This is a genomic window from Bacillus sp. 123MFChir2, assembly GCF_000383235.1.
Taxonomy (GTDB): Bacteria; Bacillota; Bacilli; order Bacillales; family Bacillaceae_G; genus Bacillus_A.
In genome coordinates this window covers 1-115343 of record NZ_KB910926.1, presented here as the reverse complement: position 1 = coordinate 115343, position 115343 = coordinate 1, and the positions used below count along the sequence as shown (strand labels likewise).

Below are 115343 nucleotides of genomic sequence, written 5' to 3'. Positions count from 1 at the left end.
TTCAAATATTCTCCACGTCGCAGTTCACGGTTTATCATTTTCTTCACAACTTGCTTATTTCCTTCTCCATCATAAGCAGTAAAGGCATACAAATACCAATCCCCTTTTTTCTCGCCTTGATTTGTCACAGCATAACATGCCTTTACTTCCTTACTTGAAAAAAAGTTATCTATAAAAGCTTGCACACCTTCTGTTTTTGTTTGTAAATAACAGGCTCCTGCCCCGCATAAAATAGCAAATACCGCTCCAACTTTTAATATCATACGCATAAAGCTTTTCACCTCTTACATAACGCTTCCTTATTATTATCCTCAGTATAAAATTTACAAAAGGTAATCTCTATCGATTTTCCTTACACTTTTCTTACATCATTGTAAGGAAAGTTAACTATATAAATCGAAATTTTAAAAACGACATCAAACCATTCTTTTTCATTGGGCAAGAGCATCTGGCCGTGCATAGAAGCGGTAAGGGCCCTTTTCTGCCACATGCGAAGTTTAAACAAATGGAGAAAGCAAGTGCAGAATCCTTTTTTCTATATAGCAGCAATCTATATGTCGAAAAATCAAAATGGATTCATATGAAAACAACACAAAAAAGGCTATTTCGAATTCATTCGAAATAGCCTTTTTAGAAAGCTTACTTTTCACCTAATTTTAGTAACTAGAATACTCGGTGGCTTCGCTTTTATTTTTATCTAGCTGCGCCTCCTAGGCCTTTGCGTCTAAGAACCTTCCCCGCCAAAAAGTAAAGAGCACTTTTTGCAGGAAAGAACCTTAGCCATCAGGCCTAAACAGTCGGCCTCGCTTTTATTTCTGCACCCATCCAAGTAACATTTCGCGCACAAATTTACTTGCTGCGATTGGTGTTTGATCACTGTGATCGTATACAGGAGCTACTTCAACTAAGTCTGCTCCAACTACGTTTATATTTGAATTTGCAATTGCAACAATGGAATCTAATAGTTCTTTTGATGTAATACCGCCAGCTTCTAACGTTCCTGTACCAGGAGCATGAGCTGGGTCTAATACGTCAATGTCAATTGTGACATAGACTGGGCGTCCTGCAAGTGTTGGTAATACTTTCTTTAATGGTTCTAATACATCAAATTTGTATAAGTTCATACCAACTTCTTTTGCCCACTCGAATTCTTCTTTCATACCAGAACGAATCCCGAAAGAATATACGTTTTCTGGGCCAATTAAATCACACACTTTACGAATTGGTGTAGAGTGAGATAACGGCTCACCTTCATAAGATTCACGTAAATCTGTATGAGCATCCATATGGATGATCGCTAAATCTGGATATTTTTTGGCCATCGCCTTAAAAATTGGCCAAGACACTAAGTGCTCACCACCAAGACCTAGCGGAAACTTACCAGCATCTAATAGTTTTGTTACATATTCTTCGATCATATCTAAGCTACGCTGTGCATTACCGAAAGGAAGCGGAATATCACCCGCATCAAAATATTTAACTTCCTCTAGTTCACGATCTAGATATGGACTATATTCTTCTAATCCAATTGATACTTCACGAATACGTGCTGGGCCAAAACGAGAACCAGGACGATAGCTTACTGTCCAATCCATTGGCATCCCGTAAATAACTACTTCAGCATCTTCAAAACTTGGATGACTATTAATAAACACTTTACCTGAATAAGCTTCATCAAAACGCATATTCTTTTCCTCCTATCTGGAACTTAAGGTATCCCAACCTTTCATTTTGTCTCAAATTTGGAGCTATTTGCTCCTCTTTATCGATTTACCATACTCTTTCCCGCGAGAAGGAAACATGCCTTTTTGTGGGAAAGAACCTTAGTCGGCATGCCTGAACAAGCCGCTTCCGCTTTTCTTGTCTAGCTTCAGCGGCTAGAATCTCCGGTCGTTTCGCCCCCTCGGACGAGGTAAAAAGCACCTCTCTGTCGGGGGCTCCAACGTCCTGCGATTCTGAGCAAGCCGCTTCCGCTTTTCTTACTTAATTAAATCCCCAACGAACTTCGGCAATGCGAACGCTGCTTTGTGAAGTTCTTTTGTGTAATATTTCGTTTCGATTTCGTGGAAACGCTCTTCACTTACTTCTAATGGATCATGTTTTTTAGATCCGATTGTGAATGTCCAAAGTCCACTTGGGTATGTTGGAATGTTCGCTGTGTATAAGCGCGTAATTGGGAAGATTTCTTTTACGTCTTTAAACACAGTTGAAATTAACTCTGGTGTGAACCAAGGGTTGTCCGTTTGTGCTACGAAAATACCGTCTTCTTTTAACGCTCTTGAAATTCCAGCATAGAATCCTTTTGTAAATAAGTTTACAGCTGGGCCTACTGGCTCTGTAGAATCAACCATAATTACATCATACTCGTTTTCACTTTCAGCAATGTGCATAAAGCCATCGCCTACTTTTACATCTACGCGTGGGTTTTCTAATTCACCAGCAATTTCTGGTAAGTACTTTTTAGAGTACTCGATTACTTTTCCATCAATTTCAACAAGTGTCGCTTTTTTCACGCTTGGGTGTTTTAATACTTCACGAATAACACCACCATCACCACCGCCAACAACTAAAACGTTTTCAGGGTTTGGATGTGTAAATAATGGTACGTGCGCTACCATTTCGTGATATACGAACTCATCCTTTTGTGTTGTCATAACCATGCCATCTAAAATAAGCATGTTACCGAATTCTTCTGTTTCAACCATATCAAGCTTTTGAAATTCTGTTTGCTCCGTATGTAAAGTGCGGTTAATACGCGCTGTAATTCCAAAATGCTTTGTTTGTTTTTCTGTGAACCATAGTTCCATTGTGCGATCACGCCTTTCATTGCAATTTATAATGTGGACACCATTAATGTCCCCTAACAAAAATAAAACAAAACATATAAAAAGTATAGTTAAAAATATAAAAATACCGTAAATATATTTGAAGCAAATTGTTTTCGTTCGTATATTTAGTCAATTATGTATAAAACGGTAAGAAAACCCTTTCCTAGGAAAGGGTTTTGCTCTCATTTTTTACTGGTATATAAATCATCACACATCCAACTAGCGCTACAATTCCTCCGACTAAAAACGGACTTTGCGGTGAAATCACGTGGCCGAGAATTCCAGATAGAATGGGTGCAATCGCTCCGCCTAACCAACGAACAAAGTTGTATACCCCTGATGTGATAGATCTTTCATAAGGTGAAATGTCCATTACGTAACTTGTAAATAGCGCATTATTAAGACCAGACGCTAATCCTGATAAAACAATAAGTACAATTTGTAACCACATTACATGTACGAAGAATAATAAAACTAAAAAGCAAGCAAACACAAGTAAACTATAACGCAGTAACATTTTTGGCTCATAGTTCTCTTCTAATCGATGAGCAAGTTTAGCAGAACCATACGCTAATGCAAGGCCCCATCCGCAAAAGACGAATCCAAGCTGAATAGCAGATAAATGTAAAATAAGCGGTGAATACGCTAAAACTACAAAGAAAGCATAGTAGTATAACATCCCGGAAATAGCACCTTGTATGAAAGGTTTATACTTCACCAAATTAAGTAATTCTTTCAATCCAGCTGATTGGCGTTTCACTTTGCGCTCTGGTTCTTTTACAAAAAAGAAAACAAGAATAAATGCTAAAGCAATTAAAACACTTGTCGCAAAAAACGGATAACGCCAAGAATACCCACCTAATAAACCACCTAACAACGGACCTCCTGCCATACCTAAACCAATCGCGGCCTCATACAATCCAACTGCTTCATGCACTTCTTTGCTCAGCGCAATTAATAATGTCATCGCCGTTGCAAAGAACATTGCATTTCCTAAACCCCAGCCAGCACGAAAAATAGATAACTGTGCAATTGTTTGTGATAACCCACAAATACATGCAAACACTGTTACAATCGCAAGACCGATTGTCATCATACGCTTATCACCAAACCGTGCCGCAAGAAGCCCAGCTGGCAGCATCATGATGGCCATCGTTAAAATATAAGCTGTAAATAACATTTCTACTTGCCAATGCGTTGCTCCAATTTTCTCTGCGATGATTGGCAAAATAGGATCGACTACTCCAATGCCCGAAAAAGCAAGAAACGTAGCGACTACCGTAATGAGTCTTCCCATCCGTTGTTTACTCTCCATATAAATCATTCTCCTCTTTCTAAAAACTTCGTTGCTCTTTCCAAGCTATCTTCTAATTCTTCTTTCACACGCTTCATTTGTAACATTTTCTTGTCTAGCGTCTCAATTTGATTGGTCAGCATATTGGCTATTTCTTGAATGACTTCTCGGTCTCGCGGGTTATCGCTATTTCTTCTTTGCTCCATACGTTCTTTAAGGGATAAGAAATACTGCATTTCTTGAAGCGTAATCCCTAATACTTCTTTCGCTTCTACAATTTTTTTAATTCTCTCCACATCTTCGTCTGTATATAGGCGAATATTTCCTTCGCTGCGTTCTGGTGGATGAATTAAACCAATTTCCTCATAATAACGAAGAGTCCGTTTTGTTAAACCAGTTTGTTTTGTAACTTCCTCAATTTTATACACGTCCATTCCCCCTTAACATCATTACATTTTACGTTAACGTTAACCCTTATGCAACTATTACACCTTTTTAAAATTTCCCCACAAAGGTTGCCTTTTAAATTGCACAGTTTGATAATTGAATTAAAACAAACGAGAAGGAGAGCCTATTACATATGAAACAACCACTTATTTTTGCGCATCGCGGTGTGAGAAGTACACACCCTGAGAATACAATGATTGCTTTTCAAGAAGCAGAGCGCGTTGGTGCGCACGGTATTGAGCTTGATATACACGTATCAAAAGATGGTGAACTTGTTGTGATTCACGATGAAACTGTGGACCGAACAACAAATGGAGCAGGACTTGTCTGTGAACAAACCACCGTGCAATTACAAGCACTCGATGCTGGTAGTTATAAGGATTCTTCTTTTCATGAAGCGAAAATTCCAACACTCCGTGAAGTGCTTATTTGGCTTTCTACAACAACGCTAGAATTAAATATTGAATTAAAAACAGACGTTATTCGTTATCCTGGTATAGAAGAAAAAGCTGTAGCTCTTGTTCGCGAATTTCATCTTTCTAATCGAATTGTATTTTCTTCGTTTAACCATGAATCAGTTGCGCTGCTCACAACTTTAGCACCAGAGATTCCCCGTGCCATTTTATACGATGAACCGCTCGCAGATCCGATTGCTGAAGCAAAGAAAAGACAGGCTACTGGCCTTCACCCAAACTTTGAATTACTCACAAAAGAGTTTGTACAAACAGCTCAGCAACAAGGATTCATATTCCGTCCATATACAATTAATGAATACGAAGACTTACGAAAGATGATAGATTACGGCGTTGATGTCATCATTACGGACTGGCCAACACGTGCCTTTGAGCTTCTTTCTTACTAAGAAGCTCTTTCTTTTTCTTATCTAAGAGTAACTGACGCATTTTGAACATCGTCGATGAACAGAGTAAAATACTAATGAGTTGCCTATATAAATGGCATTCTAAGCATTCTTTCTTAATTTCTTTGCACCTGTCAATTTTAAAAAAGATTCCCATGTTTTGAAAAAAGTTATACCGTTTATAAAAAAGTCGAACCTAAATGTTATTACTTCAGTTTTCCTTCTTCCACAAACGGTTAGTTCAATAGCTTTATTTGGGCATTGCGTTCAAATTAAGATAGTATTGATTTGAACGGCGTTGGAATTAGTAGTATAAAAAATAGGGGATGCAAAGCAGTGAATGAATTTTATAATGCGTTAACATATATAAATAAAATGTTTTATGAACCCAATCACTTAACCATAAAAGCTGTCCGAGAAGAAGCTCAAAATTCAGATTATGGAGCTGGTATATTTCAGCTAAATTCAAAAACGATTAGATTTAGAGTTGCAAAAATAACACCTACCAAGATAGGACAGTTTGTTGCCTTTTGGGAAAAAGATGGGGATAATAAAAACCAAGCCTTTTCATATGAAAAAGCTACTGATTTATTGGTTATCAATACTTTTACTAGAAATAATAATTTTGGACAATTCGTTTTTCCAAAAGAAGTACTTGTAAAACAAAATATCCTTAAAACAGCCACTACAAAAGGAAAAATGGCAATTAGAGTTTACCCTAGTTGGGAAAATCCCACTAGCAAACAAGCTATCGAAACACAGAAATGGCAATTAGAATATTTTGTTGGGATGAACAATACAAATAGTTTACCAATACAAGAACTATTAAAGCTATACTCTAACTAAAATTAGATAGCCCTAAATGTGGTTTTAAAATAGGGTTCGATAATTTAAAACAAAACATTCCATTTCCATAAACAGGTGCGTTAGTGGAATAAGGAGTATTAAAATAATCAAACTTTTTTATAAAAATTTCATACTTAGTTAAAAAGAGAAACTCCATTTTGGTCAATCTTTTTTCAAAATGAAGTTTTTATATTTGCTTTTAAATAAGGGTTAAAATACATTTTTTAATCAAACTTTATTGCAACGTTACGTTGCACAATGATACGGATATCATTAACAATTTGATACGATAAAGGATGGGAATAGATTGGATAATCATAGCCAAACACCAGCGTATATATATACGTATGCATTTCGCGAAGAGGAACGTTCTTTATGTTATATGGAGATGCGCTCACTCTTTGGAACGGAATCGCACTCTAATATATTAAAAAGCACAATCAAAATCGATCCGAGCCGAAGCCCGTTTATTAAAGAACGGATTGACGTAATGTATGAAGGAGATGAACTGCCAGATATTTTGAAGCAGGTCGAACAGATTGATTTGTCTGGATCCACGTTCAAAGTCATCTTCGTTAAAATTAATGATCTTGATAAATCGAAAAAAATAGAATACGGAGAACGCCGCCTCATTGAGCGAGATATCGGCATGCATATTGAAGGTGAAGCCGATGTGCATCATCCAGAGCGTGTATTTGGCATTGTAATCATTGGCGGACGTTGGTACTTCGGAACATATAAGGAAAGCGAGGCTGTTTGGTTCCATCACGTGAAAAAACCACGCAGCTATTCTACGTCACTAAGCACACGTGTAGCGAGAGCTGTTGCGAATATCGCTGTGCCAAATCCTGATGGAGTCAAGGCAATCGATCCATGCTGTGGTATTGGAACGGTAGTGGTAGAAGCACTCTCTATGGGCATTGACATCGTTGGCCGTGATATTAACCCGCTTGTCGTAATCGGATCAAGAGAAAACATCGCGCATTTTGGTTTTGAAGGAGACGTAACGGTAGGACCTATCAAAGACATTCAGACAAACTACGATGTAGCAATTATCGATATGCCGTACAATCTATTTACGTGCGCAACACCAGAAGATCAATTCTCGATTTTAAAACATGCGCGCCGTATTGCAAAAAAAGTAGTAGTTGTAACAAGTGAAACAATGGATCACATGATCGAAGAAATTGGATTTGAAATTACAGACCGCTGCGTAACAAGAAAAGGAACCTTTTCTCGGCAAATTCTTGTTTGTGAATAGAAAAGTAAGGGAAGACCAATGATTTTACAGTAACAAAAACGATCAGTTTAGATACAGTGGCAATTTGTACAGAATTATCGTTTGGGGGTATTCCTAAATTCTTAGCTTGGTGAGCATGTGGCGAAATCCCTATAAATAAAAATGAAAAAATCGACGCAAGAACATTTGACCAGACATAGGATCGATCATGCACTTGCAAGTTTAAAATAAAAAGAGAAAACAAGTAGCGGGCATGTTTTGTTCTGCATAGCAGCGACTTATATTTCAAAAAATCAAAATGGATTTATATAGTTTAAAAACAACCAAAAACCTCAATACTAGTAAAAGTATGCTATGAGGGGTGACAAAAGAAATGGAACTTACTGCAAATGAAAAACATGCGAAATATATGCGCTTTTTCCTTACTGCACTACTATCAGGTGTCCTTTTCTTTGTTTTCACTATTTTCATTTTGTTACTCGTTGCGAAAATTTTAGGACCACCACCTGTTGCAGTTCCACAAACAACTATCTTTTATGCAAATGACGACTCAGTTATGGGGCAAAGTCACGGGGCGCAGAAACGTTATAACGTATCACTCGATCATATTTCACCTTACGTAAGAGAGGCAACACTTTCTATTGAAGATCAGCGCTTTTATAAACATCATGGCTTTGATTTAAAGCGCATAGGCGGGGCAGTGATTGCCGACATTAAAGCGATGGAAAAAGTACAGGGCGCAAGTACAATTACGCAGCAATATGCGCGTAATTTATATTTGGATCACGATAAAACATGGAAGCGAAAGCTGCTAGAAGCAATGTACACCGTTCGCCTAGAAGTGAATTACAATAAAAACGATATTTTACAAGGGTATTTAAACACGATTTATTACGGGCACGGCGCCTATGGAATCGAGGCAGCGGCACGTCTTTACTTTAATAAAAACGCGAAAGATTTAAACTTAGCAGAAGCAAGTATGCTTGCAGGTATTCCAAAAGGACCAAGTTTGTATTCCCCCTATTTGCATAAAAGCAGGGCAAAAGAAAGACAAACTATCATTTTAAATGAAATGGTAGAGCAAGGATATATCACAAAGAAAGAGGCAGCAGTGGCAAAACAAGAACTACTCAGCTTCGCTCCGCTTGAAAAAGAAGAAGTTGCAGAAGTTGCACCTTATTTTCAAGATGCCGTGCAAACCTCTCTCATCAATGATGCTGGTCTCGATGAGCAAACGGTAGCACGCGGCGGCCTGCGCGTATACACAACGCTAGATCCAAAGTTACAACAAATTGCCGAACGTACAGTAAACGAAACCATTCCAAGTACAACAGAGATAGAAACGGCTATTGTATCGATGAATCCAAAAACGGGCGAAGTCATGTCCCTTGTCGGTGGACGTGATTATAAAAAAAGCCAATTCAACCGAGCGACACAAGCATATAGGCAACCAGGTTCGACATTTAAACCCTTTTTATATTACGCCGCTCTTGAGCAAGGCTTTACACCAGCAACCCGCTTAAAAAGTGAATATACCGTGTTCACTTTAGGTGACGGTGTTTCAAAATATAATCCGACTAATTATAAAAACTATTACGCCGATGACTTCATTACAATGATGCAAGCACTAGCCGTTTCCGACAATGTATATGCTGTAAAAACGCATCTTTTCTTAGGGGAAGAATCACTCGTAAAAACAGCGAAGCAATTTGGAATTACAAGTTCATTAAAAGATGTCCCATCGCTTGCTCTTGGAACATCCCCTGTAAAGCCTCTTGAAATGGTAAACGCTTATGGCATGCTTGCTAACGGCGGTAAACAAGTAAAGCCAACATTTATTCGGCGCGTGGTCGATCATGACGGCAACATTTTGTATGATGCTCATTTAGAAAATAAACAAATTCTTGATGAGAACAATGCCTTTGTAATGGAAGAAATGATGACGGGCATGTTTAATAAAAAGCTAAGTAGCTACACCTCCGTTACTGGGCAAAATCTGGTTCCAAAATTATCACGCACGTACGCTGGAAAATCCGGTTCGACCGAGACAGATAGCTGGATGATCGGCTTTACACCAGAGCTCGTAACAGGCGTTTGGGTCGGCTACGATAAACAAAAGACAATCTCTAATCCAGCTGAGCAAGTCTATGCAAAAAATATGTGGGCTACGATTATGGAGCAAGGATTAGAAAAAAAACCAAAACAAGACTTTAAAAAACCAGCCAATGTAGTCGCGTTAACCATTAACCCCCAAAACGGGAAAATCGCCACGAAAGGGTGCCCCGTTTCTGTCAAAATGTATTTTGTAAAAGGGACCGAACCAACTGAGTACTGCATGGATCATATTGATGAGAAAGATGAATTCGAGGCAGTGCTAAAAGAAAAGAACAAGAATAAACAAGGCTGGTGGAAGAAGTATTTTCCGTGGTAACGAAAATTGAATGAATAAGGGCGCGTATCCTACCACTCCCTTATTCATCCTCATCATTTACAATCGCTAATACTTGATGGTCTTCCCATTTTCCATTTATCTTTACATTTTTCCTTGCAATTCCCTCTTTATGAAACCCTGATTTCTCTAAAACTTTTATGGACCCAATATTATGCGGCATAACGCCCGCTTCAATCCGATGGAGTTTTAGTTCATCAAACGCGTAAGACACAACTAGCTTAACAGCTTCCGTCATATATCCTTTCCCATTATGGTGTTTGTCTAAGGTATATCCAATGAAACAGCCTTGCAAAGGACCTCTTAGTACTTCAGACAATGTAACAGACCCAATTAATTCTTCTGTTTCATTTAGATAAATGCCAAATGAATACTGCTCATCAAGCTCTTGCTTTTCATTCCCTTTTCTAATACGCTCCTTCTGACCCTCTAGCGTATAAAAATTATCTTCTCGTAATGCTGTATACAGTTGAAAAAAATCTCGATTTTTCGACTCCAAATGCATCATAGCTTCTGCATCACATTCTTCTAAACTTTTTATAAAAATAGACTCCCCGCGCATTCTCATATTTCCCCCTTCTAACCTCTTGATCTTCCATTTACATACATATTTCTGACAAATATCAGCATTTTCCTGCAACATTCAATGGAAAACATGTTTTCAAACAAACAAAACCCCTTTCAACAAGAAAGGGGTTCCTATCATTCTCCTAACAATTCACTACGTAATTTCTCACTAGAGGAATTCCATAGCTCCTCATTATGCTCTTTCAAGAATGTTCCGAGCACTTTTTTAGAAGGTTCATCCATATGATCAACCATAATGTGACGCTTTAATGATTTATCCATTTTATTTACATGTTCAGGAAGTGATTTATAGCCGCGGCGAATTTCACGGTCTACTGTCATTTCACATGCAGTTACACCTGCATAATATGCGCCTTTTGTTGTGCGCTCAATTGTTACCCAAACGAGCCAGTATGGTTTTGCATTTGGTACTTCTTCTTTATTGATTAAAAATTTAATTCCTTTTTCAACAGCACTGCGGGCATGCATAGCTCCAACGTCCACAACTGCCGTTCCTTCCGTTACATCAATAATAACAGGAGAAATATTTTCAAGACTTAATGCGCCGACCCCAAAGCCGCCGTGTCCATCTGTAGAGTCATTTTTAATAATATTAAAACCGATTTGTTTCTTTTTCTCTGTCATAAGAAAACCGCCCCTTCTAATACAATCCAAATAATGGTCCAATTATATTATGCAACATACTTAAAACATTCGGAATGACAACTTGAAATATTGGTTGAATCGTATAGCGATCTAACGGTGTAATAACAAGAATTAATAAAAGAATCGCACCGTATTTCTCATATTGCGTCATTTTTGCGCGTATATTGCTTGGCGCTAAATCTTCCAAAACGCGATAACCGTCTAGCGGCGGAATTGGTAGTAAATTAAAAACAAATAGAACAATATTAATCCCGATAAAAATTTGAAAGAATTGAAATAGTGTCTCCCCTACTGCTACTGGGACGGCCTCAATCACTCCAAATTTCAGCAAACCATACCAAGCGGCAAGTCCAAAAGCCCCTAATAATAAATTACTAATCGGTCCCGCAATCGAAACGCAAATCCCTGCAAGGCGTGGGCGCTTAAAGTTATATGGGTTTACTGGTACAGGGCGAGCCCATCCAAAACCAATAAACAAGAATGCGATCGCACCAATCGGATCGATATGAGAAAGGGGCGATATCGTTAAACGCCCTTGGTTTTTCGCCGTTAAATCTCCAAACTTATAAGCAACATATGCATGTGCAAACTCATGTACAGAGAGCGCCATTGCAACTGCAAGAGCTAACAACGGTAACTCATGCAATGGGTATCTAAAGAAATTATCCATACTTCATCTCCTTCTTAATTACGCAAACAAAAAATCTTTCATTTTCTGATTGCTCTTTTCAAGAATCCGTTATAATAGTACTGTAATCTACATAAAAGGAGCGATACATATGCCATACGTAACAGTGAAAATGTTAGAAGGCCGCACAGAAGAGCAAAAGAAAGCCCTTGCTGAAAAAGTAACAGCTGCAGTAAGTGAAACTACTGGTGCTCCAGAAGAAAAAATCGTTGTATTCATTGAAGAAATGTCTAAAAATCATTACGCACTTGGTGGTAAACGCTTAAGCGACCAAGAGTAATCATTGCTATAAGGGAAGCAGCACAGCTGCTTCTCTTACTCTTTTCCTTCTAATAAACGAATAATTTTTTCTTTTACTTTTCCTTTTCGTCCATCTTCATACAGTAAATCATGCGGATAGAATAGCTTCTGATCTGTTCTCTTTTTACCTGTAATTGCCTCTACAATGTCCGACTCACGAGACAATTCACGCAACTCTCCATTTGGCATAAGCAGTAAAATTGGCAAACGTTCTTCCTCTTCACCTGCACGGTAAAAGTCATACGGCAAATCCGACGTAGAATCTACTACTAAATAATATTCTGGATCAAGCCCAATCTTCTTAAATAAACTATTTAATTCTACCCAATTGTTTAATCCATGCTTTTCCGTAAAATCAACGCATTTGAACAAGTTACGGTTCATAAAACGGCGGCATAAATCGCTTAAAATAACATCCTCTTCTTCTTGCCATACTTGGAAGTAATAATACATGACATTCTCGTCTAACTTTAAATAATCCTCTATCGTTACTTCTCCTTCAAATAAAGAATAGAAATGAACGGGATGATATTTAAATGGATAGTACTGTTCATGCAACGCTTTTGCGCGGTGCAAAATTTTCGTTAAAATCACTTCAGCACTGCGCGTCACTGGATGAAAATACACTTGCCAATACATTTGATAACGGCTCATAATATAATGCTCAACAGCATGCATCCCGCTATATTTAATCACAACTTGATTATTAAATGGACGCATTACCCGTAATATTCGTTCCATATCAAAGTTTCCATATTTCACACCTGTGAAATACGCATCTCGTAATAAATAGTCCATACGATCTGCGTCAATTTGGCTAGAAATCATACTAATTGCTAATTTGTTAGTAGAAGTTTTCGCAATGACATCTGCTACTTTTTGCGGAAATTCACGATCAACGCGGCTTAACACCTCGTAAATTTCTGTGTCACCGACAATAATTGCTTGTGTAAATTTTTCATGGTTCAATTCAAAAACTTTTTCAAATGAATGAGAAAAAGGACCGTGCCCTACATCGTGAAGAAGTGCTGCGCATAAGCACAACAAACGATCTTCGGCATTCCAATCCGGTCTTCCATCAAACACATCATCAATCATGCGGCGAATAATTTCATAGACACCTAGTGAATGAGTAAAGCGACTATGCTCCGCACCGTGAAATGTAAAAAATGTCGTCCCTAGCTGCTTAATGCGACGCAGACGTTGAAACTCTTTCGTGCCGATTAAATCCCAAATTACGCGATCGCGCACATGCACATATTTATGCACTGGGTCTTTAAACACTTTCGTTTCATTTAATTTATCGCTTACATATGCCATTAAAATTCACCGCCCTCCATTATACGTACTTACTCCTATTATAAACGAAAGGCGAAACAGAAAGAAATGAAAGACTGTATATTACTGTATAAAAAGAAAACCACCATCAAAAAACGAAGGTGATTTTCTCTATTATTATTATTTCCCTAAAATAAACGTAGATAGTTCGTCTAATAACATCTCTTTACCAAGTGGGAAGTATCCTTTATTTAAATCTTCATTTTTAATCATATACACGCGGTTGTTTTTTACAGCGTTCATATTCTTCCAGATGGTTTCTTGTTGAAATTCTTTTAGACGCTGGTTACCGTCACCTGTCGTGAATACAAATAAGAAGTCTGGATTGTAATCAATTAATGCTTCTTTTTGTAATTGTACTAATGGCTTATCTGCTGGTGTACCATTAACTGCTGGTAATTTTAAATCTTTAAATAGAACACTACCGTATCCATAATCACCGTACACACGGAATGCATTCGGATATGCAGCCATTACCATGAATTTTGCATCGCCAGTTTTGGCAACGATTTGGTCATGTAACTTGTTTGCCTTTTCATCGTATTTCTTTAACCATGCAGCTGTTTCTTGTTCTTTATCAAAAATTTTACCTACTTCTTCAAACTTCGGACGCCATTGATCTAATGGAGTACTTAACATGACTGTCGGTGCAATTTTAGATAACTGATCATAAATTTTTTCTTGACGATTGTTTACTAAAATTAAATCCGGTTTTGCAGCAGCTACTGCCTCGATGTTAATTTTATCTCCCCAAGTGGAACCAACCGGTTGTATGCCTTTTAATTTATCTGCAATATGTGAATCAATTTTTTCTTGCGTTGTATTTGCCGTAATAACTGGCTTCATTCCTAAAATTAACAACTCTTCTGTTGATCCACTTAAGTCCGCAATTTTCTTTGGATTTGCAGGAATTTTAATTTCCCCTTTTGCATGTTTGACAACACGCTCTTCACTTTTTGCGTCTGCTTTCTTTTCTTCTTTCTTATCAGAAGAACACGCAGCAAACAATACAGAAGTAATCGCTAATACGAAAACTAGTAGAGTAACTTTGAATTTCTTCATATTTTCTTCTCCTTATCTTATTATAGTGAAAGTGCTACAAGAGCTCTTTAGACAAAACTATATATACAAGTAAAAAAATCAACATAAAACCCTCTTTCTTTTTAGGAGGACGAGAGCATCTGGCCGTGCATAGAAACGGTCAGGACCTTTTCCGCCCACATGCAATATTTAAAACAAAAAGAGACAGCTAGTGGCAGTCATGTTATATTCTGCATAGCATCGACCTATACGTTGAAAAATTCAGATGTATATATAACTATTTATACAAATTCAAGGAAGTCGCACCTTTACCCGTTCTAACGGATAGTAAACCTTAGGCTTTATCGTCAGTAATTTACTGCCCGTTAGAACGAACTTAAACCAGCTTATGCACTTGTCATTAAGTCATAAGTAAGACAAATTGGTTTGCCACCAACAGGACACGGAACCATTTGCGCTTCGATTTCAAACACTTCGCGAAGCGTTTCAGATGTCATGACTTCATCTGGCGTTCCTTGCTTCATTAAATTCCCATCTTTTAACGCAATCATATGATCAGAAAAACGAGAAGCGTGATTTAGATCATGAATAACCATCACAATTGTTCTTCCTTCTTCTTCATTTAACTTTTTTAATAAGTTCAGCACTTCAAGTTGATGTGCCATATCAAGGTATGTTGTTGGCTCATCTAGTACAAGCAAGTCCGTTCCTTGTGCTAGTGCCATCGCGATCCAAACACGTTGACGTTGCCCGCCTGACAGCGCCTCCGCTGGACGATTAGCAAATTCCTTCATACCAGTCACATCAAGCGCCCAGCGAATGTAGCGATAGTCTTCTTCTGATAACGTGCCGAACCCTTTTTGATGTGGGAAACGCCCATATGAAACAAGTTCAAATACAGTAAGACCTGTTGGCACTTCTGCTGTTTGCGGCAAAATTGCCATCTTTTTCGCAATTTCCTTCGTCGGCTGTTTCTCAATTGCTTTTCCGTCCAAATAAACAGTACCTCGTTTTGCTTTTAAAATACGCGATGCTGTTTTCAGAAGCGTAGATTTCCCGCATCCATTTGGGCCAATGATGGTCGTAATTTTCCCTTCCGGTATTTCAACAGATAACCCATCAATAATTAAATTTTCACTATATCCAACAGATATCGACTCAACTGATAAAGATGGCATACAGACCCGTCTCCCCTATCTTATTTTTATCCCGCATTAACGGGCAGTAATACTCCCACCTCAAAATTCAGCAAAAACATTGTCTAGCTCTAGCGGCTAGAATCTCCGGTCGTTTCACCCCCTCGGACGAGGCAAAAAGCGCCTCTTTGTCGGGTGCTCCAACGTCCTGCGATTCTGAGCGAGCCGCTTCCGCTTTTCTTAAGAAGTTAAGTGGGAGATAAACTGCCCGTAAAAGCCCGATTGGTTCAACTAATAATCAGTGGGGGATGGAGCCCCCCCGCTGATTAAAGTTTCACTTTATAAGTAAATAAATGAAATACGGCGCGCCAATTACTGAAATAACAAGACCGACCGGTATTTCCGATGTTGTAAGTAAGCTGCGCGAAAGAAGATCAGAAAACAATAGCAATAATGTTCCAATTAGCGCAGCGGTTGGCAACATTATTTGATATTTTCCGCCTACTAAACGGCGGGCAAGATGTGGTGCCATTAATCCAATAAAACTAATCCCTCCTGCCACTGCAACAGATGCACCTGCTAAACAAACAGCGATAAATAATAGCTTACGGCGTTCTTTCTCAACGTTCAGACCGAGACCCATTGCCGCCGCATCTCCTAAATTCATTACATTTAAAACGTGCGCTTTCATAAAGGCAATTGGTAAGAAAATAAGCATCCATGGCAGCACACTTAGCACGAACTTCCAATCTGTCCCCCATAAGCTTCCGGATAACCAAATCGTAGCAAAACGGAAATCATTCGCTGTCATTTTCATTGAGAGCACTAAGCTTACAGCACTGAACCCAGCTGCCACTGCAATCCCAACGAGAACTAACCGAACCGGCGAAACACCGTCTTTCCAAGCAAGTGCATAGATGATGATCGCTGCTACTATTGCACCAACTAAAGCAAAAAACGGTAGAATGAATACAGATAAAAACGAAGTCATTGTTACTTTTCCAAAAAAGAAATAAACAAAGATAACAACTGACAATCCCGCTCCGGCATTAATGCCAATAATTCCTGGGTCGGCAAGTGGATTTCGTGATAATCCTTGCATAATTGCACCGGATACCGCTAAAGCTGATCCGACTAAAAGAGCAACAATCATTCGCGGCATCCGAAAATCAAATAAAATCGTTGTTTGATCTTCTGCACCAAGCCCAACAAGCGTTTTCAACACCTCAACTGGTGAAACTTTAAACGTACCTGTACATAAGCTCACTAAAAATACGATGCAAATTAACAGAACAATACTAGATAAAACTGCGATGTTTTTTCTCGTTAACATTCCTTGTCTCACATTTTCCCTCTCCCTTCTTTACGTGCTAAGTAGAGGAAGAATGGTACACCAACCATTGCTGTTACAGCGCCAATTGGCGTTTCAAACGGCGGATTAATGATACGTGAGATTATATCAGCACACTCAATAAGTAATCCCCCTAAAACTGCAGAGCATGGGATTACCCAGCGATAATCTGACCCCACAAGAAAACGTGTTAAATGCGGAATAACAAGACCAACAAATCCAACAGACCCAGCTATGGAAACAGCACTACCTGTTAGCACAAGTACAAGAATTGTTCCAATAAATTTAATGAGCTTCGTATTTTGTCCAAGACCAATGGCAATTTCTTCACCAAAACTTAAAATCGTAATGTACCTCGCTAGTATAATCGCAATAATAAGACAAACAAGACCCACTGGCAGTAACATATCTAAACTCAGCCATTTCACACCAGCAACGCCGCCTGCATGCCACATACTAACTTCTTGCGCTAGATTAAAATATAAGGCAATCCCAGATGAAATTGCGCCTAGTAAGGCACTAATTGCTGCACCAGATAACGCTAACTTAATTGGTGTTAATCCGCCCGGAGACGCTGCTCCAATTCCGTATACAATACTTGCACCAAATGCTGCACCGATAAAAGAAGCAATTACAAACATTACATATGGTGAGTTTGGAAAGAATGCAAACATGATTGCGATGCCAAATACCGCTCCATCTGTAATCCCCATAAGTGATGGAGATGCAAGTGGGTTTCGCGTCATCCCTTGCATAATTGCACCAGATACTGCTAAAAACGCCCCTACAACTACTCCTCCAATTGCCCTTGGAAGACGCAATTCTTGAATCACACTATGATATGTAGTGGATGCATCAAACTGAAATACAGCTTGCCATACCGTTTTTAAACTAATATTAGCAGCACCAAATGAAATAGAAACCGCCATACTTAAAGCTAGTAAAGCGGTTCCAACGATTAAAATCATCACGGCGATAAGTGGACGGCTTTTTATCTCTTTTCTGTCTACTGATTCTTCTTCGTAAACCTTTCTCATACTCACTTCCATCTACAACATCCTAACTTTCAATATGTATAACAAGAAAATGAAATTCATTCTCATTAAGGGGCAAAAAAAGAAAATCAAGAATACAACTTGATTTTTGATAACGATTCTCAATATCGATCTCTTTTATTCTACAAACATAAACTGAAATTTGTCAACCACTAATTTTGCTATATAAAACTTTGTTGCATTTCACAAAACAAAAAAGATACAGCATCGTATCTTTTTACTTGTTTAACTTTGCTTCAATTTTTTGAATTAGTTCATCTTCATTTGGCGCTGCAACTGGACGATTATTTACAAATGCAAATGATTTTTTACGACCAGGACCGCAATATGATTGACAACCAATTTGAATATCTGCACATTCATCTATTTTCTTTAAACGCGGTACTAACGTCTTAATATTCGTTGCCTGACAATCATCACACACACGAAATTCGTTTCCCATTGTATATAACACTTCCTCTATTTGAAACTTTTCTCAAGTACATATAACAATAAACACTAAATGGTATTTTACCCTTCTTTTCGATGTGATGCAAGTTTTCTTCCTGTAAGAAACAAATGGCATATAAACATATTTTCACTCAAAATCTACCATAATTTTGGCAGCTTTGTATAAAAGCAATGCATTTTGTCCATTCTAAAAATAAGATATTGATAAAAAGAAAGGGAGATGAATCTATGAAAGTAAGACAAGATGCTTGGACTGAAGAAGATGACTTACTTCTTGCCGAAACCGTTTTACGTCACGTTCGCGAAGGAAGTACACAATTAAATGCCTTTGAAGAAGTTGGTGATAAATTAAATCGCACCTCAGCAGCTTGCGGTTTCCGCTGGAATGCTGTTGTACGCTATAGTTACGATCAAGCATTACAACTTGCGAAAAAACATCGCAAAGATAAAATGCGTGCAAATGGGGGCGAACAAACAAAAAAGCGCCTTTTATATACACCGCCAATTTCATCTAATGCATCAGTTGACGAAAATATTAGTATCGAGATTGAGCAGCCTGTTCAACCCATTCAGACCACGCAAGCAATACCAACAAATTCTTCCATTACGATGCATGACGTTATCCATTTTCTACAATCTCTCGGAGCTTCCAATGTAAAAGTATCCGCACTCGAAAGAGAGAATGAGAGATTGAAACAAGACATCGCTGAGTATATGCGAAGAAATGATGAACTAGAAAAGAAGGTAGGAAAATTAGAACAGCAATCAACAACCGTTCAAGAAGATTACGAGACGCTCATGAAAATTATGAACCGTGCACGTAAATTGGCACTAATGGACGACGAAGAGCGTACACAAACATCATTTCGTATGGATCGAAATGGAAATTTAGAAAAGATTGCAGAATAAAAAGGATGCTGTCGTAGCATCCTTTTTATTCTAATTTTTCAACCTATAAATCACCGCTAACCCAAACAAAAAGTGCCCCCACTCGTTTTCTCCCTTTGTTTTAATCCTAGCACGTGGCTGAAAATGGCTCTGACCGCTCCTATGCATAGCCAGTTCCTCTCGCCCTCCCAAAATAAAATGGCTGTTTGTCCGTTTTTATAAAATCACTCTTTTTTGCTATAATAAATATTGTCATTTTATAGATAAGGGGTTATTTACATGAGCGATTCTCGTTCGATTTTATCTCAGCCAGAGTGGCGCATTGTTGATCAATCAAGCTTAGGTCCACAATTTCATGCGCTGCAGTCTTTCGCAATGGATGATACGTTATGTACAACCGTTGGCAACGGTACATCTGCTGCAACAATGCGCTCTTGGGTTCATCACAATACAATTGTTCTTGGTATTCAAGATTCTCGTCTTCCTCATTTACAGGAAGGGATTTCTTTTTTAAAACAGAAGAATTTCAATGTTATTGTTCGTAATTCAGGTGGTCTTGCAGTCGTACTTGATGAAGGGGTTTTAAATGTATCACTTCTATTCCAGGAAACAGATAAAGGCATCGATATCGATCTTGGCTACGATACAATGTGGCATTTAATTAAAGAAATGTTGACAGATTACCCTGTTAATATTGAGGCAAAAGAAATCGTTGGTTCTTACTGTCCTGGCAGCTATGACTTAAGTATTAACGATAAAAAATTTGCTGGTATTTCACAGCGCCGTATTCGCGGTGGTGTTGCAGTACAAATTTACTTATGTGCTTCCGAAAGTGGCTCTGCACGTGCAGCACTTGTTCGTGATTTTTACAACTTAGCCATTCAAGGTGAGGAAACTAGATTTACGTATCCTGAAATTGTACCAAGTACAATGGCTTCACTATCTGAACTACTTGGTGAAGAAATTACTGTACAAGATTTAATGATGCGCCTTTTACAAACATTACAGCGTTTTACGCCGCAATTAACGCCGTCACAGCTAACAGTAGATGAAGTACCGCTATATGAGCATCACTTACAACGCATAATTGACCGCAATAATAAAGCACTTGTATTAGAAAAATAAAAAATCCCCGCAAATGATGCGGGGATTTTTTTCATAATTATAGCGCTTGTGCTGCTGTAATTAAAGCAAGCTTGTACACTTCTTCTTCGTTACAACCGCGAGATAAATCATTTACTGGCATGTTCAAGCCTTGTAAGATTGGTCCCACTGCTTCGAAGTTACCTAAGCGTTGTGCAATTTTGTAGCCGATATTACCAGCTTCTAAGCTTGGGAATACGAATACGTTAGCGTCACCTTTAATAACAGAACCTGGTGCTTTCTTTTCTGCTACAGATGGTACAAATGCAGCATCAAATTGGAACTCACCGTCTAATGTTAATTCAGGTGCCATTTCTTTCGCGATGCGAGTTGCTTCTACAACTTTCTCTGTTTCTGGAGATTTCGCAGAACCTTTTGTAGAGAAGCTTAACATTGCAACGCGTGGGTCAATACCGAATAATTCAGCAGTTTTTGCACTTTCAATACCAATTTCAGCTAAATCTTGGCTGTTTGGTGCAATGTTGATTGCGCAGTCAGCGAATACGTACTTCTCATCGCCGCGTACCATGATAAATACGCCAGAAGTTTTTGTAACGCCTGGTTTTGTTTTAATGATTTGAAGTGCTGGACGAACTGTATCAGCTGTAGAATGAGCTGCACCGCTTACTAAGCCTTGTGCTTTCCCCATGTATACAAGCATAGTACCGAAATAGTTTTCGTCTTTTAAGATTTCACGAGCCGATTCCTCTGTCGCTTTACCTTTACGGCGTTCAACGAAAGATGCTACCATTGCATCCATTTCTTCGTATGTAGCTGGGTCATAAATATCAACACCTGCTAATGTTAAATTCATGCTAGCAGCTTTCGCGCTAATTTCTTCCTTATTACCAACTAAGATTGGTTTTACTAATTCTTCTTTTGCTAAACGCTCTGCAGCGCCTAAAATTCTTTCATCAGTACCTTCAGGAAGTACGATAGAAATGCCTTTACCTTGAACTTTTTCTTTTACTGTTATAAATAAATCGCTCACTAATAACCCTCCTACGAATTGAAATCCATATTTAAGAATACCGCTTTTTACCTCTATTTTAAACGTATTGCTTCTAAAAAATTGATAAAATAAAAATGATTATATTTTCCCAAAATTCCGCCATAAAATGTGACAATTTTGTGCGCCTAAGACTAAGATACATGCTTTTTCATCTATATATGATATAGTTAACGTGTAAAACTTGACTATTCGAGGTGAATCTAATGAGTGAAGCAGCAAAAACGTTAGATGGTTGGTATTGTTTACACGATTTCCGTTCTATGGACTGGGCAGCATGGAAAACATTGTCCAGTGATGAACGTCAGCAAGCAATGTTTGAATTTTTAAACATCGTTAAAAAATGGAATAAAACAGAAACTGCAAAACAAGGTAGCCATGCCCTATATACAATTGTTGGACAAAAGGCTGATATTATGTTCATGATTTTACGTCCAACAATGGAAGAATTAAATGAAATTGAAGCCGAATTCAATAAAACAACATTAGCAGAGTATATGCTTCCTGCATACTCTTACGTATCTGTTGTGGAGCTAAGTAACTATCTTCCTGCTGAAGAAGATCCATATCAAAATCCACAAATTCTTGCGCGTCTATACCCAACATTGCCAAAAGCAAACCACGTTTGTTTCTATCCAATGGACAAACGTCGTCAAGGCGAAGACAACTGGTACATGTTACCGATGGACGAGCGCAAAAAATTAATGTATAGCCACGGAAAAATTGGTCGCCAATATGCAGGAAAAGTACGTCAAATTATTACTGGTTCTGTAGGCTTTGACGATTATGAATGGGGCGTAACATTATTTGCCGATGATATTCTTCAATTTAAGAAGCTTGTATATGAAATGCGCTTTGATGAAGTAAGTGCACGCTATGGTGAGTTTGGAACATTCTTTGTTGGAAACATTTTACCAAGCGAAAAAGTCGTAAAATTTTTACACGTATAGCAACAAAAAAGGGCGAAAATCGCCCTTTTTTTGCTGTTTTATCTAATAGGAAACTCTAATAAAATAGAAAAAATATCCAAGTTGCTTACAAAATTGTAATCTTTCCATATTCAAACTCATGTTAGAATAGTACAAGCTACATGCTAATAACGATGCGAAGGTGATAATTTATTATGAGGAAAATGTTATCTATTTTATTAGGGCTTACACTCATGTTTTCTTTCATAGGAGCAACTCCCTCTTATGCCAAAGAAGACATACATATTGAAGCCGCTGCTGCTATTCTGTTTGATGCAGATACAGGAAAAATACTACACGAGCAAAACCCCGATGAATTACTTGCAATTGCTAGTATGTCAAAACTCATAGTTATATATTCCGTTTTAGAAGCCATTAAAGAAGGGAAAATTACCTGGGATACAAAAGTGAATATCTCTGATTATGCTTACGAGATTTCCCGTAACAACGAATTTTCCAATGTTCCATTTGAAAAGGGACGACAATATACAGTTAAAGAATTATATCATTCTATTATTGTCTTCTCAGCAAACGGATCAAGTGTTGCACTTGCCGAACTTCTTGCAGGAAGTGAAAAGAATTTCTTAAATCTCGCAAATGAACATGCAAAAAAATTAGGGTTAAAAAAATATAAATTTGTAAATGCTACAGGATTAAATAATGCTGATTTAAAAGGAAAGCATCCGGAAGGAACAGATCCGAACGGTGAAAACTCTTTATCAGCTAGAGACATGGCAATCTTATCTAGAACAATTATGACAAAATATCCAGAAATATTGGAAGATACAAAACAAAGGTTCAGAAACTTCCCAGATAATCATCCGCGCCCCATTCGTATGGAAAACTGGAATTGGATGTTACCTGGCGCTGCATTTGCATATGAAGGAACAGACGGCTTAAAAACAGGAAGTTCTGATTCAGCTGGGTATTGCTTTACCATTACAGCCAAACGCGGTGATTTACGCCTAATCTCCGTTATTATTAAAACAAAATCAATGGATGAGCGTTTTATAGAATCTCGCGCATTAATGGAGTATGGTTTTAAGAACTTTGAAAAACAGAAGTTGAAAATAGATAAAAATAATACGATTCCTGTCGTAAAAGGAAAAGAAGATACGGTAGCTGTGACACCTGAAAAAGAGATAACGGTAGTCACAAAAAAGGGAAGTAAATCTCCTTACAAAATTTCCTATGAAGCAAACAAATCAATGTCCGAAGATGGAAGCTTAGTTGCACCTGTGAACAAAGATGCCAAAGTAGGCTCACTTGTTTTAGAATCTACTGATCAATATGGTTTCCTTAATGGCAGTAAACAAATGAAATTCGATGTAAAAACAACAGAGGAAGTGGAAAAAGCAAATTGGTTCGTATTAACGATGCGATCCATTGGAGACTTCTTCTCTAATACATGGTCAAAATTATTCGGATAATAAAAAGCTAGCAGATTTGCTAGCTTTTTATTATCCAAATCTTCCTCAGCGTATTCTTTACTTCTTATGAGTAGTAATACATCCACTTTAATTTTTCAACATATAAGTCGCTGCTATGCAGCAAGAAAATGCCTGCTACTTGCTTTCTCCCTTTATTTTAAACGTTGCATGTGGCATGAAAAGGCCCTGACCCCCTCTTTGCACGGCCGGACGCTCTCGCCTACCTAAAAGAGAGGGTTTTATTTCAGTTTATATTTACAGAGATAAATATTAAAACATGGTTTGGTTGTCATATCTGCCCCCCCTTTTTCATAATTATGAATTAGTAATTGTTCTACACTTCCTTTTCTCTAGCAGAGTAATAAAAGAGGTGAAACAGATGGCTGTTATTCCCTATACAGAAGAACATGTAAAACTACTTGCCAGGTTAATGCGGGCAGAAGCAGAAGGAGAAGGACCTAAAGGAATGCTGATGGTTGGAAATGTCGGCGTCAATCGCGTAAAAGGGAATTGCTTAGACTTTAAAAAGGTCCGAAACCTTCGCCAAATGGTATTTCAAAGTCCTGGTGGATTTGAGGCTACACAAAAAGGTTACTTTTATCAGCGTGCCCGTGAAAGTGATATCGCTCTGGCAAGACGTACGATTCAAGGGGAACGATTCTGGCCCGCTAATTTTTCGTTATGGTTTTTTAGGCCAGGGGGTGAATGTCCGCCAACTTGGTTTAATCAAGAAAATTCTGGTCGTTTTAAAAACCATTGCTTTTTCCAGCCAAGTGCTGGAGACTGTCCAAGTGTGTATTAGTGAACTGAAAAGAGGAGGGATTTCGTATGGCACAGCAACAAAACCCATACTATGGGGGAGGGTTTTATCAACCATCTGGCGGATATATGCAACCGCAGCCAGGACAACAAGGACAACAACAAATGCCGCCGACGCCGCAAGCTGCACAAGCACAACTCGCCGTTTCTCAAGGAATGCTCCCACTTGAGCAATCGTATATTGAAAATATCCTTCGTTTAAACAAAGGAAAAACAGCGACTATATTCATGACATATGAGCGCGGCAGCACACTTGGTACACAATCCTATACGGGTGTCATTGAAGCTGCAGGACGCGATCATATCATTCTCAGTGAACCTAAATCCGGAAAACGTTATTTACTACTTATGATTTATCTTGATTATGTGGAATTTCCAGGAGAAATCATCTACTTTCCCACACAGCAACCAGCAACTTACCCTCCAAGATAATAAAAAAAAGCTGGCAAATGCCAGCTTTTGTTTTATTTTCACCCCGCCCAAACAGCTAGTAAGAGGTTAAGCAAAGAAGTAAGGTTCAAACCATCTGTAAGGGCCCGGTTAGTTCAAATAACCTTTTGGAAAAAAGGCGCTTCCCAAGAGGAAATTTCACTTTATAAACCTTTTACAACCGCGGTCCCCAGCAAAATCCAGCCTACAATAAATGCTACACCGCCAAGCGGAGTAATTGGACCAAAAAATTTTATACCTGTTGTACTTAATGCGTATAGACTTCCAGAGAACATCACAATACCTGCTACCATACACCAACCTGCTGCGCTTACAAGAGAAGATTGAATCTTATCCATTAATAAAGCAACAACAAACAATCCACCTGCATGGAACATTTGATACGTAACACCTGTTTTCCACACATCTAACATTTTCGTTGAGATTTTCCCCTCAAGCCCATGTGCTCCAAATGCTCCAAGTGCAACAGCTAATGCTGCTGCAATACAACCTAATAAAAAGAAAATTTTCATTAGAATTCCCCTTTTTATTTAATAATAAAAAATTTCCGCGCATAATCCAACTATTTAGCGTCTAAAAGTCCAAAAGAGAGCTTCCGTTTGCATCATCTTCTTTCACATATACAGGCTCTCCTGAAAACGAAGCAATTGGTTGAACAGGCATTCGCGGCGTTATAACGTTTGCTTGTAATTTTGGTTCAACATATACAGAAGTTTCTGGCTGTTCTTCAAGTAATAGATCACATAACGCACGAACAACTAAAAGATGTTCTTTTGCTTTACGTGATTCACTCCCTTTCGCTTTTGCAATTTCACTTGCCATTTTATTTAAAATCTTATCGCTAGATATTTGCATGCTTTCTCACCTCATCTATTGTAATTCTTTCTCAAATTGCTCCAATTTCTCTACCGGACCAAATACTATTATCATATCACGTTCTGCAAATTTTTCCGCTCCAGTTGGATTATGAATAATATACCCATCTCGCAAAATCGCTAAAATCGTAACATCAAAACGATTTCTCACATCTTCTTCCATTAACGTTTTTCCAATTAAAGATGATCCTGCAGCCATTTCAATCTCTTCAATAGCGAAGTTTTGTTCTGTTCCATATAACACTGTATCAATATAATGAACAGTGAAAGGATTCGCAATTCCTTTTGCAATATGAATTCCCGCCATACTAGATGGGTTAATAACTTTATTCGCACCAGCGCGGCGCAATTTCTCTTCCGACTCTTGTTTTTCTGCTCGAGCTATAATTTTAATATTTGGGTTTAAGCCCCTTGCAGTTAATGTTATAAACACATTTTCTGCATCACTCGCAACAATCGCCACCAAACCAGCTGCTCTCGTAATACCAGCTTTATGCAACACTTCATCGTCTGTCGCATCTCCGTGTACATACAAAAGCTTTTGCTCTGCTAATACAGACTCTTCTCTATCAATCACAATAAAAGGCATGTTTTTTTCCCGTAATTCCTGCACAACCTGCAAACCAACCCTGCCGCATCCACACACAATAATATGATCTTTCATTTCAGCAATTTGTTTCTTCATCTTCTTCCTCCGCATGACCTGAAATAAATTCCCTTCAATAATTATAGCCGCCACTACCCCAATCGCGTACGTCACAATACCAACACCGATTGGAATGATTAAAAGCGCAAAAATCTTTCCTGCTTTCGTTAATGGAACTGCATCTCCATACCCAACTGTTAATACAGTAATCATCGTCATCCAAAATGATTGAAACAGACTGATCCCTTCTATTATCATAAACCCGATTGTTCCGATCATTACTATAAAACACATACATATAATTGCAATAATCAATTGTTTACGCGCACCCATGATATTTTTTCAACTCTTTTCTCTCTATTCAATCTTTGCCACAACAAATCAAATACATATATACTAGAAATAGAATATGGTTATTACCGTTCCCTTTGTTACGTTATTACTACTAACTAACATGTTAGCAAGTATTCGCGTTGTTCAACAAGTAGTTTCGAAACACGAAGAAACAGCCGTGCAAAATCGATTTAAACAAGCAGGAATTATAACCGGTATTAATCAACTTCTTGGTGGTCTGTTTTCAGCAATTGGACCTGTTGCTATTTCTGGATCAGCAGGTTTCATTGCGACAACAAACATTTACAAACGATTACCGTTTATTCTTGGTTCATCCTTTATTATTCTTATGAGCTTATTTCCAAAGGTGACCTCATTCGTCGCAGCGATTCCAGTAGCTGTCGGCTATGCAGCAATTTATCCGGTATTCGCCAGTATGATTGGGCTGGCTTTTCGAGAATATGAAACTGTAAAAGATAAAGAACGTTTATTTAAAGTTGCTGGCCTTGCTCTCTTTACCGGAATTGGCGTCATGTTCATCCCATCAGGGGCCTTTTCTTCATTGCCGCCATTCCTAGCATCCTTCTTAAGCAACAGCCTTGTACTCGGCTCTGTAATGGCAATTATACTAGAAATATTATTCTCTCCTTCAACCGACAAACAAGAGGTTAATTGAATCAATCGACACAAAACGTAAACAAAATTGCAAACTTCAAGCATTGCAGTCTATTTTAAGAATTGTTACGATAATAGAAACATATATGGGCAAGAAAAATATACTTGCTCATATATACATTCATGTAGAATCGATTCCATCTTCAGAGAGGTTCGATGTCTTACGATTTATCCCGCATTAATGGGCAGTAATACCCTCACCTCAAAATTCGGCAAAAACAAGGATGTTTGGTGGGAGATAAACTGCCCGTAAAAGTCCGATTGGGGATGGAGACCCCCCACTGATTAAAGTTTCACTTTATTTCACAATAGGAAGGATTATTCAAATGTCTTATAAAATGATTGTACTAGATTTAGATGATACATTACTGCGCGATGACCATACAATTTCGCCGCGTACGAAAGAAGCCCTGATGAACGCCCAAGAACGCGGCGTAAAAGTTGTACTAGCCTCTGGTCGTCCAACATTTGCGATGTGGCCAATTGCAAAAGAACTAAAGCTAGAAGAATACGGCAGCTTCATTTTATCGTTTAACGGCGCAAAAATTATTAACTGCAAAACAAAAGAAGAATTATTTAGCAGTACATTATCGCCTGAAATCGTTCATAATTTATATAAAACAAGCCAAAACGAGGATGTTTGGATTCATACGTACATTGGCGATGAGATTGTGACAGAGGAAAATAATGAATATACAGAAGTTGAAGCCTATATTACAGGCATGCCAGTTATAGATGTTAATAATTTTGTAAGTGCAGTGAAAGAACCTGTTGTAAAAGTATTAATGATGAAAGCACCTGAACGTCTTGCAGAAGTTGAAAAGAAATTACAACAAGAATTTGAAGGACAATTAAGTGTTATGCGTTCTAAGCCATTCTTCTTAGAATTTACAGAGTATGGTGTAACAAAAGGAACCAGTTTACACCACCTTATCCAAAAACTAGGTATCACACGTGAAGAAGTGATTGCGATGGGCGATAGCTATAATGACCAGGCTATGATTGAATTTGCTGGCCTTGGCGTTGCAATGGGCAATGCACCGGATGACATTAAAGCCATTGCAAATCATGTAACAGACACAAACATGAACGATGGCGTTGCAAAAGTCGTAGAACGATTTGTTTTGAACAGCGAAGTGTTAGTATAAGGATCAATCATTCATAAAATCGCGCCCGAGTCAAATACTTAGGCGCGATTTATTATTTATATGTATGAGCTTGTGAAGATATTTTGAACTTTACACTATTATAATAGTGTAAAGTTCATTTTTTATTATAATGGAATTAACTATATATCCATTTTAATTTTTCGACATATAAGTTTCTGCTATACAAAGTACAACTTGATTGCTACTTTCTCCTTTGTTTTAAATCTGGAATGTGGCAGAAAAAGGTACTGTCCGCTTCTATGCATGGCCAGATGCTCAGGGCCACCTAAAAAAGAGGGTTTTTATGTCGATTGTTTAATTTGTATTTATATAGGCTATTTTACTTATAAAAAGAATACATATGTATCATATACAAGCTTATATATAAATCCAAATTGACTTTTGGACACACAAATCGCCGCCATGCTAAACAGAAAGTAACCCGCTACTTTCTTCATCTCTTTGTTTAAACATGGCATATGGCAAAAAAAGGAACTGACCGCTTCTACCCACGGCCAGGCGACCTCGACCATTTAATAAAAAAAGGGTTTTATGTCTAATTTCGATTTATGCATACTGAAGGAGGCCATTTTATGTTATCAACACCGATTGGACGCTTAAGAGTCATTGGATTACTGGAAGGGATTTCTTTTCTAATCCTTCTATTCATTGCAATGCCACTAAAATATTTTGCAAGTTTTGCGAAGGCCGTTACTGTAACAGGCATGGCACACGGTGTCCTGTTTATACTATTCATCTTCGCTGTTATTCAAGTAACGACGATTCATAATAAGTCAAAATCATGGGCGCTTGGTGCACTTGTTGCATCTGTTATTCCATTTGGTACGTTCGTACTAGATGCAAAATTAAAACAAGAAGAAAACAAATAAAAAAACAGGCCGCTACATCCGTAGTGGCCTGTTTTTGCATACAATTCATAGATTCGGAATTTGCCAATCAATTTCCCGTTCTCCATTATTCATCAAGAAATAATTTATTTTTGAAAATGGTTTGCTGCCAAAGAATCCTCGTCGTGCTGATAATGGACTTGGATGAACGGATTCAATAATATGATGATTAGAGTTTGTAATAAGTTTTTTCTTCGTCTGTGCAGGGCGTCCCCATAATACAAAGATAACTGGTTTTTCCCGTTCATTTAACAACTCAATAATACGATCCGTGAAAACTTCCCACCCTTTTCCTTTATGAGAATTAGCCTCTCCTTGCCGCACCGTTAATACAGTGTTTAGTAAAAGCACACCTTGCTCTGCCCATTTTACTAAATAACCGTTATTCGGGACTTCGTAGCCAAGATCATCTTGCATCTCTTTGTACATATTTTGTAGTGATGGCGGTGTACGTACGCCCGGTTGCACCGAAAAACTTAACCCATGCGCTTGATTTGGCCCATGATATGGATCTTGTCCTAAAATAAGGACCTTCGTATCTTGATAGCTTGTATAACGCAAAGCATTAAAAATATTTTCCTGCTTTGGATACACAACATGTGTACGATACTCCTCCGTTAAAAATGATTGTAATTGTTGATAGTATGGTTTTTCAAATTCAGGTGCTAGTAGCGGCGCCCAATCATTCTTTAGTATTTGTTCCATTCTGTCACTTCCTATCGTATTAATTCACCATGTCTTGTTTTGTAAATACTGCAAAAGCGATCACGAGCGATACAACTGCCCATATCGTGAGATTGAGTAATGAAAAACTCATCGATAATCCTTGCAACGCTGGTAACTGTCCTGATAAATAATCCGTTAATGATAAATTAACACTAAAAATATATTTTGCACCTTCCCAGGACGTGGCGAAATTATTTAAGATACCTCCAGCAATTAACGCTGCCAGCATAATTCCCATACCAGCTGGTGTATTGCGAATCAGTACGGAAACCATAAATGAGATGGTACCAACAACAAGTGCTACAAACCAAGCAAGCCCGTAAGCCATAACAATGTATTGCCACTGCGGAATAAGATGAACAAAACTTGTATTTAACGTATCTTTCTCGGTTACAAAACCTGTCAGCACCGGCAAATTCCATCCAGCATAACCAAATACAATGCCTGAAAACACATAAGAAAGAACTAGGACAAGCAACAAAATGAGTGAAATAAACAATACCATCGTTACATATTTACTTAAAAGAATTTTCCAACGCCGAATCGGTCGCGTAAGGAGCATTTTCATCGTTCCATCGCTCCGTTCTCCCGAGACAATATCAATTGCTACAATCATAATAAGAAGCGGAATAAATAGCGTAATTCCTTGTTCAATAAACATACGTACAAATGTCGGTGCGCCCGGCGCACTCGGATTAATATTATGGTCTAAATAATATTGTTGTTGCTGCACTTTTACCTTTAACCACGCTTTCCATTCTTCAGGCAAACGCGAATTATTTAAACGGTTTTGTGAATCAACAATTTGCTGCTGCAGTGACACCTTCCAATCGTTCGTACCAAGACGCTTTACGGTCGTTTGCACTTCTCGGTACTGTGCATAAACAAAAATCGGAATTAAAATTGCCAAAATGAGCATGACTACTACAATACGTTTCTTTCGATATATTTTCTCTGCCTCATTATAGACGAGGTTCGCAAATTCACGCATGTTGCTCCCCCTTTGTCAGTTCCATAAATAGCTCTTCCAATGTAAATACAATTTGTTTAACACTATGAACATCTACAGCGTGCTCAACTAACTGCTTATTATAAAAACTTACTCGCTCTTGACTCATGCGGCATAATAGTCGTCCTTCTTCTACGACAAGTTCTGTCACTTCACCCGACTCTTCAAGCAACGCTCTTGCTTTATCTAGCGGCGTCACAACCCACTCCATGCGGTCGCTTGCTTGTTTCACTAACTCTTCAACTCTTGCGACCGTAATTACTTTTCCTTTATTAATAATTGCGACGCGGTCACAAATCATTTGTACTTCACTTAATAAATGACTAGAAATGAATACGCTCATGTTTTCTTTTTTCACAAGTGTATGTACAAATTCACGAAGTTCTCGAATACCAGCTGGGTCGAGGCCATTTGTCGGTTCATCTAATATAAGAAGTTTGGGGCTGCCAAGAAGAGCTTGCGCAATCCCAAGGCGTTGCTTCATCCCAAGTGAGTATGTTCTCACTTTATCGTGAATACGTTCATCAAGATGGACCATTTTAGTAATTTCCATAATCCGCTCATCGGAAATTCCACCTAGCATACGAGCAAATTGCTTTAAATTTTCAAATCCCGTTAAATATGTATACAATTCAGGGGTTTCAACAATGCTGCCAATTTGCCGCATCGCACTGCGAAAATTTTCTTTTATGTCATACCCACCAATCGAAATGCTTCCCTCTGTTGCTGCAATGAGACCAACAAGCATCCGAATCGTCGTTGTCTTCCCTGCTCCGTTTGGACCTAAAAATCCAAATACTTCTCCTTGCTGTATATCAAATGATACATCTTCAACGAGCGTTTTTTTCTTAATAACCTTCTTTAAATTCCGGACAGATAGAACTGTCGTCATTTTTTCCCACCTCCAGCTAGTTCTAACTGACTAACAACGTTTTGTAATAAACGATCTGCTATCAATGTATAACCGGTTTCATTCGGGTGGAAGTGATCCGAATATAATAAATCCTTGCCACGATTTTGGAACATATCGAAAGTTGGAACAACGTATACGTTTGAATAACTAAGTGCAAGCTTTTCTAATGATCCATTCCAATCGACAACAATTGGAGACGAGCCTTTTAACTCTTCTACATCTTCAAATGGATTGTACAAGCCAATCCAAAAAATCGGACTGTTTGGATTTAAACTTCTCAGTTGTTCCAAAATTTTCTTTGCGTTAGCTTGAAATGTTGCAGTATCTGGACGATATGTCGTTAAATCAAGATTTCCAAGTGATTCCCATCCTGGAAATAAATCATTTCCGCCAATTGTCAAAACAAGCACATCAGCTTGCCTAATTGCATACCCGGTACCGCTGCTTTCCATTTGTTTTAATAAATCTGGCATTTTCGCACCGCTCACCGCCAAATTTGTGAGCGCTACCTTTTGTTTGTATTTTGTTTGCAGTTCATTCTTCATCCGTCCAATGTATCCAATACCTTCTTTATCTCCAACACCGCGTGTTAACGAATCACCTAAACTCACTACTTGCAATGTTTCCTTTTGTTGTTTCCCTTTTGCTTCTTTTTGCACGGTAGGAGCTAGCTTAGAAGTTTTCGGATTTAGAACATCACTCACACTAGTAATAAAACCGTATGCCAATAAACAAAAAGACGCTAGTGCAGCAAATAAAATACCTTTCACAAATTTCGTTCTCACGCTATCCCCCTTATAGATTGACCATATTATACCAAACAGAAATTTGAAAAGCGATTTTCCTCCTCTTATAAAAAAGCACAATCATTTTAATTAAGATTGTGCTTTTCGTTCATGTTGTCAGTCTTTCCGTTAACTTCGCAAATAACTCCATTCGTTTTACTTCTGCTTCCTTATTCATAATTTGGTCGTGCAAAATGGTAAATGCACCTGCACCAACTTCCACACTTGAATGAGCAATGGTTGTAATATCTAATATTTCTGCAACCTGCTGATCATCGCACCCAATAATTGTGAGATCCTCCGGAATCAAAAGACCGCTTTTTTGAGCGGCTGTTACAATCCCAGCTGCAATATGATTACAAGATACAAGAAGAGCTGTTGGACGCTCTTTCATATGAAGTAGTGACTGAACAATACGATGTCCATCCTCTATCGTGAAGCAGTCTACAAATTTCCACTCTTCTCGCATCGTAACATGAATAGATGATAAAGCATCTGCGTAAGCCCTTTTTCGATTTTGACTATTAAAACTATCACTTCGTCCAATACAGTAACCGATTTGTGTATGGCCCTTTTCTATTAAATATTCCATCCCCAAAGCAAACGTTTTGTAGTGATCAATATGAATACTAGAAATTGTATTAGATATCGTATCTTCGCACGTTACAACCGGGCCAAATGTTGCATACTTTTCAATCTCCTCACAAGCATTTATTTTCGAACATATAATAACCCCGTCCAATTTTTTCATCTTTAACATACTTAAAACTTCTACCTCTTTATCAGCGTTATAACCCGTTTGACAGAGCATCATATTGTAATTATGTTTTGCAGCCTCTCTTGAAATACCTTCTATAATGGCGCTGTAATACTGATTATTTACAAAGGGGAGAAGCACACCAATCACATTTGTTTTTCCTCGTACTAAATGAATCGCATTCGAATTTTGCGTGTAATTTAACTTTTCAATAATGGCTAATATCTCTTTTCGTTTTTGTTCATTTACGTACGGATGATTGTTTAAAACGCGAGAAACAGTAGAAATCGAAACCCCTGCCATTTCTGCGATTTTTTTAATATTTGACATTAAACAAGCCCCCTTCTTCCTACATAATACCGCATCCAAAAAAAATTTAGAAATATCCCCCTTGACCTGGTAAGCTTTCCACATTATATCCTGTGCTAGCAGAAGAAATAAGGAAGGATTGGTGTTTTATTATGCCATTAAAATTAGAACATATCTTTTTCATAGGTGGATTACTGTTACTTTCTCTCGGAATCAATATGATGACAACCATCACTTCATTTGGCCTTAGCCCGTATGATTCCCTTTTCATTGCCTTATATCAAAACTTTGGTTTAAGCATCGGCTCTTGGATGTTTATTATTAATTTGATTTTTACTCTTATCGTACTGTGTATGAATCGAAAGCGTATTACAATTGGGACAATCGTGACGATGGTGTTAATCTCTGTCTTTGTTGATATGATTGGCTCAATTACAGTTATAATGGATGGCATTCGATCTCTTCCAAAGTATATAACACTCATATGCGGAAATGTATCTGTCGGCGCTGGTATTGGTATCTATGTTTCATCACAACTTGGGACGGCACCGCAAGAAGCATTTGTATTAACAATCTCAGAAAAAACAAAATGGTCCTTTCAAAAAACTGAAATTTCTCTAGCTTGTTTATTTCTAACTGCTAGTTTCATGCTAAATGGTCCTATTTATTTCGGCACCATTATTCTCTCTTTTACAACTGGCTGGCTTATTCAAACATTTATCCAAGTTGGTACAAAAGCATTACAAAGTTGTCGCATGAAAGAAGCCCATTGAAGGTTATATACTTTCAATGGGCTTTTGTTGTTCATATATAACATGAACCCCTTCGTTTACAACTTGAAGCGTTTCTACCGTGCAATGGCTGAAAAGCGATTGCAGACATATCTTTACTTCTTCAGCACTTCCTTTTTTCACATAGCAAAGTACAGTTGGCCCGGCGCCGCTTAAAGAAACACCGTATACATGTTCATGTTCTAATTTTTGAAGCTTTTGTAGTTCTGGTACGAGCTCTTTCCGGTATGGTTCATGAAACATATCCTGTTTCATCATTTCACCCGCAAGTACCCAGTCCTCCTTACATAAAGCCGCGACAAGTACATTGGCAACACCGCTACCGCGAATGCTGTCCATATATTGTAACGTACTCGGAAGCACGTCCCTCGAATGAACTGTTTTTAGTTCATATGAAGGAATAACCACGACAAGTTCTATATCATGAATAGGTTGTGACAAAAAGGAAATATCTTTTCCATCATATGTTCCTATCATAAGGCCGCCATATAACGCTGCTCCAACGTTATCAATATGACCTTCCATTTCCGTTGCGATCAACAGCTTCTCTCTTCTAGATAGATGTAGTTCGCACAGCTGATTAGCCAGTTCAATTCCCGCAATAATTGCCGATGCACTGCTTCCGAGTCCGCGCGCTAATGGAATATCACTGTCTAGATGAAGATGACAATAAGGAAGCTCCTTATTGTAACGAGTAGCTGTCATGCGCGCTGTCTGAATGAGTAAATTCTTCTCATCTTTTGGAATCCCTTGAAGAACTGTTGTTTTCGCCGTGCACTCCCAAATAGAATGCGAAAATACATCTACCGTTAAATATTTACTTACCGCAAGACCTATTGAATCAAAGCCCGGTCCAAGATTTGCTGTACTAGCCGGCACACGAATTGTAAACATAGGAGCCGCCTTCATCGAAGGACAGCTCCTTGAATATGTTCAAACACAACCTTTACATCATTTGGCAACACAATTGGCTGAATGTTTTTTGTATCAATCGCAATGTTAGGGTCCTTTAAACCGTTTCCTGTTAAAACAGCGGCGATTCTGCTTCCTTTTGCTATTTCTCCTGTTTGTACTTGCTTGTAAATACCAGCAAGAGATGCACAAGAAGCAGGCTCCGCAAAAATCCCTTCATACTTAGCAAGCCATTCATATGCCCTAATAATTTCTGCATCTGTTACCTCATCGATTTTCCCATTTGAATCATGAGCAGCAGCGACGGCTTTATCCCAGCTTGCGGGGTTCCCGATACGTATTGCAGTCGCAACTGTCTCCGGTTCCTCAATTTTATATCCGCGCACAATCGCCGCCGACCCTTCCGCTTCAAAACCGTGCATCTCTGGTAAACCTGTGCCGTGCTTTTCGTTATACTCCTTAAAGCCTTTCCAATACGCTGTAATATTCCCCGCATTTCCAACTGGAATGGCTAAAATATCAGGCGCTTTTCCAAGTGCATCACAAACTTCAAATGCTGCTGTTTTTTGCCCTTCAATACGATATGGATTCACTGAATTCACAAGCGTAATTGGCGATGAATCGCTAAGCTTTCGTACCATTTGCAAAGCATGGTCAAAGTTCCCATCAATACTAATAATTTCAGCTCCGTACATGACCGCCTGCGCTAACTTGCCATAGGCGATTTTTCCATTTGGAATCATAACAATGCAAGATAAACCTGCGCGCGCTGCATAAGCAGCTGCCGACGCAGATGTATTTCCTGTTGAAGCACAAATAACCGTTTTGCTGCCAGTTTCCTTTGCCTTTGCTACAGCCATAACCATCCCGCGATCTTTAAAAGAACCAGTCGGATTTGCACCTTCTACTTTCGCATAAACAGAAACACCCCATTTTTCTGAAAGATTTTCTAATAAAATGAGCGGTGTATTTCCTTCTGATAGTGAAAGTAACGGCGTTTGCTCAGTAATCGGTAAGTATTTTTTAAAAGCAGCAAGTATTCCGTTCCACATTAGCGAGCATCTCCTTCAATACGGTAGTTTGCTTTCACACAATCTACTTCTTCATACGTCTCTAGTGTTTCGAGAATGTATGTATAATCTGCAAGAGATGCGCGGTGTGTAACAATAACGATTTCTGCTGCTCCTTTCTTTTGTAATGGCATTTGAATAATCTTTTCAAAGCTTACGCCACGTTCTGAAAATAACGATGTAATTTTTGCAAACACACCTACTTTATCCTTCACATGAAGGCGTAGAAACTTCTTCACATAAATTTCGTCTTCTGCTTTTAATACTTTCTCATATTGCGGCGTTACTGCACTATTTCCTGTTACACCAAGGCGTACATTTTTCATAACCGCAACTAAATCAGATACAACAGCTGTTGCTGTTGGCAAACTTCCCGCACCTGGTCCGTAAAACATTGTTTCTCCTACCGCTTCGCCATATACATATACTGCATTATATTCGTTTTGAACAGCCGCAAGCGGATGTGTATTTGGTAACAATGTTGGTTCTACTGTTACCTCTAATTTTTCACCATCACGCTTCGCTACACCGATTAACTTAATTGTATAGCCAAGACTCTTACTATATGCAATGTCTTCCTCTGTAATAGATGTAATTCCTTTTACATTCACATCATGAAGTTCTACATTTGTAGAAAATCCAAGTGTTGCTAAGATTGTCATCTTTCGGGCCGCATCTAAACCTTCAACATCTGATGTTGGATCTGCTTCTGCAAATCCAAGCTGCTGTGCTTCATTTAACACGTCGTCATATGCTCTCCCTTCGTCAGACATTTTTGTCAAAATAAAGTTAGTTGTTCCGTTCACAATACCCATCATTTTCGTAATCCGATCAGAAGAAAGACCTTCTACAATGCTTCGTAGAATCGGAATACCACCTGCTACACTCGCTTCATAAAACAAATCCGCTTGATTTTCTTTTGCTACAGTAAGAAGTTCTGCACCGTGAAGTGCCATTAAATCTTTATTCGCTGTAACTACGTGCTTACCGTTTTGAAGCGATTGTAAAATATATGCTTTTGCGTCTTCTATACCGCCCATCACTTCAATTACAACATCAACATCTGGATTATCTATAATTTCATCTGGATTTTTCGTTAATAATGTAGGGGTTACTTGGACCTCACGTTCTTTTTCTAAGTTTTGTACTAATACTTTTGCTACTTTGACAGGACAACCAATTTGGTGTGCTAAACGATCTTGATGATCTTCAATAACGCGCACCACACCACTTCCTACAGTTCCGAGACCTAATAAGCCAACTTGAATTTCGTTCATAGTACTGTCCACCCCTCTAAAAATTGTATTTAGGTGCCATTATATAAGGTAAAATCACTGAAAACAATATATTTAGAACATTCTGAATAATAAAGGCCATTCTTTACAAAGAAAACGTTACCACATGTTATGCTCAACTTCCTTTACAAAATATAAGGAGTTTCCTGATACACATAGTAATTCAACCAATTTGAGAATAGTAAATTTCCATGACTACGCCACTTTACTACTGGATTTTCTAAAGGATTGTCATGCTTAAAATAATTTTTGGGAATAGGAATATCCAATCCTCTTTGCTGATCGCGCTCGTATTCTTGCTTTAACGTCTCACAGCTGTATTCACTATGACCAAGAACAAAGATATGCTTTCCATCTTTATTCATAACAAGATGAACACCGGCGCATTCAGAAGTCGCTAACAGATCAAGCTCCCGTACGCGTTGAATATCAGATGCACGGACTTCTGTATGACGAGAATGCGGTGCAAAAAATATTTCATCAAAACCGCGTAATAATTTTACATGTTCCTGCTGCACTTCATGCTCAAATACCCCAAACATCTTTTGTTCAAGCGGATATTTGGGAACTCCGTAGTGATAATACAATCCAGCCTGCGCCCCCCAGCAAATATGAAGCGTTGATGTGACATGTGCATTCGAATACTCCATAATTCGCTTCAGTTCTTCCCAATAATCTATCTCTTCAAAAGGAATTGTTTCAACCGGAGCACCAGTAATGATAAGTCCGTCAAATTTTTCTCCTTCAATATCACGAAATGTTTTATAAAAGCTTGTTAAATGCTCCTGCGTTACATTTTTTGCTGTATGGGACTCCATATGAAGTAAATGGATATCGAGCTGAAGCGGTGTATTTCCAATTAAACGAAGCAACTGCGTTTCTGTTTCTTGTTTTGTTGGCATTAAGTTTAAAATAGCAATCTTCAAAGCACGAATATCTTGCGTTTCTGCTCGTTCTTTCGTCATCACAAAAATATTTTCATTTTGCAATACTTTACGAGCTGGTAAATCTTTAGCAATGATGATCGGCATACTGTTTTCCTCCAGAAAGTGCTGCCCCTAAGTCAGCAATAATATCCTTCGCATCTTCAATACCAACCGATAACCGAATTAAATCAGGCGTTACACCTGCCAAACACTGCTGCTCTTCTGTAAGCTGACGATGCGTTGTGCTTGCAGGATGAATGACACAAGTTCTTGCATCTGCAACATGCGTCACCAACGTGGCAAGCTTCACATTTCCAATAAACTGTTTAGCAGGTTCAAGACCGCCCTTTATTCCAAATGTTAAAACACCGCTCGCACCTTTCGGTAAATATTTTTGTGCCAATGCATAATTTTCATTACTTTGAAGTCCAGGATAATTGACCCACTCAACTCGTTCATGCTGCGATAACCACTGTGCAACGGCTAGTGCATTTTTGCTATGACGCTCCATGCGAAGGTGTAACGTTTCTAAGCCAATATTGCTCATGTACGCATTGAATGGGCTCATACAATTTCCATAGTCTCTTAATAACTGTACACGAGCCTTCACAATATATGCCGCTTGCCCGAACTTTTTCACATAACTCACACCATGATAGCTTGGATCTGATTCAACAAATTCAGGAAATTTACTCCACTCGAAATTCCCTCCATCAATTACAATGCCGCCTAGCGAACTTGCATGACCATCGATATATTTCGTTGTAGAGTGAACAACAATGTTTGCACCATGTTCAAACGCATGACATAAATACGGCGTCGCTAATGTATTATCCACAATAAACGGTACTCCAAGCTCTTTTGCCACATCAGAAAGCTCTTTAAAATTCAGTACATTCATCGCTGGATTCCCAAGCGATTCCGCATACACAAGTTTTGTTTTCTCATTTGCAAGGGCAACAATTTCATCAGCAGATAAGTTTGGATGAAAAAACGTGACCTCAATCCCAAGCTTCTTCAGACTAACTGCAAATAAATTAAATGTACCGCCGTATACCGTTGATGAGCAAAGCAAGTGATCGCCGCTGCCACAAATATTTAATATCGCCAGCATAATTGCAGCTTGCCCTGAGGCCGTTGCAACCGCACCAACTCCGCCTTCTAACTCTGTGAGCTTTTGCTCAAAAGCCGCAAGCGTTGGGTTTCCAATACGCGTATAAATATATCCTTCTGCCTCCAAATTAAAGAGGGCTGCTAAATCATCAGAAGTATCGTATTTATACGTCGTGCTTTGATAAAGCGGCAAAACACGCGGCTCACCATTTTTCGGCGTATAGCCACCTTGCACACAAATCGTTCCTTTCCCCCATGAATCTCCCATTTCTCAATCTCCTTTCTTTTATAAAAAATAAAAAACTGCTTCTTCCCTAAATAAGAAAGAAGCAGTTTAGACAAACGCTCGCCATGTAGCCTTTCTTATCTTTCAGGAAATACCTGCAGGATTTAGCACAATTCCGATTTACGGCTGTTGCCAAGGTTTCATAGGGCCCGTTCCCTCCACCTATTCTTGATAAGACATATGCAATTACCGATGATTCTATAGAAATTATTTGCTCATGTCAATATATTTTCTGAATGTTCTCAAAATATTTTATTGTTCCTTATTATTTCCACTACCGACCTTTACTGAATAAAGAATATTCTGTAAAATCTAAAGTATGAATGACAACTCATTCATAAACCAATAGGAGGCGATACATACATGAAGGTCGGGGAAATGTTAACTTTTGAAAAATCATTTACAAGGGAAGATGTAGAGCTATTTAGTAAAATTTCCGGTGATGCCGGTGAACATCATGTTGTTCCAGATGAACATGGACGCGTAATGGTACAAGGATTACTCGTCGCAACATTACCTACGAAAATTGGCGGCGATTTAAATTTTATCGCAAGAGATGTAGAACTTACTTTCTTACGCCCAGTCTTTACCGGAGATACAGTTCGATGTGAAGTCACACTGATTCATCATGAAAAACAAGACGATCGAATCGTCGCTGTTTCAAAGGCACAATGCTTTAATCAAAATGGGAAAAAAGTGTTGGAAGGATCTTTTCAAGGGATTATTCGGCAATAATAAATGAAACCTCCATCAGTGAGGGATGCCTCATCCCTCACTGATAGAAAACCTGCTCCGCTTATCTTTTTTACTTCTCTCTAAACCGTGAAATGAGGTTTTATCACCTACCACTTTCCAGATACACAAATAGCATATACACACGAATTTATTATATGAATAGAATGAAATAAGGATTTGAATTTGAAAAAATACAGGAAATGTTCTATTTTAAAATAAAAAATACATTTAAAAAACATTACTTACTATGTAAAATGAAAGAGTTATATATAAATCCAAATTGACTTTTTAACATCTAAGTCGCTGCTATGCAGAACAAAACATGACCGCTACTTGCTGTCTATCTTTGTTTTAAACTTTGCACGTGGCAGGAAAAGGAACTGATCACCTCTATGCATCGCCAGTTACTCTCGTTTCCTCTCCTAAAAAATTGGTTTTTATGTCATTTTTTCAATTTGTATTTATATATTTCATTCATTATGGTAACCATGAAAATGATATTTTTCACAACGCTACTTATACAAATGTTTCCACATCACTTATTATAAAGTGATATTTTTTCTTTATGGGGATTAAAAACTTAACTTAATAGCTATATTGCTGCGCTCCTACACATTTTTTATATGAATTTCAAATAAAATTCATATAAACCATTTAATATTAAACACTATAGGTAATTCTCCATCTTTTATATAAATTACTCTTCAGTAAGTTTTTTGTGAAAAATGGTAAAAAGAGCAGGCATAATATATATATCTGCAAATTGAAAAACTAACATAAAAACCCTTTTCTTTTTCGGTGGGCGAGAGCATCTGGCCATGCATAGAATCGGTCAGATCCTATTTCTGCCACATGCGCAGCGAAAACCAAAAAGAGCAAACAAGTGCAGGTTCCTTTTTTCATAGTAGCAATCTATATGTAAAACAAATAAATTGGATTTATATATAAGCATAATTATTCTCGTATCAGAATCTCTAAATTTGTCATGACACCATATAACATAAAGGAGGCATAAAAAATGACGATTAGAAGAGGCATGCATTCTTTACTTATCATGTATGGTATGTTTCTAGGTGCTATAGTTGGTGCTACAGTCTGGTTATTTTTAGTTACCACAAATGCTGGAATTCAGTTTATTTGGGGATATTTACCGAAAGAGTTTTCATTACCACCGTATTACACAATTTTTGTAACAACAATTGGTGGTATTCTTGTCGGACTATCGCAAAAGTACTTTGGTACATGCCCGCGTTTAATGCCAGAGGTAATGGGTGAATATAAGAAAACAGGTAGAATTGAGTATAGTTTTGTACATAAATCTACATTAACAGCTATTATTGTTTTAATATTTGGTGCAAGTTTAGGGCCAGAAGCAGCACTTGTTGGAATTATCGGTGGACTTTGTACATGGGTTGGAGATCGTTTCCATTTCGCTTTAAAAGGCATGAAGGGATTAACTGAAATTGGAATTGGTGCTACTTTAAGTGTTATTTTTAATGCACCATTATTCGGTTATTTAGCTCCAAGTGAAAATGAGAATAAACCAATTGACGAGATTTCCAGAGCAAAAAAAACCATTGTATATCTTGCTACTACTTTTGCTGGTTTTTCTGTTTATTTATTGCTTAGTAAGTTTGATAATCGAGGATCTTTTATTGTTGATTTTGGGAAAGGGTCTTTCTCACTCCATGAATGTCTTGCCTTCTTACCTTTAATTTGTATAGGAGCTGGTGTAGGCTATTTTTATTTCAAGGTAGAACATATACTAGAAAAAATCGTTCATCCTTTTCAAGAATATAAAGTAACGTTAGGAGTTATAGGCGGCATTCTTTTAGGAATTACAGGAACTTTACTGCCTTATACAATGTTTTCAGGAGAACATCAATTAAAAGACTTAGTCCATGAGTGGACAGAATTATCATTTTGGATGCTGATTCTTTCAGGAGTTTTGAAGTTATGTGTAACGGCAGTTTGTTTAAGTACAGGTTGGCGTGGCGGACATATTTTCCCAATTGTATTTGCTGGTGCAAGTATTGGATATGCTGTGGCTACTGTCATCCCATTAGATCCAGTTGCTTGTGTAGCCATTGTCACTACAGCCATTTCAAGCTACGCAGTACGAAAACCGCTCGCTATTACATTATTATTACTTATGTTCTTCCCAATTAATTTATTGTTACCCATGATTGGAGCTGCAATGATAGGTAATCTATTCCCTCTTCCTAATCATAGTGGGCAGGAACAAGCGAAAATGGTATAAAAATGAAATAAGAAAGTGAACAAGCAGTACTCCCGCTATAAAAGCGTTAGTACTGCTTGTTTTGTTAAGTAGAACATATTGAACTACTTTCTTTTTTCGCTTTGTACTTCCTCATATCATTGATATAATAATTAAAAATGTAACATTCATTCTATTACCCGAGGGGGCTTTCACAATGTCATTAAATAAAGCACTTACAATTGCTGGATCGGATACAAGCGGCGGCGCTGGGATGCAAGCAGACTTAAAAACATTCCAAGAGCTTGGTGTATACGGTATGACAGCTCTTACAACAATCGTAACGATGGACCCACATAACGGTTGGGCACATAATGTGTTCCCAATTCCAGCGTCTACATTAAAACCACAATTAGAAACAACAATTGAGGGCGTTGGCGTTGATGCATTAAAAACAGGTATGCTTGGTTCTGTTGAAATTATTGAGCTTGTTGCTGAAACAATTGAGAAGCATAATCTACAAAACGTAGTAATAGACCCAGTTATGGTGTGTAAGGGGGCAGATGAAGCACTTCATCCAGAAACAAATGACTGCCTACGTGACAAACTTGTTCCAAAAGCTTTAATTGTAACACCAAACTTATTTGAAGCGTATCAACTAAGCGGTGTCAAAATTAACTCGCTTGAAGATATGAAGCAAGCTGCTGAAAAAATCCATGCTTTAGGGGCAAAATACGTACTGATTAAAGGCGGCAGCAAGCTAGGAACAGAAAAAGCAATTGATTTATTATACGATGGAGAAACATTTGACATTTTAGAATCCGAGAAAATTGAAACAACATATACACACGGCGCAGGTTGTACATACGCTGCTGCAATTACAGCAGAACTAGCAAAAGGAAAATCTGTAAAAGAAGCAGTTCAGGTAGCAAAAGAATTTATTACAGCTGCGATTCTTCATTCTTTCAAATTAAATGAATATGTAGGACCAACACATCACGGTGCATATCGTAGATTTGGTGCTGGAAAAGAACTTGTATAAAAAATAAAGTCGTCATTAGTGACGACTTTATTTTTTATGAGACACGATTTCTACCATTTCGTTTAGAAGAATACAATGCATCATCTGCAAGTTGAATAAACTCTTGTGGTGAATCTTTATAAATGGAAGTACCTACTGAAATCGTGATATGTATACAACTATTATTTTGCAATTGAAACACATGTTTCTCTACATCTGTCCGAATTTTTTCCCCTATATCTACAGCGAACTGTAATGTTGAATTTGGTAATAATAAAGCAAATTCTTCCCCACCTTTTCGGAACACTAAATGCGGAAATGGAGAACTATTCTTCAAAATTACTCCTATTTGCTGTAAAACTTCATCACCTGCTGGATGCCCATGCTTATCATTCACATGCTTGAAATGATCAATATCTACTAACAATAAACAGAGCGACCTTTCATCGCTTTTCTTATCTTCAATATGTCTATTCAATTCTGTATCAAACTTACGAACATTCCCGAGCCCTGTTAATTCATCTATCGTTGCTTGCTGTTTCATTACATGAAACAACTCGTTTGATTGCAAAACATAATGTGCGCTTAAGAAAGTAATATATCCTATCGTGATGCTAATAAGTAAGTATAGGTTTAATACAAAAACATCTTGGAAAACAAAATAAATTGCAATCAATGAAATTGTTAAGCAATAAACATGTAACCATACCCATTTTTTCAACATAGGAATGCGAAATGTTGAAATCAGGGCACACCCTATACCCGTTAGTAAAAGAACACCTACAGGTGAAACCGTTGCATGATCTATAAATACCGAACGTGCAATTAAAAGAATGCTAGCACATAGTAAACTTGCAATAGGACCACCAATAATAGCAGCTAATATTACCGCAAGATATCGTAAATCTAACATTACACCTTCAATTTGAATACCAAACTTTATAAGCAGAGTACCTAAAGCACCCGTTATAATCCCAACAAAACATTTTACTTCAAATGGTAACGACTCTTTTAATGAAATATTTTTTAAAAGTTGACCTCCAACAAAAATAAAGGAAAGAATAATAGTTGTATTAATAAATAGATCGTCTAGCATAAACGTATACCTGGCCTTTCTACAACTTAACACTTTACAAAAAAATTGTCCCTTTCCTACTTATCATTGTATATTATATCTCTATAACTCCCAACCATTTTTTCTATATAAATCCAAATTTTAAAAGCGACATAAAACCATTCTTTTCGGTGGGCGAGAGCATCTGGCCATTCATAGAAGCAATTAGCACCCTTCCCTGCCACATGCAAGGTAAAACAAAGGGAGAAAGCAAGTGTAGGCTCTTCTGCATAACCGCAATCTATATGTCGAAAAATTAAGATCGATTCCTATAGATGTTTCACGTGAAACTTAAAAAAAGAGCGAAATCTCGCTCCTTTTTCACTATAACCTCGCTAACAACATCTTGAAATTTTACCGCCCTTTGCGTTAAATCTTGCTTCTTGCGCTTCAGCAAAAAATTGTTTTCGAGATAATACTTGCTCATTTGGATGATGTTGTTTCATATGTGCAACATACTTTTCATAACTTGGTACACCAACAAGCAAACTAATAAATTGTTTTCGATATTTCCATATGCCAATTACCGTTTTAAGCATAATGCTGTGCCTCGCTTTCATCACGTGGAACATACGCTGCTTCTTTTAAAGGTGTTGCTTTATTATTCAATACTTGTATCCATATTCTAATAGACGATATCAATACCGCGATTACAACAAGCATAAAAATTCCACAAAGCGCTGCATCAATATAATCATTAAGAATAATTTGTTTCATCTGTCCTACGTTTTTTGCTGGTGCTAATAGTTTCCCTTTGTCTAGTGCATTTTGGAACACTTTTGCATGAGACAGGAATCCAATTTTCGGATTTTCATGAAATAACTTTTGATAGCCGGCTGTCATCGTAACAATTAGTAACCACGTTGTCGGAACGAGCGTCACCCAGACGTATACCTTTTTTCCCATTTTAAACAAAACAGTCGTTCCAAGTAACAATGCAATCCCAGCTAACATTTGATTGGCAATTCCAAAGAGCGGCCATAATGTATTAATACCGCCAAGCGGATCAATTACCCCTTGGTATAAGAAATATCCCCATCCTAGTACGCAAAGTGTTGTTGCAACAATATTAGAAAGTATTGAATCTGTTTTTGCAAATGGTTTATAAACGTGCCCTAAAATATCTTGAATCATAAACCGACCAACACGCGTCCCTGCATCAATCGTTGTTAAGATAAAGAGAGCTTCAAATAAAATGGCAAAGTGATACCAAAATGCCATTAATGCTTTCCCGCCAATTACTTGAGAAAAAATATGAGCCATCCCAATTGCAAACGACGGTGCTCCGCCTGTACGAGATAATATTGTTTGTTCTCCAACGTTTGCAGCTAACTCTTTCAATTCATTTGGCGTTATAGTAAATCCCCAAGAACTAATTACTTGTGCTGCCTGTGTTACATCCGTTCCAATAACTGCTGGCGGACTATTTATTGCAAAATATATACCTGGCGTTAGTACACAAGCTGCAATCATCGCCATTGCTGCAACAAATGATTCCATCAGCATAGCACCGTAACCAATTGGCTGTGCATGTCCTTCTCGCTCTATCATTTTTGGAGTTGTACCAGAAGAAACAAGCGCATGGAAACCAGATACAGCCCCGCAAGCAATTGTAATAAATAAAAATGGAAATAAATTCCCCGCAAATACTGGACCTGTTCCATCAATAAATTTTGAAACTGCCGGCATTTGTAAATCTGGTGCAACAATGATGATACCGAGCGCTAAACCAACAATTGTTCCGATTTTTAAAAACGTACTTAAATAGTCACGCGGTGCAAGTAATAGCCAAACAGGTAATGCAGAAGCAATAAATCCATAAATAATTAGCATAATAGCAATTGTTTCACCTTTAAATGTAAACATAGTCGCAAGCGCTGGATTTTCCGCTACATATTGACCTGCTACAATTGACAAAAGAAGTAAAATAATGCCGATAACTGAACCTTCTCCAACACGACCTGGACGAATGTAACGCATATATACACCCATTAAAATAGCAATTGGAATGGTTGCTGCAATTGTAAACATTCCCCACGGACTTCCTACAAGCGCTTTTACCACAACAAGAGCTAATACCGCTAATAAAATAATCATAATGCCCAAAATACCAATCATTGCAATAAAACCTGTTATAGGACCAATCTCTGCTTTAATCATTTCACCAAGCGATTTTCCATTGCGACGCATAGATGCAAACAAAATTATGAAGTCTTGAACAGCCCCGGCTAACACAACGCCAACAATAATCCAAAGTGTTCCTGGTAAATATCCCATCTGTGCAGCTAAAATAGGACCGACTAATGGACCAGCTCCGGCGATTGCAGCGAAATGGTGTCCGAATAAGACCCATTTATTGGTCGGAACATAATCTTTTCCATCATTTAAAAGCTCTGCTGGTGTTTTTCGATTGTCATCCAATTCAAAAACTTTTCTAGCAATAAATTTACTATAAAACCGATACGCAACAGCATAGACAGAAACAGCAGCAACAAGTAACCAAACCGCATTAATTGTTTCACCGCGAGATAATGCTAACACTGCAAATCCCGCTGCTCCTAAAGCCGCAATCACACCCCAAAGTAAAATAGATTTCCATACTTTCAAACATAATCCCCTCCTATGTTATATCTTAGAGGGAATTGTACTAAATTTTCAGAATAGTTAGAAACTACATTCCTTATGATGAGTGTTTCCTAATGTAACATGTCCAAATTCCGCCACAAACTGCTACAACTCAATTTTATTTCGGAGTCGTTTTACATAATTTCGGCTAACAGGAATTGACTGATTACCATAATTTTCTAAATATAAATTATACGTCCCATTATAATAAGGCTTTAATTCTCTTACATACATAACATTAATAAGATAACTTTTATGCACACGCAAAAAATCATATGCCGCTAGTTTACCTTCTAATTCTTGTAATGTATATGTGGAAATATATTGATTATTATTTGTATAAATAGAAACGGTTTTATTTTCTTTATTCTTGCTTATGTATACAATATCATCCGGAAAAATATATGTAATTCCTTTATGACTCTCAATTGGAAGCTTTTGCAATCGATTCTTTCTTTGTTTTATTTTTTCTCGCTGAATACTATGCAGTAAAAATTGCAAATCTTCCTGCTCAAATGGTTGCAACAAATAATAGAAAGCATTGAAACGAAATGATATAATAGCGTCTTTTATCTCATTCCCTGTAAATATAAATTTTGTGCTTAATGTTAATTGGCACAGCAATCCTGCAATTTCAAATCCTGTTCCGTCTGGTAAATATGTATCTAGAAAAATAAAATCTGGCGTATGCTTTTTCGCTAGTTGCAGTGATTCCATTCCCGTTTTTGCTTCAAAGCATTCCAAATTATTTACATGTTCTGTGAAAAAGTCTATTAATTGACCTCTATTTTCTTCTCTTTCATTTACAATTAAAATCTTCATGTCTGCCCAACCACCTAATCCTTTTGTCCATACGCCTTGTTGTATACATTCGCTTTTTTAGAAATAATCCCTTTTTCTATCAAATATATCATATTTTTATCAGAAAATAATGAAAAAAGAAGCCATACACAGCTTCCTTTTTCATTATACCAATTCTCGTTGTTTTGTTTCCTGTCCAAGCACAAGGACAGCGAGAACACCAATTATAATGGCCGTACAAAAGATTGTAAAAATATAAGAGAGCGAAGCATGCGTGGCTACGAGATAGCCAACTAATAACGGTCCTAAAATACCCCCAATGCGTCCAAATGCCGCTGCCATCCCAGCCCCCGTACCACGAATAATAGTTGGATACTGCTCCGGCGTATACGCATATAATGCTCCCCAAGCTCCTAAATTAAAGAATGAAAGCAACATACCTGCAATCATTAGCGTAATCACTGAATCTGCCGCTCCAAAGAAATATGCACTACATGCCGTTCCAAATAAGTATGTGATTAATACAAACTTCCGGCCAAAACGTTCAATAAACCAAGCGGCTGTAAAATAACCGGGAAGCTGCGCAAATGTCATAATCAACACATATTGAAAACTTTTAATTAAACTAAATCCCTTTAGCACTAATACACTTGGAAGCCAAAGAAACATTCCATAATAGGAAAACACGACACAAAACCATAGAATCCAAAGCATAATCGTCGCTCGCCTGTACTCTCCTGACCAAACAGCCTTTATGTTTGCAAATACAGATTGCTTTTGTTCTACTTTTTGAAATTGCGGTGAATCAGGTAAACTCCATCGTAAATATAATGCATAAAAAGCTGGAATCGCACTTAAAACCATCGCTGTTTGCCAACCGTATGTTGGAATAATAAAATATGAGATGAGAGCAGCAATTAACCATCCACCAGCCCAAAAGCTTTCTAATAAAACGACAATTTTACCGCGTTCGTGCGCCGCAACACTTTCAGATACAAGTGTTGATGCAACAGGCAGCTCTCCTCCAAGACCCATCCCAATACAAAAACGAAGGATAAGAAATACGGTTAATGTTGTTGATAAAGCACTTAATCCACTTCCAATAGAAAATAATAATAATGTAATAATAAAAACAGATTTTCGGCCGATTTTATCTGCTAATATCCCAAATACGAGTGCTCCAACTGCCATTCCGATGGAGTTAATACTACCGATCCATCCCATCTGCTGTGCACTAAGCTGCCATTCTTTTTGTAAAGCAGCAATAATAAATGAAAGAATCCCAACATCCATTGCATCAAATAGCCAACCAAGCCCAGCAATTCCGAGAAGCTTTCGATTTGAGATTTCTTTAATTTTTCCCACTACAGGCCCTCCTCAATACAGGTGTCTTTACATAATATTTTACATATGTATATCATATAAGTAAAACAATTTATATGTAAACATAATCATTTCTCATATGCTTCTTATCATTTCCACAAAAAAACGCCTCATACATAGAATGAATAGACAAGTCCCCCTGTAAACAAGTGCTCCTACAAATAGCTGTTTACAAAAGAAAAAGCAGCGATATTTCGCTACTTTTTCGACCGAACAACCTCTTTTAAAAATTCAACTAATACGAGTTGACGACGCCAGCGCGTTGGATTACTGCACAAACGGTAAAACCACTCTAAGTGAATAGCTTGAATCCATCTCGGAGCACGCTTTACTTCTCCAGCCCAAACATCAAAGCTACCACCAACGCCAACAGCTACTTTTGTATGTAAACGATGTTTATTATTTTGAATAAAGTTTTCCTGTCTCGGAAATCCAAGCGCAACCAGTAAGATGTCCGGCTTCACTTCTTGAATACGTTCGATAATTTCTTCTTCTTTCTCTTGTTCAAAATATCCATCTTGTGTTCCAACAATAGATACAGCTGCATATCTTTCTGTTAAAGTTTGGGCAGCTCTTTCGATAACGTGCGGCTTTGCTCCAAGTAAAAAAACAGATACAGCCTTCTTTTCTTGTGATAACGTTTCAAACAAATTACACATTAAATCAAAACCTGCCACACGTTCTTTTAACGGTGTTCCTAGCATACCACTTGCCTTTACAACACCAATCCCATCTGGTGTAATAAGATCTACCTGAAGAAGCGTTTGATGAAACACAGTATCCTTTTTGGCACACATCACAATTTCAGGATTGGCTGTTACAACTTGAAATGTATTCTCTCGTTCTTGTTCTAGCTGCTGCATTATATAACGAACTGTTTCTTCCATTGTCATCGTTGAGAAGGGCACGCCTAAAATATCAATTGTTTGCACTGCCATGTTTACAATCCTCTCTATTTCAAATATCTTTTTCCACTACTAATTATTCTAACCTCTTACTTTTACATAATCATTACTGCCAGACAAAACCTTCTCATACGCCTCATACGTATTTTCATATAAATTCCGTAACGAAAAATGAGAAGAGGCATGGGTATACAAACGCTCACCCATCTCTACTAATTCACCATTTTTCCATTTTTCATATGCCTCTTCTAACGCACGAGTAAGAGCCACCGCATCACCAATTGGAACAATCCAGCCATATGTGTTATCAACAATAAGTTGTGACATATCACCAACATCTGTAGCAATAGGGGTTAAACGTTGATTCGCCCCTTCTAATAAAACAAGGGGGAAACTTTCACTATACGATGTTAATAAATTTATATGCGCTGCGGCATATAAATTCTTTGCATCTTCACGATGTCCTAAAAATAGAACTTTATCTTCTAATCCTTTTTGTTTCACTGTTTCTTTTAACTCATTCTCAATTGGCCCATCACCAAGTAACAGCACTTTAATTTTTGGAATTGTTGTGTTTTGCAACGCTTCAAATAATATTTCATGCCCTTTAACAGGATGTAAACGGGCTACTTGAATCGCTGTAAATACATCTTCTTGTATATCAAAATTCTCTTTTAAATTATAAGGCTTTGCCAACTTACGATCATATTCAATTCCGTTATAGATTGTGCAAATTTTCTCTTCTGGTACACCTAGTGTTACCGTATTCATCTTAAAACGTTCTGTAATAGCAAAAAATAAATCAACTTTCTGAAACGAACGTAAATTTAACTTTGTAAAAATCCAACCTTTTAAACCACGCTTCATAAAATCCAACGTTGGGTCACTGTGCACAGTTGTAACCCATTTGGCATTTACCTTTCTCTTTAATAGGGAAAGATAAAAGTTAGCTCTTGCTCCATGGGTATGGACAATATCAAAACCTTCTTTATTAATAAAAGAACGTATTTTTGAAAGAATGGATATATCATAACGAGATGATTGTGAAAAAACATGTACTTTTATTCCTAATACCCTCGCCTCGCTTGCTATTGCACCTTCTTCAAATACCGCTAGTTCTACTACATCTTTCGGGAATTGCGACAAAAGTGAAATAATATGCGTTTTTCCGCCACCTGTTTCTGCTCCAGCATTCATATGTAGCACTTTCATCTTTTTTCCTCCATTAAATATATTTTCTCATTTTTTACTATAGCAAAAAATAAAAGCTAACATCATGCTAGCTCTTATTCTTCCATTATTCTATTTCTAAATCAACGATTAAATATGCTAATAATACAACAAAGTAAATACTTACTCCTGGTGCCGTTAACACATGACCTGCTGTAAAAGCAATTCCTAATGCTAGCCCAAGACCAGCAGCTAACAATGCGTACTTAACCGTAAATACTTCACGGAACCTTGTTATTAATACCATTAGGATTCTCAAACCATAATACAGAAATGGAATCATAAGAAAAATAAAACCGATAATTCCAAAGGTATAAAACCAATCATGGAAATCTCGCTCAATTATTTTTAGTTCTGAGATATCTTTAAGGTTACCACCATACCCCATACCAAGTAATTTCTGAGACATAGGTGCTTGTTTATAAAAATCTTTATACGTTTGCATAAATAATTCACGTCCGCTAAAAATAATAGCTTGCGTCTCAGCCTTTTTCTCTTCTTCTTTTGTTTTTTCTGTCCCTTTTACCGTTTCCTCTTGTTTAACATGGTTCTTTTGTTGCCTTTCTGCCTCTTGCAATTTGAATACTTTATGACTGATCCCTGTATTTTTATATATTGGAGAGGACGGAAAATATCCTGCTATTCCTACTAATATAACTGTTGCAATCAAACCATTTAACAAATATGGCTTTTTATTACGCTCTTTTCGTTGTAAAAATGCTTGTATAAAACACATAAAAACAGCAATAACAAATGTACAAACAATAGCTCCAGCCCCTACTTTTGTACCAATTGCAAACAATGAAAATATAATTAAAATGGATGGAATCCAAAAATAACTTTTTGCTAAGCTTGTTGTTTTTTCAATAGAATATAGAACAACAACTGGGCATATGATTGCTAAAATGGATCCAAGTTCATTTCCTGCAAAAAACCAGCCGCGTGAACCTTCTTTAAAATAGTCATAACTATTATAATCTGTTCCAGTTGCGATAGCTGCAACCATCGTTACATTTATAATTAAAGCTGCATATGCTATATAATTTCTCATCTTTGTATGCATTGTTTCTTTCATCTTTAATGACTTGAATACGAGAATATAGCAACTTATCATCACAAATGGATATAACGCCTTTGCTATAAACTTAAGATCTTCCATTTGTAGCATCGGATGTTTAATCATTTTATTATTTAAAAATCCTAATCCAAGTACAATTCCTAATCCAAGTAAATATATAATGTATTTTCGATTTTCTTTCACACGAGCTTGCGTAAGAATATAAATCCCACCAAGAGCCATAACAAATAAACGTGTTATCACTCCAACCGTTGCATCGATTTTAAGCTCTAAAATACAAAACGATGTGAGTAAATCTATAATTGGTTGTAATATAATAAAAATCAATAGAAATTGTTCAAATTTATAACTTAAACTATTGTGATTTAACATCTTTACCCCCTATAAATATTGTTGCGTCTCGTTTCAAATACCTATTATAGCATAAGTTTTCAATTGACTAGATGGTATTTTAATTGAATCATAAAATCTTTGGAGATGTCATTTTCACTTTTTTTACATGTAGCGAAACAGTAATTGTTATTTTGATAACTTTAGTGTATATTCTTTCCTTGGAACATCTTTAGAAGGAAGGGATCGGAGCGATGTTTTTAATTGATGTATTTACGTTTCTCGGCATTATTGCAGCTGCTATTTCTGGTACATTAGTAGGTTTAAAAAAAGAACTCGATTTATTTGGTGTCCTTTGTTTGTCTGTAGCAACAGCACTTGGCGGCGGAATAATTCGGGATATTATGATTGGAAACTTGCCTCCAGTTGCGTTTGTACAACCAATCTACTTTTTCATTAGTATTTTAGCAGCATTATTTACTTGTATGTTTTTTGAACGAATTCATAAATTACAAGTTGTTATTATGCTCTCAGACGCTGTCGGCTTAGGCGTATTTACTGCCATCGGTGCAAATGCGGCCATTACTCATCATATGGATGGTTCTTTCTTAGTTGTTTCTATGGGAGTCATTACAGGTATTGGCGGTGGAATTTTACGTGATATGTGCGCGCAAGATATCCCATATGTCTTTCGTAAAGAAATTTATGCAATTGCCTCTATCCTAGGCGCAATTAGCTTCCTCATTACTTATGAGATGGGATCACACGTATTGGCTTTCTACATTTGTTTACTCATAACATTTGTTATACGCGTCGTAACTTTTATCTATAATGTACATTTCCCAGTCTTTTTTAAAACACATACAAAAGTTCATAAAGGTCATTGATCTATTTATAAAAAGAGAATTCTTTCATGGATTCTCTTTTTTTATAGCGCATAAATTCCCTTAATTCCATATAACAATATAGAGAAAATATAAAAGAATAGATATAATAAACAAGATGGCAATGTTGGAAACGTTTTAACATTTTTTTACAAGGAGAGAGAGAAAGACATATATACAGGGGGAACATTATGCTAAGGCTTTTTAAAAGGGAAAGTAATCAAACGAAAGAAAGAAGTATAAAAGAACAAAGTAAAGATAAGGCCGTAACATTTCTTGTACCTAAAAATTCCGATTTAGCCGTACAAATGAACATGTTACACGTAACAAGAGAAGATTTACAGGTTGTAAAAGTGCTACAACCTTTTATTTATGAACAATTGGATTGGATTACAAAGAAATTTTATGAAAATATTACAAAGCAACCACACCTTATACAGGTCATTGAAAAATATAGTTCCGTTCAAAAATTACAAATAACATTAAAAGAACATATCAAACAACTATTTAGTGGCGATATTGACGAGGATTTTATTCAACGTCGCGTTCAAATTGCACGAAGACACGTGAAAATTGGTTTACATAGAAAATGGTATACATCTGCATATCAAGAATTATTCCGATCTATTATTAAAATTTTCAAAGAACACTTCACAAAAATTGAAGATTTTTCTTGTGCTGTACATGTACTAAACAAGCTCTTTACGCTTGAGCAGGAGCTTGTTTTAACAGCATACGAACAAGAATATGAAGCGATTCGAAAAGAACATGAGCAAGAAAAAGAAATTGCTCAAATGACAATCAGCCATATTGCTCAAGAGCTTGCTGTTGCATCAGAGAAAACAAATGCCTCCATTCATCAATTAACGGAGCAATCAGAAAACATGATTGACATTGCCAAAACAGGTACATCACTAGCGATACAATCAGAGCAAAAGGCAAATCAAGGAAAACAGCAGCTTCATATTCAAAATCAGCGCATGGAAAGCATAAAGGGCAGCATGCAAACTATTATTCAAGATACACAAGAGCTACTTGTCATTTCCAAAAAAATTAATGAAATTATCGATATTGTCAAATCAATTGCTGATCAAACAAACTTACTTGCCTTAAATGCAGCGATTGAATCTGCACGTGCTGGTGAATTCGGAAAAGGATTTGCAGTTGTAGCAGGAGAAATTCGTAAGTTATCAGAGCAAACAAAAGAGTCTATTTCAAACGTAACAAAACTTGTTGAAAAAACAAATGAACAAATTACGCATGTTTCATCTTCTGTTGAACAAATTAATAATCTTGTCTCTGACGGAACAAATAGCATGAATGAAACTGATAGTTACTTTGAAGAAATTGTAAAAGACATGTCTAATTCAAAAAAACAAACTCAAAAAATTGAAGGTGAACTTGAATTCATTACACATGTTATAAAGGCAATTGAAAAGACTTCTACAAACATGGCCCAAACAGCTGATAGTTTAATGGCAGAATTAAATCGATAAAACAAGGTGCCTAAGAGCGAGGAAGAAACACATCCACACTCTTAGGCGTTTTACTTTTTAAAAAATAGTATTTCCTTGTATCACATTCATGTCACTTTCAATTGGAAATTTTATTAACACAATGGATAGAAACCGAAGTAACACGGTACCCTATTTCTATGATAAAGTTAGTAACGTCATATATTCCCCTTGCAATGTAAGCGAAATCTCTTTTACACTACAATCTATATACAGAGAAACTTTCATCCACTATTTATAATGAATGATGGACGAAATAAATTAAGTTCTGATGAATATCATGAGAACAAACAAAACAGGAGTAGATAATATGGAAAAGAAATTTATGAGAGAGTCAAGAGCGATAAAAACAACACGTGTTTTTCCCAATGACTTAAACAACCATCAAACATTATTTGGCGGAAAATTATTAGCAGAAATTGATAGCATCGCATCTATCGCTGCTGCGCGCCATAGCCGTGAGCACTGTGTAACAGCTTCTATCGATTCTGTTGATTTCTTAACACCCATTCATCAAACCGATTCTGTTTGCTATGAAGCATTCGTTTGTTATACAGGAAGATCTTCTATGGAAGTATTCGTAAAAATTGTTGCAGAAGATTTATTAGGCGGGCAACGCCGCATTGCCGCTACTTGCTTCATCACTTTCGTCGCATTAAAAGATGGAAAACCAGCCTCTGTACCAGGTGTGATCGCTGAAACAGAGGAAGAGCTCTGGTTATATAACACAGGCGGAGAACGTGCAGAAAAACGCAAAATGAACCGATTGAAAAGTAAAGAAATGGCAGAAGTACTAACTATTCAAAAACCGTGGAATGTATAATTCTACACCCTCTACTTGGCGAATGTATTCGCCAGGTTTTTTATATTCATGAAGAAATACTAAGGCTATTTTCATACATTGTGTGCTACTTTGACTGCAATTAAGAAAAGAATCTATTGTTGCTTTACAAAGTTTATCTGCGGTAAACTTATATCCGTAATTACTTATAATTAAATCACTTTCAATAAAACTCACAAAAGCATTTTATTTGAAGAACTATCAGTGAAAGGTGAAATTATGCAAAAATCACTTGTTTCAAATATTTTCTATAAATTATTGCTCAACACCTTTAATATTATCCTTCCGCTTCTCGTAGGCCCATATGCATATCGAATGCTTGGTTCGCATTCAATGGGAACAGTTAACTTTAGCGAAACAATTTTTAATTATTTCTTTGTTTTTGCTACATTTGGTGTGTATCAATATGGCTTACGTGAAATTAGCTTAGTGAAAAACGATAAGAAAAAAACTTCACAATTGTTTACAAGTTTATACGTTATTAACTTTACAACTAGTATTCTTGCTTTAATTGCATTTTTACTTTTTAGTTACATTGGCTATGGAAATAAAGATGTATTTCCTGTCCTCCTTATTTTTGGATTCAACTTTATTTCGAGTTTATTTTATGTAGAATGGTACAATGAAGCACATGAAAATTATGATTTCATTGCCAAAAAAACAGTTATTGTTCGTCTCATTTATGTTGTCCTTTTATTTATTTTCGTTCATGGGGCAAATGATTACAGACAATTTGCAAGTTTATTAGTTTTATCAACATTTTTAAACCACTTTATCAGTTTTATATATGTAAAACGTCAAGTTAAGTTTGATTTTTCCAACATAACCATTGTTCGGCATTTAAAACCATTATTTTTAGTTGTTATCTTTTCAAATGCAACTATTCTCTATACACAATTAGACCGACTATTATTAGGTAAGTATGTTGGGAAACCCGAACTTTCTTACTATGTCATGGCTTTTCAAATTATGACGATTATTAATACACTGATGTTAAGTGTAATCCAAGTTACCGTTCCACGGCTCTCTTATTTATCAGGAACTGCGGATGAAAAAGAGTATGAATCACTATTAAATAAAATCTCAAAAGTGTACTTTATTACATTATTCCCAGCAGCTATTGGCTTAATGCTTATCGCTCATGGGGCTGTTATTATTTATGGAGGAAATGAATTTGCTAATGCTGGTGATACATTAGTTGCTTTTGCACTATACATGATTGCACTCGGTATCGAATCTATTTTATCGAATCAAATTATTTACGTAAAAAAGAAAGAAAACATTTTAGTACGTTTTTTATTCATTGGTGGTTTTCTAAACCTGATTTTAAATATCTCGCTGATCGTCTTTCATGTATTCACACCGACAACAGCGATTTTCACAACTACGATTTCATACTGCTTGCTAATTACACTGGAATATATATATGTAAAAAAGAAACTAAAAGTAAATTACACATTATTCGATATGTCGAAACTAAAATATCTCTTCTATTCACTTACATTTGTACCGTTATCATATCTCATTCATATAACAATACCAGGAAAAATCCTTTCTGTATTGGTTATCATTATCACGTGTGGATGTGTATATGCATTAATTTTATTAATAACAAAAGATGAGATATTGTTTACGTTTTTAGATAAAATCAAAGGAAAACTGAAGAAAAAATGATGTAAGTAACAAAACACCATCTTGCATGTTTAGGCGAATGAAACTTCTTTAAAGGAGCTGTTCCGATTGAAATTCTCTTTAATCATGGCGACTTGCGGCAGACGTGATGATATTATAGATTTACTAAAATCGTTAGAAAAACAAACATATAAAGGCTTTGAACTCATTGTAGTCGACCAAAACGATACACCAATCGTTGATTTATTTAATGACTATAAAGAAAAATTCCCAATCAATTATATATACACACCAATCAAAGGACTCTCCCGTGCACGAAACACAGGTTTAAAAGTAGCTGATGGTGATGTTATCGCTTTTCCAGATGACGACTGTATTTATGAAACAAATGTGTTGGAAAACATTCAAGAAACGTTTAAACAAAATAAAAATATTCATTTTATTTCTACCAATACAACAAATGTAGAAGGGACAGGATCTTTAATACACGCTCCTAATACAGATATTATTTTAAATAATAAATATGGATTCATGGGTCCTTCCTTTGCCCTCTTCTTCACGAAACAATTTGTACAAGATGTAGGCACTTTTGATGAAGACTTAGGAGTTGGAGCGGGAACAATTTACGGAGCTGGTGAAGAAACTGACTTTGTACTTCGTGGTATGAAAAATGGATATACAGGTTTATTTAAGAAAGATCTTTTCGTATATCATCCAGTAAAAGAAGAGATTATTAATGAGCAATCATTAAAAAGAGCTATTTCCTATGCCGGCGGTTTCGGAAGAGTCATTCGCTTACATTATGGATTCCCTTACTTTTTACGCGCCATTGCCGCTGCTTTATTCCGTGCAATGCAAAACATTTCTAATGATAAACGAAAATTTCATACAAAGCGCTTAAAAGGAATTGTTAGAGGATACTTTAAATAAGTTCATACCAGCAGTAAGCCCCCACCCCAAATATTGAGGTAGGGGCTTACTGCTGGTAAATAGTCCAATCAATTACAACTTTCATCAACTGATCTCAAATCAGCAGGAGAAAAAAAGAGCAACTGTCCCAGACAGGAACAGTTGCTCTTTTTACAAGGGGTCTTTTCATAAAAACAAGGGGTTTTTTATAATCTTTAAACAAGATAAGACGAATACACTAATGACCATTTATCATATTGGTATACAGCACACATTCTCGTAGTTTTTATCATTATGTTTATTCATCTTTACTGTGTTTGTACCACCTTACCGACTAAATTTTATAATATATAAAAGAACTCCACTATCGATTTAGCTTACACGAACATTACATTTTTGTAATAAAAATAACATTATTGTAACAAAATATACCATAAGATTACAATTATTTCCCATAAGAAATACACAATCATTCAAAGATAAAAGATAGCATTATATTTAAGAATTTAGTATCATGATTCAAGATACTATTATAAATTGAAAAACCGACCTAAAATCTCTTTCTTTTTGCAAGAGCATCTGAACATAAGGATGAAAACAAAGGAAGAAAGCGAATGAGGTCATTTTTTATGCTGCGTAGCAGCGACTTTTATATTGAAAAATTAAAATGAACTTATAGATTTGAAACAGAGCGGAGGACACTATGAGCTTATTAACAGTTGAAAACCTAGGTCATACTTTTGGTGATCGTACACTATTTAAAGATGTATCAATGCGTTTATTAGCAGGAGAACATGTTGGATTAGTCGGTGCAAACGGAGTTGGTAAATCAACATTTATGAATATTATTACAGGGCAACTGATTCATGATCAGGGACGTGTAGAATGGACACCCGGCACCCACTATGGATATTTAGATCAGCATACAATATTAACACCTGGACGAACGATTCGTGATGTATTAACAGATGCGTTCTTGCCTTTATTTGAAAAAGAAAAAGAATTAAATACGATTGCTGAAAACATGGCAACAGCGTCACCAGAAGAATTGGAAGAACTACTTGAAAAAATGGCAGAAGTGCAAGATGCACTAGAAGCAGGCGGTTTCTATTTATTAGATATTAAAATTGAAGAAGCGGCACGCGGTCTTGGAATTGATGCAATTGGCCTAGATCGTGATGTTTCGGCGTTAAGTGGTGGACAACGTACGAAAGTATTGCTTGCAAAGCTATTACTTGAACAACCTGAAGTACTATTACTCGATGAGCCAACTAACTATTTAGACGTTGAACATATTCAATGGTTAACAAGCTATTTAAAGGAATACCCTCATGCATTCCTTTTAATTTCCCATGATACAGAGTTTATGAACAAATGTGTAAATGTTATTTTCCACCTTGAATTTTCAAAAATGTCACGTTATACAGCAACATATGAAAAGTTCTTAGAACTAGCAGAAATTAATAAAAATCAACATTTACAAGCATATCAAAAACAACAAGAATTCATTAAACAGCAAGAAGATTTTATTGCGCGAAATAAAGCGCGTTACTCAACAACTGGACGCGCAAAAAGCCGTCAAAAACAACTCAATCGCATGGAACGTATTGATCGTCCAGAAACTGCTATAAAACCGGAGTTTTCTTTTAAAGAATGCCGTGCAAGCAGTCGTTTTGTTTTTGAAGGAGAAGATGTAGAAATCGGTTACACACATCCCCTATTACCGAAGTTAACAATGACAATTGAACGCGGTGAAAAAATTGCCATTGTTGGATGTAACGGGGTCGGAAAATCAACATTACTTAAAACGATTCTTGGAAAAATTAAACCGCTAGGCGGGAAAATTAGTCTTGGTGATTTCTTAGAACCTGCTTATTTTGAACAAGAAGTTAAGGCTGAAAATATTACGCCAATTGATGATATATGGAATGCGTTCCCGCACTTAGATCAACATCAAGTACGTGCAATGCTTGCGAAATGCGGCTTGAAAAATGAACATATTTCTCGTCCACTGAGCCAGTTAAGTGGTGGTGAACAAGCAAAAGTTCGCTTATGTAAATTAATGGCAACAGAAAGTAACTGGCTATTATTTGACGAGCCAACAAACCATCTCGATGTAACAGCAAAAGAAGAATTACAGCGTGCTATGAAAGCATATAAAGGTACAATCGTTCTTGTTTGTCACGAACCAGATTTTTATGAAGGTTGGATTACAAAAGTATGGAACGTAGAAGAATGGGCAGAGAAAGCAGCTCATCAATAATTAGTTGAACCAATTGAAACCTTACTGTACACAAATAACGGGATAAAAATATGCCTCTTGTCTAAACAAGGGGCATATTTTATTATTTTTTCTTCCTGAAAAACATTTTACCTTGCCCGCAAAAATTGTATTCTTATAAAGTAAAACTTCGAGTTCTTAGGCGCGATAAATAGTGCGCTTTATTCCTATATAAATTATTATATGCATCAAGGGGTGTATCCAATTATGTTGACTATACAATGGAATCGTTTCAGTTCATTATTAGCAAAGTGCCTCACAATTTTGTGCTTGCTTATCTTTGCTTTTTCTATTTGGAATTCTTATTTAACTGTTAAGGAGACTCTATTCGTTCGAACACTTATTAGTGCTCCCATTATAATTATCACCATGATTTTGCTTATACTACTAACTTATCTCTGTAATACATATTTTTCAAAAACTACATTTATTATTTTATTAACACTTTGTGCGTTTGCCACTCGATTTATTTGGATTCTAAAAATCCCAACACCGGTTGAATCTGACTTTGCATTAATGTATGAGAGTGCTGTACAAGCTGCTCACGGCAACTATAGTTTTTCAAGCTCTCCATACTACACAACATGGGTGTATCAACTGGGATTTACGATGTATCAAGCTTTCGTCATCAAATTATTTGGTAACCATATATTCATTTTAAAATTTTTAAATGTCCTTTATTGTACAGGAACTACACTATGTGTATATGGCATTACAAGCAAAATTTTCAATGAGTGGACTGGACGCACAGCTGGATTACTATATGCTTTTTATATTTCAAGCATTATGATGAGTTCTGTCTTAACCAATGAACACCTTGCAACATTTTTATTTTATTTAGGATTCTATTTACTAACAACAAAAGAGTTCCACAGTAAATATACTTGGATTTTTGTCGGAATTACACTAGCACTTGGTGATATAATACGCCCTCCAGGTAGTTTCATTTTATTAGCGGTTATCATTTACCTATTCCTTCATAGATTTCTTGGAAAAGATAAACAAACAATGTTCACTACAACAAAGAAACTTATTGGTATTCTTGTTACCTTTTACGCTGTCCATTATATTGTAAGCTCTCTGTTCATTGCTACAGGAGTTACAAAATATCCTTTATCTAATCGTGATCCTCTTTGGAAATTTGTCATAGGGCTTAACCATGAAACAGCAGGATCATATTCAGAATCAGATGCTGAACAAATCTTGGGTCTAGAAATAGGTGAAGAACGAAAAGTAGTAGAAATGAAACTCATTAAAGAACGAATTACAGATAAAGAAAAGCTATTCACGCTCTTTGGAGATAAATTTTCCTCTATGTGGGGAGATATTGACTCAGCTGGTTATTGGAGCTTAAATCAGTTAAATAAAAAAGAATTAATTAATACATCCATGAAATATGAAAAATATATGTATATGGCAACTATGTTATTTGGTGTGATTGGATTATTATCCCTTCTTTTCACAAAACAGAAAAACCTTCAATATACATTACTTCTCTTACTTATCATCGGATATATATCTGTTCATTTTTTAATAGAGATACAAACAAGGTATCGATATTTTATCATTCCTGGCTTCTTCATTATTCAAAGCTATGGAATCTATGTAATTCATCAATATATAAGAAAAAAAACTGTATGATTACCATTCCTATATAAAATGTTCACATTCGAAAAGATACTGGAGATTTCCGGAGTATTGATCATGCCGGATGTATTCCAATATAACAACAGCCTGTTCTAAAAATGAAATAAATGGAACAGGCCGTTATCCTTTTAGCGTCTAAACAAGATAAGAAAATCCCCATATCCTTCTTTCTCTAAATCCTCTTTAGGGATAAAGCGCAATGCTGCAGAGTTAATACAATAACGCAAACCATTCGGTCCTGGTCCATCTGGAAATACGTGTCCCAAATGAGAATCTGCTTCTTTACTGCGTACTTCCGTTCTCGTCATATTATGACTAACGTCCATTTTTTCTTTTATACTTGCTGATAGTATCGGATTCGTAAAACTAGGCCACCCACAACCGCTATCAAATTTATCTAACGAACTAAATAAAGGCTCTCCTGATACGATATCAACATAAATACCTTCTTCTTTATGGCCCCAATACTCATTTTGAAAAGGTGGTTCTGTTCCATTTTCTTGTGTAACATAAAATTGCATATCAGTAAGCTTTTCCTTTAAATGAGTATTATCCTTTGGCCAATATTTTTTGATAAACGCATCGCGCCCTGATCCTTGGCGATATAACGCGTAGCGAAACGCATTTTTCTCATGATACCCTTGATGATACTCTTCCGCAGAATAAAATGCTGCAGCTGGTAAAATTTTTGTGACAATCGGATTCGAAAAACGTCCACTTTCTTCTAGCCCGCGTTTAGATACTTCTGCGGCTTTACGCTGCTCTTCACTATGATAGAAAATGGCTGTTTCATATGATTGTCCGCGATCATGAAATTGACCTCCAGCATCAGTTGGGTCAATTTGTTGCCAATATAAGTGAAGTAATTGCTCATACGGCATACGCTCTGGATCAAAAGTAATTTGTACCGCTTCATAATGCCCAGTTGTCTCTGAGCAAACTTCTTTGTATGTTGGATTTTCCTTATGTCCACCTGTATATCCAGATACAATTTTTATAACGCCAACCATTTTCTCAAATGGCGACACCATGCACCAAAAACAGCCTCCAGCAAATGTTGCAAATTCATATTTTTCGTTTACAACCACTTCTTCACCCCATTATCTTTTCTTACAGTATGGCATACGAAAATATAAGTTATAAATAAAAAAGCATCAAAATAGATGCTTTTTATTTCTTATTTACTGTTTCTTCTTTTTCATCACTTATTACTTCTAATACATCGAGTAAAAACATAAAAATTGGAATCCCTATAATCAATCCCCATACACCTAAAAAATGTTCAGAGAAAATTAAAATCATAAATGTATAAAATATAGGTAAATTTGTTTTTTCTGACATAAACTTTGGATTTAAAAAATAACTTTCAACCGCATGAATGACAGCTACCATAATTAAAACATATAAAATATACACCATGCCACCGGTATTATAAGCAATTATACAAAGTGGAAACAGCGAAATAATTACACCTGCGACTGGAATAAGCCCCAGCAAGAAAATCATTAAGGCTAGCCCCAGCAACTGTGGGAAACCTAAAATCCAAAGTGCAATGGTCGATAACACACAATTTACAACGGCAATAAGAAATTGCGCCTCAATCACTTTTCCAAATGAGCGAGCAAATTTTCTTCCAAAATACTCAATTTCATTATAGAAAACAGCGAGTTTACTTTCTTTGAACTTCGCTGTAAACATAACAATTCTAGACTTTTCTAACAAGAAAAATAAGCTTAAAATAAGGGAAAGTAAAATTTGTAAACTTACTTTCCAAACATTTGCTAGCGAATTATAAATAATATCAACGCCTTGATTCACATACTTCGATAATTCCACGTGGTCAATTGCGGAAACTAAATATCTAATTACCTCATTATCAGGTGGATTTCTTACAAATATATTGAACTGATATACAAGTTGCGTAATTTGTACCAGTAAAACTGGTACATATTTGTATAGTGTAATAACGATTCCACTAATCAATGCTACATATAAAAATGCAATAATTATCTTCCTATTAATTGGTAAAAAGTGTTCCAACTTACGAGAAATAAATTTTTGAAATCTATCCATCAAATACGTAAGAATAAATGTAATCAAAATTAAATTAAACATACTTTTCATCGCATATAAGATGAGCACAAGTAACCCTAATACAACTAATCTCTGAAATCCTTTACTTTGAAACAGGTTTTTCATTTGCATAATCGAAGCGTGATCTCTCCTGTCCTTATAATTCGTATTTATTTTATTGTACAATATAAACGATACTTTCAGAACGTATTATTATAAACTAAATAAAAAGTTTTATTATAAAATGTTAAAACTTTTTATAAAACCCTTTTCTTTTTAGATGGTCAAGGGCATCTGGCCATGAGTAGAAGCGGTCAGGGCCTATTTCTGCCACATGCAATATTCAAACAAAAAGAGGAAGAAAGTAGCAGGTTACTTTTTGCTTAGCATAAACATGAATTCCAATTTGGCATAGAAGCTGTTTTTTAGGAAATGCATGACAAAGGGCATTTTCTACTAATAATTGCAGCACAAATGGTGGAATCAAAATATTATGCAGCAACCAAATTAATATCCGAATATAAGGAAATAAAGATAATAAAATAATAAATAAACCAACACGTTCAATTATCATCAATAATATATCGCCCATTTTATGTCCATCCCTCATGTAGTCATTACACCATTATTTTATGGGGAAAACATTATAATATAAAAATAAAAAGAAGCTCTCTCAAACGAGGAGATTCCTTCTTACATCATTTAGGTTTCGGCACTTGATCTGGTGCGCGTCATTGTAGGCAACACATCAAAATGCATCCGCTCTAGCCAGGCCTTTGACAAAACTTTATAAAAGGGAGTAAACGAGAATTATCAATTACTCCCTTTTCAGTTTCATAATCCACATAACAAATAAACTGATTATTATATATAAATACAAATTGAAAAAATGACATAAAAACCACTTTTTTAAGGAAGAAGACCTGGATAACTGGCCATGCATAGAAGCAGCCAGGGCCTTTTCCTGCCACGTGCAAAGTTTAAAACAAAGGTAGAAAGCAAGTAGCGGCCATGTTTTGTTCTGCATAGCACCGACTTATATGTTGAAAAATCAACTTGTATTTATATGGTCAACCTATTTATTCAATGCAGAGACCCTTCTCAAATCCTTAATCTTTCTGCTTATAGAGTAAAAATTTGTACTCCACTCCTTCTACAAATTGATTTTGCTCAGCAACTAAACGATAATTTTTGTGAAGGTAAGGAATGGTAAGCTCACTTGGATTCGTTTGTGGCTCAACTTTTACTACAACGAATTTAATTTTTTTCTCTTTTATATAACGATGTTGCTCATCCATATTTTCAGGATATATCTCATAGTCAATATTTTGTCTTTCAAAATAGCGGATATTCGGTACAATATCTGCAGCAAAATAAAATCCACCATCTAAAGAATTGTAATTTAATAACGTTGGATTCGGTTCTTGATGCATAATTTTAGCGAATGTTTCCTGCGCAAGAGGCCCCTTCTGATAGAACTTTGAAGCCTTCATGTTAGAATTATAGCCGAAGCAAAAGAAAATTGTTGCCATCGCCATCATGGATAGAGCAAACCATTTACTTTTACCAAGAGTAATCTGTGACTTTATGTTAGCATTTTGAATATAATGAGCGATTGCTATCAATCCAAATAGCCCTAAAGGAGTTATAATAAGAAAGTAGTATGGAATTTCTCTTCCTCCAATATATACCCCTACTATTAAGAAAATAATAGTACTTAAAAGCAACCATTTTTGACTTCTATCTTTAAAATACTTCCATGTAAACATAAAATCAATTAAACCAACAAGAATCAACACTTTATTTTCGAAGTTAGCATTAAATGCACCGCCAAAAATAAATGCGCAATTGATAAGTTTTTCAACTGTACCCACTTGTGATGAATAACTAACGAGGTTAAATTTTAAATACACATCTATCAAATCTTGAATTGCATGATTCATACCAAAATAGATAAGCCATGGAACACTTGCAAGAACTAGCCCCGCAAACGTGTAGACAATTGCACTCATTAAGTCCTTCCATCTTCTTTCACCTATACAGATAATTAAAATCGCAAGGTAGAATCCGATCCAAGCTCCAACAAGAGTAAATTTAATCCAAAACACGCAGGCAATCATAATCCCATTTAGAAGATAAATTCTCCGTTTAAAAAGGGCGCCAGATCCATACTTAAAATATTTAAATATCATATAAAGAAGAATCATTATGAAAGGAATCGAAAATTCTTCAGCACTATCGCCAAAACGAAATGCATTTTGATTTAATACTAATACTGGGAAAAAAATAGATATAAGCGCCGAAGGCATCCAATTCAAATAAAGGCGAGAAATCTTGAATGCAAAAACAATATTAACAAACATTGCAAGACTTTCCAATATGTAAACTCCAACGAAAGTGGAATGAGAAAACGAATAAGCTAATGCGTGCAAACCATATAGCAAAGGACCCTTTTGTTCAAAAATATCTTGGTAGGGGACTAATCCATTAGCCATACCTTTCCCAACTGTAAAAAAGGCATTAGAATCTACCCACTCGGTTAACGTAAAGAATGGGGATGTCTGTGTAAAAAATAACATAATAAAAAAGGAATAAGAAAATAAAAAGATATTTAGTTTTTCAAATGATAATTTATTTATTCTGAAATCATTAAATCTAACTGATTTTTTCATTTCTTTTAATTCTTCCTCTCATTCGGAACATTTTATAACCAGCTTATGCCCCTTTAAAACTTAATACCTATCCTAAAATAATTGTTAGTAACTACTTCTAAGTTTTGTCCATCCTAAGAATACTTTTCTATAGAATTCTTCTTAGCTATACAGTCAATGAGAGACTAATAGTTTTTTTGAACACCCACGCCAAAATACCTTTGTAAGGATGAATCTTCTTATTTCTTATTTACTTTTTAATTAGGTCTGATACGTATTCTTTTTGTTCCTCAAGAACACTATTTTTTTCAATTGTATATCTTGGTCGCCCTTTTGTTTCTTTGAAAATTTTCCCTATATATTCACCAATAATTCCAATTGCCAACAACTGTACTCCTCCAACAATCCAAATGGATAGCATCAATGAGGTCCAGCCACTAGTCGTATATGAAAAAACTTTTGCAAATAATGCATAAAGAGCAATTCCTATCCCGATAAGCACCATCAAAAATCCTAAATATGAAACGAACCTTATTGGTGCAACGCTAAATGAAGTAAGTCCATCAAAAGCGAAAGCAATCATTTTCTTTAATGGATACTTTGATTCGCCAGCAAATCTTTCTTTGCGGTCATAATAAACATTAGTAGATTTAAAGCCTAATAAAGGTACGATTCCGCGAATAAATAAGTTTTCTTCTTGATATTTTATAAATTCGTCCAACGCTCTTTTGCTCATTAAACGATAATCTGCATGATTGGGTACTAACTTAACGCCCATTTTTCCCATGAGGCCGTAAAACCATAAAGCAGTGTTTCTTTTAAATTTGGTATCCGTGTCTCTCTTATCTCGAACTCCATATACAATCTCATAACCTTCTTGATATTTATCGATAAACTGATAGATAACGTTAACATCATCTTGAAGGTCTGCATCTATTGAGACAACACAATCTGAAAAATCCCTTGCTGATTCTAAACCAGCAATTAATGCTCCTTGATGTCCAAAATTCCGACTTAATTTTAACCCTTGGACATACGGATTGGTTACTGTCTTTTCTTCAATTATGCCCCAAGTGTTATCAGAGCTTCCATCGTCTACATAGAAAATAATACTTTCATCACTTATTTTATTATTAACAACTAAATCATCCATAACTCTCGTTAGTTCTTTTGTTGTTTCCTCTAGTGTAGCTTCTTCATTGTAGCAGGGAACAACAATCGTCAATAAGGGTACATTGCGCGCCATTTTTCCACTCCTTAATTTTAAAAAACTCTACTTTCGTATATTTCGAAAATTCAGTTTACCAAACACCCCTATAATTTTAACATATATAACTATAAAAAGTAATAATATCCATTTTTTCGATTATAATTCTTATGAATAACTTCTTCAATGTCATTAACCATTCAGAGATTTTCATATCACTTGTATAAATAGAATATAGATATAACGTTGAATATATAAATACAAGTTGACCTTTTAACATCTAAGTCGCTGCCATGCAGAACAAAACATGGTCGCTACTTGTTGTCTATCTTTGTTTTAAACTTTGCACATGGCAGAAAAAGGGACCGACCGCCTCTATGCATGGCCAGTTGCTCTCGTCCCCTCCCCTAAAAAATTGGTTTTTATGTCATTTTTTCAATTTGTATTTATATATTCTTGTTCTTCTTCGTGTTGACTAGAGTATAGGCAATAAACAGTTAAGGAGGAAAAGTGAATAAACCATGCGTATCCTTATACTTGAGGGATGATGACAATGTTGTTGAGTCAAAAATATGAAATCTTTCCAACAGAAGCACAAAAAAGACCACCTCTCAATTGCAAGAGCTAGTCATAATTTTGATCCATTTAATCTAGTTGATTACAAAAAATGCCTGTCACTGCCCGGAATACCGAAAGTTCGATCAATTACCAGGAGTACAGGCATTTTATTTAACTATTTAATATGCATAGGAATTAATGTTTGTCCAAATACCTACACTCTTAATTTCTTTATACTCAGGCTTCCACATAGCATCTTCAATAGCATTCTCAACATCTTGAATATCTACTCTTGCAATTCCTTCGTGTATTGCAGCATGAGCTACTTCAATGGCCACATATTTTGAGACTTCATGAAGCTTTTCAATGGATGGCAGCAGGGATGCGCCTGATGTGCTGATATCTGACATTTTGGCAACTGCATTTGCTGCTGCTGCGAACATTCCTTTTGAGATGATTTCAGCTTTTGCAACAATTGCTCCAAGTCCAAGCCCTGGGAACACAAATGCGTTGTTTGACTGCCCGATTTCATAGGTAACACCTTTGTATTTTACATCGGCAAATGGGCTGCCAGTCGCAATTAACGCCTTTCCATCTGTCCATTTGATTAGGTTTTCTGGCACTGCTTCAGCTAGTGCAGTCGGGTTGGACATTGGCATAATGATTGGACGTTCAACGTGCTTGGCCATCTCTTTTATAATATCCTCAGTGAAGGCACCGGCTTGTCCGGAAGTACCAATTAGGATGGTTGGCTTCACCCTTTGAACTACTTCCATTAATGAAATGATCCCTTCCTCATTCTTACCCCAGTCCTTAACTTCATCCACCTGTCTTGTATAAGGCTTCTGAAAGTTCAGAACATCTGGTGTTTCATCTGTTAGTAGACCCCGATAGTCAACAGCCCAAAAACGATCATAGGCTTCTTCTCTAGTCAACCCTTCTAAAACCATGGCATCTGTCATTTGGTCTGCGTTACCAATGCCGGCAGCCCCTGGTCCAAAGACAACAATGCGCTGATCCTTTAGGGATTCTCCTGTTACTTTCAAAGCAGACATAATAGCAGCAAGAGTAACAGCACCTGTTCCCTGGATGTCATCATTGAAGGTAAGGATTTTGTCACCGCATTTGTCCAAGATTTTTCGCGCATTGACGTTGCCAAGGTCCTCCCAGTGAAGAAGAACCTCTGGGAAGAACTTTCTTGCAGTCTGAATGAATAAATCAATGAATTGATCATAACGCTCACCGCGGACACGTGCGAATTTGTTGCCGATATACATAGGGTCTGCAATCAAAGTCTGATTGTTCGTGCCAACATCCAACACAACTGGCAGAACACGGCTCGGATCAATCCCAGCTGCAGCTGTGTACACGGCAAGTTTACCAATCGCAATATTAATACCGCCTATCCCTTGGTCCCCAATACCAAGAATGCTTTCAGAGTCGGTAACGACGATTAAATCAATACCATTTTTGGGCTTTCCTAAATTATAAAATGCCTTTTCAATGCCCTCAAGATCATCAATGGAAAGATATAAGCCACCTGGACGACGATAGCTATGGGAGTATGACTGAATTGCATCACCGACAGTAGGAGTGTAGATGATAGGGAGCATTTCTGCCAGGTGTTCTTTCAAAAGACGATAAAACAAGACAACATTGCGGTTATATAAATCATAAAGCAACCCGTTTTTGAACAGATTCGTCGTCTGCATCGAATATTGTTCATAGATCCTACTAACTTGTTCATCAAGGGTGAGTACTTGTGGAGGTAACAGACCTTCAAGTCCAAGGTCTTCCCTCTCCTCCTTCGTAAAAGCTGTTCCTTTATTCAAAAAAGGATTGGAGAGAACTTCTTTTCCTTTTATTGTAGTAATAATAACATTCTCAGGTACATTCATGGTGTTTCCTTCCTCCTATCTTAAAATAGCTATTCTGACAATACCTCAACTATGTTAATAAATTTATCCTTATCCCACTAGTTTTTTATCTTAATGACCTTTTTTGTAACTAAACAAAGTAGACAGTGAAACCGCTGACTGCTTTTTCTTTGTTTCATTTTCAAATTGGCTTAAAAGCTTCAGCAGCATGATGAATAGGATAACAGTAGATTTTTACTTTATTGTCATGCTGCCCCTGCAATTGGTTTTTTAGCTTTTTTCTTTTCGGACATTTTAAATGCATAACTAACAATAATCGGACAGACTACTGCAGATATTACACATGCTGCTGCAACTTGTGCAGTGGCGGATGGTGCTATTGCAGCTAAGGTTGGATCTGCTGCAGCAACAACAGCTGGTGTAGCTACAGCATTTCCGGCAGTTGAACCTGTTGCTAAACCAACGATAGGATTTTCTTTAAATAACTTCAAAAGTACGTAAGCCCCAATTCCAGTGAATGCAGCTACTAATCCTAGTAATATGCCAGGACCTCCCGCTTTTATAATAGTTGTAAGGTTCATTCCTGCACCTAATGGGAATGAGAAGAATGGAATTAATAATAATTTACTGCTTCCAAGGAACTTTCTCATATCAGAATCAATATTTCCTAAAATCATTCCTATTACTATTGGAATTAATACTCCTACAAGTGTGTGAAGAGGAATTGTAGCAAGGCCGGATGCACCTAATGCAACTAATGTGAAAAACGGACCATCTTTTAAAGAAAATACAGCATATGCGCCTACATCAGTTTCGTCACCATACGATGAAGCAAGAGATGCATACAATCCACCATTAGCATTTAGTAACGCCGCAAGGATGGCTAATGGTGATAATCCTAGTACTCCGGCAGGCCCAAAAATCATTGCTACAGTTAAACCTATACCGGCACCGATTATAAATTTTCCTGTTAATAATATTGCACCTTTTTTTATTGCCTTTGGTGCTAATTTGAAATTAATTTGTGAACCAATTAAAAACATAAAACATGCCAAAATGGTAGATGATGCTTCTTTACTGAATAATGCCGTTGTAAAACCTCCAATTTTTAAAAATTGCGGAAAAAATGTATTCGTTAATACTCCTAAAAAAAGTGGAACAACCATCATACCACCTGGGATTTTATCAAGCGTTTTCTTAATTGGAATTTGCACTTTTAACCCTCCTAAAGTAGTTTTTATAATCTCGAAAGGAATCCGTTATTTTCCCAGTAATTTAAGAAATCGATTCCAATTTTCTTGCACCTTGTACTACGTTTTAATCTCTCTTTGTTTTGTTACATGTCTATCATATCCACAAAGAAAGCGTTTTCGTAGTTTATGAAAGTTTAATAATCCTTTTTGTAAATAAAAAAAGTAAGCAGTTTCAAAAACTGCTTACAAAAAGTTTTTTATTAGATGTTCCTTATATTGGTTATATTCATGCTGATATACAGGCCGTCCGATTGTTCCATAGATGACTTTGACTTCAAGTATTCCTAAGTCCTTTAGAAAGTTAAGGTACTTTCTTGCTGAAACCTTTGAAATGCCTATAACATTAGCTACTTCATCAGTGGAAAAGGGCCCCTGTTTCAACTCTTGAACCGCATCCCATATCTGCTTTAAAGTATCCTTGGTTAATCCCTTTGGGAGTTCCTCTGCGATTACTGCTTCTTCTCTGTGCAAAAGTAAGTAATCTAGCTCCTGCTGACTTACCGAATCCTGTTTATCAATTAACCGAGTTTGCTCAAGGTAGGCAACAAGCGCAGCATTAAACCGATCAAACTCAAAAGGTTTAATTAAATAGTCGACAACACCATACCTTAATGCCCTCTTAATTCGTTCAAGATCTGAGGCCGCTGAAATAATGATGACATCACTTTCAAAATCATTTTTCCGAAGGTACGATAACAGCTCCAGACCCTGTTTTCCAGGCATAAAAATATCCAGAAGAATGAGCTGAATATCATGTTTCCCTAAAAGTTGAATGGCTTCAGCAACTGAATTGACTATTGCAACTAAACGGAACCCGGCAATCTTAGAAAGGTACTGCTTATTAATTTCTGCTACCATCGGGTCATCTTCAACAATCATTACATTAATCATTTTCATACATCCTCTGCTTTATAAGGTATATATACAGCAAAATCCGTTCCCTTTCCAGGCTTGGACGAAATAATTAGGTCCCCCTCCAGTCTTTCAATTGCCTGTGCCAACAAGTATAATCCAAACCCACGGTGATTTCCTTTCGTTGAAAAACCTTTATTCAATATTTTGTTTTGGAATGAATTCGTCATTCCCACTCCTGTGTCTTTAACCTCTATTGTTAAAATATCCTCTGCGTAATCTAGTATAAGGTCGACTTTTTTGTTTGGACTGTCTACAATTGCCTCCATTGCATTATCGACAAGATTTCCAATTATCGTTATTAAATCATGTGTAATTTCCGAGTTGGCAGGCTTGGGAAGTGTATTTGCGCTATCAAATGAAAGTAAGGCCCCTGATTCTCTTGCAAAGCTTAGCTTGCCAATCAAAAACCCGGCAAGAACCGGATCTTGGACTTGTTTCGTTACAAAGCCCACTTCCGTTTCACGGTGGTTAACGACTTCACTCACATAGCTAGCAAGTGTATCGTATTGCTCAGTATGAACTAGACCAAGAATGACATGAAGTTTATTCATGAATTCATGAGTCTGAGCACGAAGAGCTTCCGCATAATTGCGTACACCTGTAAGCTGTTCAGCCAAAACTTGAACCTCGGTTTTATCACGGAATGTTGCGATTGCTCCCACTGGCTGATTTTGCACAATCACTGGTACCCTGTTTACTAAAATGGTGACCCCATGCAGGTTCTGTTCTTGGTCGAGCTCTGTCTCGCCCGATTTGATAATGCGACTTAACCGGGTTTCTGGCAAATAATCTTCAATGTTCTTCCCTATAGGATTCTCTCCAAGTCCGGCCTTTTTAAAAAGCTTACTGGCTGCCCTGTTTACAAGTGTGATATTCCCTACTTGGTCGATGGCTATGATTCCCTCACGCACAGACTGTAGCATGGAACTACGTTCTTCAAGCAGCTTAGCAATAACAATCGGCTCGAGCCCTAAAAGAGTTTTTTTGATATATCTTGCTAGGCACACTGCACCGATTACACCTATTAGGATTCCGATTAACGTCCCTATAACGATCGCCATTCGCCCTTTCTGTACCGCCTTTGTAACGCTCTCTAAAGTAATTCCTACAGCAACCGCTCCCACTTGTTTTCCCTGTGAATTTTTTATTGGAGTAAATGCCCGCATGGATTGGCCGAGAGTCCCCTTTGAAATGGACACATACTCTTTTCCTTTAAGAACTGGCCCTTCATCTTCTCCCATGAAGGGCTTTCCAACCAATTCGGGGTCTGGATGAGATTGACGGATTCCTTTCATGTCCATAACAACAACGAAGTTGACATTAATCTTTTCTTTAATTTGATTACTAAAAACTTGGACATTTTTCTGGTTTGCTTTCCCTTCAAGGGCTTCAATCACTTGCGGACTAAGGGCTACCATCTTTGCAACATTGAGAGCCTTCTCTTTCTCTGCTTCTTCCACACTGGAAGTAATTCTCTTGCTTATTATTAAATCAGTTATTCCAAGTGATAATACGACGACAATGCAAACAAATATAATAATAATGGCTTGTAAACTAAGTTTGCCCTTCTTCATAATCTCCTCCAGGTATTATCAAAATTATAGTATGTATAAGACTTATCCAAAAAGTTACAAAAGGCCGCTAAGCTCATAAAAAAGCTGTAAGCAGCCTTTATCAATAATCACCGAATTAGCAAAATGGCACTTGCTATAATTAAGGTCAGAACCATTGCATTTTTTAAAATTGACAGTTGAATATCCTCCGCTCTTAATAAAGTGAAACTTCCATCACCAATCGGGCTTTTACGGGCAGTTGTCCCCACCTATCTTCTTTAGAAAAGCGGAAGCGGCTCGCTCAGAATCGCAGGACGCCCACGCCCCTGAACACACTTTCACTTCATAAAAAGAAATTTATCCAGTTATATTGTAGTACTTGAAAATGGTAGGACACCTTTTGTAATTAAAAAAAGTATTTGAGCCAGGAAATAAAACAGGTCTTCAAAAGCAAGGAATAGCTAAAAAAAAAGACAATACCCCTAAACCGGAAGGATATTGCCATCATAGGTATGATATATATTTAACTTTATTACAAACTCATTATTAGCCTAGATAAAAATAAAAAACCTCATTTACTTATGGTACGGTTCATTACGATTTATCCGAAACGCCCTATACACCTGCTCTAACAGTACTAAACGCATCAACTGATGAGGCAAAGTCATTTTCGAGAACGACAATGATTCGTTGGAGCGCTTCATCACCTCTTTACTTAGTCCAAGCGATCCACCAATAACAAATGCCACTTTGCTCTTTCCATATGTAGCAAGACGATCTAAGTTTGCAGCGAATTCTTCTGATGATTTTTGTTTTCCTTCAATTGCTAATGCAATGACATGCATATCATCAGAAATTCTATCTAAAATACGAACCCCTTCTTTTTCTTTTACCATTTGCATTTCTGCTTCACTTAAATTTTCTGGTGCCTTTTCATCTGGTAATTCAACAACTTCCACTTTCGCGTAAGAAGATAATCGTTTTAAGTATTCTTCAATACCCTGTTTTAAATATTTTTCTTTTAACTTTCCGATTGATACAATTAAGATATTCACATATACTCCCCACCTTACAAACACGTTATCCACAGAAGTTATCCACATATCCACATATATCATCCACATATTGTGTGGGAATCTGTGTTCGACACAACATATATCGCCTTATTTTGACAAAATTCACATGTTTTTTTCTCTTCTTCTTCGTTATCCACATTGTGGATAACTGGAGCTACTTCACATTCATCCACAATGATATCCAGCGCTAACTCTACATGTTCTAAACAACAAGGTAACTTCATAATTTCACCTCACTTATCCACAACAGAAAACAGGAGGGGGCTGCCTCCTGCTTTAATACTGCTGACTGCCTAATTTTACAGTTGTTGTTACTCGTTTTGTCCCACGATAATATGTAATCGTCATTTTATCGTCAATTTTCTTATTATATAAGACTTTTCGGAATGCAATAATATCCTGAACTGTTTTTCCATCAACTGCTATAATGACATCATATTCATGTAAACCTGCATCGCTACCTGGTGATGGACTTTTCACATCTAAAATACATACACCTTCCGTTACATTGGCTGGTAGATGCAATGTTTTCTCCCAATAATAAGTAGGAATTTCATTTAAAGATCTAAGTTCAACTCCAACATAAGGGCGTCTTACTTTCCCATACTTTTCGAGCTCATTCATCACAGGGACAGCTCTTGCGACAGGAATTGCAAGTCCAATTCCCTCAACCTCTTTTGCAGCAATTTTCATGGAGTTGATGCCAATAAGTTGTCCTGCTTCATTTACAAGAGCTCCTCCACTATTACCAGGGTTAATAGCAGCATCTGTCTGCAATACTTCTACTTGCCAATCATAATGTCCATCTTGATCTAAATCAACCGGTACAATACGTTCATTTGCTGAGATAATCCCTTGCGTTACAGTACCTGAAAATTGTAAACCAAGCGGATTTCCAATTGCAAGTGCAGCTTCACCACGTTTTACTTTCGTAGAATCACCAAGTTCAATGACCTTTTTCGCATATTTTTCTTCAATTTGTACGACAGCTAAATCTGTCACCACATCGGTTCCTAAAATCTTTCCAGGAACTTTTTTTCCATCGCTCAAACTTACTTCAATGCGATTTGCTCCTGCTACAACATGATTATTCGTTACAATATATGCGTTTCCTTTTTCCTTCTTATAAATTACACCAGATCCTGTTCCTGCTTCTGAATCTGCCTCTGAAAAATTATCACGCTGAATATTAATAATACCAACCACTGCTTCTGAAGCGTGGTCAACAGCTTTAACAAAGCCATCTCCTGTATTCACAACTTGAGGAGTAGACTGTGCTATATACTGTTTCTCTTCACTTGCTTCTGTTTCTCTTATCGTAGTCCAACCTAATTTTGAAAACGTAGGAATAGCAAAAGCAAATAATGTAGCACCAATGACAGTTCCGGCTACAACAGAAATAAGAATATGTTTATGCTTTTGTTTTCTTTTTCGTTTCATCTGAACATCTTCTTCATCAATAAAGGACATTTATGCTCACCTAGCCTTCCGAAAGCATTTAGATTCCCCTTTATTATTTACCAAAATGAAGAATTATACGTATTGAATTTTAGTTGGCGTTTTCGGATCAGTATCGTGCAATTGGAACGCTTCTCCTACAGCAAGTCCTTTTTCTTCAAGTACTTGCGCAACAGACATACGAGCAAGTTCTTTCATATTGTTATCTAAACTAAGATGAGCCAAATATATATGATTTGTTTCGTCTGTAATTACATCAGTCATTGCTAGAGCTGCATCTTCATTACAAACATGCCCTACATCACTTAAAATTCTTCGTTTAACACTCCATGGATAACGTCCCATTCGGAGCATTTCAACGTCGTGATTACTTTCAAACACAAAAGCGTTGGCTCCCTTAATAACGCCTTTCATTCGGTCACTAACATACCCCGTATCTGTAATAAGTGCTAACTTTCTTCCATTATGATGAAACGCATAAAACATTGGCTCCGCAGCATCATGTGAAACGCCAAATGATTCCACTTCAATATCTCCAAATGTTTTCACTTCTCCAATCGAGAAAACAAACTTTTGGTCCGTTGGAATATTGCCAACTAAATGTTCCATCGCATTCCATGTTTTCTCATTTGCATAAATGGGTAAATGATACTTACGGGCTAACACACCTAGCCCTTTAATATGATCACTATGTTCATGTGTGACAAGAATACCAGATATACTATTTATATCTAATTCGACCTGTTGAAACAACGCTTCCATTGCTTTCCCACTCAATCCCGCGTCTACTAATAATTTTTCACGTTCTGTCCCTACATAAAGCGCATTCCCCGTACTGCCGCTTGCGAGTACACTAAAATGCAAACTCATTTAGCCTCACTCCATTGCTCAATTTCCTTGTTGTCCTTACCTAATTGAATAATTTGTCCTTCTACTGCATTTACAAAGTAGTCCATTTTGTCTGTATACAAATTCCAGGTTGGAACAAGAACTTGTACATTTGAGGAAGAAGGAGCTACCACGGTTGCATATCCTAATTTTGCTCCCTTTATATGAATTCCTTGTTTCAATCCAGTTTTTGTATACAACGTTTCTAATGCATTTCGAGCAGAAATAATATCCAACTCTTTATTTCGATCTCCCATCTCTTTAAATTCATACAGCATCGTTTGTGTATACGACACAATTTCCTTCTTTTCATTTAGTTCCACAACAATCATCCCATGTTGATTATAAAAAAGAGGTTTATCCTTATATTTTTGAAAAAAATACACTTTTGATCCTTCTGCTTTTCCTGCAGCACTATACTTTTGTCCATCAATTACATAAGAACGCAAAAATTCACTATAGTTATCACTTGTCGTTGCCTTTGCATTCCAAAATGGTTCTTTAAGCTTACTTACAAGTGTATTTGATTCTTGTAAAGACGCTGTTTGATTTTTTAAAGAATGTATATCTTCATCAGAAAAAACTCTATTTTTCGCCATAATATACGTATCTTTCGTCAACTCTTTTGGTAAATCCTCAAATGTAACTTTATCTGCCTTCATTTGGTCTTCAATATTCGTTTCCGTCATATAATCAAGTTGATTACTATCTTGTTTTTGTACAAACTGGAAGATAAGGAAGAGATCTAAAATGAAAAAGGTAACAATAAAAATTGTTTTAATCCTATTCCAATCCAATGAGCTCTCCCCCCTTCTCTTCGCACCACTCTTGAACTTTATCTTCCTCACCGTATACAACATACCAAATAGGTTTTAAATTTACTGCAGCAATATTTTTACCATCTGTCCCTGACTCTGGTGTAAGCTTGTATCCCAATCGAATATCTTGAATTAATTTCATATCCACATTTCCATTTTTCTCCAAAGATTGCATAACGGTCTTACCATCTGCAAGAGAGATTTTTTGATCATCACCATATTTCCATGATAACTTAAACAATGGACGCTTATAGGAAATTAATTCTTCCGTTCCCCACACTTCTTCTAATGTTGCCATGCCATTTTCGTTAAATACAGGTAAGCTATCAACATATAAACGATACGTTGTTTGTCTTTTTCTAGAGTTCATATATTCAAAACGATAAGAATCTGTTAAACCACCATGACCATTAATAAAATCAAAACTACGTTGAACAAGCGCATTTCCAGATATATTTGCTTGTTCTAATACAGCTGAATTTGTGTACTGTAACATTTTCTTTTTCTTCGCCACTTGCATAAGGCGAATTCCATCTGTATATGTGTTTTCACGTTCATCAGATATTTTTTTTACATAACGAGGATCTGTAAATAATGCATTTATAAATATATCCTCGGATATATCACTTACTAAATACCCCATACTCTGCATATCCGTTTTCGTATCTGGTAAAAATATCTCTCTCGTCTCACTTAATGTGTATTGAGAGTAGTCCCTCGCACTAGCTGCAAATTGATCACGTGCCGTTTCAAGATCTCGAAGCATAACTCCTTTTAATACCATATGATATACCTTGTGATTTTCATATGAAATGAAATATACAGGAATATTACCATCCCGACTTTTTTGTAAATCAATCATTATACGATTAAAGCCATATGACTCTGGAATTTTTTCTTTAATGGAAAAAACGCCTCTCATAGAATCCAATGGTATATGTGTAGGAAAAATCATTTCAATCTTGTTTTTACCACGAACAAAGGAGAAGAATTGCTGTTTTGGGATATCATTTGATATATCTTTAAAATCGGACAATTCTCCTCTTTCAAGTAATTTATATAACGGGTCAATACTATCCATATTTTCGCTTCCAAGATGTGTATTCTCTTTATGAAAAAGAACTAGAGAAGGCAAAATTACATTCGCAAGGCTCTTCTGTTCTCCCTCTGTATTGTCTTGTAAATATTTCGCATTTTGCAATTTACTAGAATCAGGTACATAGGTCCATAAATTAAAAGTAAGAAATACACTAATAACAACCAAGTTAATTAGTAAGACTGATTTTAAGTTCTCAATATTCATTCCCAGTCATCCTCTTCTTCCTTTTCCATTGGAAGCGTAAAATAAATGGTCGTCCCTTTTCCTTCTTCGCTTTTTGCCCAAATCGAACCGCCATGAGCTTGAATCATTTCCTTGGCAATTGCTAGACCTAATCCTGTCCCACCCAATTTGCGTGAACGCGCTTTATCAACGCGATAGAAACGTTCAAAAATCTTATCAACGTTCTCTTTCGGAATTCCCATTCCTTGGTCGCTAATGCTTATTTCTAACATATCTTCTCTTTCCCGTAAACGATATGTGATTGTTCCACCTTCTGGAGAATACTTTAATGCGTTTGAAATGATGTTATAAAGAACTTGTGTAACTTTATCTTCATCTATCTCAATAAAACGTGTTCTCTTAGAAAATGAACGTTTAAAAGATACATTCTGCTCTTTTGACATTTCAAAACGATCAATGATGTTACTAAAGAATTGTGTAAAGTCTACCCATTCTTTCATTAAACGATACTCTGTACTGTCTAATTTTGAAAGTTGTAGCAGCGCATTAACAAGTCGAATCATCCGCTCCGTTTCTTCTTGTGTTACTTGTAAGAACTGCGGTGCAATATTCGGATCTTGCCACGCTCCTTCACCCAATGCCTCTAAATAGCTTCGCATCGTTGTTAATGGTGTACGAAGTTCATGAGAAACGTTTGCCACAAATTCACGGCGTTCCCCCTCAATTCGCTCCTGTTCCGTTACATCATATAATACAGCGATGAAACCATTTACCTTTCCATTATCTTTTTGAATAATAGAAAAGCTCGCTCGTAAAATATACGGCTCATCTCTTGTACTAAAATCTAATATAACAGAGTCTGGTTCTTCATATAAATTATCTAATGTGTACTCTTCCTGTATGCCTAATATTTCTAAAATCGATTGATCTAATGCTGTTTCACGTGAAACGTTAAGCATTTTTTCTGCCGGATCATTTAATAAGATAATATCTCCTTTTCGATCCGTTGCAATTACTCCATCTGTCATATGAGATAATACAGACGAAAGCTTTCTTCTCTCACTCTCTGTAGAAGAACGCGCTTGCTGTAACTTCTTCGATAGATTATTAAATGCCAGAGCTAATTGACCAATTTCGTCATGACCATGTACTTTTACCTTACGAGAGTAATTTCCTTTTGCCATTTCAATGGCTTGCTTTCTCATATCTGAAATTGGTCTTGTAATAGTTTGCGCTAATAAAATACCTAACACAGCTGTTACTAATAATGCGATAACCGTTCCTGTTGCAAAGATTTGATTAATGAGCTTCATTTGTTTATAAACATCTTCCATAGAAGCAACAATATAGATTACACAAGGTTTCTTATTATTTAGTTGAGTTACTTGAATAGGAGTAGCAACAACTTGCACACGATTTCCTGTATTGCGGTCTATTTCCATTTTTTCAACAGGGTTTTTTTGCACCAAGGCTCGTTTTACCAATAAATCCGTTGTTTTTTTTCCGACAATACCTTGATTATATTGATGTGATGTTGCCAATACACGACTACTCTCATCAATGATACGAACCTCTTGAATATCAGCTTTTCGGTCAGAAGCAAAATCTTCTATACTCGTTTTAAGTGCCTCTTCAAGAGTAGGATCTTTTTTATCTCTTTCTTTCGCAAATTCCTGCTTTAAGTTGTAAGCAAGTAAGTTCGTTCGTTGCGTTAATGATTCTTTAAAACTTTTCACAAGATTCTTCTCTAACTCCCGAACGAAATAGACACCAATAATTTGCATTGCCATTAAAATTAATAGCATGTAAATTAATACAAACTTTAAGTGAATAGACTGAAAAAAACCAACTTTCTTCATATATTACTCCTGCTCTGGATCGCGTAAGTAATATCCCACACCACGTCTTGTTACAATTAAAGTTGGATGACTTGGATTATCTTCAATTTTTTCACGTAAACGACGCACTGTTACATCTACTGTCCGCACATCACCAAAATAATCATAACCCCAAACGGTTTGTAATAAATGTTCACGCGTCATAACTTGTCCTAAATGCTTCGCTAAATAATGAAGTAATTCAAATTCGCGATGTGTTAACTCAATATTTTCTTCACGCTTTGTTACACTATATGCATTAGGGTTAATCACAATCGGACCAATAACCATCTCTGCATTTTCTTCTTTTTCAGCTGCGCCTCCTTGTTGATGACGACGTAGATTGGCCTTTACGCGTGCTAATAACTCACGTGTACTAAACGGCTTTGTTACATAGTCATCTGCCCCTAGTTCTAATCCAAGAACTTTATCAATTTCAGAGTCCTTTGCTGTTAGCATAATAATTGGCATTTCATGGTTTTTTCGTATTTCACGACAAACTTCTAAACCATCTTTTCCTGGTAACATAATATCTAATAAAACCATATCTGGTTGTTCTTCATTTGCCTTTTCAATGGCTTCATCACCATCATGAGCCATTACAATTTCAAAACCTTCTTTTTCTAAATTAAACTTTAAAATATCTGCAATTGGTTTTTCATCATCAACGACTAAAATTTTCTTTCCCATCATTTTAGTTTCCTCCTGAACGTTTAGTGCCTTCCTTACAGAAAAACCTCTAGCTTCAACTGCTAGAGGCTTCCCTTCATTCTATTTTAAAAGAACTAATCTCATTTGTAAAATTGTACAATATAAAAAGGATATTAAGCGGGCCCACTTAATATCCTTGGAAGTGGCTCGGGACGGAATCGAACCGCCGACACGAGGATTTTCAGTCCTCTGCTCTACCGACTGAGCTACCGAGCCAAAACATATATATAAAACCACTAATTGTGGTATTAAACAAAAGTGGCGGTCCCGACCGGGGTCGAACCGGCGATCTCCTGCGTGACAGGCAGGCATGTTAACCACTACACCACGGGACCAAAAAAATATAAAGAAGTGACCCGTACGGGATTCGAACCCGTGTTACCGCCGTGAAAGGGCGGTGTCTTAACCACTTGACCAACGGGCCACGAAAATAAAATGGTGAGCCATGAAGGACTCGAACCTTCGACCCTCTGATTAAAAGTCAGATGCTCTACCAACTGAGCTAATGGCTCATGTTCACCAATGTCATGTTTTCGTGACGACAGGATTTATAATATCATGAAATGTTTTCTTTTTGCAATACTTTTTTATGTTTTTTTATAAAAACATAAAAAAAGAACCCATATAACTTGGATTCTTTTTTAATATACCGTATTTTTAAGAAAAAAACAAGACTAGATACCGTATACGTTACGGACAATATTTGTTTGGCTACGGTCTGGACCAACAGAGAACATAGCTAATGAAATACCTGTTAATTGAGACACACGTTCTACATAACGTCTTGCATTTTCAGGAAGTTCAGCTAATGTTTTTACGCCCGTAATATCTTCTGTCCAACCTGGAAGCTCTTCGTATACTGGCTCACATTTTGCTAAAATATTTAAGTTTGCTGGAACTTCATCAATAATTTCGCCGTTATATTTGTATGCAATACAAATTTTTAGAGTCGGAATGCCTGTTAATACGTCGATAGAGTTTAAAGACAAATCTGTAAGACCACTAACGCGACGAGCATGTCTTACAACAACACTATCAAACCAACCTACACGGCGTGGACGTCCTGTTGTTGTACCATATTCGCGGCCAACTTCACGAATTTGATTACCGATTTCATCATGAAGCTCGGTTGGGAATGGACCGTCACCTACACGGCTTGTATATGCTTTACATACACCTACTACGCGTTTAATTTTAGAAGGTCCTACACCAGAACCGATTGTTACACCACCAGCAACTGGGTTAGAAGATGTAACGAATGGGTACGTACCTTGATCAATATCAAGCATAACACCTTGTGCACCTTCAAATAATACACGGCGTCCTTCATCTAATGCATCATTTAATACAACAGATGTATCACATACATAGTGTGCAATTTGTTGACCATATTCGAAATACTCTTCGAAAATTTCTTCTGCACTGAATCCTTCTGCATCATACATTTTTTCAAATAAACGATTTTTTTCCGCTAGGGTACGCTCAAGCTTTTCTTTAAATGCCTCACGATCTAAAAGGTCTGCCATACGAATACCTGTGCGAGCAGCCTTATCCATGTATGCAGGACCAATACCTTTTTTCGTTGTACCAATTTTATTATCACCTTTACGCTCTTCTTCTAACTCATCTTGCTTTAAGTGATAAGGTAAGATAACGTGTGCACGGTTACTAATACGTAAATTATCAGTGCTTACGCCACAATCATGCAAGTATTTTAATTCCTCAAGCAAAGCTTTTGGATCTACTACCATACCGTTTCCGATAACACAAACTTTTTCTTTATAGAAAATACCAGATGGAATTAAGTGTAATTTATATTTAACACCATTAAAAACAATTGTATGTCCCGCATTATTTCCGCCTTGATAGCGCGCAACTACTTCCGCATGTTCAGAAAGAAAATCAGTAATTTTACCTTTTCCTTCATCGCCCCACTGTGTTCCTACAACTACTACTGAAGACATTATTCAAGCACCTCCGAAATTTTCAAACGAACTTTTCAAACAATATAATTGTACCAAAATGCAAAGAGAAGTCAATTTAAAAACGAACATTTTTTTATCTTTTATCTTTTTCGTTCGTAAGAATTCTTCTTACTTATGTAAAGCATTATTTTTTACAAACAAAAAAGAAGCACATTTTATTATAAGAAATATGCCTCTTTTTTATACTCTCACTATGCTGGCGGTGCGTGCCCATCATCAAGGCGCCGTTCTAAGTTTACGAATTTGTTAAATTCCTTCACAAACGCCAGTTCAACTGAACCTACTGGACCATTACGCTGCTTAGCAATAATAATTTCAATTGTATTTTTATTTTCTGTTTCTCGGTCATAGTAATCTTCACGATATAAGAATGCTACTATATCAGCATCTTGCTCAATACTTCCTGATTCACGAATGTCCGACATCATCGGACGCTTATCTTGACGGGATTCTACACCACGAGAAAGCTGAGATAAAGCAATAACCGGAACCTCTAGTTCACGCGCAAGCCCTTTTAATGTACGAGAAATCTCCGATACTTCTTGCTGACGGTTTTCACCAGATTTCCCGCTACCTTGAATAAGCTGCAAATAATCAATCAGAATCATTCCAAGACCATGTTCTTGTTTTAAACGCCTGCACTTCGCTCGAATTTCACTAACGCGAATACCTGGCGTATCATCAATAAAAATACCTGCATTTGAGAGACTTCCCATTGCCATCGTTAATTTCGCCCAGTCGTCTGAAGTTAAAGTTCCTGTACGAAGACGTTGTGCATCAATATTCCCTTCTGCACAAAGCATACGCATAACAAGCTGGTCGGACCCCATCTCTAAACTAAAAATTGCAACGTTTTCGTCCGTTTTTGTCGCAACGTTTTGAGCAATATTTAAAGAAAATGCTGTTTTCCCTACAGATGGACGCGCCGCTACAATAATTAAATCATTGCGCTGGAAACCCGCTGTCATACGATCTAACTCGGTAAAACCGGTTGGGATTCCTGTAATTTCACCTTTTTGATTATGCAGTAACTCAATTTTATCGTAAGCTGCCACAAGAACATCTTTAATATTTTGAAAACCTTTTGTATTCGTACGCTGAGATACTTCTAATATTTTTTTCTCGGCTTCATTTAATAGACTCTCGACATCATCTTCTCGTTCATAACCATCCGACACAATATGCGTTGCTGTCCGAATAAGCCGGCGCAAAATCGATTTTTCTGCGATAATACGTGCATAATATTCTACATTGGCAGCCGTCGGTACAGCTTCCGCTAGTTCAGCTAAGTAAGAAACACCGCCAATTTCTTCTAACAAATTTTGATTAGCAAGTGCTGCTGTTGCGGTAACTAAATCAATAGGCTCTCCTTTATCAGAAAGATCGAGCATCATTTGATAAATTTTTTGATGTGCCGTTCGATAGAAGTCTTCTGGCATTAGCATTTCCGAAGCTGATGTTAATGCTTCTTGATCGAGAAAAATAGCTCCTAATACGGCTTGTTCAGCCTCAATATTATGCGGAGGGGTACGATCAGCAAATACGTCACTCATACGCAAACCTCCTCTTCAATCGTTTGTTTATTGCTCAGTAACATGTACTTTTACTGTTGCTGTTACCTGTGGATGTAATTTTACAGTAACGTTCGTATATCCTAATGCACGAATTGCATCGTCCATTTCAAATTTACGTTTATCAAGTTTAATATTATGAGTTTTTTGTAAGCCATCTACAATTTGTTTACTTGTAATAGAACCGAATAAACGGCCACCTTCACCCGATTTTGCTTTTAATTCTACTGTTAACTTTTCTAGAGTTTCTTTTAATTCCTTGCACTTTTCAAGCTCTAATTCTGCATCTTTTTCTTCTTTACGCTTTTTCGCATCTAATGTTTTCACATTTGCATTTGTCGCTTCAGTTGCAAGTCCTTGTTTTAATAAAAAGTTATTTGCATAACCATCTGGTACGTTTTTTATTTCCCCCTTTTTCCCTTTACCTTTTACGTCTTTTAAAAAGATTACTTTCATGTTTGTGTTCCTCCCTCTAAATACTCATTTATAACAGATTGTAAGTTTGCTTCTGCTTCATCAATTGATATGTCTTGTATTTGCGTTGCAGCATTTGTTAAATGACCGCCTCCGCCTAAATTTTCCATAATAAGTTGTACATTTACTTCTCCTAAAGAGCGCCCACTAATTCCAATCACACTTTCACTGCGCTGTGCAATTACGAAAGAGGCAATTACTCCTGTCATTGTGAGCAATGTATCAGCTGATTGGGCAATTAATACTTGATCATAAAACCCATCACCATCTACCTTTGCAATCGCAATCCCATTTTTATAAATGTACGCATTTCGAATTGTTTTTGCAATTTGTAAATAATGGGCCATATCTTCTTTTAATAACTTTTGTACCAATATCGTATCTGCGCCATGAGAACGAAGATAGGAAGCCGCATCAAATGTACGCGCTCCAGTGCGGAATGTAAAACTCTTGGTATCCACAATAATACCTGCCAGTAAAGCTGTTGCCTCTAGCATATTCATTTTCAAACGCTTAGGCTGATATTCCAACAGCTCTGTTACAAGTTCTGCTGTAGATGATGCATATGGCTCCATATAAACAAGCAACGGATCTTCAATGAAGTCCTCACCGCGTCGATGATGATCAATTACAACAACATTTTCAATCTTATCAAGCAACTTTCTTTCCATAACCATAGATGGTTTATGCGTATCTACTACAACAAGAAGCGAATCATCATTCGCAAATTCAAGTGCCTGCTGCGGTGTAATAAAGCGCGACCACAATTCCTCGTGCTGCTTAACTTCGTCCATTAAACGCTTAATCCCTTTATCAGAATCATTTTCATCTAATACAATATATCCTTCGCGCTCATTTAGCTGTGCTACTTTTAAAATCCCGATTGCAGCTCCGATTGCATCCATATCCGGTGCCCGGTGTCCCATAATAATGATATTGCTACTTTCCAACACAAGATCTTTTAAAGCGTGAGAAATCACACGTGCACGTACACGAGTACGTTTTTCTACAGGATTCGTTTTCCCGCCATAAAACTTTACTTTGCCTGTTGCTTGTTTAATAGCCACTTGATCTCCACCACGGCCAAGCGCTAAGTCGAGACCAGATTGCGCCATAGCCCCAAGTTCTACTAGTGATAAATCACCAGAACCAACACCAATACTAAGAGTAAGAGGAATATTTCGTTTAGACGTTTCTTCACGCACTTGATCTAAAATATCAAATTTCCCTTTCTCCATCTGCGTTAAAACACTTTCATTTAACACAACAAAAAATCGTTCAGATGAAGCGCGCTTCAAATAAGCTCCATGCTTCACAGCCCATTCATTTAGTAAAGATGTAACGTGGCTTGTAATATTTGTACGCAATTGATCATCTAATCCTTGTGTTACTTCATCGTAATTGTCTAAATAGATAACAGCGAGTACTGTTCTTTGATCTTCATACATTTTCTCTATTTCTGTTTGTTCTGTCACATCAAAGAAATAGATTAATTTCTCTTCTTTCCTCGCAAACACACGAAATTTCCGATTGTTTAAAGATACGATATCATTAGCTGTTTCCCCTTTTGTAAATAAAAGTAGCGTTTCTGATAAATCATACAAGTGCCATCCAGCTAAAGAATGTTGTCCTAAACAAGAAGATAGATATGGATTTGCCCAGTCGATCCCATAATCCTTATTATATAGTAAAATTCCAATCGGCATTTGATTAAAAGCCTCATTACTTACCTTTTTTACCCTTGTAATCGTATCATTCGTATACTTTTCAACACTTCTTTGAAATGCAAGTTCAAATTTAATAACAAAAAATAAAACAATACAAAAAACAACAAAGGAAATCATCCCCGTCATCCAATGAAAATAAACAAGAATAGTAATGAGCAAAAATGCTAAAAACGCCAATACATAAACAGGATATAGAAACCGCTGTTTCTTATAAAATTCAGGCATATATACAACTCCTATAAAGTGAAACTTCCATCAGAGAGTTTTTTGTATCTCCACTGATAGTTAGTTGAACTAATCGGGCATATGCTAGCAGTTATCCTCTACAGATCTTCTTTGACTTCTCAATTTTTTGAAGTGAGAGTTCTACTGCCTATTCATAGCAGGATAAAAGCTTTGATTTCTATGTTCCGTTACAAAAGGCTTATAAAAAGTACTTTGTTTCAAATACTTATTTTACCTGTACTTTCAATCGTAACGAAAAGCCTAAATCAATTATACCTAAGATTGTCATAAGAGGAAACAAAACTGGAACAAAGAACCCTGCAACAAAGGTTAAGATTGGAACAGCTTTAGTATATCCTTTTGCATTTGTAAAAAAAGCAAGGAATGAAAACCCTTGAAACAACAGTAAAAAAGTAAAAATTGTTGATAAATTTAAGAACACCATTTCTACATATGACCCTGCTTCTATTTTTACAAAAGAAGCGAACAAAACAGTCATGACATACAGCCAAACAATGCTCTTAGGAATTTGCATATCACGGAATTTCGGCCAAGATATCGTCGTATACTTTAATCGTTTTAAAACACGATTAGCAATTAAAATAGTAATCCAAGAAGAGAATAGTGAAGCCATAGCAAGTACGGTTGGTAAAAGCATCCCAATTGTATTAACCGCTTTTTTCAATTCAGCTAGCTGCCCTTCATTTACAGATGCACCCGCCATTTTTATAAACTTCTCGCTTTGTTCCATTGATTGTTTGAACATATCTTGCATCTGCTTCACAATATCTATATTAAAAAACTGTACACTAACAATATACAGCAATACAAAACTCACAAGATATACAAGCGTTCCGACCAATAAAATTTCAATAACACTTTTTTTCTTTTTATACATGTGTCCTAATATAATTCCTGTTATTCCGAACATAAGTGTATTGGCAATACTAAGAGGCGAACTCACAATAAGTGTTACAAAAATTGCCGCTCCTAATAACATACAAGCACTACTTAACTGGTATCTAACTGAAAAAATAAGAAATGGCAACGGCAGTGCAAATATACATATACCCCCTAAAACAGGCATATACAGAGACACAAGAAGCAAAATGGCATATAAAGCAAGTAATACTGCTCCTTCTGTAATGAGCCGTGTACGCTTCATTCTTCACACCCTCTTTCTATAAAGTGAAACTTCTATCGTGGTTAACAAAAAGAAGAGAATAGCAAAATGCACAGTAGAGTGATACTCTACTGTGCATTTCATACGTTATTATTCACCAACATATGGTAAAAGTGCCATTTGACGAGCACGTTTAATTGCAACTGTTAATTTGCGTTGGTATTTTGCGCTAGTACCTGTTACACGACGTGGTAAAATTTTACCACGCTCAGAAACAAAGCGTTTTAATAAATCAACATCTTTATAGTCGATGCGAGTGATACCGTTAGATGTAAAGAAACACACTTTACGGCGTTTCGCACGTCCACCTTTGCGTCCTCCTGCCATGTTCATTTCCCTCCATTTCGTGTTAAAATGTTCCGTCTATGCCATTAGAAAGGTAAGTCATCGTCTGAAATATCAATTGGTTGACCTACATTTGCAAATGGATCGTCATTTTTAGTAAATCCAGCATTATTGCCATTGTTACTAGATTGACCAAACGGATTTTGAGAGCCTTGGTTTCCGAATCCGGCTCCCGATGGCTGCTGATTGAATGAACCGCGTTGCTCACCACCGCTATTACGCGGTTCTAAAAATTGTACGTTCTCCGCTAGAACTTCTGTTACATATACACGCTTACCATCTTGTCCATCGTAATTACGAGTTTGAAGACGTCCATCTACGCCTGCTAAGCTACCCTTTTTCAAGAAGTTTGCTACGTTCTCTGCTTGTTTACGCCATATTACACAGTTAATAAAGTCAGCTTCACGCTCACCTTGCTGATTCGTAAATGCGCGATTCACAGCTAACGTGAAAGTAGCTACCGCAACACCATTGGGCGTGTAACGTAAGTCAGGGTCCTTAGTTAAACGACCAACGAGTATAACACGATTCATCAATCGAACCACTCTCCCTATATATCTTAATGATTATTCTTCGTCTTTAACAACGATGTGACGAATGATATCTTCGCTGATCTTAGCTAAACGATCGAATTCTTTAACCGCTTCTGGGTTAGAATTTACGTTTAAGATCATGTAGAAACCGTCACGTAAGTCGTTGATTTCGTAAGCTAAACGACGCTTACCCCAATCTTTTGTGTTAATGATTTCTGCACCATTGTCAGTTAAAACGCCTGCAAAACGTTCAACTAAAGCTTTTTGAGCTTCTTCTTCCATGTTTGGACGAATGATGTACATGATTTCGTACTTTTTCATTACACTTTCACCTCCTTTTGGTCTAAACGGCCCACACGGGGCAAGGAGCAATTAATTTATAGTAATTACTCACGAGTTTAGATTATATCATAGTAAGTTGGAGTAAGCAACTCACGAAAGCATAAAAAAACTTGGCAAATCCAATGAATTTGCCAAGTTAAATACTTTATTTTTTTCCTAGGAAATAAAAATTATACATTAAAACGGAAGTGCACAACATCTCCGTCTTTCATAATGTACTCTTTTCCTTCTAAACGTACTTTTCCAGCTTCTTTAGCAGCTGTCATAGAGCCATTTCCTACTAAATCATCATAAGACACTGTTTCTGCACGAATAAATCCACGTTCAAAGTCCGTATGAATGATTCCAGCACATTGAGGTGCTTTCATTCCTGTTTTAAATGTCCAAGCACGTACTTCTTGCACACCCGCTGTGAAATAAGTAGCCAACCCTAATAAATCATAAGCTGCGCGAATTAATTGATCTAGGCCAGATTCTTCAATTCCTAGTTCTTCCAGGAAGACCCTCTTTTCTTCTTCATCTAACTCAGCAATTTCTGATTCGATTTTTGCGCAAACAACAATTACTTGAGAATTTTCTTTTGCAGCAAATTCTTTTACAATTTGTACATATTCGTTTCCAGATGGATCCATTACGTCATCTTCAGAAACGTTTGCTACATATAGCATTTCTTTTATTGTTAATAAGTGAAGACCTTTTACTACTTTCATTTGTTCTTCAGTAAATTCAACTGTACGAGCTGGTTGTCCTTCTTCAAATGCTTCTTTTAAGCGAACTAAGATTTCATGTTCAAATACAGCATCTTTATCTTTTTGTTTCGCTAGTTTTGTAACGCGTTCAAGACGCTTATCAACAGATTCTAAATCCGCTAAAATAAGCTCTAAATTAATTGTTTCAATATCTGCAATTGGATCTACTTTTCCTGCTACGTGCGTAATATTCTCATCTTCAAAACAACGAACTACTTGGCAAATTGCATCTACTTGACGAATGTGAGATAAGAATTTATTTCCTAATCCTTCACCTTTACTCGCACCTTTTACAATACCTGCGATATCTGTAAATTCAAAGACAGTTGGCACAGTTTTCTTCGGTTCTACAAGCTCAGTTAATTTATTTAAACGATGATCTGGAACTTCTACGATCCCAACGTTTGGATCTATTGTACAGAATGGGTAGTTCGCAGATTCCGCTCCCGCTTGTGTAATTGCATTAAATAGTGTTGACTTACCTACGTTCGGTAATCCAACGATACCAGCCGTTAATCCCATATAATCCACTCCTATGACTCAATCTTCCATCATTATAGATAGTAACGAATAAAATGACAAGCTTCATCCAAATTTATCAAATGAAACGAATAATCTTTTACAGACCATTTCTTGCCTTCTCTCTTCTGCAGATTTCTTACAACTTTGAAGTGAGAACCTTACTGCCCATTAATTGCTAAATAAAAAAACAGCAGCAACAACGCTACTGTTTCCTATTTCATCTACTCCTCATGTTTTACAAGTACTTTTTTCACCTTACGATCAAATTCTTTTCGAGGAATTAATACTGAATGGTTACACCCCTCGCACTTAATACGGATGTCCATTCCCATACGGATAATCTTCCAACGATTTTCGCCGCATGGATGAGCTTTCTTCATTTCCACTACGTCATGCAAGTTATATTGTTTTTGCTCCATTCTTTAAACTCCTCTCACTGCTAATTTACTTTTTCATTCATCAGCTCTTCACGGTTGTATAAAACCATACGCGGATATGGAATTTCAATCCCGTGTAAATCTAGACGACTTTTAATTTCTTTACGCAGCGCTCTCGCCACTGCAAAATGTTGCATCGGTTCTACTTCAGCTGTAACCCTCAACACAACCTCTGATGCTGCTAAGCTTTGCACACCTAATAATTGCGGGCGAGCAATCATTTGTTCATACCTTGTTGGTAATTCATCTAATAACTTTTCAAGGACTTGCTCTGCATGTTCAATATCGCTTTCATATGAAATCGATACATCTACAAAGGCAACGCTATTACTAACAGAGAAATTTGTTACTTCCTTAATACTTCCATTTGGAATAATGTGAATTTCTCCTGTCCATTTCTTCATTTTTGTTGTGCGTAAGCCAATTTCTTCGATAACTCCTTCAAATTGACCTAAGCGTACATAGTCTCCTACTGAAAATTGATCCTCTAATAAAATAAAGAATCCAGTGATAACGTCTTTGACTAAGTTTTGTGCACCAAAACCAACCGCCAAACCAACAACCCCTGCACCAGCTAATAATCCTTTTGTATCAATTCCAAATACCCCTAAAATCGCAATTATTACAATGAAAAAGATAACGTATGTTAGAATATTTTCTAACAACTTCGCTACTGTCATCGTTCGTCTTTCAGAAATTTGAATTGGTGATTTTGCCTTCATTTTGAAAGCATTACGGATAATCACTCTGCCAATTCGAATAACTACACTCGAAATAAATAAAATAAGTGTGATTTTCAGCAAACCAAGACCGATACTCTCCCATAACCCTGCATTTAACAATCCATTTGTAAAGTCTGTATATAAGTCGTGAAGTCCTTTCATCGCGACCTACCTTTCTATCTCATATTCATTATTTATTGTAACAGAATTTCTCCTATATTTTACGAAAAAAGTTCTTTCATACACTTTTATTTTCGCATTCCATGAGGTATAAAATGACACACTTTTTTATATACTAGTACTAGTATTCTACAAACTACATGGTACGCTTCATCCTTTTTATACTTTATAAATCCATATACAAGAGTGCCCACCTCTTCTGCTCATATCATACCTTTTATAACACTCTTATCCCATAAGAAAGCTACATCTACGCAACAGGAATACCCAAAATCACCTAATATCAAATGAAGTTTTCCCTAAACTAAAAGCAAAATAGTTCTTACCTTAGGAGAAATATACAATATGTAAAAATCAAGTTTATGACTAAACTCTATTAAAGGATGGATGCTTCGTGAATATCGGAAGTTTTCGTTTACCTTTTTTTGAAAAAGATTCACAGCAGATTATGTATCATGATGTAAATTGCAATCAAACAATTAGTAGTTTTCTACTTTCTCATCTCCCAATCGAACAAAACCCTCCACTTATTATACTGTGTATTGGAACGGATCGCTCAACTGGTGATGCATTAGGACCTCTTGTTGGCTCAAAATTACAGGATTATAACATTCAAAATTTTCATTTATACGGAACACTAGAATCACCCGTCCACGCTTTAAACTTGGAAGAAACAATTACAGAAATACACCAATCATTTATGCATCCTTTTATTATTGCAATTGATGCTTGTTTAGGAAAATCACAAAATATTGGTTCAATTACAGTTGGAAAAGGTCCTAGTAAACCTGGAGCAGCTATGAATAAAAATCTTCCCGCGATTGGTGATATGCATATTCATGGTATTGTAAATTTAAATGGATTTATGGAGTTTTTTGTACTACAAAATACAAGACTAAATCTTGTTATGAAAATGGCTACTGGTATTGCAGAAAGTATCATTGAAACTGATAAAAAAATTGCTGTAATGAAAAAAATAAACCATCTATAACTGAAGATGGTTTACTTTTTTTCATTCTCCCGCTAAAAGCTCTAAAATGCGTTGCAAATCATCTTTATTGAAAAATTGAATTTCAATTTTTCCTTTTTCTTGTTTTGTTTCTTTAATTTTCACAGATGTTCCAAATCGTTCTCGTAACACCGTTTCTTGTTCCTCAAAAAAGATATTTTTTTGTGGTTTTTGTTTCTTTGTTTCACGTGGAACATTTTCATTCATCTGTTGAATAATTTGTTCCAACTGACGGACATTTAATCCTTCTTCTTTAATTCGTTGTAATAAATTATTAATTTTTGTTTTATCTTTTAATGCAAGTAGTGTTCGTCCATGTCCCATAGACATGCTTCCATTTGCAATCATGTCTTGTATGGAAGGTGGTAGAGAAAGTAAACGAATGTGGTTTGCAATATGCGGTCTGCTTTTTCCAAGCCGCTTTGCTAACTGTTCTTGCGTTACCTTAAGCTCTTCCATGAGCATTTGATAAGCTAATGCTTCTTCGATAGGCGTTAAATCTTCACGTTGCAAATTCTCTAGTAGCGCAAATTCCATCATTTGTTGATCATTTAACTCTCGAACAACGGCAGGAACTGTTTTAAGTTTTGCTTCTTTTGCAGCACGAAATCTCCGTTCTCCTGCAACAATTTCATATCCTTTAATACTTTTCCGAACAATAAGAGGTTGTAAAATCCCATGTTCTTTAATAGATAACGCTAATTCTTGAATTGCTTCATTATGAAAATATTTACGCGGCTGATATGGGTTAGGACGTAATTGATTTACTTGCAATTCTTGAATTGTTTCTCCCTCTTTCACATCTAAATCTGGAAAAAACGCATTAATTCCTCTTCCTAGTCCTTTAGCCACCTGCAATCACTTCCTTTGCTAAATCTAAATACACTTCTGCCCCCCTTGACTTAGCATCATACATCATAATTGGTTTTCCATGACTCGGTGCTTCACTTAAACGTACATTACGCGGAATAATGGATCTATATACTTTATCTCGGAAGTATTTCTTCACTTCATCAATTACTTGTAATCCTAAATTTGTACGGGCGTCCAGCATTGTTAGTAAAACACCTTGAATTGCTAAGTTTTTATTTAAATGCTTTTGCACAAGGCGAACTGTATTTAATAATTGACTTAACCCCTCTAGGGCATAATACTCACATTGAACAGGAATAATAACAGAATCTGCAGCAGTTAATGCATTAATAGTTAATAAACCTAAAGATGGGGGACAATCAATAATAATATAATCATATTCATCACGAATTGGTTGCAGCGCACGCTGCAGGCGAACTTCCCGGGAAATTGTCGGTACAAGTTCTATCTCGGCTCCTGCTAGTTGAATGGTGGCAGGGAGTACATCTAAATTTTCAGTTGCGGTTCGCTGTATAACAACATGAACATCCATGTCTTCTACAAGCACATTATAAATACATTCATTTAAATCTGATTTTTCAATTCCCACTCCTGTCGTTGCATTTCCTTGTGCATCAATATCAACAAGAAGTACTTTTTTTCCTACTTGTGCCAATCCAGCTCCTAAATTTACCGATGTTGTTGTCTTTCCAACCCCACCTTTTTGATTAGCAATGGCAATGATTTTCCCCATGATGTCACCTACTTTCAACCTTTATATCTTATTCTACAAATGATTATTTTCATTTTAACATGAAACAATTACGCTTCATTTGCTTCTGTATATTAAACTTCAAAATTTATTTACAAACTCCTTCTTAATTTTAAAAGAAAATATAGTACTTATAAAGTGAAACTTCTATCAGCGGGATAAAGTGAAACCTCCATCAGTAAGGCCTTACTATATAAATCCATTTTGATTTTTCAACATATAGATTGATTCTATGCACAGCTAGATGCTCTCGCCCATCTAAAAAGAGGGGATTTTTGTTGTTTTTCAATGTAGATTTATATAGTTTTGAATGCGTAACAAAAAGACCCCTAACCGACGGTTGAGGCCTTTCTATTTCCTTACTTTTTTTTGGGAATTTTAATTGTAATTTGATAGTATTCATCAAATTCTTCTTCTTCTGAATTCACGTTTAAGCCACTATTTGCGACCATTTGTAAAGATTGACGAATGGTATTCATTGCGATACGCATATCGCGGCTTACTGCTTTTTGTTTTGCTTTTCGTTTCGGTTTCGTTTCTTCTAACAATTTAGCAATTCTATCTTCTGTTTGCTTTACATTTAATTGCTTTTCAATGATTTCTTGTAAAACCTTTAATTGAATCTCTTCATTTTTAAGTGGAATAAGAGCACGTGCATGACGTTCTGTAATACTTTTCTCTAATAGTGCTTGTTTAATCTCTTCAGGTAACTTTAATAGTCTCAACTTGTTCGCAATTGTAGATTGCCCTTTACCTAGTCGCTGCGCTAATGCTTCTTGTGTTAAACTATGTAATTCAATTAACTTTTGATAAGCAACAGCTTCTTCAATTGCCGTAAGTTCTTCTCGTTGCAAGTTTTCAATTAAAGCAACAGAAGCAGTCTCAGTATCGTTCAAATTCTTTATAATAGCCGGAACAGTTTCCCAACCTAATTTTGTAGCAGCTCGAAAACGTCTTTCACCAGCGATAATCTCATATTTGTTCCCTTCATACTGCCTAACAACAATTGGTTGAATTAATCCATGTGTATGAATTGTAAGAGCAAGCTCTTCAATACGAGCATCATCAAAAATTGTCCGTGGCTGATAACGATTTGGAACGATATTTGCTAACGAAATTTGTTTGATTTCTTCATGACTTTCTTCTTGTAATGCTAATTCAGCCTCTTTATCTCCAAAACCAAATAAACGAGAAAATGTGTTTTTCATACATATTCCACCACCTTGAATCCTATTGAATACTCTATACAAAAATGTTCCATGTGAAACATTTACGTTTTTATCTTGCTATTCGTGGGCAGCAATATCCTCATCTCAACATTTTTCCATACATAAAGCAGGTAAGTAGAGATAAACTGTCCGCAAAAGCTCAATTTGTTGAACTAGCGATTAGCGAGATGTGCAGCCTCCCTACTAATCAAAGTTTCACCTTATTTCTTCCGCTCTAACGGGCAGTAAGCCCACGCCTCAACATTGTAAGAAATCTAAAAAGATAGGTGGTGGATAACTGCCTGTAAAAGCTCAATTCGTTCGACTAACCATCAGTTGCTAATAAACTTGCTTACTGATATATAACTTAATCTTACGTCTAATAAGATTTATTTTTCAATAGGTAATTTATTCGGTGTTCCGGGCTTACGCGGATATTTCTTTGGCGTTTTTCTCTTTTTCTCAATCAATAAAATGTTGCGTTCACTTTCCTCGAATGGTAATTGAAACGTAGACATCCCTTTTAATTCACCACCAAGTACTTGCAGAGCATACTTACCATTTTCAATCTCTTCGCTTGCAGCTGCACCTTTCATTGCAATAAATGTTCCCCCTACTTTCACAAGCGGTAAACACAATTCACTTAAGACAGAAAGGCGGGCAACGGCGCGTGCCATTACAATATCAAATGATTCACGTACTCCTTCTTTTTGTCCAAATGTTTCAGCACGATCATGACAAAATGCCACGTCTTGTAATTCCAATTTTGTTGCTAAATGATTTAAAAACGTAATACGTTTTTGCAAAGAATCGACAATTGTAATTTTTAAACTTGGAAAACATATTTTTAATGGAATGCTAGGGAACCCCGCTCCTGCACCAACATCACAAATAGAAAATGGCTTTGAAAAATCATGATAAAAAGCAGCTGTAATAGAATCAAAAAAGTGTTTTAAATACACATCTTCTTTCTCTGTAATTGCAGTTAAGTTCATTTTTTCATTCCATTCAACTAATGTCTCAAAATAGATTTCAAATTGTTCTAACTGCCTAGTAGAAAGAGTAATCCCTCTTTCTACTAGCATAGATTGAAATTGTTCTATATTCATCTCGCTATATCTCCTAACTATTTATTGGTTCGATACTCGTGCAATTTTTCCTTGTTCTATATACACAAGTAAAATGGAAATATCAGCTGGATTTACCCCAGAAATACGTGATGCTTGCCCCATAGATAGTGGACGGACATCTTTTAATTTTTGACGTGCTTCAGAAGCTATTCCAGAAATTGCATCGTAATCAATGTCAATCGGAATCTTTTTACTTTCCATACGCTTCATACGTTCTACTTGTTGTAAAGATTTTTCAATATATCCTTCATATTTAAGCTGAATCTCAACTTGCTCTGCTACTTCATCACTAACTTCCACTTCACTTGGAGCAAGAATATGAATATGCCCATATGTCATTTCTGGACGGCGTAATAAGTCACTCGCACGTATACCATCCTTTAGTTCGCTTCCGCCAGCCCCGCGAATGAGCTCTTGTACTTCAGGACGCGGTTTAATAATAATACTTGCTAAACGTTCTTTTTCTTTTTCAATTTTCTCTTTCTTTGCTGTAAAACGTTCATAACGTTCTTCTGGAATTAACCCAATTTCATGCCCAATCTCTGTTAAACGTAGGTCCGCATTGTCATGGCGTAATAATAATCGGTATTCTGCACGGGATGTTAACAAGCGATATGGTTCATTTGTACCTTTTGTGACTAAATCATCGATTAAAACGCCAATGTACGCATCCGAACGATTTAAAATCACTTCCTTTTTACCTAACGAACGGCACGCAGCGTTAATACCGGCCATTAAACCTTGCCCTGCCGCTTCTTCATAACCAGATGTTCCATTAATTTGACCCGCTGTATATAAATTTTGTATTTTCTTTGTTTCAAGTGTTGGCCACAACTGTGTTGGTACAATTGCGTCATATTCAATTGCATATCCTGTGCGCATCATTTCTACGTTCTCTAGGCCAGGAATAGTCTTTAACATCTCACGTTGTACATCTTCTGGTAAACTTGTTGATAAACCTTGTACGTATACTTCTTGTGTATTACGGCCTTCTGGCTCTAAGAAAATTTGATGACGCGGCTTATCATGGAAACGAACAACCTTATCTTCAATGGAAGGACAATATCGTGGGCCTGTTCCTTTAATCATGCCAGAATACATAGCGGAACGATGTAAGTTTCCATCGATTAAACGATGCGTTTCTTCACTTGTATATGTTAACCAGCACGGAATTTGATCCATAATGAACTTCGTTGTTTCAAAAGAGAATGCACGCGGTATATCATCACCTGGTTGAATTTCTGTTTTGCTATAATCAATTGTACTACTATCTACACGTGGAGGCGTACCTGTTTTAAAACGAACTAGTTCAAACCCAAGTTCTTCTAAATGCTCTGATAATTTCACAGATGGTTGTTGGTTGTTTGGACCGCTTGAATATTTTAAATTCCCAACGATAATTTCACCGCGTAAAAACGTACCTGTTGTAATAACGATTGTTTTCGCTGTATATTCTGCTCCAGTTTGTGTAACAACACCTTTACATACACCATCTTCTACAACTAAGCGTTCAACCATAGCTTGACATAATGTTAAATTTGGCGTTTCCTCGATTGTTTTTTTCAATTCATGCTGATAAGCAAATTTATCTGCTTGGGCGCGAAGTGCACGTACTGCTGGGCCCTTCCCTGTATTTAACATACGCATTTGAATATGTGTTTTATCAATATTTCTTCCCATTTCACCGCCGAGCGCATCAATTTCACGAACAACAATTCCCTTTGCAGGCCCACCAACTGAAGGGTTACACGGCATAAACGCAACCATGTCTAAGTTAATTGTTAACATTAATGTTTTTGCTCCCATGCGAGCTGCTGCCAAACCAGCTTCACATCCTGCATGGCCTGCACCGATTACAATAACATCATAAAAACCGGCGTTATATCCCATTTTCCATTCCTCCTTACAATTACTTTCCTAAACAAAATTGAGAGAATAACTGATCAATTAAACTTTCGTGTACAGTGTCTCCCGTAATTTCACCGAGTATTTCCCACGTTCTTGTTAAATCAATCTGTACCATATCAATTGGCACACCACTATGAATAGCCGCGATTGCATCACCTATCGTCTTTTCTGCTTGTGTTAATAAACCAATGTGACGAGCATTCGATACATATGTCATATCAGCTGCTTCAATTGTTCCTTCGAAGAAGAGATCAGCAATTGCCTGTTCTAGCTCATCTACACCCTTCTCTTCAAGTAAAGCCGTTGTAATAACACGAGCTGAACCAGCTAATTTTGCAACATACTCCATATCAATCTGCTTCGGTAAATCTGTTTTATTTACAATGATGATAAGGTCTTTCCCCTGCACCGCTCGAAATAACTCTTCATCTTCATTTGTTAACGCTTCGCTATAATTTACAACAAGAAGTACTAACTCTGCTTTATTCATCATCTCTTTTGAACGTTCGACACCAATTTGTTCTACAATATCCTCTGTCTCACGAATACCAGCTGTATCAATAAGTTTCAGAGGTACACCGCGTACGTTCACATATTCTTCAATAACATCTCGGGTTGTTCCTGCTATATCTGTCACAATTGCTTTCTTTTCTTGTACAAGGCTATTTAATAACGATGACTTTCCAACATTCGGCCTTCCGATAATAGCCGTTGCAATTCCTTCACGCAAAATTTTCCCTTGCTTTGAAGTTTGTAACAACATTGCAATCTCTGATTTGACATAGGTTGCCTTCTCAATTAAAACACCATGCGTCATTTCTTCTACATCATCGTATTCCGGATAATCAATGTTCACTTCTACATGAGCCAACGTTTCTAAAATTTCTTGTCGTAAACGACCAATTAATTTTGATAATCGACCTTCCATTTGGTTAATCGCAACGTTCATTGCACGATCTGTTTTAGCGCGAATTAAATCCATAACCGCTTCTGCTTGCGATAAGTCAATACGCCCATTTAAAAAAGCACGCTTTGTAAATTCTCCAGGCTCTGCTAAGCGAACACCTTGCGATAAAATAAGCTGTAATACTTTGTTTACAGAAACAAGGCCACCATGACAATTTACCTCAACAATATCTTCACGCGTAAATGTCTTTGGTGCCCGCATAATTGAAACCATAACTTCTTCAATAACCTTATTTGTATCTAAATCCACAATATGCCCATACTGAATTGTATGAGATGGAACTGTCGTTAAATCTTTTCCTTTAAAAATACGGTTTACCTTCTCTACCGCATCATCTCCACTTACTCGAACAATGGCAATTGCACCTTCCCCAAGAGCTGTAGAAATCGCAGCAATTGTATCAAATTCCATGTTCTTTCACCTCACTTGCTTATTTCTCTATATTTCAACACGATTTTTTCTTTCACTAAATTATTAGGATACCATAACAAAACTGCGTAAAAAAGAATAATAACTTATTTTATTATGTCCTCACCTAAATTACGCTAAACTTATCCACTGTGTATAAGTTTAGCGTGGATTCATTTATCCACAGACCATTCTCTGTCTTTACATTTTATCCAGTAAAAAACCGGCACTCAAACGAGTTACCGGTTTATCCCGCTCTAAAAGATAGTAAAACTCCTACTTCAATCTTTTAAGAAATGTAAAGCAGATAGTTTACCTATTAGAGCTTGGTTTGTTCAACTAGCCAACCATCTAGAATCAATTCCTTAGGATGGATGTTTTATTTTATTTCGGAGATACAACAACATGTCGATGTGGTTCTTTACCTTCAGACGTCGTAATCACATACGGATGATTCAAAAGTGCTTGATGTATAATTTTTCTTTCAAAAGAAGGCATCGGTTCTAACACAACTCTTTTTTTCGTATTGCTAACTTGCTTCGCTAACCGAAGCGCAAGCAATTCTAACGTATTTTTTCGTTTATCACGATAGTTTTCAGCGTCAATTGTTACACCGATATACTGTTTCGTGCTACGATTTGCAACAAGTTTTGTTGCATATTGTAAAGAATTTAATATATTCCCTCTTTTTCCAATTAATACACCCACATCACTACCAGAAAGTGTAAAGTAAATTTCACGCCCTTTTACATCTGTTCCAACAGTTACATCAACATCCATTTCTTTTATGATACTTTTCAAATAAAGTTCTGCTTCTTCTACAGGGTCTTTTATTACAACGACCTCTACAATAGCAGGTCGTCCTCCAATAAAACCAAGAAAAGCTTTTTTCCCTTCATCAATAACATGTATCTCAACTTTATCTCTTGATACTTGCAATTGTTCTAATGCGCATTGCACTGCCAGCTCGACGGTTTGTCCTTTAGCAGTAATCATACTCACTTACTTGATCCTCCTGCCTTACTAGCCTTAAGATCCGGCCCTTTGATCAAATATGTTTGAGCAATACCAAAAATGTTACCTACTACCCAGTAAAGAGATAATGCAGCTGGGAAATTAATTGCGAAAACTAAAATCATGATAGGCATAAGCCAAAGCATCATTGCCATTTGTGGATTTTGCCCCGCAGTACCAGCCATTGCAAGCTTTTGTTGAATAAACGTTGTAATCGCTGCAACAATCGGAAGAATATACAATGGATCAGCATGACCTAAATCAAACCATAAAAAACTATGTTGTTTAATTTCTGCCGTCCTAATAATTGCATGATAAAATGCAAATAAAATTGGCATTTGAATAAATATTGGTAAACAACCTGCTAATGGATTGATACCATGCTTTTGATACAATTGCATCATTTCTTGTTGCAATTTTTGTTGAGTTGCTTGGTCTTTAGAGCTATATTTTTCTTTTAATTTTGCCATTTCAGGTTGTAATACTTGCATTGCTTTCGTACTCTTTGTTTGCTTAATCATTAATGGTAATAAAGCAAAACGAATGATAAGAGTCGTAATAACAATCGCTAAACCATAGTTATTGCCAAATAATTTTGCAAAATACGTGATTAGCTGAGAAAGTGGATATACGAAATATTCATTCCAAATTCCCGTACTTTGTGGTGTAATCGGCTGATTGGTTTGATTACAGCCAGCAGCAATTGCCATAACAGCAATAAGCATGACTAGTAAGCCTATCTTTTTTTTCACAGCCTGCTCCTCCTTGTTTCGTTATGTATATAGTGTAATTCATTTTCCTCTTTTTTCGCCATTTTTTGCCCGTTTAACTCCCGAGCGTTGCAGAGCATGAATTAAGCTTTTCTTTAATTGTTCATATTCCATGTCTGAACAAGGCTTCCTTGCTATTATAACAAAATCTTTCCCAGAATCTATCTCATCTTTTAATTCTGTAAAAGCTTGACGGATCATACGTTTAATACGATTACGCATGACTGCATTTCCTAATTTTTTACTAACGGAAAGACCAATTCGAAAATACGGTTGATCAGGCTTCTCTAACTGATAGATAACAAATTGACGATTGGCATTTGATTTTCCATTTTGAAAAACAGCTTGAAACTCCTCATTCTTCTTTACACGATTCTTTTTCTTCATATCAATTGAACACTCCTGTATTTCGCCAGTGGAAAACTCATAATTACTAGAAAAAAAGACCACTGAACGATCAGTGGCCTACGCAGATAATACTTTTCTACCTTTACGACGACGAGCTGCTAGAACTTTACGTCCGTTCGCTGTGCTCATACGGCTACGGAAACCATGTACTTTGCTGCGCTTACGTTTATTTGGTTGATAAGTTCTTTTCATTATATGACACCTCCCTGAGGAATAACTGTTAAAGACAGTCCTATAAATTATAGTTAATTTATTAGTAAAATGTCAATGCCTCTAAAAATTTTAATAAAATATTCATTTTTTAACTATTCACAAGGTTGTTCACATCTCACTCTATTTGTTGTGGATAATTTTTTTCACCACTTTTTTCTATCCACAAACTTTTTTTTATTTTTTACACAGTATGTCGTACTGTGGACAAGTTTATTCCACAAGGTATTGATTTTGTGGATAACTTTCCGAAATACATTGCTATCGCTATCTTTTTTTGATATTATAGTTGTGTTTTCACCCTGAACAAGTTTTTCACAATTGTTATTTATCCACAATATGTGCATAACTTGTGGACATGTATAATCACATGTGCATAAAAAGTTTTCCACAATGTGTTTTTTTGTCGAAAACCCTATTTTGTATTTCAAGTACTTTTTTCTTTTAAAAAGCACTTCGTATAAATATACAGCGTTTTTCACTTGCGTTATACAAATATTAAACATCTTGTTTACTCATCATCTTTTGTAAAGGAGGGACACCTTTGGAAAATATTTCGGATTTATGGAATAGTACCTTAAAAGAATTAGAAAAAAAGGTCAGTAAGCCTAGTTATGAGACATGGCTTAAGTCTACAAAAGCGTATTCTTTAAAAAAGGACGTTTTAACAATTACTGCGCCAAATGAATTTGCACGTGACTGGTTGGAATCCCATTATTCTGATCTTATTTCAGAAACAATTATTCATTTAATGGGAGCAGAACTTACAATTCGCTTTATCATTCCACAAAGTCAAACAGAAGAGGAATTTGACTATCCTCCTGTTCAAAAGAATAAAGCAATGCATGATGAACCTAATCATTTCCCACAAAGTATGCTTAATCCTAAATATATATTTGATACTTTTGTAATCGGTTCTGGCAATCGTTTTGCCCATGCTGCTTCTTTAGCTGTAGCGGAAGCACCCGCTAAAGCATACAATCCCTTATTTATTTACGGGGGAGTCGGACTTGGAAAGACGCATTTAATGCATGCAATTGGTCATTATGTCATTGAACATAATCCAAACGCAAAAGTCGTTTATCTATCATCTGAAAAATTTACAAATGAGTTTATTAATTCTATTCGTGATAATAAAGCAGTTGATTTTCGCAATAAATATCGAAACGTCGATGTTCTACTTATAGATGATATTCAATTTCTTGCTGGAAAAGAACAGACACAAGAGGAATTCTTCCATACGTTTAATGCATTGCACGAAGAAAGTAAGCAAATTGTAATTTCAAGTGATCGTCCACCAAAAGAAATTCCAACATTAGAAGATCGCTTACGCTCGCGTTTTGAATGGGGACTCATTACAGATATTACTCCTCCAGATTTAGAAACAAGGATTGCAATTTTACGTAAGAAAGCAAAAGCTGAGGGACTTGATATCCCAAATGAAGTTATGCTTTATATCGCCAATCAAATTGACTCTAACATTCGTGAATTAGAAGGTGCCCTAATTCGTGTTGTAGCGTACTCTTCTTTAATTAATAAGGATATGAATGCGGATTTAGCTGCTGAGGCACTAAAACATATTATTCCAAATTCAAAACCAAAAATTATTTCAATTTACGACATTCAGAAGGCTGTAGGGGATATTTTTCAAGTGAAATTAGAAGACTTTAAAGCAAAAAAGCGCACAAAATCTGTCGCTTTTCCTCGTCAAATTGCAATGTATCTATCTCGTGAATTAACTGATTCCTCTTTACCAAAAATCGGTGAAGAGTTCGGAGGACGTGATCACACTACAGTCATTCATGCCCATGAAAAAATTTCAAAGTTATTAAAAACAGATACTCAATTACAAAGACAAATTGAAGAAATTCGCGATATTTTAAAGTAATAATTAAATAATGTGAACAACGTGAATAACTATTCTTGTTTTACACACAGTCTATCCACATGTAGATAGACTGTTTTTCCTTCTTTTAAATGAGTTATCCACATATCCACAAGCCCTATTACTATTACTACTAATTTTTTATTATTATTAAATAAACTCAATTTTATACTTACCGGAGGGTTTCAATATGCATTTTTCAATTCAAAAAGATCACCTTGTCAGAAGTGTACAAGATGTAATGAAAGCTGTTTCCTCTCGTACAACGATTCCGATTCTTACAGGGATTAAAATTGTAGCAAATGAAGAAGGTGTTACATTAACAGGTAGTGACGCAGATATATCCATTGAATCTTTTATCCCAGTTGAAGAAGATGGAAAAGAAATTGTAGAAATAAAACAACATGGAAGTATTATTTTACAAGCAAAATATTTCAGTGAAATTGTAAAAAAATTACCGAAAGATACAGTTGAAATTTCTGTAGAAAGTAATTTTATGACAAAAATAAAATCTGGAAAATCTGAGTTTAATCTAAATGGTTTAGATTCAGCTGAATATCCATTATTACCTCAGATCGAAGAGCATCATGTGTTTCAAATCCCGACAGATCTTTTAAAGCATATGATTCGTCAAACTGTATTTGCTGTATCTACATCAGAAACACGCCCAATCTTGACAGGTGTAAACTGGAAAGTATATAACAGCGAGTTGACTTGTATTGCAACAGATAGTCATCGTTTAGCACTTCGTAAAGCTAAAATCGCAGGACAAACTATTGCGAATGAATTCCAAGCTAATGTTGTTATTCCAGGAAAAAGTTTAAATGAGTTAAGTAAAATTCTTGATGAATCAGAAGAGATGGTAGATATTGTTATAACGGAGTATCAAGTTCTATTCCGCACAAAGCATTTGTTATTTTTCTCTAGACTACTAGAAGGTAGCTACCCTGACACTACAAGATTAATTCCGCCTGATAGTAAAACAGATATTTTTGTAAATACAAAAGAATTTTTGCAAGCAATTGATCGAGCATCATTATTAGCGAGGGATGGACGTAATAATGTTGTGAAATTATCAACGTTAGAAAATCAAATGTTGGAAATTTCATCGAATTCTCCAGAAATCGGAAAAGTAGTAGAAGAGGTTCAATGTGAACAATTTGCTGGAGAAGAGTTAAAAATTTCGTTTAGTGCAAAATATATGATGGATGCATTAAAAGCGTTGGATAGTACAGAAATCAAAATTAGTTTTACTGGCGCGATGAGACCATTTTTAATCCGTACTGTGAACGATGAATCCATCGTTCAATTAATTTTACCAGTACGTACGTACTAAAATTATGATAAGGGTTACTAGTGCAAATCTACTGGTAACCCTTTTGATTTCTCGCTATTACTTTCCTAATGCTTGTTTATTTAGTACAATGAAAGAATGAACACTTTTAGAAAGTGAGCGATTTATGATGAAACGTATTCAAATTTCGACAGAATATATTACATTAGGACAATTTTTAAAACTGGCTGACGTAATTGATACAGGCGGAGCGGTAAAGTGGTTTTTACAAGAGTATGAAGTGTATGTGAATAAAGAGCTTGAAAATCGACGAGGCCGAAAATTATATACAAATGACATTATTGAAATTCCGGAGATCGGAACATTTCAAGTTCAAGGATAAAGGGGGATCCCTTTGTATATTACAGAATTACATTTACAAAACTATCGCAATTACGAGAAGTTAGATCTCTCCTTCGAAGATAAAGTAAACGTAATTATTGGTGAAAATGCGCAAGGAAAAACCAATTTGATGGAAGCGATCTATGTATTAGCGATGGCAAAATCTCATCGAACTTCTAATGATCGTGAACTTATCCGATGGGATGAGGATTATGGTAAAATAAAAGGGAAACTACAAAAAAGAAACAACTCTTTGTCTTTGGAACTAAATATTTCCAAGAAAGGGAAAAAGGCGAAGTTAAATGGGCTGGAGCAACAAAAATTAAGTCAATATATTGGTGTGATGAATGTTGTTATGTTTGCACCAGAAGATTTAAACCTTGTCAAAGGAAGTCCTCAAGTACGAAGACGATTTTTAGACATGGAGCTTGGACAAATAGCTCCTGTGTATTTGTATGAATTAAGTCAATATCAAAAAGTCCTTACACAGCGTAATCATTTGCTTAAAAAAATGCAGGGAAGCAATAAGAGTGATGAAGCTATGCTAGATGTGTTTACACTTCAGCTCATTGAACATGGTGTAAAGGTGTTAAAAAAACGTTTTGAATTTTTGCGTCTATTGCAAGAATGGGCAGCTCCAATTCATCAAGGTATTAGCAGAGGGCTTGAAGAACTAGAAATAGTTTATAAACCAAGCATAGATGTATCAGAATCCATGGATTTGTCGAAAATAGAAGAAGTATACTATGAAAGTTTCCAATCTGTGAAACAACGTGAAATCTTCCGTGGTACAACCTTAATTGGGCCTCATCGTGACGATTTGCAATTCTTCGTTAATGGGAAAAACGTTCAAGTTTTTGGTTCGCAAGGACAACAACGAACGACCGCGCTTTCCCTGAAGTTAGCTGAGATCGAATTGATTTATTCAGAAGTTAACGAATATCCAATCCTTTTATTAGATGATGTGTTATCAGAACTGGATGATTACAGGCAATCACATCTGCTTAATACGATTCAAGGAAAAGTGCAAACGTTTGTAACAACGACAAGTGTTGATGGAATTGAGCATGATACATTAAAACAAGCAAAAACAATTCATGTAACGAACGGCACGGTGGATTGTGGAGAAGAAGATAAATAACTTCTGTCTAAATGGAAAAGTAGGTGATCTTTGTGTCAATGGAACAAAAGCAAATGCAAGAGAATGCATATGATGAAAGTCAAATACAGGTGTTGGAAGGACTAGAAGCAGTTCGGAAACGTCCAGGAATGTACATTGGTTCGACGAGTGGAAAAGGTCTTCATCACCTTGTATGGGAAATTGTTGATAACAGTATTGACGAGGCATTAGCAGGATATTGTGATGAGATTAATCTAGTTATTGAAGAAGATAATAGTATTACAGTAACAGATAATGGTCGCGGTATTCCGGTTGGTACGCACGAGAAAATGGGGCGCCCCGCTGTAGAAGTTATTATGACTGTTCTTCATGCAGGCGGTAAATTCGGCGGAGGCGGTTATAAAGTTTCTGGCGGTTTACATGGTGTAGGTGCTTCTGTCGTGAATGCATTATCAACGGAGTTAGAGGTATTTGTTCATCGTGATGGGCAAATTCATTATCAAAAGTATGAACGTGGTATTCCAGTTGCAGACTTAAAGGTGATTGGGGATACAGATCACACAGGAACAGTGACGCGTTTCAAACCAGATGCAGAAATTTTTACTGAAACTACGGAATATGAATTTGATACGTTAGCAACTCGTTTACGAGAACTAGCGTTTTTAAATCGTAATATTAAACTAACAATTGAAGATAAACGTGAACATAAACAAAAAAAAGAATTCCATTATGAAGGCGGAATTAAGTCTTATGTTGAGCATTTAAATCGCTCCAAAGAACCAATACATGAAGAACCAGTATATGTAGAAGGTTCAAAAGATGGAATTCAAGTTGAGGTTGCTCTTCAATATAACGAAGGATATACAACGAACATTTATTCCTTTACAAATAATATTCATACGTATGAAGGTGGTACGCATGAAGTAGGATTTAAAACAGCATTAACACGTGTAATTAATGATTATGGTCGAAAAAATAATATTTTAAAAGATGCTGATAGTAATTTAACTGGTGAAGATGTTCGTGAAGGTTTAACAGCCATTGTATCCATTAAACACCCAAATCCACAATTTGAAGGGCAAACGAAAACAAAACTTGGAAATAGCGAAGCGAGAACAATTACAGAATCGGTTTTCTCTGAAGCACTTGAAAAGTTTTTACTTGAAAATCCAAATATTGCTCGAAAAATTGTAGATAAGGGAACGATGGCAGCTCGCGCACGTGTAGCAGCGAAAAAGGCCCGTGAATTAACACGTAGAAAAAGTGCGCTAGAAGTATCAAGCTTACCGGGAAAACTAGCGGATTGTTCTTCTAAAGATCCTTCTATTAGTGAAATTTATATTGTAGAGGGTGATTCGGCGGGTGGTTCAGCAAAACAAGGGCGCGATCGTCACTTCCAAGCGATTTTACCGCTTAAAGGGAAAATTATTAACGTTGAAAAAGCTCGTTTAGATAAAATTTTATCAAACGATGAAGTACGTACAATTATTACTGCGCTTGGTACGGGTATTAGCGGAGACTTTGATATTGAAAAGGCACGTTATCATAAAGTTATTATTATGACTGATGCTGACGTCGACGGTGCTCATATTCGCACCCTATTATTAACGTTCTTCTATCGTTATATGCGTCAAATTCTTGAGCACGGTTATGTATATATTGCGCAACCGCCATTATATAAAGTGCAACAAGGTAAACGAGTTGAGTATGCTTACAATGATAGAGAACTTGAAACAATATTAGCGGAGCTTCCGAAACAGCCAAAACCAGGTATTCAGCGCTATAAAGGTCTTGGAGAAATGAATCCAACGCAGTTGTGGGAAACAACAATGGATCCAGAAGTACGATCACTTCTTCAAGTTTCACTTCAAGATGCAATTGAAGCAGATGAAACATTTGAAATTTTAATGGGTGATAAAGTTGAACCACGTCGTAACTTTATCCAAGAAAATGCAAAATATGTAAAAAACCTTGATATTTAATGACTGATGACAGGAATCGGAGTATTCCTGTCTTCTACGTATAAATGAACATGATATATCGATCGGAAATGTAATGAGGAGGTGCTGGTTGATGTCAGACAACCAACAACAAGGCCGAATTCGAGAAATTAATATTAGCCAGGAAATGCGTACCTCGTTTTTAGATTACGCGATGAGCGTTATCGTATCTCGTGCACTACCAGATGTTCGAGATGGGCTAAAGCCTGTACATCGTAGGGTTTTATATGCAATGAATGATTTAGGGATTACTGCCGATAAAGCGTATAAAAAGTCAGCGCGTATTGTTGGTGAAGTAATTGGTAAGTATCATCCACACGGTGATTCAGCGGTATATGAAACAATGGTGCGAATGGCCCAAGACTTTAGTCAACGTTATATGCTAGTCAACGGGCATGGTAATTTCGGTTCTGTCGATGGTGATTCGGCAGCTGCGATGCGTTATACAGAGGCAAAAATGTCCAAGATTTCTATGGAATTATTGCGTGATATCACCAAAAATACAATTGATTATCAAGATAACTATGATGGTTCAGAAAGAGAACCAATTGTATTACCAGCGCGTTTTCCTAATTTATTAGTAAATGGTGCAACTGGTATTGCCGTTGGGATGGCAACGAATATTCCTCCGCATCAGCTTGGTGAAGTAATTGATGGGGTATTAGCGTTAAGTCACAACCCAGAGATTACAATCGCAGAATTAATGGAGTATATTCCTGGCCCGGATTTCCCAACAGCTGGTCAAATTCTTGGACGGAGTGGAATTCGAAGAGCATATGAAACAGGGCGTGGTACAGTAATTCTTCGTGCAAGAGTCGAGATCGAAGAAAAGGCAAATGGGAAACAATCTATTATTGTAACTGAACTACCATATCAAGTGAATAAAGCAAGGTTGATTGAAAAGATTGCGGAGCTTGTTCGAGACAAAAAGATTGATGGTATTACAGATTTACGTGATGAATCGGATCGAAACGGTATGCGTATCGTCATGGAATTACGACGAGATGTAAATACAAATGTGTTATTGAATAACTTATATAAACATACAGCACTTCAGACAAGCTTTGGTATTAATATGCTATCGCTCGTAAATGGAGAACCCAAAGTATTAAATTTAAAAGAATGTCTATACCATTACCTAGAGCATCAAAAGGTTGTTATTCGTAGACGTACTGCATATGAATTAGAGAAAGCAGAAGCTCGCGCTCATATTTTAGAAGGTTTACGCATCGCGTTAGATCATCTTGATGAAGTAATTACTTTAATTCGTAATTCGAAGACAGCGGACATTGCAAAGCAAGGATTAATGGAACGTTTTGGTTTAAGTGAAAAGCAAGCACAAGCAATTTTAGATATGCGTTTGCAACGTTTAACAGGGTTAGAGCGTGAAAAAATTGAACAAGAATATCAAGAACTACTTGCGTTGATTGCGGAGTTAAAAGCAATTCTCGCAGATGAAGAGAAAGTTCTTGAAATTATTCGTGAAGAATTAACAGAAGTGAAAGATCGCTTTAATGATACACGAAGGTCAGAAATTACAATTGGCGGTATGGAAGCGATCGAGGATGAAGATTTAATTCCAGAGCAAAACATTGTAATCACACTTACTCATAATGGATATGTGAAACGATTACCGGCTTCCACGTACAAAACGCAAAATCGTGGGGGACGCGGAGTTCAAGGTATGGGTACAAATGATGATGACTTTGTAGAACACTTATTAACAACATCTACGCATGATCACATTTTATTCTTCACAAATAAAGGGAAAGTATACCGTACGAAAGGGTATGAAATTCCTGAATACAGCCGGACAGCAAAAGGGATACCGATTATCAACTTATTAGAAGTGGATAAAGATGAATGGGTAAATGCGATTATTCCAATCCGAGAATTTAATGATAATCAATTTTTATTCTTTACAACAAAATACGGTATTGCAAAAAGAACGCCGCTTTCCTCATTTGCTAACATTCGTAACAATGGTCTAATTGCTATTTCTCTTCGTGAAGAAGATGAATTAATTTCTGTTCGTTTAACAACGGGCGAGAAAGATATGATTGTCGGAACGAGCAATGGGATGTTAATTCGTTTCCATGAACAAGATGTTCGATCGATGGGACGTAATGCAGCGGGTGTTAAAGCTATTACACTAGGCGACGAAGATCAAGTTGTTGGCATGGAAATTGTAGAAGAAAATATGGATGTTTTAATTGTTACGAGAAATGGCTATGGTAAACGTACTCCGGTTGAGGAATATCGTTTACAAAGTCGTGGTGGTAAAGGACTTAAAACATGTAATATTACAGATAAAAATGGTAAGTTAATTGCTGTTAAGTCTGTACATGGCGAAGAAGATATTATGCTTATTACAGCAGCAGGTGTGTTAATTCGTATGCCAGTTGACCAAATTTCTCAAATGGGACGTAATACACAAGGCGTTCGTTTAATTCGTTTAGAAGGCGAACAGGAAGTCGCAACAGTGGCAAAAGCACAAAAAGAAGATGAAGAAGAAAATCAGGGGAATGAAGAAGAATAAGGGGGGGATTTCCCCTTTATTTTTTTTTGAAAATAGGGCTTGCTTATACATTAGAAAGTGTATATAATAAGCGGAGTCAGCAATTTTGGTTGATAAAAAAATAAAAGAAGTTGTTGACGGAAACAAAATATCATGTTATATTATAAAGGTCGCTAAAACGCGGCATTGAACTTTGAAAACTAAACGAAACAAACAACGTGAAACGTCAATTTTTATTTATGATGCTAGACAAACACTTTATTGGAGAGTTTGATCCTGGCTCAGGATGAACGCTGGCGGCGTGCCTAATACATGCAAGTCGAGCGAACCGATTAAGAGCTTGCTCTTAAGAAGTTAGCGGCGGACGGGTGAGTAACACGTGGGTAACCTGCCTATAAGACTGGGATAAC

104 protein-coding genes, 4 tRNA genes, 1 rRNA gene, 4 pseudogenes and 1 riboswitch (1 of these 114 running past the window's edge) are annotated in these 115343 nt (G+C 36.6%); of the genes and pseudogenes, 34 read left to right on the top strand and 79 right to left on the bottom strand.

Annotated features, from left to right (window positions below; genetic code table 11):
- The 5 genes from H280_RS0103685 to H280_RS0103660 form a co-directional block, all read right to left on the bottom strand.
- Positions 1–269 carry the 5' portion of a YxeA family protein gene (locus H280_RS0103685; protein ID WP_020059762.1) on the bottom strand. Its footprint begins 91 nt before the window's first position, so the window shows 269 of its 360 coding nt (coding positions 1–269); it begins with the start codon at positions 267–269; the stop codon falls past the left edge of the window.
- 540 nt (positions 270–809) lie between these two features.
- A complete protein-coding gene (gene speB, locus H280_RS0103675) occupies positions 810–1685 on the bottom strand; it encodes an agmatinase (RefSeq protein ID WP_020059760.1) in 876 nt (291 codons plus the stop codon).
- A 294-nt stretch (positions 1686–1979) separates the two neighbouring features.
- Positions 1980–2807 carry a polyamine aminopropyltransferase gene (gene speE / locus H280_RS0103670; RefSeq protein WP_020059759.1) on the bottom strand — a complete coding sequence of 276 codons (828 nt, stop codon included), beginning with the start codon at positions 2805–2807 and terminating at the stop codon, positions 1980–1982.
- Positions 2808–2991: 184 nt separating this feature from the next.
- A complete protein-coding gene (locus tag H280_RS0103665) occupies positions 2992–4143 on the bottom strand; it encodes an MFS transporter (protein ID WP_020059758.1) in 1152 nt (383 codons plus the stop codon).
- Positions 4144–4148: 5 nt separating this feature from the next.
- Positions 4149–4550 carry a MerR family transcriptional regulator gene (locus H280_RS0103660; RefSeq protein ID WP_020059757.1) on the bottom strand — a complete coding sequence of 134 codons (402 nt, stop codon included), beginning with the start codon at positions 4548–4550 and terminating at the stop codon, positions 4149–4151.
- A gap of 152 nt (positions 4551–4702) precedes the next feature.
- Here H280_RS0103660 and H280_RS0103655 point away from each other — a divergent pair, with 152 nt between their 5' ends.
- Positions 4703–5431 (top strand): glycerophosphodiester phosphodiesterase, encoded by a 729-nt coding sequence (locus H280_RS0103655; protein ID WP_020059756.1) that lies wholly within the window; start codon positions 4703–4705, stop codon positions 5429–5431.
- Here H280_RS0103655 and H280_RS25585 read toward each other — a convergent pair.
- A pseudogene (locus H280_RS25585) lies at positions 5421–5593 on the bottom strand (IS4 family transposase); the annotation flags it as partial. The gene H280_RS0103655 and the pseudogene H280_RS25585 overlap by 11 nt on opposite strands.
- Positions 5594–5764: 171 nt before the next feature.
- On the opposite strand from H280_RS25585, the gene H280_RS0103650 reads away from it, so the two are divergent.
- The 3 genes from H280_RS0103650 to H280_RS0103640 all read left to right on the top strand — a co-directional run bounded on the left by H280_RS0103650 (position 5765) and on the right by H280_RS0103640 (position 9945).
- The gene (locus H280_RS0103650; protein WP_020059755.1) at positions 5765–6274 is read left to right on the top strand and encodes a MepB family protein; all 510 of its coding nucleotides are present in this window, start codon (positions 5765–5767) and stop codon (positions 6272–6274) included.
- 307 nt (positions 6275–6581) lie between these two features.
- A complete protein-coding gene (locus H280_RS0103645) occupies positions 6582–7535 on the top strand; it encodes a TRM11 family SAM-dependent methyltransferase (RefSeq protein ID WP_020059754.1) in 954 nt (317 codons plus the stop codon).
- Positions 7536–7887: 352 nt separating this feature from the next.
- On the top strand, positions 7888–9945 hold the full coding sequence (locus H280_RS0103640) for a transglycosylase domain-containing protein (protein WP_020059753.1): 2058 nt from the start codon (positions 7888–7890) through the stop codon (positions 9943–9945).
- Positions 9946–9985: 40 nt separating this feature from the next.
- Here the strand turns inward: H280_RS0103640 and H280_RS0103635 are convergent, their stop codons facing one another.
- The 3 genes from H280_RS0103635 to H280_RS0103625 all read right to left on the bottom strand — a co-directional run bounded on the left by H280_RS0103635 (position 9986) and on the right by H280_RS0103625 (position 11866).
- Positions 9986–10525 carry a GNAT family N-acetyltransferase gene (locus H280_RS0103635; RefSeq protein ID WP_020059752.1) on the bottom strand — a complete coding sequence of 180 codons (540 nt, stop codon included), beginning with the start codon at positions 10523–10525 and terminating at the stop codon, positions 9986–9988.
- A 140-nt stretch (positions 10526–10665) separates the two neighbouring features.
- Positions 10666–11175: a YwhD family protein gene (locus tag H280_RS0103630; protein ID WP_020059751.1), complete on the bottom strand. Its 510-nt coding sequence runs from the start codon at positions 11173–11175 to the stop codon at positions 10666–10668.
- Positions 11176–11191: 16 nt separating this feature from the next.
- On the bottom strand, positions 11192–11866 hold the full coding sequence (locus H280_RS0103625; protein ID WP_020059750.1) for a site-2 protease family protein: 675 nt from the start codon (positions 11864–11866) through the stop codon (positions 11192–11194).
- A 109-nt stretch (positions 11867–11975) separates the two neighbouring features.
- On the opposite strand from H280_RS0103625, the gene H280_RS0103620 reads away from it, so the two are divergent.
- A complete protein-coding gene (locus H280_RS0103620) occupies positions 11976–12164 on the top strand; it encodes a 2-hydroxymuconate tautomerase (protein WP_020059749.1) in 189 nt (62 codons plus the stop codon).
- Positions 12165–12199: 35 nt separating this feature from the next.
- On the opposite strand, the gene H280_RS0103615 is transcribed toward H280_RS0103620, so the two are convergent.
- The 6 genes from H280_RS0103615 to H280_RS0103590 form a co-directional block, all read right to left on the bottom strand.
- Entirely contained in the window at positions 12200–13504 is a 1305-nt protein-coding gene (locus H280_RS0103615) for an HD domain-containing protein (RefSeq protein ID WP_020059748.1), read from the bottom strand.
- A 138-nt stretch (positions 13505–13642) separates the two neighbouring features.
- Positions 13643–14584, bottom strand: a complete 942-nt coding sequence (locus tag H280_RS0103610; protein ID WP_020059747.1) for an ABC transporter substrate-binding protein — start codon at positions 14582–14584, stop codon at positions 13643–13645.
- Positions 14585–14949: 365 nt separating this feature from the next.
- Complete coding sequence (locus H280_RS0103605) at positions 14950–15741, bottom strand: ABC transporter ATP-binding protein (RefSeq protein WP_020059746.1); 792 nt, start codon at positions 15739–15741, stop codon at positions 14950–14952.
- Between the two features lie 292 nt (positions 15742–16033).
- The gene (locus H280_RS0103600) at positions 16034–17044 is read right to left on the bottom strand and encodes a FecCD family ABC transporter permease (RefSeq protein WP_020059745.1); all 1011 of its coding nucleotides are present in this window, start codon (positions 17042–17044) and stop codon (positions 16034–16036) included.
- Complete coding sequence (locus H280_RS0103595) at positions 17041–18087, bottom strand: FecCD family ABC transporter permease (RefSeq protein ID WP_442852811.1); 1047 nt, start codon at positions 18085–18087, stop codon at positions 17041–17043. Before H280_RS0103595 ends, H280_RS0103600 begins: the two co-directional genes overlap by 4 nt.
- Before the next feature lie 235 nt (positions 18088–18322).
- Positions 18323–18547 carry a DUF1450 domain-containing protein gene (locus tag H280_RS0103590; protein WP_020059743.1) on the bottom strand — a complete coding sequence of 75 codons (225 nt, stop codon included), beginning with the start codon at positions 18545–18547 and terminating at the stop codon, positions 18323–18325.
- Positions 18548–18783: 236 nt separating this feature from the next.
- Here H280_RS0103590 and H280_RS0103585 point away from each other — a divergent pair, with 236 nt between their 5' ends.
- Both H280_RS0103585 and H280_RS0103580 read left to right on the top strand, forming a co-directional pair.
- Positions 18784–19464 carry an RsfA family transcriptional regulator gene (locus tag H280_RS0103585; RefSeq protein ID WP_020059742.1) on the top strand — a complete coding sequence of 227 codons (681 nt, stop codon included), beginning with the start codon at positions 18784–18786 and terminating at the stop codon, positions 19462–19464.
- Between the two features lie 258 nt (positions 19465–19722).
- On the top strand, positions 19723–20568 hold the full coding sequence (locus H280_RS0103580; protein ID WP_020059740.1) for a lipoate--protein ligase family protein: 846 nt from the start codon (positions 19723–19725) through the stop codon (positions 20566–20568).
- A 37-nt stretch (positions 20569–20605) separates the two neighbouring features.
- On the opposite strand, the gene pta is transcribed toward H280_RS0103580, so the two are convergent.
- Positions 20606–21577 (bottom strand): phosphate acetyltransferase, encoded by a 972-nt coding sequence (gene pta, locus H280_RS0103575; protein WP_020059739.1) that lies wholly within the window; start codon positions 21575–21577, stop codon positions 20606–20608.
- A 224-nt stretch (positions 21578–21801) separates the two neighbouring features.
- Between pta and hemQ the strand changes: the two genes are divergently transcribed.
- The 4 genes from hemQ (at position 21802) to gerQ (ending at position 25244) form a co-directional block, all read left to right on the top strand.
- Positions 21802–22545, top strand: coding sequence for a hydrogen peroxide-dependent heme synthase (gene hemQ, locus H280_RS0103570; RefSeq protein WP_020059738.1), 744 nt, complete (start codon positions 21802–21804; stop codon positions 22543–22545).
- Between the two features lie 173 nt (positions 22546–22718).
- Complete coding sequence (locus H280_RS0103565; protein WP_020059737.1) at positions 22719–23993, top strand: serine hydrolase; 1275 nt, start codon at positions 22719–22721, stop codon at positions 23991–23993.
- Between the two features lie 379 nt (positions 23994–24372).
- Positions 24373–24795 (top strand): cell wall hydrolase, encoded by a 423-nt coding sequence (locus H280_RS0103560; protein ID WP_020059736.1) that lies wholly within the window; start codon positions 24373–24375, stop codon positions 24793–24795.
- Between the two features lie 26 nt (positions 24796–24821).
- Positions 24822–25244 (top strand): spore coat protein GerQ, encoded by a 423-nt coding sequence (gene gerQ / locus H280_RS0103555; protein ID WP_020059735.1) that lies wholly within the window; start codon positions 24822–24824, stop codon positions 25242–25244.
- Positions 25245–25405: 161 nt separating this feature from the next.
- On the opposite strand, the gene H280_RS0103550 is transcribed toward gerQ, so the two are convergent.
- The 3 genes from H280_RS0103550 to H280_RS0103540 all read right to left on the bottom strand — a co-directional run bounded on the left by H280_RS0103550 (position 25406) and on the right by H280_RS0103540 (position 27116).
- Entirely contained in the window at positions 25406–25774 is a 369-nt protein-coding gene (locus tag H280_RS0103550) for a DUF423 domain-containing protein (RefSeq protein ID WP_020059734.1), read from the bottom strand.
- A gap of 61 nt (positions 25775–25835) precedes the next feature.
- On the bottom strand, positions 25836–26117 hold the full coding sequence (locus H280_RS0103545; RefSeq protein WP_020059733.1) for a YwdI family protein: 282 nt from the start codon (positions 26115–26117) through the stop codon (positions 25836–25838).
- A gap of 15 nt (positions 26118–26132) precedes the next feature.
- Positions 26133–27116: a potassium channel family protein gene (locus H280_RS0103540; RefSeq protein WP_020059732.1), complete on the bottom strand. Its 984-nt coding sequence runs from the start codon at positions 27114–27116 to the stop codon at positions 26133–26135.
- Between the two features lie 73 nt (positions 27117–27189).
- Here H280_RS0103540 and H280_RS22980 point away from each other — a divergent pair.
- The 3 genes and pseudogenes from H280_RS22980 to H280_RS0103525 form a co-directional block, all read left to right on the top strand.
- Positions 27190–27792 (top strand): annotated as a pseudogene (locus tag H280_RS22980) (purine/pyrimidine permease); the annotation flags it as partial.
- Positions 27793–28117: 325 nt separating this feature from the next.
- Positions 28118–28939, top strand: a complete 822-nt coding sequence (locus H280_RS0103530) for a Cof-type HAD-IIB family hydrolase (protein WP_020059730.1) — start codon at positions 28118–28120, stop codon at positions 28937–28939.
- A gap of 593 nt (positions 28940–29532) precedes the next feature.
- Positions 29533–29829 carry a DUF3817 domain-containing protein gene (locus H280_RS0103525; RefSeq protein ID WP_020059729.1) on the top strand — a complete coding sequence of 99 codons (297 nt, stop codon included), beginning with the start codon at positions 29533–29535 and terminating at the stop codon, positions 29827–29829.
- A 45-nt stretch (positions 29830–29874) separates the two neighbouring features.
- Here the strand turns inward: H280_RS0103525 and H280_RS0103520 are convergent, their stop codons facing one another.
- The 5 genes from H280_RS0103520 to H280_RS0103500 all read right to left on the bottom strand — a co-directional run bounded on the left by H280_RS0103520 (position 29875) and on the right by H280_RS0103500 (position 34367).
- Positions 29875–30552 carry a uracil-DNA glycosylase gene (locus tag H280_RS0103520; protein ID WP_020059728.1) on the bottom strand — a complete coding sequence of 226 codons (678 nt, stop codon included), beginning with the start codon at positions 30550–30552 and terminating at the stop codon, positions 29875–29877.
- Between the two features lie 19 nt (positions 30553–30571).
- On the bottom strand, positions 30572–31564 hold the full coding sequence (locus H280_RS0103515; RefSeq protein WP_020059727.1) for an ABC transporter permease: 993 nt from the start codon (positions 31562–31564) through the stop codon (positions 30572–30574).
- Positions 31557–32474, bottom strand: coding sequence for an ABC transporter ATP-binding protein (locus tag H280_RS0103510; protein WP_020059726.1), 918 nt, complete (start codon positions 32472–32474; stop codon positions 31557–31559). The genes H280_RS0103515 and H280_RS0103510 overlap by 8 nt, the downstream gene beginning before the upstream one ends.
- On the bottom strand, positions 32471–33280 hold the full coding sequence (locus H280_RS0103505) for an SGNH/GDSL hydrolase family protein (RefSeq protein WP_020059725.1): 810 nt from the start codon (positions 33278–33280) through the stop codon (positions 32471–32473). Before H280_RS0103505 ends, H280_RS0103510 begins: the two co-directional genes overlap by 4 nt.
- Before the next feature lie 109 nt (positions 33281–33389).
- Positions 33390–34367: a LacI family DNA-binding transcriptional regulator gene (locus H280_RS0103500; protein ID WP_020059724.1), complete on the bottom strand. Its 978-nt coding sequence runs from the start codon at positions 34365–34367 to the stop codon at positions 33390–33392.
- Between the two features lie 128 nt (positions 34368–34495).
- Here H280_RS0103500 and H280_RS0103495 point away from each other — a divergent pair, with 128 nt between their 5' ends.
- The gene (locus H280_RS0103495) at positions 34496–35119 is read left to right on the top strand and encodes a YczE/YyaS/YitT family protein (protein ID WP_028411087.1); all 624 of its coding nucleotides are present in this window, start codon (positions 34496–34498) and stop codon (positions 35117–35119) included.
- Between the two features lie 3 nt (positions 35120–35122).
- Here the strand turns inward: H280_RS0103495 and thrB are convergent, their stop codons facing one another.
- The 5 genes from thrB to H280_RS0103470 form a co-directional block, all read right to left on the bottom strand.
- On the bottom strand, positions 35123–36046 hold the full coding sequence (thrB, locus tag H280_RS0103490) for a homoserine kinase (RefSeq protein ID WP_020059722.1): 924 nt from the start codon (positions 36044–36046) through the stop codon (positions 35123–35125).
- Positions 36043–37101 (bottom strand): threonine synthase, encoded by a 1059-nt coding sequence (gene thrC / locus H280_RS0103485; RefSeq protein WP_020059721.1) that lies wholly within the window; start codon positions 37099–37101, stop codon positions 36043–36045. Before thrC ends, thrB begins: the two co-directional genes overlap by 4 nt.
- Positions 37101–38396, bottom strand: coding sequence for a homoserine dehydrogenase (locus H280_RS0103480; protein ID WP_020059720.1), 1296 nt, complete (start codon positions 38394–38396; stop codon positions 37101–37103). Before H280_RS0103480 ends, thrC begins: the two co-directional genes overlap by 1 nt.
- Before the next feature lie 143 nt (positions 38397–38539).
- The gene (gene metA, locus H280_RS0103475) at positions 38540–39445 is read right to left on the bottom strand and encodes a homoserine O-acetyltransferase MetA (protein WP_020059719.1); all 906 of its coding nucleotides are present in this window, start codon (positions 39443–39445) and stop codon (positions 38540–38542) included.
- Positions 39426–40721 (bottom strand): bifunctional O-acetylhomoserine aminocarboxypropyltransferase/cysteine synthase, encoded by a 1296-nt coding sequence (locus H280_RS0103470; protein WP_020059718.1) that lies wholly within the window; start codon positions 40719–40721, stop codon positions 39426–39428. Before H280_RS0103470 ends, metA begins: the two co-directional genes overlap by 20 nt.
- A gap of 92 nt (positions 40722–40813) precedes the next feature.
- Positions 40814–40917, bottom strand: a riboswitch (SAM riboswitch).
- Positions 40918–41102: 185 nt separating this feature from the next.
- On the opposite strand from H280_RS0103470, the gene H280_RS0103465 reads away from it, so the two are divergent.
- The 3 genes from H280_RS0103465 (at position 41103) to pdxK (ending at position 44734) form a co-directional block, all read left to right on the top strand.
- Positions 41103–41474, top strand: a complete 372-nt coding sequence (locus tag H280_RS0103465; RefSeq protein WP_020059717.1) for a hypothetical protein — start codon at positions 41103–41105, stop codon at positions 41472–41474.
- Positions 41475–42492: 1018 nt separating this feature from the next.
- Positions 42493–43734 carry a chloride channel protein gene (locus tag H280_RS0103460; protein ID WP_020059716.1) on the top strand — a complete coding sequence of 414 codons (1242 nt, stop codon included), beginning with the start codon at positions 42493–42495 and terminating at the stop codon, positions 43732–43734.
- A gap of 175 nt (positions 43735–43909) precedes the next feature.
- Positions 43910–44734: a pyridoxine/pyridoxal/pyridoxamine kinase gene (gene pdxK / locus H280_RS0103455; RefSeq protein ID WP_020059715.1), complete on the top strand. Its 825-nt coding sequence runs from the start codon at positions 43910–43912 to the stop codon at positions 44732–44734.
- A gap of 34 nt (positions 44735–44768) precedes the next feature.
- Here the strand turns inward: pdxK and H280_RS0103450 are convergent, their stop codons facing one another.
- From H280_RS0103450 to H280_RS0103410, 8 genes are all read right to left on the bottom strand, one after another.
- The gene (locus H280_RS0103450) at positions 44769–45809 is read right to left on the bottom strand and encodes a GGDEF domain-containing protein (protein ID WP_020059714.1); all 1041 of its coding nucleotides are present in this window, start codon (positions 45807–45809) and stop codon (positions 44769–44771) included.
- A gap of 353 nt (positions 45810–46162) precedes the next feature.
- Positions 46163–46366 carry a YbdD/YjiX family protein gene (locus H280_RS0103440; RefSeq protein WP_020059713.1) on the bottom strand — a complete coding sequence of 68 codons (204 nt, stop codon included), beginning with the start codon at positions 46364–46366 and terminating at the stop codon, positions 46163–46165.
- Entirely contained in the window at positions 46359–48434 is a 2076-nt protein-coding gene (locus H280_RS0103435; RefSeq protein WP_020059712.1) for a carbon starvation CstA family protein, read from the bottom strand. Before H280_RS0103435 ends, H280_RS0103440 begins: the two co-directional genes overlap by 8 nt.
- A gap of 123 nt (positions 48435–48557) precedes the next feature.
- On the bottom strand, positions 48558–49274 hold the full coding sequence (locus tag H280_RS0103430) for a LytR/AlgR family response regulator transcription factor (protein WP_020059711.1): 717 nt from the start codon (positions 49272–49274) through the stop codon (positions 48558–48560).
- Between the two features lie 144 nt (positions 49275–49418).
- The gene (locus tag H280_RS0103425) at positions 49419–50618 is read right to left on the bottom strand and encodes an MFS transporter (RefSeq protein WP_020059710.1); all 1200 of its coding nucleotides are present in this window, start codon (positions 50616–50618) and stop codon (positions 49419–49421) included.
- Positions 50619–50833: 215 nt separating this feature from the next.
- A complete protein-coding gene (locus H280_RS0103420; RefSeq protein WP_020059709.1) occupies positions 50834–51574 on the bottom strand; it encodes a WecB/TagA/CpsF family glycosyltransferase in 741 nt (246 codons plus the stop codon).
- Positions 51575–51622: 48 nt separating this feature from the next.
- A complete protein-coding gene (locus tag H280_RS0103415) occupies positions 51623–52753 on the bottom strand; it encodes a glycosyltransferase family 4 protein (RefSeq protein ID WP_020059708.1) in 1131 nt (376 codons plus the stop codon).
- 85 nt (positions 52754–52838) lie between these two features.
- Positions 52839–54221 (bottom strand): O-antigen ligase family protein, encoded by a 1383-nt coding sequence (locus H280_RS0103410; RefSeq protein WP_020059707.1) that lies wholly within the window; start codon positions 54219–54221, stop codon positions 52839–52841.
- A 212-nt stretch (positions 54222–54433) separates the two neighbouring features.
- Between H280_RS0103410 and H280_RS0103405 the strand changes: the two genes are divergently transcribed.
- The 8 genes and pseudogenes from H280_RS0103405 to H280_RS0103375 all read left to right on the top strand — a co-directional run bounded on the left by H280_RS0103405 (position 54434) and on the right by H280_RS0103375 (position 63881).
- The gene (locus H280_RS0103405; RefSeq protein ID WP_020059706.1) at positions 54434–55066 is read left to right on the top strand and encodes a trimeric intracellular cation channel family protein; all 633 of its coding nucleotides are present in this window, start codon (positions 54434–54436) and stop codon (positions 55064–55066) included.
- A 188-nt stretch (positions 55067–55254) separates the two neighbouring features.
- Positions 55255–55803 (top strand): annotated as a pseudogene (locus tag H280_RS26905) (protoglobin domain-containing protein); the annotation flags it as partial.
- 54 nt (positions 55804–55857) lie between these two features.
- Positions 55858–56559 (top strand): methyl-accepting chemotaxis protein, encoded by a 702-nt coding sequence (locus H280_RS26900; protein WP_442852812.1) that lies wholly within the window; start codon positions 55858–55860, stop codon positions 56557–56559.
- A gap of 328 nt (positions 56560–56887) precedes the next feature.
- Complete coding sequence (locus H280_RS0103395; RefSeq protein ID WP_020059704.1) at positions 56888–57400, top strand: acyl-CoA thioesterase; 513 nt, start codon at positions 56888–56890, stop codon at positions 57398–57400.
- A gap of 237 nt (positions 57401–57637) precedes the next feature.
- Positions 57638–59092 carry an oligosaccharide flippase family protein gene (locus tag H280_RS0103390; RefSeq protein ID WP_028411086.1) on the top strand — a complete coding sequence of 485 codons (1455 nt, stop codon included), beginning with the start codon at positions 57638–57640 and terminating at the stop codon, positions 59090–59092.
- Positions 59093–59158: 66 nt separating this feature from the next.
- Entirely contained in the window at positions 59159–59980 is an 822-nt protein-coding gene (locus H280_RS0103385; protein WP_020059702.1) for a glycosyltransferase family 2 protein, read from the top strand.
- 682 nt (positions 59981–60662) lie between these two features.
- The gene (locus H280_RS0103380; protein WP_020059701.1) at positions 60663–62222 is read left to right on the top strand and encodes an ABC-F family ATP-binding cassette domain-containing protein; all 1560 of its coding nucleotides are present in this window, start codon (positions 60663–60665) and stop codon (positions 62220–62222) included.
- Between the two features lie 225 nt (positions 62223–62447).
- A complete protein-coding gene (locus H280_RS0103375) occupies positions 62448–63881 on the top strand; it encodes a glycosyltransferase family 39 protein (RefSeq protein WP_020059700.1) in 1434 nt (477 codons plus the stop codon).
- A gap of 134 nt (positions 63882–64015) precedes the next feature.
- Here H280_RS0103375 and msrB read toward each other — a convergent pair whose 3' ends face one another.
- The 32 genes and pseudogenes from msrB to H280_RS0103215 form a co-directional block, all read right to left on the bottom strand.
- Entirely contained in the window at positions 64016–64975 is a 960-nt protein-coding gene (gene msrB, locus H280_RS0103370; protein ID WP_020059699.1) for a peptide-methionine (R)-S-oxide reductase MsrB, read from the bottom strand.
- Between the two features lie 82 nt (positions 64976–65057).
- Positions 65058–66092, bottom strand: a complete 1035-nt coding sequence (locus tag H280_RS0103365) for an AI-2E family transporter (RefSeq protein WP_020059698.1) — start codon at positions 66090–66092, stop codon at positions 65058–65060.
- A gap of 247 nt (positions 66093–66339) precedes the next feature.
- Positions 66340–66459: pseudogene (locus tag H280_RS26895) on the bottom strand (hypothetical protein); the annotation flags it as partial.
- 610 nt (positions 66460–67069) lie between these two features.
- Positions 67070–68632 carry a hypothetical protein gene (locus H280_RS0103355; protein ID WP_020059696.1) on the bottom strand — a complete coding sequence of 521 codons (1563 nt, stop codon included), beginning with the start codon at positions 68630–68632 and terminating at the stop codon, positions 67070–67072.
- Between the two features lie 229 nt (positions 68633–68861).
- Positions 68862–69857 carry a glycosyltransferase family 2 protein gene (locus tag H280_RS0103350; protein ID WP_020059695.1) on the bottom strand — a complete coding sequence of 332 codons (996 nt, stop codon included), beginning with the start codon at positions 69855–69857 and terminating at the stop codon, positions 68862–68864.
- 698 nt (positions 69858–70555) lie between these two features.
- Positions 70556–72274 carry an NAD-dependent malic enzyme gene (locus H280_RS22975; protein ID WP_020059694.1) on the bottom strand — a complete coding sequence of 573 codons (1719 nt, stop codon included), beginning with the start codon at positions 72272–72274 and terminating at the stop codon, positions 70556–70558.
- Positions 72275–72498: 224 nt separating this feature from the next.
- Entirely contained in the window at positions 72499–73467 is a 969-nt protein-coding gene (locus H280_RS0103340) for a 2-keto-3-deoxygluconate permease (protein WP_020059693.1), read from the bottom strand.
- Positions 73468–73689: 222 nt separating this feature from the next.
- Entirely contained in the window at positions 73690–74397 is a 708-nt protein-coding gene (locus H280_RS0103335; RefSeq protein ID WP_020059692.1) for a response regulator, read from the bottom strand.
- Between the two features lie 2 nt (positions 74398–74399).
- Complete coding sequence (dcuS, locus tag H280_RS0103330) at positions 74400–75995, bottom strand: DcuS/MalK family sensor histidine kinase (protein WP_020059691.1); 1596 nt, start codon at positions 75993–75995, stop codon at positions 74400–74402.
- Positions 75996–76549: 554 nt separating this feature from the next.
- The gene (gene rlmH, locus H280_RS0103325; protein WP_020059690.1) at positions 76550–77029 is read right to left on the bottom strand and encodes a 23S rRNA (pseudouridine(1915)-N(3))-methyltransferase RlmH; all 480 of its coding nucleotides are present in this window, start codon (positions 77027–77029) and stop codon (positions 76550–76552) included.
- A 59-nt stretch (positions 77030–77088) separates the two neighbouring features.
- A complete protein-coding gene (locus H280_RS0103320) occupies positions 77089–77274 on the bottom strand; it encodes a CxxH/CxxC protein (RefSeq protein WP_020059689.1) in 186 nt (61 codons plus the stop codon).
- Between the two features lie 52 nt (positions 77275–77326).
- Complete coding sequence (locus tag H280_RS0103315; protein ID WP_020059688.1) at positions 77327–78520, bottom strand: S1C family serine protease; 1194 nt, start codon at positions 78518–78520, stop codon at positions 77327–77329.
- A 63-nt stretch (positions 78521–78583) separates the two neighbouring features.
- The gene (locus tag H280_RS0103310) at positions 78584–79378 is read right to left on the bottom strand and encodes an MBL fold metallo-hydrolase (RefSeq protein ID WP_020059687.1); all 795 of its coding nucleotides are present in this window, start codon (positions 79376–79378) and stop codon (positions 78584–78586) included.
- Positions 79375–80193: a two-component system regulatory protein YycI gene (locus tag H280_RS0103305; protein WP_020059686.1), complete on the bottom strand. Its 819-nt coding sequence runs from the start codon at positions 80191–80193 to the stop codon at positions 79375–79377. Before H280_RS0103305 ends, H280_RS0103310 begins: the two co-directional genes overlap by 4 nt.
- Positions 80180–81517, bottom strand: a complete 1338-nt coding sequence (locus H280_RS0103300) for a YycH family regulatory protein (RefSeq protein WP_020059685.1) — start codon at positions 81515–81517, stop codon at positions 80180–80182. Before H280_RS0103300 ends, H280_RS0103305 begins: the two co-directional genes overlap by 14 nt.
- Positions 81514–83355 carry a cell wall metabolism sensor histidine kinase WalK gene (walK, locus tag H280_RS0103295; protein ID WP_020059684.1) on the bottom strand — a complete coding sequence of 614 codons (1842 nt, stop codon included), beginning with the start codon at positions 83353–83355 and terminating at the stop codon, positions 81514–81516. The genes H280_RS0103300 and walK overlap by 4 nt, the downstream gene beginning before the upstream one ends.
- A gap of 3 nt (positions 83356–83358) precedes the next feature.
- On the bottom strand, positions 83359–84066 hold the full coding sequence (gene walR, locus H280_RS0103290; RefSeq protein ID WP_020059683.1) for a cell wall metabolism DNA-binding response regulator WalR: 708 nt from the start codon (positions 84064–84066) through the stop codon (positions 83359–83361).
- Between the two features lie 161 nt (positions 84067–84227).
- A tRNA-Phe gene (locus H280_RS0103285) sits at positions 84228–84300 on the bottom strand.
- Positions 84301–84343: 43 nt separating this feature from the next.
- Positions 84344–84419, bottom strand: a tRNA-Asp gene (locus tag H280_RS0103280).
- 17 nt (positions 84420–84436) lie between these two features.
- Positions 84437–84508 (bottom strand) — tRNA-Glu (locus H280_RS0103275).
- 12 nt (positions 84509–84520) lie between these two features.
- Positions 84521–84596: transfer RNA gene (locus H280_RS0103270), tRNA-Lys, on the bottom strand.
- Between the two features lie 162 nt (positions 84597–84758).
- Positions 84759–86048, bottom strand: coding sequence for an adenylosuccinate synthase (locus H280_RS0103265; RefSeq protein WP_020059682.1), 1290 nt, complete (start codon positions 86046–86048; stop codon positions 84759–84761).
- Between the two features lie 212 nt (positions 86049–86260).
- A complete protein-coding gene (gene dnaB, locus H280_RS0103260; RefSeq protein ID WP_020059681.1) occupies positions 86261–87622 on the bottom strand; it encodes a replicative DNA helicase in 1362 nt (453 codons plus the stop codon).
- A gap of 27 nt (positions 87623–87649) precedes the next feature.
- Entirely contained in the window at positions 87650–88096 is a 447-nt protein-coding gene (gene rplI / locus H280_RS0103255; protein ID WP_020059680.1) for a 50S ribosomal protein L9, read from the bottom strand.
- Positions 88093–90066, bottom strand: coding sequence for a DHH family phosphoesterase (locus tag H280_RS0103250; protein ID WP_020059679.1), 1974 nt, complete (start codon positions 90064–90066; stop codon positions 88093–88095). Before H280_RS0103250 ends, rplI begins: the two co-directional genes overlap by 4 nt.
- A 226-nt stretch (positions 90067–90292) precedes the next feature.
- Positions 90293–91231, bottom strand: a complete 939-nt coding sequence (locus H280_RS0103245; protein WP_020059678.1) for a YybS family protein — start codon at positions 91229–91231, stop codon at positions 90293–90295.
- A gap of 108 nt (positions 91232–91339) precedes the next feature.
- Complete coding sequence (gene rpsR / locus H280_RS0103240) at positions 91340–91576, bottom strand: 30S ribosomal protein S18 (protein ID WP_020059677.1); 237 nt, start codon at positions 91574–91576, stop codon at positions 91340–91342.
- 44 nt (positions 91577–91620) lie between these two features.
- Positions 91621–92130, bottom strand: coding sequence for a single-stranded DNA-binding protein (gene ssb, locus H280_RS0103235; RefSeq protein WP_020059676.1), 510 nt, complete (start codon positions 92128–92130; stop codon positions 91621–91623).
- A gap of 30 nt (positions 92131–92160) precedes the next feature.
- On the bottom strand, positions 92161–92448 hold the full coding sequence (gene rpsF / locus H280_RS0103230) for a 30S ribosomal protein S6 (RefSeq protein WP_020059675.1): 288 nt from the start codon (positions 92446–92448) through the stop codon (positions 92161–92163).
- 191 nt (positions 92449–92639) lie between these two features.
- On the bottom strand, positions 92640–93740 hold the full coding sequence (gene ychF / locus H280_RS0103225; protein WP_020059674.1) for a redox-regulated ATPase YchF: 1101 nt from the start codon (positions 93738–93740) through the stop codon (positions 92640–92642).
- 221 nt (positions 93741–93961) lie between these two features.
- On the bottom strand, positions 93962–94159 hold the full coding sequence (locus H280_RS0103220; RefSeq protein ID WP_020059673.1) for a DUF951 domain-containing protein: 198 nt from the start codon (positions 94157–94159) through the stop codon (positions 93962–93964).
- A 20-nt stretch (positions 94160–94179) separates the two neighbouring features.
- Positions 94180–95061, bottom strand: coding sequence for a mechanosensitive ion channel family protein (locus tag H280_RS0103215; protein WP_020059672.1), 882 nt, complete (start codon positions 95059–95061; stop codon positions 94180–94182).
- Between the two features lie 412 nt (positions 95062–95473).
- Here H280_RS0103215 and yyaC point away from each other — a divergent pair, with 412 nt between their 5' ends.
- Entirely contained in the window at positions 95474–96070 is a 597-nt protein-coding gene (gene yyaC / locus H280_RS0103210; protein WP_020059671.1) for a spore protease YyaC, read from the top strand.
- 21 nt (positions 96071–96091) lie between these two features.
- Here the strand turns inward: yyaC and H280_RS0103205 are convergent, their stop codons facing one another.
- From H280_RS0103205 to rpmH, 10 genes are all read right to left on the bottom strand, one after another.
- Positions 96092–96940: a ParB/RepB/Spo0J family partition protein gene (locus H280_RS0103205; protein WP_020059670.1), complete on the bottom strand. Its 849-nt coding sequence runs from the start codon at positions 96938–96940 to the stop codon at positions 96092–96094.
- Positions 96933–97694 carry a sporulation initiation inhibitor protein Soj gene (soj, locus tag H280_RS0103200; RefSeq protein ID WP_020059669.1) on the bottom strand — a complete coding sequence of 254 codons (762 nt, stop codon included), beginning with the start codon at positions 97692–97694 and terminating at the stop codon, positions 96933–96935. Before soj ends, H280_RS0103205 begins: the two co-directional genes overlap by 8 nt.
- 377 nt (positions 97695–98071) lie before the next feature.
- Entirely contained in the window at positions 98072–98920 is an 849-nt protein-coding gene (gene noc / locus H280_RS0103190; RefSeq protein ID WP_020059667.1) for a nucleoid occlusion protein, read from the bottom strand.
- 389 nt (positions 98921–99309) lie between these two features.
- A complete protein-coding gene (gene rsmG, locus H280_RS0103185; RefSeq protein WP_020059666.1) occupies positions 99310–100029 on the bottom strand; it encodes a 16S rRNA (guanine(527)-N(7))-methyltransferase RsmG in 720 nt (239 codons plus the stop codon).
- Between the two features lie 21 nt (positions 100030–100050).
- The gene (mnmG, locus tag H280_RS0103180; protein ID WP_020059665.1) at positions 100051–101940 is read right to left on the bottom strand and encodes a tRNA uridine-5-carboxymethylaminomethyl(34) synthesis enzyme MnmG; all 1890 of its coding nucleotides are present in this window, start codon (positions 101938–101940) and stop codon (positions 100051–100053) included.
- Positions 101941–101959: 19 nt separating this feature from the next.
- Complete coding sequence (mnmE, locus tag H280_RS0103175; RefSeq protein WP_020059664.1) at positions 101960–103336, bottom strand: tRNA uridine-5-carboxymethylaminomethyl(34) synthesis GTPase MnmE; 1377 nt, start codon at positions 103334–103336, stop codon at positions 101960–101962.
- Between the two features lie 381 nt (positions 103337–103717).
- Positions 103718–104335, bottom strand: a complete 618-nt coding sequence (jag, locus tag H280_RS0103170) for an RNA-binding cell elongation regulator Jag/EloR (RefSeq protein WP_020059663.1) — start codon at positions 104333–104335, stop codon at positions 103718–103720.
- Complete coding sequence (gene spoIIIJ, locus H280_RS0103165; RefSeq protein ID WP_020059662.1) at positions 104332–105099, bottom strand: YidC family membrane integrase SpoIIIJ; 768 nt, start codon at positions 105097–105099, stop codon at positions 104332–104334. The genes jag and spoIIIJ overlap by 4 nt, the downstream gene beginning before the upstream one ends.
- 39 nt (positions 105100–105138) lie before the next feature.
- On the bottom strand, positions 105139–105504 hold the full coding sequence (rnpA, locus tag H280_RS0103160) for a ribonuclease P protein component (RefSeq protein ID WP_020059661.1): 366 nt from the start codon (positions 105502–105504) through the stop codon (positions 105139–105141).
- A gap of 78 nt (positions 105505–105582) precedes the next feature.
- Positions 105583–105717, bottom strand: a complete 135-nt coding sequence (gene rpmH, locus H280_RS0103155; RefSeq protein WP_000831901.1) for a 50S ribosomal protein L34 — start codon at positions 105715–105717, stop codon at positions 105583–105585.
- Positions 105718–106279: 562 nt separating this feature from the next.
- Between rpmH and dnaA the strand changes: the two genes are divergently transcribed.
- The 7 genes from dnaA to H280_RS0103115 all read left to right on the top strand — a co-directional run.
- Positions 106280–107623, top strand: a complete 1344-nt coding sequence (gene dnaA / locus H280_RS0103145) for a chromosomal replication initiator protein DnaA (protein ID WP_020059659.1) — start codon at positions 106280–106282, stop codon at positions 107621–107623.
- 187 nt (positions 107624–107810) lie between these two features.
- Positions 107811–108956, top strand: coding sequence for a DNA polymerase III subunit beta (gene dnaN, locus H280_RS0103140; protein WP_020059658.1), 1146 nt, complete (start codon positions 107811–107813; stop codon positions 108954–108956).
- A 127-nt stretch (positions 108957–109083) separates the two neighbouring features.
- On the top strand, positions 109084–109296 hold the full coding sequence (yaaA, locus tag H280_RS0103135; RefSeq protein ID WP_028411084.1) for a S4 domain-containing protein YaaA: 213 nt from the start codon (positions 109084–109086) through the stop codon (positions 109294–109296).
- Between the two features lie 12 nt (positions 109297–109308).
- Positions 109309–110436, top strand: a complete 1128-nt coding sequence (gene recF / locus H280_RS0103130; RefSeq protein ID WP_020059656.1) for a DNA replication/repair protein RecF — start codon at positions 109309–109311, stop codon at positions 110434–110436.
- Between the two features lie 38 nt (positions 110437–110474).
- The gene (gyrB, locus tag H280_RS0103125; RefSeq protein WP_020059655.1) at positions 110475–112397 is read left to right on the top strand and encodes a DNA topoisomerase (ATP-hydrolyzing) subunit B; all 1923 of its coding nucleotides are present in this window, start codon (positions 110475–110477) and stop codon (positions 112395–112397) included.
- A 91-nt stretch (positions 112398–112488) separates the two neighbouring features.
- Positions 112489–114954 (top strand): DNA gyrase subunit A, encoded by a 2466-nt coding sequence (gene gyrA, locus H280_RS0103120; RefSeq protein ID WP_020059654.1) that lies wholly within the window; start codon positions 112489–112491, stop codon positions 114952–114954.
- Between the two features lie 237 nt (positions 114955–115191).
- Positions 115192–115343 (top strand): 16S ribosomal RNA (locus tag H280_RS0103115); the annotation flags it as partial.

Excerpts from the sequence above, each read along its gene's own strand:
- speE (WP_020059759.1), bottom strand. The coding sequence starts at position 2,807 with ATGGAACTATGGTTCACAGAAAAACAAACAAAGCATTTTGGAATTACA.
- rpmH (WP_000831901.1), bottom strand. The coding sequence starts at position 105,717 with ATGAAAAGAACTTATCAACCAAATAAACGTAAGCGCAGCAAAGTACAT.
- H280_RS0103515 (WP_020059727.1), bottom strand. The coding sequence starts at position 31,564 with ATGCGTGAATTTGCGAACCTCGTCTATAATGAGGCAGAGAAAATATAT.
- H280_RS0103630 (WP_020059751.1), bottom strand. The coding sequence starts at position 11,175 with ATGACAGAGAAAAAGAAACAAATCGGTTTTAATATTATTAAAAATGAC.
- walR (WP_020059683.1), bottom strand. The coding sequence starts at position 84,066 with ATGATGGGAAAGAAAATTTTAGTCGTTGATGATGAAAAACCAATTGCA.
- H280_RS0103500 (WP_020059724.1), bottom strand. The coding sequence starts at position 34,367 with ATGTCAAATATTAAAAAAATCGCAGAAATGGCAGGGGTTTCGATTTCT.
- H280_RS0103470 (WP_020059718.1), bottom strand. The coding sequence starts at position 40,721 with ATGGGAGATTCATGGGGGAAAGGAACGATTTGTGTGCAAGGTGGCTAT.
- H280_RS0103595 (WP_442852811.1), bottom strand. The coding sequence starts at position 18,087 with ATGAGAAAGGTTTACGAAGAAGAATCAGTAGACAGAAAAGAGATAAAA.
- H280_RS0103365 (WP_020059698.1), bottom strand. The coding sequence starts at position 66,092 with ATGCAAATGAAAAACCTGTTTCAAAGTAAAGGATTTCAGAGATTAGTT.
- H280_RS0103320 (WP_020059689.1), bottom strand. The coding sequence starts at position 77,274 with ATGAAGTTACCTTGTTGTTTAGAACATGTAGAGTTAGCGCTGGATATC.
- rplI (WP_020059680.1), bottom strand. The coding sequence starts at position 88,096 with ATGAAAGTAATCTTTTTAAAAGACGTAAAAGGTAAAGGGAAAAAGGGG.
- soj (WP_020059669.1), bottom strand. The coding sequence starts at position 97,694 with ATGGGGAAAATCATTGCCATTGCTAATCAAAAAGGTGGGGTTGGAAAG.
- H280_RS0103245 (WP_020059678.1), bottom strand. The coding sequence starts at position 91,231 with ATGAAGCGTACACGGCTCATTACAGAAGGAGCAGTATTACTTGCTTTA.
- mnmG (WP_020059665.1), bottom strand. The coding sequence starts at position 101,940 with ATGGGATATAACGCCGGTTTTTATGATGTTATTGTAATCGGTGCAGGC.
- H280_RS0103620 (WP_020059749.1), top strand. The coding sequence starts at position 11,976 with ATGCCATACGTAACAGTGAAAATGTTAGAAGGCCGCACAGAAGAGCAA.
- H280_RS0103420 (WP_020059709.1), bottom strand. The coding sequence starts at position 51,574 with ATGGCAGTGCAAACAATTGATATTTTAGGCGTGCCCTTCTCAACGATG.
- H280_RS0103550 (WP_020059734.1), bottom strand. The coding sequence starts at position 25,774 with ATGAAAATTTTCTTTTTATTAGGTTGTATTGCAGCAGCATTAGCTGTT.
- H280_RS0103300 (WP_020059685.1), bottom strand. The coding sequence starts at position 81,517 with ATGAATATTGAGAACTTAAAATCAGTCTTACTAATTAACTTGGTTGTT.
- H280_RS0103440 (WP_020059713.1), bottom strand. The coding sequence starts at position 46,366 with ATGCTTAAAACGGTAATTGGCATATGGAAATATCGAAAACAATTTATT.
- rpsF (WP_020059675.1), bottom strand. The coding sequence starts at position 92,448 with ATGAAAAAGTACGAAATCATGTACATCATTCGTCCAAACATGGAAGAA.
- H280_RS0103565 (WP_020059737.1), top strand. The coding sequence starts at position 22,719 with ATGAGGAAAATGTTATCTATTTTATTAGGGCTTACACTCATGTTTTCT.
- H280_RS0103625 (WP_020059750.1), bottom strand. The coding sequence starts at position 11,866 with ATGGATAATTTCTTTAGATACCCATTGCATGAGTTACCGTTGTTAGCT.
- speB (WP_020059760.1), bottom strand. The coding sequence starts at position 1,685 with ATGCGTTTTGATGAAGCTTATTCAGGTAAAGTGTTTATTAATAGTCAT.
- H280_RS0103310 (WP_020059687.1), bottom strand. The coding sequence starts at position 79,378 with ATGAGTTTGCATTTTAGTGTACTCGCAAGCGGCAGTACGGGGAATGCG.
- H280_RS0103655 (WP_020059756.1), top strand. The coding sequence starts at position 4,703 with ATGAAACAACCACTTATTTTTGCGCATCGCGGTGTGAGAAGTACACAC.
- metA (WP_020059719.1), bottom strand. The coding sequence starts at position 39,445 with ATGCCGATCATCATTGCTAAAGATTTACCAGCTCGTAAAGTATTGCAA.
- H280_RS0103590 (WP_020059743.1), bottom strand. The coding sequence starts at position 18,547 with ATGGGAAACGAATTTCGTGTGTGTGATGATTGTCAGGCAACGAATATT.
- H280_RS0103665 (WP_020059758.1), bottom strand. The coding sequence starts at position 4,143 with ATGGAGAGTAAACAACGGATGGGAAGACTCATTACGGTAGTCGCTACG.
- rsmG (WP_020059666.1), bottom strand. The coding sequence starts at position 100,029 with ATGAATATAGAACAATTTCAATCTATGCTAGTAGAAAGAGGGATTACT.
- dnaN (WP_020059658.1), top strand. The coding sequence starts at position 107,811 with ATGCATTTTTCAATTCAAAAAGATCACCTTGTCAGAAGTGTACAAGAT.
- H280_RS22975 (WP_020059694.1), bottom strand. The coding sequence starts at position 72,274 with ATGAATGTACCTGAGAATGTTATTATTACTACAATAAAAGGAAAAGAA.
- H280_RS0103545 (WP_020059733.1), bottom strand. The coding sequence starts at position 26,117 with ATGCAAATATCTAGCGATAAGATTTTAAATAAAATGGCAAGTGAAATT.
- H280_RS0103430 (WP_020059711.1), bottom strand. The coding sequence starts at position 49,274 with ATGAAGATTTTAATTGTAAATGAAAGAGAAGAAAATAGAGGTCAATTA.
- rnpA (WP_020059661.1), bottom strand. The coding sequence starts at position 105,504 with ATGAAGAAAAAGAATCGTGTAAAGAAGAATGAGGAGTTTCAAGCTGTT.
- H280_RS0103640 (WP_020059753.1), top strand. The coding sequence starts at position 7,888 with ATGGAACTTACTGCAAATGAAAAACATGCGAAATATATGCGCTTTTTC.
- ychF (WP_020059674.1), bottom strand. The coding sequence starts at position 93,740 with ATGGGATTAACGGCTGGTATCGTTGGATTACCGAACGTAGGTAAGTCA.
- walK (WP_020059684.1), bottom strand. The coding sequence starts at position 83,355 with ATGAAGAAAGTTGGTTTTTTTCAGTCTATTCACTTAAAGTTTGTATTA.
- H280_RS0103605 (WP_020059746.1), bottom strand. The coding sequence starts at position 15,741 with ATGCCATCTTTATCAGTTGAGTCGATATCTGTTGGATATAGTGAAAAT.
- H280_RS0103530 (WP_020059730.1), top strand. The coding sequence starts at position 28,118 with ATGTCTTATAAAATGATTGTACTAGATTTAGATGATACATTACTGCGC.
- H280_RS0103610 (WP_020059747.1), bottom strand. The coding sequence starts at position 14,584 with ATGAAGAAATTCAAAGTTACTCTACTAGTTTTCGTATTAGCGATTACT.
- H280_RS0103390 (WP_028411086.1), top strand. The coding sequence starts at position 57,638 with ATGCAAAAATCACTTGTTTCAAATATTTTCTATAAATTATTGCTCAAC.
- H280_RS0103635 (WP_020059752.1), bottom strand. The coding sequence starts at position 10,525 with ATGCGCGGGGAGTCTATTTTTATAAAAAGTTTAGAAGAATGTGATGCA.
- H280_RS0103580 (WP_020059740.1), top strand. The coding sequence starts at position 19,723 with ATGAGCGATTCTCGTTCGATTTTATCTCAGCCAGAGTGGCGCATTGTT.
- H280_RS0103540 (WP_020059732.1), bottom strand. The coding sequence starts at position 27,116 with ATGGGTGCGCGTAAACAATTGATTATTGCAATTATATGTATGTGTTTT.
- H280_RS0103480 (WP_020059720.1), bottom strand. The coding sequence starts at position 38,396 with ATGAACGAAATTCAAGTTGGCTTATTAGGTCTCGGAACTGTAGGAAGT.
- rpsR (WP_020059677.1), bottom strand. The coding sequence starts at position 91,576 with ATGGCAGGAGGACGCAAAGGTGGACGTGCGAAACGCCGTAAAGTGTGT.
- H280_RS0103335 (WP_020059692.1), bottom strand. The coding sequence starts at position 74,397 with ATGATTAATGTAATGATTGTTGAAGATGACCCGATGGTAGCAGAAATT.
- H280_RS0103375 (WP_020059700.1), top strand. The coding sequence starts at position 62,448 with ATGTTGACTATACAATGGAATCGTTTCAGTTCATTATTAGCAAAGTGC.
- thrC (WP_020059721.1), bottom strand. The coding sequence starts at position 37,101 with ATGTGGAACGGAATACTTGCTGCTTTTAAAAAATACTTACCGATTACT.
- gyrA (WP_020059654.1), top strand. The coding sequence starts at position 112,489 with ATGTCAGACAACCAACAACAAGGCCGAATTCGAGAAATTAATATTAGC.
- H280_RS0103585 (WP_020059742.1), top strand. The coding sequence starts at position 18,784 with ATGAAAGTAAGACAAGATGCTTGGACTGAAGAAGATGACTTACTTCTT.
- H280_RS0103215 (WP_020059672.1), bottom strand. The coding sequence starts at position 95,061 with ATGAAAGGACTTCACGACTTATATACAGACTTTACAAATGGATTGTTA.
- H280_RS0103415 (WP_020059708.1), bottom strand. The coding sequence starts at position 52,753 with ATGAAAGTGCTACATATGAATGCTGGAGCAGAAACAGGTGGCGGAAAA.
- H280_RS26900 (WP_442852812.1), top strand. The coding sequence starts at position 55,858 with ATGACAATCAGCCATATTGCTCAAGAGCTTGCTGTTGCATCAGAGAAA.
- H280_RS0103460 (WP_020059716.1), top strand. The coding sequence starts at position 42,493 with ATGACGATTAGAAGAGGCATGCATTCTTTACTTATCATGTATGGTATG.
- H280_RS0103315 (WP_020059688.1), bottom strand. The coding sequence starts at position 78,520 with ATGTCCTTTATTGATGAAGAAGATGTTCAGATGAAACGAAAAAGAAAA.
- H280_RS0103265 (WP_020059682.1), bottom strand. The coding sequence starts at position 86,048 with ATGTCTTCAGTAGTAGTTGTAGGAACACAGTGGGGCGATGAAGGAAAA.
- H280_RS0103395 (WP_020059704.1), top strand. The coding sequence starts at position 56,888 with ATGGAAAAGAAATTTATGAGAGAGTCAAGAGCGATAAAAACAACACGT.
- H280_RS0103405 (WP_020059706.1), top strand. The coding sequence starts at position 54,434 with ATGTTTTTAATTGATGTATTTACGTTTCTCGGCATTATTGCAGCTGCT.
- gyrB (WP_020059655.1), top strand. The coding sequence starts at position 110,475 with ATGGAACAAAAGCAAATGCAAGAGAATGCATATGATGAAAGTCAAATA.
- H280_RS0103560 (WP_020059736.1), top strand. The coding sequence starts at position 24,373 with ATGGCTGTTATTCCCTATACAGAAGAACATGTAAAACTACTTGCCAGG.
- pdxK (WP_020059715.1), top strand. The coding sequence starts at position 43,910 with ATGTCATTAAATAAAGCACTTACAATTGCTGGATCGGATACAAGCGGC.
- H280_RS0103220 (WP_020059673.1), bottom strand. The coding sequence starts at position 94,159 with ATGGAGCAAAAACAATATAACTTGCATGACGTAGTGGAAATGAAGAAA.
- H280_RS0103410 (WP_020059707.1), bottom strand. The coding sequence starts at position 54,221 with ATGTTAAATCACAATAGTTTAAGTTATAAATTTGAACAATTTCTATTG.
- H280_RS0103465 (WP_020059717.1), top strand. The coding sequence starts at position 41,103 with ATGAAGGTCGGGGAAATGTTAACTTTTGAAAAATCATTTACAAGGGAA.
- H280_RS0103355 (WP_020059696.1), bottom strand. The coding sequence starts at position 68,632 with ATGAAAAAATCAGTTAGATTTAATGATTTCAGAATAAATAAATTATCA.
- H280_RS0103510 (WP_020059726.1), bottom strand. The coding sequence starts at position 32,474 with ATGACGACAGTTCTATCTGTCCGGAATTTAAAGAAGGTTATTAAGAAA.
- H280_RS0103450 (WP_020059714.1), bottom strand. The coding sequence starts at position 45,809 with ATGCTAGACGATCTATTTATTAATACAACTATTATTCTTTCCTTTATT.
- H280_RS0103520 (WP_020059728.1), bottom strand. The coding sequence starts at position 30,552 with ATGGAACAAATACTAAAGAATGATTGGGCGCCGCTACTAGCACCTGAA.
- noc (WP_020059667.1), bottom strand. The coding sequence starts at position 98,920 with ATGAAAAACACATTTTCTCGTTTATTTGGTTTTGGAGATAAAGAGGCT.
- H280_RS0103615 (WP_020059748.1), bottom strand. The coding sequence starts at position 13,504 with ATGGCATATGTAAGCGATAAATTAAATGAAACGAAAGTGTTTAAAGAC.
- mnmE (WP_020059664.1), bottom strand. The coding sequence starts at position 103,336 with ATGGAATTTGATACAATTGCTGCGATTTCTACAGCTCTTGGGGAAGGT.
- hemQ (WP_020059738.1), top strand. The coding sequence starts at position 21,802 with ATGAGTGAAGCAGCAAAAACGTTAGATGGTTGGTATTGTTTACACGAT.
- yaaA (WP_028411084.1), top strand. The coding sequence starts at position 109,084 with ATGAAACGTATTCAAATTTCGACAGAATATATTACATTAGGACAATTT.
- H280_RS0103525 (WP_020059729.1), top strand. The coding sequence starts at position 29,533 with ATGTTATCAACACCGATTGGACGCTTAAGAGTCATTGGATTACTGGAA.
- dnaB (WP_020059681.1), bottom strand. The coding sequence starts at position 87,622 with ATGAGTGACGTATTTGCTGATCGTACCCCTCCGCATAATATTGAGGCT.
- H280_RS0103350 (WP_020059695.1), bottom strand. The coding sequence starts at position 69,857 with ATGGCGCGCAATGTACCCTTATTGACGATTGTTGTTCCCTGCTACAAT.
- thrB (WP_020059722.1), bottom strand. The coding sequence starts at position 36,046 with ATGAAGGCGGCTCCTATGTTTACAATTCGTGTGCCGGCTAGTACAGCA.
- dcuS (WP_020059691.1), bottom strand. The coding sequence starts at position 75,995 with ATGAAGAAGGGCAAACTTAGTTTACAAGCCATTATTATTATATTTGTT.
- gerQ (WP_020059735.1), top strand. The coding sequence starts at position 24,822 with ATGGCACAGCAACAAAACCCATACTATGGGGGAGGGTTTTATCAACCA.
- H280_RS0103380 (WP_020059701.1), top strand. The coding sequence starts at position 60,663 with ATGAGCTTATTAACAGTTGAAAACCTAGGTCATACTTTTGGTGATCGT.
- H280_RS0103250 (WP_020059679.1), bottom strand. The coding sequence starts at position 90,066 with ATGCCTGAATTTTATAAGAAACAGCGGTTTCTATATCCTGTTTATGTA.